The organism is Ruegeria sp. R13_0 (assembly GCF_017743995.1).
GTDB lineage: Bacteria > Pseudomonadota > Alphaproteobacteria > Rhodobacterales > Rhodobacteraceae > Ruegeria.
Window position 1 is genome coordinate 57672 of sequence record NZ_JAGHRB010000006.1, and the last position, 115343, is coordinate 173014.

Consider the following 115343-nt stretch of genomic DNA (forward strand, 5'->3'; position numbering starts at 1 on the left):
GTCGGGCAAATACAGGCTGGTTTGAAAAGAAAAAGCCGCTCGGACGAGCGGCTCATCTTTACGACGGATGATCTGAAACGGATCAGATGGTGATGATGTCTTTGCGGGTCAGACCGATATCTTCCAGCTGAGCGTCGCTCAGTTGCGACAACGCCTTGCGTGTCTTACGCGTTTCGTTCCATTCAACCGCTTTTTCGAAAGCCACAGTGAACGCGTCCACTACGTGCAGGATGGTAGCTGCTCCGAGCGGCGCAGTGTTTTGTGCAGTATTTGCCATGTGCGCAGTCCTTCAAACTGAAACAGCCGACCCAGTGTCGGTTGTAAGCCTCATGTAGTGCAGGGGTCTGAGTCTCACAATTGCCAGTCTGGTAGACCCGATCTGCGTTTCTTGCATATCTTTTGGGCAGTTTGTGAACAGTTGCGTTGGCGCTGGCTCCGGCCCATATAGGGTGCCAGTGATGAACGGAGGCCCTGATGGCAGACAGCGAATTTCCCGGTTGGCATGGCACAACGATCATTGGCGTCAAGAAAGACGGTCAAGTGGTGATTGCCGGCGACGGTCAGGTCAGCCTGGGTCAGACCGTGATCAAGGGCACCGCCCGCAAGGTCCGCCGCCTGTCACCCGGTGGATTCGAGGTTGTGGCAGGCTTTGCTGGATCGACGGCGGATGCGTTCACTCTGCTCGAGCGGCTGGAGGCCAAGCTTGAAGCCACCCCTGGCCAATTGGCGCGCGCCTCGGTCGAGCTGGCCAAGGATTGGCGCACCGACAAATACCTGCAAAAGCTTGAGGCGATGCTGATCGTCACCGATGGCAAGGACCTGCTGGTGATTACCGGGGCAGGGGACGTGCTTGAGCCGGAACACAACGTGGCCGCCATCGGATCGGGCGGAAACTTCGCCCTCGCCGCGGCACGCGCGATGATGGACAGCGACAAGCCCGCCGAAACGGTTGCGCGAGAGGCGATGGCGATTGCCGCCGATATCTGCGTCTATACCAACGGCAATCTGACGGTTGAGGAAATCTCAGGCCAATAGTGCCTTGATCTCTTTGCCTTTCCATCGGCGGTGCATTCCGATCAACCCAAAGATCGCGGCGATGATCACGATGTAGTAGGGCACGCGGATGTCGATGCTCATCAGCCCGCCGCCGATCAGGGACATGATCCCTCCGGCAAGGCAAAAGACTGCGGTGGTCACACCCATGACCCAACCCTGATCCGCCTCGCTGACGCTGGATGAAAACAGACCCAGAAGGGTCGGGTATGAAACGCCGAAAAAGAAGTAGAAGAAGAAGACCGGGATGTAGCTCAGCACGCCACTGGGGCTGAAGGCAAAGGCAAGCCCGCAGATCACCATCGTGATCAGTGAGACATAGATGATCTTGTGCTTGCTGAACCTCTCTTGCGCGGGTTTCACAAGGAAGGTGCTGGAAAAGGCCAGCGCAAAGCCGATGACGACCATGGCCATACTGCCTCCGATCACGCCATAGCCGAACCGGCTGGTCAGGAAATTGTCGACGAATACGTAGAAGGTGACGTTGGCGATCATGAAGAACGAGTAGACCGGCAGGATTTTCAGAACCATCGGGTGACCCCGCACCGCGATCAGGCTGTCGGTGATATCGCGCGGACGAAAGACAAAGGGCGCGCGTTCGCTGCGGGTGTCCTTGAAGAAGGCCACCACGAGGAAAATGGCAATCAGCACCAGAACGAAGGCACCATAAAAGGGCGTTCTGAGCGTGGCAAAACTGCCCAACAGGGCGGAATCCGACAGGACGGCCCCGATGATCGGCCCTCCGACAAGGCCAAAGCTGACGCCGGTCACGATATACCCCATATTGCGGTCACGGTCGGCAGCATCGGTGCTGCCATCAATCATCGCCGCTTGCGCGATAGGCTGGTTGCCAGCCGTAAAACCAGTGATCGACCGACCCAGGATCAGCAGCAACAGACTGTCGAGGTAGAGCGAGGCGATGGTAATGGCGTAGCCTGCCAACGCTCCGCCCAGACAGACCAGAAGCGCGTTCTTGCGCCCAATGGAATCCGAGACCTTCGAGACGTAAACGACCCCCAGAAACCACGACAGGAAGAAACACCCGATCACCAGCCCATAGTAGAAATGGCGACGGCCGTCTGGTGTGCCTTCGGGCAGGAACCCGGATTTCGTCTCCATGATCAGAGAGTTGATGATCGGAAAGACCAGCCCCTGTCCGATCAGGTCCACAAACACCACAAACAGCAGGGTGATCTTGGCAATTTTTGTCATGCGCGCGCTCCGGACCGTCAAGGCGTTGAAATCACTGTAACAGAGGGCGCGCGTTTCACCTATTGAAAGCATTTGCAAACCGGGTGGGGCGTTGCTAACCAACGCTGCCGCTGTTGTTTTCGCCCTTGCGGTGACTACCTAAGCCAAACCGCTGATCGAAAGGACCCAACCCGTGACCGACCTGACCCCGCGCGAGATTGTCTCGGAACTGGACCGTTTCATTATCGGTCAGAAGGATGCAAAACGCGCCGTGGCCGTGGCGCTGCGCAACCGCTGGCGGCGCAAACAGTTGGCGGATGATATCCGGGATGAGGTCTACCCCAAGAACATCCTGATGATCGGCCCCACCGGCGTCGGCAAGACCGAGATCAGCCGCCGTCTGGCCAAACTGGCCCGTGCGCCCTTCATCAAGGTCGAGGCCACCAAGTTCACCGAAGTCGGATATGTCGGCCGCGACGTGGAGCAGATCGTGCGCGATCTGGCCGATGCCGCGATCATCCAGACCCGCGAATACATGCGTGAGGATGTGAAAGCCCGCGCCCATCAGGCCGCCGAGGATCGCGTGATCGAAGCGATCGCTGGCACCGATGCCCGCGAGGCGACCCGTGAAATGTTCCGCAAGAAGCTGAAATCAGGTGAGCTGGACGACACAGAGATCGAACTTGAAGTCTCGGACACCTCGAACCCGATGCCGATGTTCGACGTACCCGGCCAGCCCGGCAGCCAGATGGGCATGATGAATCTGGGCGATATCTTCGGCAAAGCCTTCGGGGGCCGCACGGTGAAAAAGAAAGTGACCGTGGCCGAAAGCTATGACCTGCTGATCGGGGAAGAGGCCGACAAGCTGCTGGACGACGAAACCGTCAACCGCGTGGCACTGGAGTCGGTCGAACAGAACGGCATCGTGTTTCTGGACGAGATCGACAAGGTTTGCGCGCGCGCAGAAGCGCGCGGTGGCGATGTCAGCCGCGAAGGGGTCCAGCGCGATCTGCTGCCTCTAATCGAGGGTACGACCGTGTCCACCAAACATGGCCCTGTGAAAACCGACCACATCCTGTTCATCGCCTCGGGCGCGTTCCACATCGCGAAACCCTCGGACCTGCTGCCCGAACTCCAGGGCCGTCTGCCGATCCGGGTTGAGCTGCGCGCGCTGACAGAAGAAGATTTCGTGCGCATCCTGACCGAGACGGACAACGCGTTGACCCTCCAATACACCGCTCTTATGGGCACCGAAGAGGTTACCGTCAGCTTCACCGATGACGGCATCGCGGCGCTGGCCAAGATTGCAGCGGATGTGAACCAGAGCGTTGAAAACATCGGCGCCCGGCGGCTTTACACGGTGATGGAGCGTGTGTTCGAAGACCTCTCGTTCACCGCGCCCGATCAGGCCGGGACCGAGATCACGGTGAACGCGCAATTCGTGGATGACAATCTGGGCGAGTTGACGAAATCGACCGACCTCAGCCGTTACGTATTGTAACAAATCCAGCTGTATTTCGCCGCCGATTAGACGGCGAATTTCCGTTCCGGCTGGACCTTGCACCAGAAACTGGTAACCGTGACTCAAACTCTGTTTCTTTGAGGGTTGAGCCGTGTTGCGTTTGAGTATTGCCTTTCTTGCTGTTGCTACATTGGTCGCTTGCGTCGACAGAACCGCGCAAGTGACAGTGCCATCCGCGTTGAATGTGGGGTCCGCAGAAACCGTCTACGCGTCCACAACCCGGGGGCGGAACCCCGACGGGACGTTCAACGCAGACCGGGGCGAGCGGGTTCAGTATCATAAAATGACGGTCTCAATCCCGCCAAACCGCACGCCAGGCACGTTGGAGTTCTCTTACGCAAACCCCAATCCGGAAAAGCAGTTTGTTTTGGCCAACACAACAGATCTGTCCGGCCCGCGTGAGCTGGCAAACCAACTGCGTGGAGAGGATGATGTGTCGATCTTTGTGCACGGGTATAACTCGACCCATACCGAGACCGCGTTTCGCGCGGCGCAGTTGGCGCATGATCTGGATATTCCCGGATCGGTCCTGATTTATTCCTGGCCCAGTCAGGCCCGCGGGGCAGGGTATGCCTATGATCTGGACAGCATGCTGTTTGCCCGCGACGGGTTAGAGAAGACAATCCGCGACCTGAAATCCATCGGCGTGAAACGGGTTGTGCTGGTCGCCCACTCCATGGGCGGTGCCTTGTCGATGGAGATGATGCGTCAGGCCGAGCTACGCTCCCCCGGCTGGTCGCGGCGCAACCTTGATGGCGTATTCCTGATCTCACCCGATCTGGATCTTGACGTGTTTCGTTCGCAAATGGACAGCATAAAAACTCCGCCCGATCCCTTTGTCGTGATGGTTTCGCAAAAGGACAAAATCCTGAATATCTCGGCCCGAATTCGCGGCACACCGGGGACGGAACGGCTGGGCAATATCAGTACCATCGAGGCGCTGGCGGACTATCCAATCGAAGTGATCGACGCGACTGCATTCAACAGCGATGCCGAGTCCTCGCATTTCGTTGCCGCAACCTCACCCGCCTTGCTGTCGCTGCTCAGTTCGGCCCGGCGTGTTGGAAACACCCTTGGAAACCGACGCCGGGGGGTCGATTATTTAATCCCCGGCGGTCGACGCAACCCCTCGGGTGCGACGGGGGTTGTTCTGTCTGAGCCCGGACAGGCGCAGGTCACCAGTCAGTAGGGTTCTGGGATTTGCTTGAGAGTCTTCAACCTTCTCGGTCGGCGGGCCGAGCCTAGCGGACCCGTCTCAGATACACGTAGTAGGCACCATCCCCGCCATGGCTGATATGCGCAGGTGTCACCTGCATCACCGCCTGCGCCAGAGGCGGGATCGACAGCCAATGTGGTACCTGATTGCGCAATACACCGCGCGGGGTCGGGATCGGCCCTGGCTCATCGCGGTCTTTTCCCTTGCCCGTGATCACCAGAACCAGGCGTTTGCCCTGCGCTTGCGCTGTCAGCACAAAGCGTACGAGCGCCGGATGCGCCGTGTCTATGCGCATCCCATGCAGGTCCAGCTTGCCCTCGGGCTTGAGCTTGCCACGCTTCATACGGCCAAAGGCCTTGGTATCCATCTGAACAGGGGCGGCGCGCAGCGTCTCGGTGATCGACGGTTTCAAGCGATTTGTAGACGGCTTGGAAGGTTGGTTCTGCCCTACCTCAAACGTCTCGATCCGGGGTTTTGGCAGTTTCTTGGGCGTGGGTTTGGGCAGAGTTGTCGGATGCACGGTCTGAGGAATCTCAGGGTGTAGCCGCTCAGCCTGTTTAGCGACCTTGCGCCACAGCTCGATCTCGTCGCTGGTCAGTTTGCGCCGGGTCATCCGTCGTCATCCGTCGCCATCGCATAGGCGCGCTGGATCGGCAGTAGAACGACCATGCGACCGGGGTCTTTCAACCGGCCAGCAGCTTGCCCGGCCTCGTCACCCGTTCCAAAGAAAATATCGGCCCGTTGCGCGCCCTTGATCGCCGCGCCGGTATCCTGCGCGATCATCAGACGACGCAAGGGCTTCTTGCCGTCTTTCTCAACCCAGACCGGAGCACCGAGCGGCGTATAGGCCGGATCGGCCGCGATGCTGCGCATGGTCGTTATCGACCGGTTCATGGCACCCAAAGGCCCCAGTTCTGGCGCAACGCGGCTGACCTCGCGGAAGAACACATATGAGGGGTTGTGGAACAAAAGCTCAGCCCCAGCTTCGGGGTTCTTGCGGACCCAGGCTTGAATCATCTGCGCACTGACCGCGTGGGCACCCAAAGCGCCGCGCCGGACCAGCTCAACCCCGATGGAACGATAGGGCTGCCCGTTCGCGCCACCATATCCCACACGCAAGGCACCTCCATCGGGCAGGCGCACCCGGCCAGAGCCTTGAATTTGCAGGAAGAATAGCTCAACCGGGTCATCGACCCATGCGATCTCAAGCCCACGGCCCTGCATCACATCGCTGGTCAGGATCTCGCGCCGACTAAGCCACGGTCCGTCCCGCGCCTCAGGCGGCATCTTGTAGATCGGGTACTTGAAACGATCCGTCCGGGTTCTGGAGCCATCAAGCTCGGGCTCAAAATACCCGGTAAACAGACCATCCTTACCGTCCTCCACCAAAACGGGCCGGAAGAAGAGTTCAAAGAAGGACCGCGCAGCATCCCCCTCGTATGTCCGGGCGACACCACAAAGCGCACGCCAATCCGGGTCGTTCAGATCACCGCAAGTGTTCAAAAAAACGGAAAGGGCCGCGCCGTGGTCATCCTCGGCCCAGCCCTGCAGGTCGTCAAACGACAGAACAGATCGCGTCGCCTCGGCTCCGGCGGCGCTGGCAGTGGTCATCGCACCCACCAGAATAAGCGACCGGAGCGTGGCAATCATGCGTCCGTGGCAACAAGCAGCCAGTTCGGATCGTCCTTGCCCATCACGCGAGCAAAGGTCCAGCTGTCCTTTTGGCGTTTCACGGTGTTCGGGTTGCCTTCGATGATGTCACCACCACGATCCCGCACGACCGAGGTCAGCTCACCAATGAACTTCATGGTGATTTCGGCCTCATTCGTATCTTTGTCAAAGGACACATCGGTCAGGGTGGTTTCGCGCACGCCGATAAACTCGGCCTCGATTGTCAGGCCTTGATCTTCGCGCGCGGATACAACCGAGACGAAGGTTTCGAACACATCTTCGGCCAGGAAGGGCTGGATTTCGTCCAGGTTGCCCTTCTCAAAACCCATCACAATCATTTCATAGGCACCGCGGGCACCCTGAACAAATTCACTGACCGAGAAGCTGGGCTCGACCCGCTTCATCGCGGCCAGGGTCTGGGCTTGCTCGCTGTCTTCGGGGACGTGATCGGTGATGTCATGATCCGGACCACCTTCGATCACCTCGAAATCACGACGGGACGCGCCCGCATCGGGCTGATGCGGAACAGGGGGTTTTTCGAAACCTTCACGCGTTCCCAGCACGCTTTTCAAACGCAGGATCAGGAAAACGGCAATTCCGGCCAGTACCAGCAGCTGGATCATGGGTTCGTTCATTTCATCCTCTTTTCAGAACCGAGACTTTGTGTACGCGGCCTCCTGCCACTATGTAGGTGACAGTTGGTGGCAAGTCCACAGTTCGGCCATAGGTAAAGGATAACGCAAATGTACCTGTTCTTGGCATTTTTATTGGTTCCGATCCTCGAGATCGCCCTGTTCATTCAGGTTGGCGGTCTGATCGGTCTGTGGCCAACCCTTGCCATCGTGGTTCTGACAGCGGTTTTGGGCACCACATTGGTGCGGACACAAGGTCGCATGGCGTTGGGGCAATTGCAGCAATCCTTCGCCACTCTGGACGACCCGACCGAGCCCTTGGCCCATGGCGCAATGATCCTTTTGTCCGGCGCACTGTTGCTGACACCCGGATTTTTCACCGATGCCGTTGGGTTTGCGCTGTTAATCCCCGGCGTGCGGATCGCCGTTTTCCGCTATCTGAAGACCAAGGTGACCGTGACCCAGTTCCAGATGGGGCCGGGCGCGGGCTTCCAACAACCACGCGGTCCCCATGATCAGGGCGACGTGATTGACGGCGAGTTTACTGAGGTGCGCCCACGCAGGGACCCTTCGAAACCGTCAAAATGGGTGGAAGGCCCCCACCAGCATTGAGGTGCCGCGCGCAACTTGCTAAGCAGTGTCGAATTTCATTTTTGGAGTAGATCCATGGCCGAAGAAAACGCTGCAGAAAACACTGCGGCCCAAGCCGCCCCTCAGGTTCAGATGCGCGTTCTGGGACAGTTCATTCGTGATATGTCCTTTGAAAACGTCATGGCGCAAAAAGGCGTGTCCGGTGACGTACAGCCCGAGATTCAGGTTCAGGTGAACCTGGACGCGAAAAAGCGTCAGGTCGAGCATCAGTACGAAGTTTCGATCAAGCTGAAGCTGACCTCGAAAGCCAAAGGCATGGACGATGTCCTGTTCCTGTGCGAGCTGGACTATTGCGGGCTGTTCCACGTGGAAGGCGTGCCAGAAGATCAGCTGCACCCATTCCTGATGATCGAATGCCCGCGCATGCTGTTCCCGTTCCTGCGCCGTATCGTCAGCGACGTCACCCGCGATGGTGGCTATCCGCCGGTGAACCTGGACAACATTGATTTCGTTGCACTTTACCGCAACGAGCTGATGCGCCGTCAGGCCGCTCAGGCGGAACAGGCCGAGCAGACCGACGCCTAAATCCCTTGAGCCCCGTGCCTGACCGGATCAGGCACGGGTCCACAGGGCGCTTTCGCCCAGTTTCTCGACAAATGCCTCATGCGCTGCGCGCTCATCCTCGGTGATCCGGGACGGCAGAGGCGTTGCGCGCGGTGTCGGACGCCAGTCATCTGCACCCCCCGCGCCGGACGCGGCCGAGGTAGACAGGCCGAAATCCGGTTGGCGTCCGCCGATCAGCTCTAGATAAACCTCGGCCAGGATCTCCGAGTCCAAAAGCGCGCCGTGCAGCACTCGGTTCGAGTTGTCGATATTGAACCGCCGACACAGTGCATCCAACGAGGCCGGAGAGCCCGGAAACCGTTTGCGCGCAATGGCGAGCGTATCGAGCGCCTGATCCATCGGAATCGGCGGCAGGCCCATCCATTTCAGCTCGGCGTTCAGGAACTTCATGTCGAAAGACGCGTTGTGGATCACCAGTTTCGCGTCGCCAACAAAATCGCGAAACCCTTGACCCACTTTGGCAAAAACCGGTTTGTCTTTCAGCGTCACCTCACCCTTTTCGGGCGGGCGCGGGGTTTCCAGCAGGTCGGGACCGATGCCATGTACGCCAAACGCCTCTTCCGGCATGCCGCGTTCGGGGTTGATATAGACATGATAGGTCTCGCCCGTGGCCACGTGGTTCCACAGCTCGACCGCGCCGATCTCAACAATTCGGTCACCGCTTTCAGGATCAAAGCCCGTGGTTTCGGTATCGAGTACAATCTCACGCATCAGCCATCCCCGCCCTTATTTGCCTGACCACATCCTGCACCTGCGCGCGGGCATGGTCCAGTGTGTCGGTTTCAATCACATAGTCCGAGCGCGCGCATTTCTCGTCATTCGGCATTTGCTTGGCGCGGATCTGTTCGAACTGCGCCTCGGACATCGTGCCGCGTTCCATCACGCGGCGCTTTTGTTCGTCAGACGACGCCCGAACGCAGGCGACCGCATCCATCACGGCCTCACCGCCCGTTTCGAACAGAAGCGGGATGTCGAACACCAGAATATCGGCCGAGGCACTTTCGCGAAACGCTGCACGGTCCGCGGCAACCAGAGGGTGAACGATCCCTTCGATCCGTTTCAACGCAGACCTGTCTTCCGAGATAATCCGTTTCAAAGCCTCGCGGCTGACTGCGCCCTCTAAGATAGCCGAGGGAAAACCCTCAGCCATGGGTCCGACTGCCGCGCCACCCTTGGCATAGAGCCGATGCACCGCTGCATCCGCATCCCAAAGCGCGCAGCCTTCATCGACGAACATCTGCGCCGTGGTGCTTTTGCCCATCCCGATCGAGCCTGTCAGGCCAAGCGCAAACCTCATGCCAGCACGGCCGCGCGCAAATCGTCATTGACCTCCGGGCGTACGCCGAACCAACGTTCAAAGCCCGGAACCGCCTGATGCAGCAGCATGCCCAGACCATCGACCACGGTGCATCCGGCCTCTTCCGCCGTTTCCAACAGGTTGGTCTTGAGCGGCGCGTAGACCAGATCGGTCACCACGGCGCCCGGCTGCAAGCCATCCAATGGCACCCGCAGTTCGGGCTGGCCCTGCATGCCCAGAGAGGTCGTGTTGACCACAAGCTCGGCGTTTTCGATCACGTTGCCAGCCTGTACCCAATCCACAACGGTAATGCGCTGGCCGAATTCTTCTCTCAGATGATCGGCACGGGTGCGGGTGCGGTTGGTCAGCAGAATTTCGGGCACACCCGCATCCGCCAACGCCTGCAACACGGCGCGCGCCGCTCCGCCTGCGCCAAAGACCACGGCCGGGCCATCCTTGGCGTTCCAATCCGGTGCGCCAGCGCGCAGGTTCTCCATGAACCCATACCCATCGGTGTTATCGGCGTGGATCGAGCCATCCTCGCGGAAAACCAACGTGTTCGCGGCCCCGATCACGGTCGCCCGGTCCGAGACGTGGTCTGCAATGCGCAAGGCAGCCTCTTTATGCGGCACCGTCACGTTTGTTCCCACAAAACCGGCCTTGGGCAGGGTGCGCAGGACGGCCTCCAGATCAGCCGGGGCGACATCCATGGGAACGTAGTGCCCATCCAGCCCGTATGTCTTCAGCCAATGCCCATGCAATCTGGGTGAGCGGGAATGGCCCACCGGGTGCCCGATCACTCCGGCCAGAGGAATCTTGTGGTCCGTCATTGATCAATCACCCCTTTGACAGCCAGATAGTTGAGCAGCTCCAACAGTGGCATACCCAAAACGTTAAAGTAGTCACCGTCAATGGTGGCGAACAGGCGCACGCCTTCTTCCTCAAGCTTATATGCGCCCACCGCGTGGCGGATGCTGTCCCAGTTGCGGTCGACATAGTCGCGCAGATAAGCGTCCGAACTCATCCGCATCCGCAGGCGCACCTGACCGACATGGCGCCAGATCGGCTCTCCGTCCTGATAAATCACCGCTGCGGACAGCAACATGTGCCGCTTGCCCCGCATCATCTTCAACTGGGCAAAGGCATCCTCAGGGGTCTGAGGCTTCGACAATAGCTGTCCGTCGAAATCCAGAACCTGATCGCAGCCCAGCACCATCGCTCCGGGTGTCTTGTCACTCACCTTGCGCGCCTTCATTTCCGCCAGCGCATCGGCAATGTCACGCGGCGAGGCGCCCTCGGCCAACAAGGCGCGCTTTATGCTATCCTCGTCTACGCGCGCGATCTGAACAGAGAAAGGCACGCCTGCATTTTTCAGCAACTGCGCGCGAATGGAGGATCCTGAGGCCAGGACAATGGGGACAGACATGTGGACAACCCCGTGGGCAAATCGTTGAGCGGTCTTGGACGCTTTGTATGGTTTTCAGATTGACACGCAAGCCCGGGAATTTCGCGAAAAACTTCCCTGAGTCGCTCAAAAATCATCCAATCGGGGTAAGGATAACTTGGAAACGGCGGATAACCGGGAAATCTGGAATTGTTCAAGGTGTTATCCCCAGATGCATCCTCTGACGTCAGTTTTAACTATATGTTTTATATGATTTATTATTGAAATGCACAGAATCACTCAAATCTTGTCCAAAACTGTCCACTTGGGGAAAACCAATGGGTAAAAAAGTAATCCACGGATTTTACCCACCCTACAAAACCATCTTCCTTTCTTCTTTCTTATTTTTTTATTAGGGAGAGTTCCGAGCAACGCCCGGAGCCAAAATGACTGATCTTCTTTTCGCGATTTACCCGTGGGTGAAGTCCCTTCATATCATGGCGGTGATTTCGTGGATGGCAGGTCTGTTCTACTTACCTCGTCTGTTCGTCTATCACGTCGAAAAGGCGCAAGCGGTTAACGGGGCCGAGACCATCTTCTTTGAAATGGAAGAGAAGCTGCTGCGCGTGATCATGCGCCCTGCGATGATCGTGGCCTGGGTCTGTGGTCTGATCATGGTGTTCACGCCCGGTATCGTCGGTTGGGATTTTGCATGGCCTTGGGCCAAAGGCGCGGCCGTGATTGGCATGACCTGGTTTCATCATTGGCTGATGGCCCGCCGCAAGGATTTCGCTGAGGGGCGAAATAAGCTCACTGGGCGGCAGTATCGCATGATGAACGAGGTTCCGACCGTTCTGATGGTTGTCATCGTTCTGGCGGTCATTCTGAAGTTCTGAGGGCCATTCAAGCACGGGCCTGTTTGACTCCGCAGATCGACGCAACTATGTAGGGGACAACACGCCCGTCCGGGCGGCGTCTTTTCCGTACTAAAATTCCACTTCCAACCGCAGTCCGCGGTGAAGGTATGCATCATGTCCAATGAATCCCTGAATCTGGCCGACCTAAAAGCCAAAAGCCCCAAAGACCTTCTGGCAATGGCCGAAGAGCTGGAGATCGAAAACGCCTCGACCATGCGTAAAGGCGAGATGATGTTCCAGATCCTGCGCGAACGCGCGGATGAGGGCTGGACTGTTGGCGGTGACGGCGTTCTTGAGGTCCTGCAAGACGGCTTTGGCTTTTTGCGTTCACCCGAGGCGAACTATCTGCCGGGTCCCGATGACATCTATGTCTCGCCCGACATGATCCGCCTGCATTCGCTGCGCACCGGCGATACCGTTGAAGGTGAGATCAAAGCGCCAGACGATAACGAGCGTTACTTCGCGCTGACCAAGGTCACCAAGATCAACTTTGAAGATCCTGAGAAGGCCAAGCACAAGATCCTGTTTGACAACCTGACGCCGCTCTATCCGGATGAGCGTCTGAAGATGGAGATCGAAGATCCCACCATCAAAGACAAGTCGGCCCGTGTAATCGACCTGGTCTCGCCCATCGGTAAAGGCCAGCGGTCGCTGATCGTGGCCCCGCCGCGGACCGGTAAAACGGTGATCCTGCAGAACATCGCGCACTCGATCGAACAGAACCACCCGGAGTGTTATCTGATCGTCCTGCTGATCGACGAACGCCCCGAAGAGGTGACGGACATGCAGCGCTCGGTGAAGGGAGAGGTTGTGTCTTCGACCTTTGACGAACCGGCGACACGTCACGTCGCCGTGTCCGAGATGGTGATCGAAAAAGCCAAACGTTTGGTCGAGCATAAACGAGATGTTGTTATTTTGCTCGACTCGATCACAAGACTTGGTAGGGCGTTTAACACTGTTGTGCCTTCTTCGGGTAAAGTTCTGACCGGGGGTGTGGACGCGAACGCCTTGCAGCGGCCCAAGCGGTTCTTTGGTGCCGCGCGGAATATCGAGGAGGGTGGTTCGCTGACCATCATCGCCACCGCGCTGATCGATACCGGCAGCCGGATGGATGAGGTCATCTTTGAAGAATTCAAAGGCACGGGTAACTCGGAAATCGTTCTGGATCGGAAGATTGCAGACAAGCGCGTGTTCCCGGCCATCGACATCCTCAAATCCGGTACCCGGAAAGAGGACCTGCTGGTCGACAAGGGCGATCTGGCCAAGACTTTCGTTCTGCGCCGTATCCTCAACCCGATGGGCACCACCGACGCAATCGAGTTCCTGTTGTCCAAGCTGAAACAGACGAAGACAAACGGCGAGTTCTTCGATTCGATGAACACCTGACACAGGTCTTAACTGACGCGAGGCCTTCGAATGGACACGATATTCGCCTTGGCCAGCGCGCAAGGCAAAGCCGGGGTGGCGGTCATCCGCCTCTCTGGTCCTGACGCGCATCGTGCAGCGGCTGGGATGACCGGTGGCGCACTTCCGGCGCGTGGGATGTCTCTGCGGGTTTTGCGGGATGCTGACGGTACTCGTCTGGATGATGGGCTGGTGCTGACCTTTAAGGCTCCGGCCAGCTTCACCGGTGAAGATGTGGCAGAGCTGCAGATCCACGGAAGTACGGCCTCGGTCAATGCTGTCATGCGCTGCTTGTCGGACACGAACGGTCTGCGCCTTGCCGAACCCGGAGAGTTCACCCGCCGCGCGTTGGAAAACGGCAAGATGGATTTAGCCCAGGTCGAAGGCCTTGCCGATTTGATCGACGCCGAGACGGAAGCCCAACGCAAACAGGCGCAAACGATCCTCGCTGGTGAGTTGGGAAATCTGGCCGAGCGATGGAGGAGGGATCTGATCCGAGCGGCCTCTCTGTTAGAGGCCGTGATCGACTTTGCCGATGAAGAGGTTCCGACCGATGTCACCCCTGAGGTGCGCGATCTGATCTCGGGCGTCATGGCGGATTTGAGGCGCGAAGCAGATGGTGTTCAGATCGCGGAACGCATCAGAACCGGATTCGAAGTCGCAATCGTCGGCCTTCCCAACGCGGGCAAGTCTACCTTGCTGAATGCTTTGGCGGGGCGAGACGCTGCAATTACATCAGAATATGCGGGGACAACGCGGGACGTTATCGAAGTCCGAATGGATCTGGCAGGGCTTCCGGTGACTTTGCTGGACACTGCCGGGCTGCGCGATACGGACGACCACGTTGAAAGCCTTGGTATCGCATTGGCTAAGAAACGCGCTGAAACTGCTGATTTGCGTGTTTTTCTTTCTGACGACCCGTTGAGTCTTGGTGTTGATATTCAGCCGGATGATATTCAGGTGGCACCGAAAGCGGACCTTCGAAACCCAGAAGACGGTGGAGTTTCAGGTAAAACGGGTCAGGGGATTGATCAGCTGATATCCAATATATCGCGTGTACTGAGTGATCGCACCACTAGCCATGGTATTGCAACACGAGAACGCCATCGCATTGCTTTGACTAGAGCATTGGACGCTCTGACTGCGGCAATGTCGGTTCTGGAATCAGGTCCGGACCTGTATGATATCGCAGCAGAAGAGATGCGCACTGCGATCCGCGCACTTGAATATTTGGTGGGCAGAATAGGTGTCGAGGATCTGTTAGATGAAATATTCTCGAGCTTCTGCCTGGGAAAATAGGGAGTGTTTCACGTGAAACATTCAGACTTTGATGTAGTCGTCATTGGCGCAGGGCACGCGGGCACCGAGGCTGCGCATGCAGCAGCCCGAATGGGTGTTTCGACAGCATTGGTCACGCTATCCGCCGCAGATATCGGTGTGATGTCCTGCAATCCTGCAATCGGGGGATTGGGTAAAGGCCACTTGGTTCGTGAGATAGACGCTTTGGACGGCGTTATGGGGCGTGTTGCCGACCAAGCAGGGATCCAGTTCCGGCTGTTAAACCGTCGCAAGGGGCCAGCAGTGCAGGGGCCAAGAACACAAGCAGATAGGGCGCTTTACCGAGCTGCGATGCAAAGGGAAACGGATAGGCAAGAAAACCTGTCTGTTATTGTTGGCGAAGTCGTAGACTTTCTGATGAATCAGGATCGTGTCGCTGGTGTAAAATTGGGCGACGGGTCAGAAATCTCAGCAAAGTCAGTCATTCTTACATCGGGCACGTTCCTTCGCGGTGTGATCCATATCGGAGACGTCTCGCGACCCGGAGGTCGCATGGGAGATCGCCCTTCCGTCAGATTGGCGGAACGTTTGGATGCATATGACCTTCCAACGGGACGGTTGAAAACGGGAACCCCACCGAGGTTGGACGGGCGCACCATAGATTGGTTAGGTTTGGAGCGCCAGGACGGCGACGACGAGCCAACCTTGTTCTCGTTCCTGTCGACATCCGTTGTCGCGCCTCAGATTTCGTGTGGGATTACGCATACGAACGCTCAGACACATGAAATAATTGAAAAGAACCTAAGCAAGTCGGCGATGTATGGCGGCCATATCGATGGGGTGGGTCCAAGATACTGCCCGTCGATCGAAGACAAGATCGTTCGGTTTGCAGAGAAAGACTCGCATCAGATCTTCCTTGAGCCCGAAGGAGTGAACGACCATACAATATACCCCAACGGTATTTCGACGTCCTTGCCGCAGGATGTGCAGCTACAATATGTTCGTTCGATCAAAGGGCTAGAGAATGTTGACATCCTGCAGCCCGGCTATGCCATTGAGTACGACTATATAGACCCCCGTGTCTTATCAGCGACTTTGGCCTTGCCCGAGATTCCAGGCCTATATCTAGCTGGCCAGATCAACGGAACCACAGGATATGAGGAGGCTGCCGCTCAGGGTATGGTTGCTGGCCTCAATGCGGCTTTGGCTGTTCAGGATCGGGAACCGATCCATTTCACCCGTGCCGATAGCTACATCGGTGTCATGATAGATGACCTCACCACTCGAGGCGTTGCAGAGCCGTATCGGATGTTCACCTCGCGTGCAGAGTTTAGATTGTCTCTGCGTGCGGATAACGCCGATCAGCGTTTAACGCCGATTGGGCTACAGTTGGGTTGTGTTGGAAGCCGACGCCGAAAAGTCTTTACTGAAAAGATGGATCAATTAAGCGACGCGAAATCGCTTTTGAGTGATCGAACCTATACGCCGAAAGAGGTTTTGGCAGCTGGCATCAATGTCAATCAGGACGGGAATAGACGTGATGGAATGGCGATTCTGGCTTTTCCGGATGTGGCTTTTGAGGATCTGCTGCCCTTGATACCCGAACTGGACACGGTGATGCCAGAAATCCGGCTTCAGGTCGCTAGGGATGCGCTATACGCAAACTATATCGCACGGCAACAGCGGGATGTCGAAGCTATGAAGAGGGATGAATCCTATCAGATTCCCAGGGATTTCGACTATTTTGCTTTGGATGGGCTTTCATCTGAAATGAAGCACAAGCTGTCTCAGGCAAAACCCGGAAATATTGCTCAGGCCAGTAGGGTAGAAGGCGTTACACCCGCGGCATTGACTTTGGTTTTGGCAAAACTTCGGCGTGATCAAAAAGTTAAACAAGCATGAAGCCTGAATTTTCCAAGTTCGATGTTTCACGTGAAACATTCGACCGGCTGGATAGGTATGTGGAGCTGGTGAAACGCTGGAATCCCAAGATCAACCTGGTTTCCAGGAACAGTCTGGAGGACATCTGGGACCGACATATTTTGGATTCCGTCCAGGTATTCCGATGTGCAACGGTCGCGGATACCTGGGTGGATATCGGAACCGGAGGCGGATTTCCGGGGATGGTATGCGCGATTGTGGCATTGGACGAGGCGCCATACACCCGTTTCCAATTCGTTGAAAGTGATCAGAGAAAATCGGCTTTTCTAAGGAACGTTGCACGTGAATGTGGGGTGACGTGTCAGGTCATTTCAAAACGAATCGAATCCGTTGATCCACTTGAAGCTGACATCCTATCAGCCCGCGCTTTGGCAGATCTACGCACATTATTGTTCTTTTGTGACAGGCATTTAAGCGAGAATGGCACTGCTTTGTTGCCGAAAGGCGCGAACTGGAAAAAAGAACTGTCAGAGGCCCAGGAAGAATGGAAATTCGATGTTGAGCCGATTACAAGTTTAACAGAGCCCCAAGCCGTAATCCTTAAAATCAAAGGAGTATCTCGTGGTTGATCTTTCTCGTCCTTCAGGGCCCCGGATAATTGCGGTTGCCAATCAGAAGGGCGGAGTTGGGAAAACTACGACGGCGATAAATCTGGCTGCGGGTTTGGCCGAAGCTGGCTGCCGGGTTCTGGTTGTTGATCTCGATCCGCAGGGCAACGCGTCGACTGGATTGGGTGTCGAAGACCGAGATTGGACCACTTATGATCTTATTCTGGACGACGCACCGCTCGAGGCGGTCATACAAGAAACTGAGATAGGTGGTCTTTTCGTCATTCCGGCCACTGTCGATCTGAGCTCGGCGGATATCGAACTGATTTCAAACGAAAAACGCAGCTACTTGCTGCATGACGCGTTGCGACAAACCTCAATAGACGGATTCGAGCTGGATTTCGTCTTGATTGACTGCCCTCCGTCCTTGAATCTGCTGACGGTGAACGCAATGGTTGCGTCCCATTCGGTTCTTGTTCCATTGCAGAGTGAATTCTTTGCTCTGGAGGGTTTGTCTCAGTTGATGCTGACGATTCGAGAGGTTCGCCAAACTGCGAATCCGGATCTAAGAATCGAAGGTATTGTGTTGACCATGTATGACAACCGCAACAACTTGTCCCGTCAGGTCGAGAAAGACGCACGTGACAATTTGGGTGAGATGGTTTTTAAGACCAAGATACCCAGAAATGTGCGGGTCAGTGAGGCGCCGTCTTACGCGTTGCCAGTTTTGCAATATGACTCGGGCTCGCTTGGGGCGATGGCATATCGTCATTTGGCCCGCGAAGTCATGCACAAGAACAACAAAGTCGCTGCTTAAGCGACAATGAGGAGGGCGACATGAGCGCCAAAAAAGCGAAACCCAGGGGTCTTGGTCGTGGTCTTTCGGCCCTTATGGCGGATGTTACGCAGGAAACGGATGGACGCTCACCGGCCGAGCCGCGCCGGCCGGATATGACGGTTCCCATTGAAAAGCTGAAGGCGAACCCGAACCAGCCGCGCCGGACATTCCAGCCTGAGCAGTTGGACGAGTTGGCGTCCTCGGTCAAGGAAAAGGGAATCATCCAACCATTGATCGTGCGGTCGATCGGTGCCGGAGAGTATGAAATCGTTGCGGGGGAACGCCGTTGGCGCGCCGCGCAAATGGCGCAACTGCATGATATTCCAGTCATTGTTCGCGATTTTGATGATACCGAGGTTCTGGAAGTCGCGATTATTGAAAATATACAACGGGCGGATTTGAATTCCGTCGAAGAAGCGGCTGGTTACAAGCAGCTCATGGACCGTTTCGGCCACACGCAGGAGAAACTGGCTGAGGCTTTGGGTAAAAGTCGCAGTCATATAGCCAACCTTCTGCGCCTGTTGTCACTGCCGATAGATGTGCAAGCCCTTGTGATTGAAGGGAAATTATCCGCAGGGCATGCAAGGGCTTTGATCACGGCCGAGAATCCATCGGAACTGGCCAAACGGGTCGTGAAAGACGGGCTTTCGGTAAGGGCGACAGAAGCCCTAGTGAAAAAGCAACAGCAGGGCTCAGGAGATCGTCCCGCGCCGAGGTCTCGGGATCTGAACGCAGGTAAAGATGCAGATACCCGCGCGCTGGAGAAAGACCTCTCGGCCATCTTGGCTATGAAGGTTTCGATCAATCACAAGGCCGGGACAGAAACAGGTCAGGTTGTTTTGACCTATGAGAACCTGGATCAGTTGGACGATCTTTGCGCCAAACTCAGCCGTTAGGGCGTGTCCAGATAAAGATCATGACGCCGCTCAGAACCACGGCCTGAATGATCAGGACGTGGGACGGTAAAGACAATAGAACCGAGATGCCAAATACGGCGGCGACCGAAGCGGTGGCCGCCTTTTTTGCGCTCGGATGAATCGCGCCTGATCTCTGCCAATCGATAATCATTGGACCAAAGACCCGATGGGTCAAAAGCCAATTGTGCAGCCGGGACGATGAGCGGGCAAAGAAAAACGCGGCCAGCAGCAGAAAGGGAACGGTTGGGAGCAGGGGCAAAACCACTCCGACCATAGCGAGCGCGACGCAGAGCAAACCAAGACCGGCCCAAAGGTACTGCATCGGCTACTCCAATAACTCGCGGATAACCGCGTTCAGAACGGCACGCCCGTCTTTGGTGGCTTTCAGTCGCGAGTCTGACAGCTCAATCATGCCAAGGTCGGACAGAGAGTCGAGCTTGTCTTTGGGGAGAGGGTGTCCGGAGAGCGCGCTGTATCTCTCCATATCTAGGCCTTCTCTCAAACGAATACACATCATCAGGTATTCAGCGGCCTGTTCGATCAGAAGAACCTCGGTTCGATCACTTTCTCCGGATCCGTTGGAAACCGCATTCAGCCAAGTATTCGGGGACAAATGGGTTTCCGTCGCGAACTTCCGTCCGTTCAAAGTGACGCGACCATGCGCGCCGGGTCCGATACCAACATAGTCGCCGTAGCGCCAATAGATCTGGTTGTGCTGCGACTCGGCGCCGGGGCGGGCATGGTTGGAGACTTCATAGGCGGGCAGACCGTGTGCCTCGCAGATCTCTTGCGTCGCCAAATACATATCCGCGGCGTGGTCATCCTCGGGCAAACCGCGCAATTTACCGACCGCATAGCGATCCCCAAAGGCGGTGCCTTCTTCGATGGTCAGTTGATAGAGCGACAGGTGATCGACAGCCATCGACAGGGCCTCGGTCAACTCGGCCTGCCAAGATTCAAGGGTTTGATGTTGGCGCGCGTAGATCAAATCAAAGCTGACGCGGTCGAAACAGGCGCGGGCGATGTCGAAGGCGGCGCGTGCTTCGGCGACCGTATGGATGCGACCCAAGCGGCGGAGGTCTTCATCGTTCAGCGCCTGCACACCCATCGAAATCCGATTGACGCCGGCGTCACGATAGGCGGCAAAGCGCCCGGCCTCGACCGAACCGGGGTTGGCCTCGAGCGATATTTCCATGTCGTTGGCGGGCCGCCAGAGGCTGCGGGCTTCGTCAATGACGACTGAAACGGTGTCGGGGTTCATCAGTGACGGGGTGCCACCGCCAAAGAAGATCGTATTTAGAACCCTGTCGGGCGTTTCAATGGCTGATCGGCGCAGTTCGGCTAGATAGGCATCAAGCCATTGTTTTTGATCAATATTTTTAGAAACATGGCTGTTGAAATCGCAATAGGGGCACTTGGCCTCGCAAAAGGGCCAGTGCACATACAGGCCAAAGCCCCCGTTGCGCCAATCATCCGCCAAAGCAGCGCTTCACGAACATCTCCACCGCGTGGCCGCGATGGCTGATCTTGTTCTTTTCCCAACGATCCATCTCGGCAAAGGTAATGTCATGACCTTCGGGGACAAACATTGGGTCATACCCGAAGCCGTCTTTACCTCGGATTGGCCAGACGAGATGACCGGGCGCGATGCCCTCGAACACTTCGTCATGACCGTCGGGCCAGGCCAGAACCAACGTGCAACGAAATTGCGCGGTGCGCGGGTGAGGGGCGTTCTTAGCCTCCAATTCGTTGTTGGCACGGGTCATGGCCATCATGAAATCGCGGCCATTGTCTGTTTCGGCCCAGTCGGCCGTATAGACGCCCGGCGCGCCGTCCAGCGCGTCGATGGTGATTCCGGAATCGTCCGACAGGGCAGGCAGACCGGTGGCCTTGGCGGCAGCATGCGCCTTGATCCGGGCATTGCCGACAAAGGTGTCCTCGGTCTCTTCCGGTTCGGGCAGGTTCATCTCAGCCCCGCCAACCACCGTCACGCCAAAGGGGCTGAGGAGATGCGCCATCTCCTCAAGCTTGCCTTTGTTATGCGTGGCGACCAGCAGTCTGTCCCCGTCGAACTTGCGGGTCATGCGGTGGCTGCCTTTTGGGCGGCAGCCAGCTCACCCACGCCTTTTTCGGCCAGATCAATCAGTTGATCCATCTGCACGCGGCTGAAGACCGAGCCTTCGGCGCTCATCTGGACTTCGATCAGTTTGCCCGAGCCGGTCATGATGAAGTTGCCGTCCACGCCCGCCTCGCTGTCTTCGGGGTAGTCGAGGTCCAGAACCGGCTGACCCGCGTAGATGCCGCAAGAAACGGCTGCAACAGGGTCTACCAAGGGATCTGAGATCACGTCACCCGCTTTCATCAGCTTGTTCACGGCCAGACGCAGCGCCACCCAGCCACCGGTGATCGAGGCGCAGCGGGTACCGCCATCCGCCTGTATGACATCACAATCAACGGTGATCTGGCGCTCACCCAATGCAACCCGGTCGACGCCGGCCCGCAGGGCTCGGCCGATCAGGCGCTGGATTTCGACGGTACGACCGCCTTGTTTGCCCGAAGCCGCCTCACGCCGCATCCGCGTGTTGGTTGCGCGGGGCAGCATGCCGTATTCGGCAGTGACCCAGCCAAGGCCAGAACCCTTGATGAAGGGCGGCACACGATCCTCGATCGTGGCAGTACACAGCACATGGGTGTCGCCCATCTTGATCAGGCAAGATCCTTCGGCATGTTTGGTGAAGCCCGTCTCGATTGAAACGGCGCGCATTTCGTTTAGATCACGTCCTGAGGGTCGCATGGGAATTCCTTTGTTTGCTGGGTTGGGGATAACGTCCTGCGGCATTACGATGCAACCCCGATTGACCTTTCATTTACCTGCGATTTAATGGCAGTCCAGCAGGGGACCGAGAATGAGCGAAGCCAGCAGAATTCTGTCAGAGATGAACGACCGGTCGCGTGAGGTGTTTCGGCTGATCGTCGAAAGCTATCTGGAAAGCGGTGAGCCGGTGGGAAGCCGCACCCTGACACGAACCCTTTCCGAAAAAGTCAGTGCCGCAACCGTGCGCAATGTGATGCAGGATCTTGAGTTTCTGGGTCTGCTGGACAGCCCTCATGTGTCTGCAGGACGAATTCCGACGCAGCAGGGGCTGCGGATGTTCGTAGACGGATTGCTTGAGGTCGGCGATCTGGGCGCTGACGATCGGCAGAAGCTGGATGAGACTTTAGGCTCTAACGCAGGCGATGTTGGCGGAATGCTGGATCGCGTGGGCTCGGCCTTGTCACACGTGACACATGGCGCATCACTGGTTTTGACGCCAAAACACGAGGCCGAAATCAAACATATCGAGTTTGTCTCATTGGCGCATGATCGGGCGCTGGTGGTTCTAGTTTTCTCGGATGGGCATGTCGAAAATCGGCTGTTCACGCCGCCACCGGGTCAGACGCCCAGTTCGATGCGAGAGGCCGCGAATTTCCTGAATGCGCTGATCGAGGGGCGAACGCTCAGCGAAGTGCGCCGTCAAATGCTGTCGCAGATTGACGCACGTAAGCAAGAGATTGATATTCTAGCTCGCGAGATGGTAGAAAGCGGGATTGCGGCCTGGGACGGGGATGGAAGCGACTCGGCCCGTCTGATCGTGCGCGGTCGGGCGAATCTTCTGGCGGATTCGGGTGAGGCCGAGGAGTTGGACCGCATTCGCACCCTGTTCGATGATCTGGAACGCAAGCGCGACATAGCCGAATTCCTTGAATTGACCGAGGAAGGCGAGGGTGTGCGCATTTTTATTGGCTCTGAGAACAAACTTTTCTCACTTTCGGGTTCCTCTTTGGTGGTGTCTCCTTATATGAACGCTGATCGTAAGATAATTGGTGCGGTTGGGGTCATCGGGCCCACACGTTTGAATTATGGACGGATCGTACCGATCGTGGATTATACGGCGCAACTGGTCGGCAAGCTGATATCCGACCGGAGCTAGAGGGTAAGAGATGGCAGAGCCCAAGAACGAAGAATTTCTGGACGACATCATGGCGGCCGAAGCGGAAGAATTGGCCGAAGAGTTCGCTGAGATCAGCGACGAGGCGCTGGAACTGGATGAGTTGCGCGCCGAGCGGGATGACTACAAAGACAAGTTCATGCGCGCTTTGGCTGATGCGGAAAACGCACGCAAGCGTGGCGACAAGGCCCGCCGGGACGCGGAGCAATATGGTGGGTCGAAACTGGCCCGCGACATGCTGCCGGTCTATGACAACATGAAACGCGCGCTTGAGGCCGCGACTGATGAGCAAAAAGAAGTGGCTGCCGGTTTGCTGGAAGGTGTTGAGCTGACCATGCGGGCGCTGAAGGACGTGTTCCAGAAGCATGGGATCGAAGTGATCACGCCTGAGGTTGGGGATCGGTTTGACCCGAATGTGCATGAGGCGATGTTTGAAGCTCCGGTACCGGGAACCCGCGCGGGGGACATCATTCAGGTTTCGGCTGAAGGGTTTATGTTGCACGACCGTTTGCTGCGCCCGGCGCAGGTTGGCGTGTCGTCGACACCTGCGAGCTGATTGGCCTCTGCGAGGCCAAGCCTCCGGCGGAGGTATTTTTGAACAGAAGAAGGGGCGGTCAGGATTTGGCCGCCTCTTTCAGTTTGTAGATCAGGTCGAGTGCTTCGCGAGGGGTCAGCTCGTCTGGCAGGATGTCGTTCAGCATGTCCGCGACCGGTGAGGCTTTCGGTGCAGGCGGCGGTGGTGGCGCGGCTGAGAAAAGCGGAAGGTCGTCAATTAGGGTTTTTTGTTTACCGCCCTCACGCTCGGTTTTTTCCAGTTGATCCAATACGATGCGGGCACGTTCGACGACTGAGGCAGGCAACCCCGCCAGTTGGGCGACTTGCACGCCATAGGACCGGTCGGCGGCGCCCTTGTGAACTTCATGAAGAAAGATGACCTCACCTTCCCATTCCTTCACGGTCACGGTGGCGTTGTTGACGCCTTTGAGCTTTCCAGCAAGAGCGGTGAGTTCGTGGTAATGCGTGGCGAACAAGGCGCGGCATTGGTTGGCAGCGTGCAGGTGCTCCAGCGTGGCCCAGGCGATGGAGAGGCCGTCATAGGTGGCGGTACCGCGGCCGATTTCATCCAGAATGACCAGGGCGCGGTCATCGGCCTGATTCAGAATGGCGGCGGTTTCGACCATTTCGACCATGAAGGTCGAGCGACCTCGGGCCAGATCGTCAGAGGCTCCGACGCGGCTAAAAAGCTGGCTGACAAGGCCGATATGGGCCTGTTCCGCAGGGACGTAGCTGCCCATTTGGGCCAGTAGGGCGATCAGGGCGTTCTGGCGGAGGAAGGTTGATTTACCGGCCATGTTGGGACCGGTCAGCAGCCAAATCGCGGCCCCGTCTTCGGCACTTAGATCGCAATCATTTGCGACGAAGGCATCGCCGCTTTGCTGGCGCAGCGCGTGTTCGACCACCGGGTGGCGTCCGCCCTGAACCTCAAAGGCGCGCGAAGTATCTACCTGCGGGCGACACCAATTCTCACCGCGTGCGAGATCGGCCAGTGAGGTGGTCAGATCCAGCTCGGCCAGTCCTCGGGCGGCTTGGTTGAGACGGGCGGCGAGGGCTAAAATTTCGTCAGAAAGCCTTTTATAGAGACGCTTTTCGATCTCAAGCGCCAAGTTTCCAGCGTTCAAGATCCGGGTTTCGATTTCCGAGAGTTCGACTGTGGTAAACCGCACCTGATTGGCTGTGGTTTGGCGATGGATATAGGTCTCAGAGAACGGCGGGTTCAGCATCTTCTCGGCATGCGTAGCCGTGGTTTCGATGAAATAGCCCAGCACGTTATTGTGCTTGATCTTCAGCGAGGTGATCCCGGTGTGTTCCGCATATTTCTGCTGAAACCCGGCGATGACAGATCGGCCTTCGTCGCGCAGGGTGCGCGCTTCGTCCAGTTCGGGTTCAAAGCCGGGGGCGATGAAACCTCCGTCGCGGGCCAGCAGGGGCGGTTCGGCCACCAAAGCCTCATCCAGCAGGTTCAGGAGGTTGTCGAAGCCAACAAGGTTTTGCAAGGCGGTTGCCAGCAGGACCGGCAAATCTTGTCCCTCGCAGATGCCTGCAATTACGGCGGCTTGGGTCAGGCCGTTGCGGATGGCGGCCAGATCGCGGGGCCCGCCACGTTCAAGCGACAGGCGAGACAGGGCGCGGTCCAGATCGGGGGTTTTGCGCAGGGCCTCGCGCAGGTCTGATGCGATAAGGCTGTCCTCTGAGGCAAAGCTGACCGCGTCGAGACGGCCATGGATCACATCCAAATTGCGCGACGGGCTTGAGAGGCGTTGTTCCAGCAACCGCGCGCCGCCCGGCGTGACTGTGCGGTCAACCACCGACAACAACGATCCGGCGCGACCGCCCGACAGGGATCGGGTCAGTTCCAGATTGCGGCGCGTGGCTGCATCGATCTGCACCACGCGGTCTTCGGATTCCTTCAAGGGTGTTTGCAGCAGGGGCAGTTTTCCCTTCTGCGTGATCTCAAGATAGTCGATCAGGGCACCCATGGCCGAAATCTCGGCCCGGCCAAAGGACCCGAATGCCTCCAGCGCGCCCACGTGAAACAGTCCGCAGATGCGTTTTTCCGCTGCGGTACTGTCGAAGCTGGCCCGCCCGACGGGTGTCAGCGAAATTCCGAGGTCGCGGATGGTTTCGTTCAACGACTGCTCCATCCCGTCAGCAACGATCAGTTCGGAAGGGGCCAAACGTGCCAGCTCGGGGCTGAGGCGCACCGAGGTCAAAGGCATCACGTGAAACGCCCCGGTCGAGATGTCGGCCCAGGCGAGTGCGGACTCATCCCGGACCTCGGCATAGGTGGCCAGAAAGTTGTGGCGGCGGGCTTCAAGCAGGGCGTCTTCGGTCAGCGTGCCGGGCGTCACTAGACGCACGACATCGCGCTTTACCACCGATTTAGAGCCTCTTTTCTTCGCTTCCGCAGGGCTTTCCATCTGTTCGCAGACGGCCACGCGGAAGCCTTTGCGGATGAGGGTCAGCAAATAGCCCTCGGCTGCATGCACCGGGACACCGCACATCGGGATATCGTTACCATTGTGTTTGCCGCGCTTGGTCAGGGCGATGTCCAGCGCTTCGGCGGCGTTGACGGCGTCCTCGAAGAACATCTCGTAGAAATCGCCCATACGGTAGAACAGCAGGGCGTCGGCATGGGCCTCTTTGATCTCGAGATACTGCGCCATCATCGGCGTGACTGTGGACAAAAGCGGCCCCCTTCTGGCGTGTTCCGGACGTGACCTTACAAATCCCCCATCTTCTGTAAAAGCCGAAAACTCATTCTCGTTGAGGCCCGCGCGTGGCTGCGCTATGACGCATCAGCCCCGAAGTCATGGAAACGACATTTAAGATGCCCAAAGCGAAGATCACCAAAGAAGAGGCGCTGGCCTTTCACCTCGACCCGACCCCCGGCAAGTGGGAGGTGCAGGCCACCGTTCCCATGACCACGCAGCGCGATCTTTCGCTGGCCTATAGCCCCGGCGTCGCTGTTCCATGTGAAGCCATCGCCGAAGCGCCCGAGACGGCGTATGACTATACCAACAAGGGCAATCTGGTCGCTGTGATCTCGAACGGGACCGCCGTTCTGGGCCTTGGGAATCTTGGCGCGCTGGGCTCAAAACCGGTGATGGAGGGGAAATCCGTCCTGTTCAAACGGTTCGCCGACGTGAATTCGATCGATATCGAGTTGGACACCGAGGACCCGGATGAGTTCTGCCGCGCGGTGCGTCTGATGGGGCCGACCTTTGGCGGCATCAACCTCGAAGACATCAAAGCGCCGGAATGTTTCATCATCGAACAGCGCCTTAAGGAAGAAATGGACATCCCGGTTTTCCACGATGACCAGCACGGCACGGCGGTGATCTGCGCGGCGGGTCTGCTGAATGCGCTGCATATTTCGGGCAAGAAAATTGAAGATGTTAAGATCGTTCTAAACGGCGCGGGTGCTGCGGGGATTGCCTGTATCGAGCTGCTCAAGTCGATGGGCGCACGGCACGAGAACTGCATTGTCTGTGACACCAAAGGCGTGATCTATCAGGGCCGGACCGAGGGGATGAACCAGTGGAAATCGGCCCATGCGATCACCACGGATCTGCGCAGCCTGGAAGACGCCATGAAAGGTGCGGATGTATTCCTGGGCGTTTCGGTCAAGGGCGCCGTAACGCAGGATATGGTTGCAAGCATGGCCGACAATCCGGTGATTTTCGCGATGGCGAACCCGGATCCTGAGATCACGCCGGAAGAGGCGCATGAGGTCAGGGTGGATGCGATCGTTGCTACAGGCCGCAGCGACTATCCGAACCAGGTGAACAACGTTCTGGGCTTCCCCTACCTGTTCCGCGGTGCGCTGGATATCCATGCGCGCGCCATCAATGACGAGATGAAGATCGCTTGTGCCCATGCTCTGGCCCGTCTGGCGCGTGAGGATGTACCGGATGAGGTCGCCATGGCTTATGGCAAGTCGCTGACATTTGGCCGCGACTACATCATCCCGACGCCGTTTGACCCGCGCCTGATCCACCGCATCCCGCCGGCGGTCGCAAAGGCCGGGATGGATACCGGAGCGGCCCGCCGTCCGATCATCGACATGGAGGCTTATGAGCTGAGCCTCAAGTCCCGCATGGACCCGACCGCCAGCATCCTGCGCGGCCTGAACGCCCGTGCGCGTCAGGCGCAAAGCCGCATGATCTTTGCCGAGGGCGACGATCCGCGTGTGTTGCGCGCTGCGGTGACCTATCAGCGCTCGGGCTTTGGCAAGGCGCTGGTTGTGGGCCGTCCAGATGATGTGAAAACCAAGCTGGAAGAAGCCGGTCTGGGCGACGCGGTGCGTGAACTTGAGGTGGTGAACGCCGCCAACACCACCCATCTCGAGACCTATTCGAACTTCCTGTACAAGCGTTTGCAGCGCAAGGGTTTTGACCGCAAAGACATTCACCGTTTGGCGGCGCGGGACCGGCATGTGTTCTCGTCCCTGATGCTCGCGCATGGGCATGGCGACGGCCTGGTGACCGGGGCGACGCGCAAGTCGGCTCATGTGTTGGATCGGATCAACCATGTGTTCGACGCGGACGCGGCTCATGGCGCTGCTGGCGTGACGGCGCTGCTGCACAAGGGGCGCATTGTTCTGATCGGCGATACGCTCGTGCATGAATGGCCGGATGAAAACGACTTGGCCAATATCGCTGAACGCTCGGCCGCCGTGGCCCGCCATATGGGGCTTGAGCCGCGCGTGGCCTTTGTCAGCTTCTCGACCTTTGGCTATCCGGTCTCGGAACGGGCCGAAAAGATGCACCGTGCGCCTGCCGTTCTGGACCAGCGCGGCGTTGATTTCGAATACGAAGGCGAGATGACCGTCGATGTTGCCTTGAATGTGGATCAGCAGGCCGGATACCCGTTCCAGCGCCTGACCGGGCCGGCCAACATCCTGATCGTGCCCGCACGGCACTCGGCCTCGATCTCGACCAAACTGATGCAGGAAATGGGCGGAGCCACAGTGATCGGCCCGATCCTGTCTGGTGTCGACAAGCCGATTCAGATCTGTTCGACCGTGTCGACGGCCAATGATATCCTGAACATGGCCATTCTGGCCTCCTGCGATATTGGCAAGTCATGACGATCTGGAACCTGGGCTCGATCAATGCCGACATGGTTTACGGCCTGCCGCACCTGCCTGCGGCAGGTGAGACCTTGGCGGCAGACGGTCTTGAGCGTTTTCTGGGCGGCAAAGGGGCGAATATGTCCGTTGCCGGAGCGCGCGCGGGTTCTCGGGTCAACCATATCGGTGCCGTGGGTCCGGATGGGCGCTGGGCCAAGGATCGGCTGACGGAATATGGCGTCGACACGCGGTTCATCGCCGAAGTGGATGTGCCGACCGGTCACGCGATCATTGCCGTGGACGCGCAGGGCGAGAACCTGATCATCCTTTACCCCGGTGCCAACCACGCGCTGGACAAAGCGCAGATCGGGCAGGCGCTGGCCTCGGCCAATACCGGGGATATTCTGGTTTTGCAGAACGAAACCAATGCACAGGTCGAAGCGGCCCGTCTGGGGCATGAGCTTGGTCTGACCGTCTGCTACGCCGCCGCGCCGTTTCAGGCGCAATCGGTGCAAGAGGTTCTGCCATATCTGGATTTCCTGATCCTCAACGAAGTCGAGGCCGAGCAATTGCAGCAGGAAACCGGGCTGGATGCAGCGGAACTGCCGGTACGCCATGTGATCGTTACGCTTGGGTCGAAAGGCGCGCGGTATCTGCAGCAGGGTTGTGACCCCGTGGATTTCGCTGCGCATAAGGTGCAGGCGGTGGATACGACGGGCGCGGGGGACACGTTCACCGGCTATGTTCTGGCCGGGATGGACCGTGGCATGCCGATGGAGCAGGCCATTCTACAAGCAAATCGTGCCGCAGCCCTGATGGTCACGCGGCACGGTACTGCGGATGTCATTCCGGATCTGAGGGAAGTCCGGGACGCGCAGTTGGATTAAGATCCGGCAAAGGGCGCGTCGCTTCCCCAAAGCTGCTTCACCCGAGCATCCCGACCGCAGGCATTGCGGTAGGCTTTATAGGCGTTCTTCTGGCGTTTGGGGCCAAAGCGGGTGAAGACCAGCTTGTCACCTTTGTAGTAGTCCTGATGGTATTCCTCGGCCGGAAAAAACGCACCCTCCTGCAGGATCGGGGTGACAACCGTTTGGCCAAGGGCCCGTTGCGCGTTGGTCTTTGCCTGTTGCGCAAGCGCTTTTTCCCCTGCGTTAGAGACGAAAATGGCCGTGCGGTAGCTGTCACCGCGGTCGCAGAACTGACCGCCCGCATCTGTGGGATCGACCGAGCGGAAGAACAGGTTCAGCAGCGTTTCACGTGAGACGCGCGCGGGATCAAACGTGATCTGAACCGCCTCGTAATGGCCCGTACCGCCTTTGGTCACCTGATCATAAGTCGGGTTCGAGACCGAGCCGCCGGTGAACCCGGACACAGCACCGATGACGCCGGGTACGGATTCGAAATCGGATTCAACACACCAGAAACATCCACCGGCAACCGTCAGTGTCTCGGTCCCTGCAGCCGGGGCCGGAACGGCGCGCAAGGTTGCGGCCAGTGCAATCCAGGTGAACAACAGGGCGGGTTTTAGGTAGTCGAGATATGCAGTCCGGGTCATGGTATGTCTCCTTCCGAGACTCAAGGTGACCGGTGTTTAGACAAGTTGCAATTGCCTGACATGGAATGTCACGCGCTGGTGACCCGAGTTTATTGACCGATCTGTTTACCCACGCGACCGGCGAAAAAAAAACGCCCGGCTGCGTAGGCCGGGCGTTGGCAGGGTCACAGACCCCATTTGTTTTTGTTTTCCTCAAAGAAGCCTTGGGCCTTCTTCACCTCGATCCAGTTGTTCACATAGTTGATCCAGACCTGATCGTCCTGCGGCAGGATCATCGCAATCGGCGAGGGCGAGCGTGGACCGGCGTTCTTCACACGCTCGATCGGGAACTTCTCTTCCAGGGTCGAGCCTTCGATATTCGAGGTGATGAACACATCGGCCCGTCCAGCGATCACCTCTTGAAAACCACGCGCGGGGGCTTCGACTACTTTGATTTCTGCATTCGGGAACCACTCGCGGACGCGCTTCTCAAAGGTGGTGCCCAGCGTTGTCGCGACCGTCACACCCGGCTGGTTGATCGAATCGTACCCGTCGAATTTGTCGGCCTTGTCCTTGGTCGTGTAAGGGAACAGCTCAACCGAGATATAGCTGTCCGAGAATCCGGCAACCTTCATGCGCGGCGGCGAGATTGAGGCCGAGCCGGTCAGGTGGTATTTCTTTGCCACAACACCATTCACCAGTGTTTTCCAATCGGTCGGGACGTATTCGACCTCAACCCCCAGATCGGCGGCAAGCTCGTTCATGATGTCGATGTCATAGCCTTTGTAGCTGTTCGTAGCCGGATCCCGCAGGGACATCGGGTTCCAGTCGCCTGTCGTGCCGACCTTCAACACACCGGAATCCAGGATTTCGTTCAGCGCCGATTGCGCCTGGGCTGCGCCTGACAAGACCAGACCAAGCGCAGCGGCAGCGGCTGCTCTCCAGATTGTGTTCATTTAATTCTCCTGTTGGTGGCAGCTGGGACTTGCTGCCATATATAGTTCGTTGTTTTAAGCGGGATAGGGGGCGCAGGCCCAATAAATCAATCCACCCGCGCAAACTAGGGACAGATCGACCAATGCCAGACCCCGCCATCGAGCTTGTCGATGTGAACAAGTGGTTCGATACGTTCCATGTCCTCAAGAATATCAACCTTACGGTCAATAGTGGTGAAAAGGTTGTGATCTGTGGGCCGTCCGGCTCGGGCAAGTCCACAGTTGTGCGCTGTATCAACCAGTTGGAGAAACACCAGAAAGGCACCATCCGCATTGACGGGGTCGAGCTTAAGGATGACGCCAAATCTGCAGCCACCATCCGATCCGAGGTCGGCATGGTGTTTCAGCAGTTCAACCTGTTCCCGCATCTGAGCGTTCTGGACAACCTGACACTCGGTCCGATCAAAGCGCGGGGTCTGAGTCGCGCGAAGGCCGAAGAGCGCGCGCGCCATTATCTAGAGCGTGTTCACATCCCCGATCAGGCTGACAAGCGCCCGACCCAACTGTCCGGCGGCCAGCAACAGCGCGTCGCCATCGCCCGATCCCTGTGCATGGAGCCGAAAGTTCTGTTGTTTGATGAGCCGACCTCGGCCCTTGATCCGGAAATGATCGCCGAGGTGCTGGACGTGATGGTTGAGCTGGCGCATGAAGGCATGACCATGGTCGTTGTCACCCATGAGATGGGGTTTGCCCGCAAGGTCGCTGACAAGATGATCTTCATGGATGAGGGCGAGATCGTGGAGCAGGGCAAGCCCGAGCATTTCTTCACCAATCCGACTTCGGAGCGGTGCCGCAAGTTCCTCAGCCAGATTTTGCAGCACTGAGTGGGTATGATGAAAAAAGCACTTCTCCTCATACCGCTTCTGCTGCTGGCAGGCTGTTCCTCATCCCAGACATGGGGCTGGTATGTCATAGACCCGCGGACTGACTCCGGCTGGACCAATGTGAAATTCCTGATCTCGGGCATGGGTGCCACGATCCTGATCTCTCTGATCGCGGCGGCGCTGTCGATTGTGATCGGCTTGTTGGTTGCCTTGCCCGGACTGTCCGAGAAACGCGGTTGGCGGCTGCTAAACAGGGTCTATGTCGAGTTTATTCGTGCGATTCCGCTGCTGCCCATGCTGTTCTGGGTGTTCTACGGCCTGCCGATCGTGTTCCAGTCGATGGGCCTGAACATCCCGATTGACCCATTCTGGGGCGCGATCATCACCCTGGCAATTTCCGACAGCGCCTTTACGGCCGAGATTTACCGCGCCGGCATCCAATCCATCGCACGCGGTCAGCGCGAGGCGGCCCAGACCATCGGGCTGAACTACGTGCAAACCATGCGCTACGTGATCCTGCCGCAAGCGATCCGGCGTATCCTGCCGCCCTTGGCAAACCAGTTCATCTACATCGTCAAGATGAGCGCCTTTGCCAGTGTCATCGGCATGCAGGAATTGACCCGCCGTGCGAATGAGCTGGTGGTGACAGAATACCGCCCGCTGGAAATCTACACCTTGCTGATATTCGAATACCTGATCCTGGTTCTGATTATCAGCGCCGGGGTACGTTGGCTGGAACGCCGTATGGGCGCGGACGAGCGCGGATAAGGAGGCACAGTATGGACTGGAAAGACTTCATGGCCGAGACCGAGGCCAATATCGGCATCCTCTCGAAAGAGGTCCCCGAAACGGTGCGCGGCTTCGGGATGATGGGCAAGGCGGCCAAAACCGATGGCGCCCTGAGCGAGAAAACCAAAGAGTTCATCGCGCTGGGCATTGCCATCGCCACACGTTGCGACAGCTGCATCGGGTTTCACGTGAAATCACTGGTGCGTCTTGGTGCCACTCGCGAGGAGTTGTGCGAGGCGCTGTCGATGGCGACCTATATGGGCGGAGGCCCGTCGTTTGCCTACAGCGCAAAGGCGCTGAAGGCGTTTGATGTGTTCTCGGAAGGCGACTAACCCAGCAGCTGCCCCAGCTTCATCGCCACACCCATATTGCCCGAGATCTTGAGCTTGCCCATAGCAACGCCGGTCATCGGGTTCAGCTTGCCGGTCAGCAGCTTGGTCAGGTTGTCCTGTGAGATACGGATGGTGCAATCGGTATCCTGATCCTGCGTGGTGGCCTGATTGTCGGCCAGCACGATCACGCCCGCGTCGCCGCAATCGAACTTGAGCGAGCCGTCAAAGCTTTTGCCATTCAGTCCTTTTTGAATTACGTCGGCGATCTCTTGCAGCATGGTATATCCTTTCAAACTTGACGTATGCGTAAAGACATGGCCCCACATCCGGCAAGCATGACGCTGGGTCCGGTGGGCAAAAGAAAACCCCGGCAACTGTGTGATTGCCGGGGTTTTGAATTCCAAACTGTTGGCCAGGTTACTTGGACAGACGCTTGTCGCGCGCCGCCAGCAGTTTCAAACGCAGTGCGTTCAGCTGGATAAAGCCCGCCGCGTCGGTTTGATCATAGGCACCGGCGTCTTCCTCGAAGGTCACATGCGCCTCGGAATACAGCGAGTGATCGGACCAGCGACCCACAGTCGAGGCGAGACCTTTATACAGTTTCACCCGCACGGTGCCGGTCACGTGTTCCTGCGATTTGTCGATGGCGGCCTGCAGCATCTCGCGTTCGGGCGAGTACCAGAAACCGTTGTAAATCAGCTCGGCATATTGCGGCATCAGCTGGTCTTTCAGGTGCATCGCGCCACGGTCCATGGTGATGGACTCGATCCCCCGGTGTGCTTCCAGCAGGATGGTGCCGCCCGGAGTTTCATAGATGCCACGCGACTTCATGCCAACAAACCGGCCTTCGACCAGATCGAGGCGACCGATGCCGTGCTTGCCGCCATATTCGTTCAGCTTGGTCAGGATGGTGGCCGGGCTCATCGCCTCGCCATTGATGCTGACGGCGTCGCCTTTTTCGAAACCGATCTCGATGAATTCGGGCTGATCGGGCGCGTCCTCAGGGTGGACGGTGCGCTGGTAGACATAGTCGGGTGCCATATCGGCGGGGTCTTCCAGAACCTTGCCCTCGGAGGAGGTGTGCAGCAGGTTGGCATCGACCGAGAAGGGCGCCTCACCACGTTTATCCTTGGCTATCGGAATCTGATGCGCTTCGGCCCATTCGATCAGTCGAGTACGGCTGGTCAAATCCCATTCGCGCCACGGGGCGATGACCTTGATTTCGGGGTTCAGTGCGTAGGCGGCCAATTCAAAGCGAACCTGATCGTTGCCCTTGCCGGTCGCGCCATGTGCTACGGCATCAGCACCGGTTTCCTGCGCGATCTCAACCAGACGTTTCGAGATCAGGGGCCGCGCAATCGAAGTGCCCAGCAGGTACAGACCTTCATACTGCGCATTTGCACGGAACATCGGGAAAACGAAGTCGCGCACGAACTCTTCGCGGATGTCCTCGATATAGATGTTTTCGGGTTTAATCCCCAGCATCTCAGCCTTTTGGCGGGCGGGTTCCAATTCCTCACCCTGACCCAGATCGGCAGTGAAGGTGACGACCTCACAGCCATACTCGGTCTGCAACCATTTCAGAATGATCGAGGTATCAAGGCCACCGGAATAGGCCAGAACAACTTTCTTAGGCGCGGACATCTGACTTCCCCTTATTCGCAAGACGATTGGCCCCTAACGGGTTTTGTGGGCGGGGGCAAGCTGTGTGGATTGACGCAGGCCGGGAATTGGGGTGAAACGGCCTGACAAAGAACAAGAGATAGTTGAGCAGGGGCATTTACAGATGTTGGCGTTCGAGATTTTCATGCATTCGATCAAGATGGTTTTGCGGAACCTGAAACAGGCGATTCAGATCACTCTGATCCCCGCGCTGATCGGTTTTCTGGTCATAGTCGCATTCAGCCTTCTGTTTGGTATTTCGTTCGAAGATATCTCGACCGAACCAAACGGCCTGCCAGATGCCGCATCGCCAGGCGCGGTCACAGCTTTCCTGTTCTGCGTGCTGGCATCCCTATTTGCGATCATGGTTTGGATTATCGTGTCCTGGCATCGCTTTGTGCTGCTCGAAGAATATCCGGCCGGTTTTCTGCCCGCGTTCAGATCGGATCGAATGCTCGCTTACATTGGGCGGATGGTGATGCTGGCCTTGCTGGGCGTGGTCATTCTGATCCCGGCAATGCTTGTCATCGGATTTTTGACCCAAGCCTCGGCCGCGATAGGCATATTGGCGTGGCTTTTGGTTATTGTGGGCCTTTCCGTGGCCTTTTACCGGGTGTCTCCGATCATGCCCGCCGCAGCAATAGGCGAACCGTTGAAACTGTTGGACGCGTGGCGGGCAACTGACGGAGCGAACGGCACCATTATGGCGCTGGTTGTGTTGCTGGTGTTGTTCCAGATGGTGCTTCAGCTTCTGTTCGCAGCGCTTCTGATCATCCCGGTGATTGGCGCTTTGGTGGTGGTTTTCGCCAGCATGCTGATCGTGCCATTGATCAATGTCAGCATCCTGACAACGTTCTATGGCGTCTTCATCGAAAAACGCGCGCTATCGTAATTCGTACACACATGTATTCCTTGCCCTTTTGCTTAGGATAAGCCACTGAAACCGGCATGAGCGATTTCATGACCCGTGCCCGCGCTGCCGAACAGGCGATGCGCTCTGTGTTTCCAGCAACGCCTTTGCAGCGGAATGCCCATCTGTCTGACCGCTACGGTGCTGATATCTGGCTCAAGCGAGAGGACCTCAGCCCGGTGCGCTCCTACAAAATCCGGGGCGCGTTCAATGCCATGCGCAAGCAGCTGGGGCAGGATCTGTTCGTCTGTGCCAGCGCGGGAAACCACGCGCAGGGCGTGGCCTTCATGTGCAAGCATCTGGATGTGAAGGGGGTGATCTTCATGCCGGTCACCACGCCTCAGCAGAAGATCCAGAAGACCCGTATTTTCGGCGGCGACAATGTCGAGGTTCACCTCAGCGGTGACTACTTCGACGACACGCTTGCGGCGGCACAAGCTTGGTGCGCAAAGGAGGGCGGGCATTTCTTGTCGCCGTTCGATGATGAGGATGTGATCGAGGGGCAGGCCTCGCTAGCTGTCGAGATCGAGGAACAGCTGGGCCGTGTGCCTGATCATGTCATCTTGCCGGTCGGCGGGGGTGGCATGTCGTCCGGCGTAGCAACCTGGTTCGGGGATCGGACCCACTGTTTGTTTGTCGAACCCAAAGGTGGGGCCTGTCTGCACGCGGCAATGGCCGCGGGTCATCCGGTTGCCTTGGATCACGTAGATAATTTCGTCGATGGCGCGGCGGTCGGCAAGATCGGTTCCAAGCCCTTTGAGCTGTTAAAAGACCGTCACCTGTCGGATGTGCTGGCCCTGTCCGAGGATCGTATCTGTACCACGATGATCGAGATGTTGAATGTGGAAGGCATCGTGCTGGAACCCGCTGGCGCGTTGGCGATTGAGGCGGTTGCCGATGTGCAGAGCTTCATTCGCGGCAAAACGGTTGTCTGTGTCACCTCTGGCGGCAATTTCGACTTTGAGCGTCTACCCGAGGTCAAGGAGCGTGCGCAGCGCTATTCCGGGGTCAAGAAATATTTCATCCTGCGCCTGCCACAGCGTCCTGGCGCGTTGAAAGAGTTCCTGAACATCCTCGGCCCCGAAGACGATATCGCCCGGTTCGAATACATGAAGAAATCGGCGCGCAATTTCGGTTCGGTCCTGATCGGGATCGAGACCCGCAAGCCCGAGAACTTCGCTCGCCTCTTTGCGCATCTCGATGAGGCCGGCTTCACCTATACCGACATCACCGAGGATGAGACGCTGGCACAGTTTGTGATCTAGTGCAGATTGTCTTTAAGTTCGGCTTGAAACACCAATTTCGACGCATCAAACGCGGCGAGGATTTCCGGCAGATCGACTTTCGTCGCCTTGCCTGACACGGCCAGCCTTTCACCATCCTGACAGAGCTTCGAGAACACCTCGAACCCAAGGCTCAGGGCGCTGCCTTTCAGGAAATGCAGGTTTTGTTCCAGATCCTGCCGCGCGGTGTCTGCATGCAGACGGGCGATGACCTCTTGCACCTCGTCCAGAAAGATCTCGACAACCTCATCGAACTCATCAGCGCCAACCTCGTCACGGAGCTGTCGAACTCGGGGCCAGTGGATCATGGGTCGCGTCCTGCATCGGAATTGAATGGATCCTTGGTAGCGCGGCCTGAGTAAATACCGGGTTAAGCGTCGGCCTCTATTGGCCTTCACCCGATGTTAAGCCCCAGACGCGTAGGATCGCACCATCCCGATAAAAGGAAGCGTGTGGGGTTGCAGAGTGCCAGCGGCAAGTCTTGAGGAAACCAGATCCGATCTGGACTTCGGTGCAATCCGGAGGGTGCTGGTTGTGGATGACAGCCGCCTGCAACGGCGCATTCTGGTGGCCTCGCTCAAGAAATGGGGTTTTGAGGTACTTGAGGCCGACAATGGCGAGGCGGCGATAGATATCTGCGCCGAAGTCGCGCCAGACCTTGTGCTCAGCGATTGGGTCATGCCGGGGATGAGCGGGCTTGAGTTCTGCCGCGCCTTCCGCGCGCTTGAGGCGGAGCACTACAGCTATTTCATCCTGCTCACCTCAAAAAGCGAAAAACAGGAGGTGGCGCGGGGTCTGGATGCAGGCGCGGACGATTTCCTGATCAAACCGCTTGAGGCGGATGAGCTGCGCGCGCGTATCTCGGCCGGGGCGCGGATTCTGGATATGCAGCGTGAGTTGTCACAGAAGAACCGCCTGATCGAATCCGCCCTGCAAGAGCTGAAACTGGCGCATGAGGCCATCGACAAGGACCTGATCCAAGCCCGCAAGATACAGGAATCGCTGGTGCCCGACCTCACGCAAGAGTTTGGTAAATCGCGTGTCAGTCTGTTGTTGAAGCCTTGCGGGCATATCGGAGGCGATCTGGTAGGGATGTTCTCACCCGGTCCGAACCGCCTTGGGTTCTACAGTATTGATGTATCCGGGCACGGCATCACCTCGGCCATGATGACCGCGCGGTTGGGCGGCTATCTGTCCAGCAAGCATTTCGATCAGAACGTCGCCATGGAAAAGCGGTTTGATAAATTCTACGCCCTGCTTCCTCCGGACGAGGTCGCAGGGATGCTGAATTCCCGATTGCTGGCGGACGCGGGGATCGAAGAATACTTCACGATGGTTTATGCCATTGTCGATCTGCGCAACGGGCATATCAGGATGGTGCAGGCCGGACATCCACATCCTCTGATGCTAAGGCGCGATGGCACGACCGAGTTTCTGGGCGAAGGCGGGTTGCCCATCGGGTTGATCCCGGATGCGAAATTTCAGCAGATTGAGGCGAAGATGGAGCCGGGGGACCGGTTGTTACTGCATTCAGACGGGTTCACGGAATGCACCTTGGCCGAAGGTGGAATGCTGGATGAGGATGGCTTGCGGGACATGGCGCTCGACTGTGCAGCGGGTCGCGGTGGGCCTGAGTTTCTGGACGATCTGTTCTGGCGCCTGACACAGGTGATGTCACCTGACAGCGGTATGGGGGACGATGTCTCGGCCGTGTTCTTTGAATACAATGGCGCCTAAAGCGTTTCGGGTTTTACATGAATCATCTGACGCGAATGTCCCGAGACTGCTGAAAGCGCGGCAGGGTATTCGTGTCGCAGGTTAAACCCGAAACGATCTAAAGCCCGTGAAGATGCAGCATTGCGAAATGGCGATCGCCATCGTTGCCCAGTGTTTCAACTGCGTCGGCGGTATGCATCCAGAGCGCTTCGTGGAACGGCTCGCTCGGTGGCCCAATACGGCGCACGGGACGCGCTCGATAGATCAGGCAGACCTTCTCGGCCCAGAGGTCATATTCCGGCATATACGTGAACCGACGGAATGCGCCGACACGACGGGGTGTTGCGATCAGCCAGCCTGTTTCCTCGAACACTTCGCGGTGCAGGGCGGTTGTCGGCGATTCTCCCGGATCTATGCCGCCGCCGGGCAGTTGCAGATCCGGCCCCGGTTCGGTCTGGCAGGTCAAAAGAAGGTGCCCGGCGCGGGGCAGCAACGCGTAGACTCCGACCCGCCGAGTATACTTGCGCCCGGGTTCAGGGCTTTCGCCGAACCGTCTGATCATGTATGGCCCCTTACAACCCAATCTCTGCGACCTATATGGTGCCGGTATGCCAACCCTTGGCGTGTAAGGAAACCCCATGTCTCTTGGAACAAAAATCGCGTGGGACGATACCGTCCTGCCCTTTCAACTCGATGTATCGGACATGCGCGGGCGTGTGGCCCGTTTGGATGGCGTGCTGGACGGCATCCTGAAACAGCATGACTATCCTGAAAAGGTTGAGGCCCTCGTGGCCGAGATGGCCCTGCTGACCGCGTTGATCGGCCAGACTGTCTCGCTTCGCTGGAAGCTGTCGCTGCAGGTGCAGTCCAAGGGTCCGGTGCGCATGATTGCCACCGACTACTATGCGCCACAGAAAGAGGGTGAGCCGGCCCGCATCCGCGCTTACGCCAGTTTCGACCGCGATCGTCTGACCGATGGCGCGCCCTTCGATCAGGTGGGCGAGGGCTATTTCGCAATCATGATCGACCAGGGCGAAGGCACACAGCCTTATCAGGGCATCACTCCGCTGGCCGGAGGCTCGATCAGTGCCTGCGCCGAAGCCTATTTTGCGCAGTCCGAGCAGTTGCCGACCCGGTTCTCGCTGAGCTTCGGCAAATCGACCGAACCGGGTGTGGGTGAGCATTGGCGCGCAGGCGGCATCATGTTGCAGCATATGCCCAAAGCTTCGCCTTTTGCGGCGACCAGCGAAGGCACCGGAGAGATCCTGACCGCCACTGATCTTGTCGATGGCGAAGAGGGTGAGAACTGGGGCCGCGTCAACATCCTGTTGGACACGGTCGAGGATCTTGAGCTGATCGGCCCCTCGATCGCGCCAACCGATCTGCTGGTGCGTTTGTTCCACGAGGAAAACCCACGGGTCTATGACGCGCAGCAGGTACAGTTTGGCTGTACCTGTTCAGAAGAGCGTGTGCGCCAGAGCCTGTCGATCTATTCGGCCAAGGACATTGAAAAGATGACCACGTCTGAGGGTCAGGTTACGGCCGATTGTCAGTTCTGCGGTGCGCATTACGTGCTGGATCCTTCCACCGTGGGGTTTGACGCCGAAGACAGCAAAAGTGTCTGAGTTAGAGACACAACTCCGGACGGCCTTGGGGCGTCCGGGCCATGGGTCCAGTGATTTTGACCTGAACCCAGACACCGTGCTGCCGCCGGGGCGCAAACTGCGCCCGGCGGGGGTGCTGGTGCCGATCACCGTCGCGGACGGGATGCCACGGCTGATCCTGACCAAACGATCCTCGGCGTTGAAGCACCATCCCGGCCAGATCGCCTTTCCCGGCGGCAAGCAGGATGAAGGTGACGCGGATGTCACCGCCGCTGCCCTGCGCGAGGCGCGGGAAGAGGTCGGTCTGTCCATCAATCTTCCCGAGGTTCTGGGCTTTTTGCCCACGCATGAAACCGTCACGTCCTTCTCGGTCACTCCGGTGGTGGCAATCATCCGGCAGGGCTTCGACCCGGTGCCTGAACCCGGCGAAGTAGACGAAATTTTCTCGGTTCCTCTTGCACATGTGCTGGACCCTGCGAATTATGTGATCGAGTCGCGTCGTTGGCAGGGGACAAGACGGAAGTATTTCGCCGTGCCCTATGGCCCTTATTACATATGGGGCGCGACCGCCCGCATATTGCGCGGGCTTGCAGCACGGGTGAGTGAATGAAGCAAATCAGCGCGGCTTGGGTTTCGGACCCTGCGACACAAAAGGTATGCGCAGCCCTAAGGGATGGCGGTGCGCAAGCGCTGTTTGTGGGGGGATGTGTGCGCAACGCGCTTTTGGGCGCGCCGGTGTCGGACATTGATATCGCAACGGATGCGCATCCCAAAAGGGTGCTGGAGCTGGCGCAGAGCGCGGGGCTCAAGGCGATTCCCACGGGGATTGATCACGGCACGATCACTGTGGTCTGCAATCACATCCCGCATGAGATCACCACTTTTCGCCGCGACGTGGAAACCGATGGCCGTCGCGCGGTCGTGGCCTTCTCGGACAACGTTGAAGAGGACGCAGCCCGGCGCGATTTCACCATGAATGCCATCTACGCAAAGCCAAATGGCTTCGTGTTAGACCCGCTTTTGGGCCTGCCGGACCTTCAGGCGCGCCGTGTGCGGTTTATCGGGACCGCAGAAAACCGCATCCGCGAAGACTACCTGCGATCCCTGCGCTACTTCCGGTTTCATGCCTGGTACGGAGATGTCGAGGCCGGGTTCGACCCGGATGCTCTGGCCGCGATTGCAGCGAACCTGGACGGTTTGTCCACCTTGTCGCGGGAACGTGTCGGGGCGGAGCTGTTGAAACTTTTGGGCGCGCCCGACCCGGCCCCTTCCGTTGCCGCAATGCGCAGCACGGGGGTGCTGGCGCAACTTCTACCGGGCGCGGATGATCGCGCCTTGGCGCCTTTGGTCGCCATTGAGCAGGCCGCAGGAGCCGAACCGGACGCGGTGCGCAGACTGGCTGCCATCGCCGTGCCTGAGGACGCGGAGACGCTGCGCCTGAGCCGCAACCAGCTGCAACGATTGACCCGAATGCGGGAAGAGGCACAGGCCTCGACCAGTGTGGCCGAACTGGGCTACCGCTACGGCGACGAGGGCGGCTTGCACGAAACACTGCTGCGATGTGCGTTTCTGGAGCGGCCCTGGTCCGAGGATCTGCGCACGGCGCTGCATTCCGGGGCCGCGGCGCAGTTCCCGATCAAGGCAACCGACCTGATCCCCAATTTCTCTGGCCCTGCGCTGGGCAAGAAACTGGCCGATCTGGAAGCAAGCTGGATCGCGTCCGGCTTTACCCTGACGCGCGAGGATTTGCTGGCCGGGTAGCGCGAAGTCTCAAAAGGGGATGACAAATCAGAACGTTTGTGCTTACGTGCGGCTGTCACATGGATGGAGGACTGCGAATGTATTACGGGATCTGGTTCGGCTAAAGCCGGGACGCTTACCCCGTATAGGGTGGTGTTCAGGCGCCATTCTTCTTCGCACGTCTAATTTTCTGCTCAATCGGAGCACTCCTCTATGTTTCGCTATTTCGAAAACCTCGTTGACCCTTTTGGCCCCTACAAAGAAGCCGACGCGCCACCAACCAAGCTGTGGCCGTTCATGCTGGACTATTCGCGCCCGTTCTATCGGGTGTTTGCCTGGGCGGCGCTGATCTCGATCATCGTGGCCGGGGTCGAGATCGGGTTGATCGCCTATATGGGTCGCGTGGTTGACCTGCTGGGCGGCACTCCGGCCGAGGTCTGGCAAAACCACGGGACCGAGCTGTTGCTGATGGCTGCGTTTGTCCTGCTGCTGCGTCCGTTGCTGCATTTGATCGACGTACTGCTGCTCAACAACACGATCCTGCCGAACTTTGGCACGCTGATCCGCTGGCGGGCGCATAAACATGTTCTGCGTCAGTCGGTTGGCTGGTTCGAGAATGACTTTGCCGGGCGGATCGCGAACCGGATTATGCAGACCCCTCCGGCCGCGGGCGAGGTGGTGTTTCAGGTCTTTGACGCGATTTCGTTCTCGCTGGCATATCTGATCGGCGCTGCCATTTTGCTTTATGCTGCAGACCCACGATTGCTGATCCCGCTGCTGATCTGGTTCGCGTTATACGCGCTGTTGGTGCGCTGGACGATTGAGCGCGTTGGCCCGGCGTCCAAGGCGGCGTCCGATGCGCGCTCGACCGTGACGGGGCGCGTGGTGGACAGCTATACCAATATCCACTCGGTCAAGATGTTCGCCCATGGTCGGCAAGAGATGGACTATGCCCGCGAAGCCATCGAAGAGACGCGCCGCACCTTCCAGATTGAAATGCGGATCTTCACCATCATGGACGCGGTTCTGGTCACTCTGAACGGCTTGCTGATCGTGGGCGTCGTGGGCTGGGCGATTTCCCTGTGGATGCAGGGCACGGCCTCGGTTGGTGTTGTTGCCGCGGCGACTGCCTTGACCCTGCGCCTGAACGCGATGACCGGGTGGATCATGTGGGCGCTGACCAGCTTCTTCCGCCAGCTTGGGATCGTCGCTGAGGGGATGGAAACAATTGCCCAGCCCATCGACTTGCTAGATGCGCCTACAGCGAAGCCATTGCAACTGAGCGAGGGTAAAATCGAAATCAACGATCTGTCGCACCACTATGGCCGCGAGGCCGGAGGTTTGGACCACATCAACCTGACCATTCAACCGGGTGAGAAGATTGGCCTGATCGGGCGCTCCGGGGCCGGAAAATCGACCCTAGTAAAGCTTCTTTTGCGATTCTATGACGTTGAGCGAGGGGCAATTCTGATCGACGATCAGAACATTGCGCAGGTCACACAGGACAGTTTGCGCAGCCGTATCGGCATGGTCCAACAGGACAGCGCTTTGCTGCACCGGTCGGTGCGCGACAATATCCTCTATGGCCGTCCCGACGCGACCGAGGATCAGATGATCGCCGCCGCCAAACAGGCCGAGGCGCATGAGTTCATTCTCGACCTGCAGGACCCTCAGGGCAGAACCGGGTATGACGCGCATGTGGGTGAGCGTGGCGTGAAGCTATCAGGAGGTCAGCGGCAGCGGGTCACGCTGGCCCGGGTCATTCTGAAGGACGCTCCGATTTTGTTGTTGGATGAGGCGACATCCGCCCTAGATTCCGAGGTCGAAGCGTCCATTCAGGAAACCCTCTACGGTATGATGCAAGGAAAAACCGTGATCGCCATTGCCCACAGGCTCAGCACTATCGCGCAGATGGACCGTATTCTGGTGATGGATGCGGGCCGGATCGTGGAAGAGGGCGCGCATGCCGATCTTTTGGCGCAGGGTGGCCTTTACGCGCAGTTCTGGGCGCGGCAATCTGGCGGCTTCATGAATCCGGAGGCCGCTGAATGAGGGTTGCCGACCTCATCAACCCGTTCAAGAACATCGAGACGCCCCCACCACAAACGCTGGGGGCGTTCATTCGCTGGAGTCTGTCAGGCGCCTGGCCCATGCTATTTGTCGCGGCGGCTTTCTCGGCGATTGCAGGCGCGATGGAGGCCGCCACCGCCTGGATTCTGGGCCGGGTCATCGACGTCGCCACCTCGGGCGGGCCCGAGCATTTTCTGACCGCCGAGAATATCTGGATGATTGTCGGCGCGGCGGCCTTCTTTATGGTGATCCGCCCGATCCTGTTCGGCCTGTCCTCGGTGTCGAACAACTATATCGTCATGCCGAACATCCCGCCCTTGGTTCTAGCCAAGCTGAACCGTTGGACCTTGGGCCAGTCAGTCACGTATTTCGACGACGATTTTGCCGGTCGGATTGCCCAGAAGCAGATGCAAACCTCGAACGCGATGGCCTCGGTCGTGTCGGAAACGATCAGTGCGATTGTGTTTGCCCTAGCCTCCCTTGCGGGGTCTTTGCTTTTGTTAGGGTCTATTCATCCGTTGGTGATGCTGCCCTTTGCCGGTTGGCTGGTGGTCTATTTCATGTTGGTCCGCTGGTATCTGCCCCGCATTCGCAAACGCTCGGCCGCGCGGGCGGGCGCACGGGCGATGGTGTCGGGGCAGGTGGTGGATACGATCACCAATATCAAGACCGTCAAACTGTTCGCTCACTCTGCGTTCGAAGATCAGACAGCGCGAAACGCGATGGTCGACCTGCGCGAAAGATCTCTGGATTTCGGCAAACTTTCCGCCACGTTCCGGTTCATCCTCATGGTTCTGGCAGGTGTTCTGCCCGTGATGCTACTGGGTGCAACGCTTTGGCTGTGGCAACTGGGAATGGCTACGGCCGGAGACATCGTGGCCGCGGGTGCGGTTGCGATCCGCATTTCCCAGATGACGGGCTGGGTCAGCTTTACGCTGATGGGTCTCTACGCCAATGTTGGCGAGATCGAAAACGGCATGAAAACGCTGGCCAAGCGGGACCGGGTTGAGGATGCCGCAGCAGCCAAGGACCTTGCCGTGTCTCAGGGCAGCATCGCCTTTCAGGCGGTCAGCTTTGCCTATGGCCGGGATATTGGCGGCGTTTCTGATCTGAACCTAACGATCGCACCGGGCGAAAAGCTGGGCATCGTCGGGGCGTCAGGGGCGGGCAAATCAACCCTCGTTTCGCTGTTGTTGCGACTCTATGACGGGGAAAAAGGCGCGATTTTGATTGACGGGCAGGATGTGTCGCAAGTGACGCAAGACAGCCTGCGCCGTCAGATCGGGATGGTCACGCAGGAAACCGCCATGTTCAACCGTTCGGCGCGTGAGAACATTCTGTATGGCCGCCCCGATGCGTCCGAGGCCGAGATGATCGAGGCCGCCGAGAAGGCCGAAGCCCATGAGTTCATCCTGAGCCTTCAGGATGCGCAAGGCCGAAAAGGCTACGACGCGCATCTGGGTGAGCGGGGCGTGAAGCTCAGCGGTGGACAACGGCAGCGGATCGCCCTGGCCCGCGCCATTCTGAAAGATGCACCCATCCTCGTGCTAGACGAGGCAACCTCGGCGCTCGATTCCGAGGTCGAGGCTTCGATCCAGACTGCGCTGCATCGGGTGATGGAGGGCAAAACCGTGCTGGCCATCGCGCACCGCCTGTCGACCCTCAGCGAGATGGACCGGATCGTCGTGCTGGATCAGGGGCGGATTGTTGAGGCCGGAACGCATGAGGCGCTTTTGGATCAGGGCGGGCTGTATGCGCGGTTCTGGCATCGCCAGTCGGGCGGTTTCATTCAGGCCGAGGCCGCAGAATAAGGGTTTTGTTGCAGGCAAAGCCCGGCTATCAGGCCCCCATGACGCAGCAATTCACCATCAACCGCCTTGGTCATCAAGGCGACGGCATCGCAGACGGTCCCGTCTATGTTCCCCGGACTTTGCCGGGTGAAGTGGTCAGCGGAACATTGGTCGGCCAGCTACTGGAAGACATGCGGGTGGAAACCCCTTCGGATCAACGGGTTAAAGCCCCGTGCCGCCACTACAAAGCCTGCGGAGGCTGCCAGCTGCAGCACGCCTCGGACGCATTTGTGGCGGATTGGAAGGTGGAAATCGTGCGCGCAGCGCTGTCAGCACAGCGCCTCGAGGCCCCGATGCGACCGATCCACACTTCGCCCGAGCGGTCTCGACGGCGGGCAACGATTGCCGTGCGGCGGACAAAGAAAGGCACACTGGCTGGATTTCACGGTCGCGCCTCCGACACGATCACTGAAATCCCGGATTGCCATCTCCTGGACCCGGCCTTGATCGAAGCGATCCCGGTCGCCGAGGCGCTGGCGCTGCTGGGTGGCAGCCGCAAAGGTGTACTGGCAGTTACGCTGACCCTGTCCGAGGGTGGTCTGGATATCGCGGTGTCAGGGGGCAAACCCCTGGACGGCCCGCTGGAGTTGGCCTTGGCGCAAGCGACCGAGAAACACGGGCTGGCGCGCCTCAGCTGGGATGGTGAGGTGATCGCGGTGCGGCAACCGCCCGTTCAGCGTTTTGGGACCGCCGGGGTCATCCCACCTCCAGGGGCCTTTCTTCAGGCGACAAAGGACGGAGAACAGGCTCTAACACGGGCTGTATTGGAAGCCACGCAAGGTGCAAAGCGGGTTGTGGACTTGTTTGCCGGGGGTGGAACCTTCTCTCTCCCGCTCGCGCAGGAGGCCGAGGTTCACGCCGTGGAAGGTGAATCCGCGATGACGCAGGCGCTGGATCAGGGATGGCGCAAGGCAACGGGTCTGAAACGCGTCACCTGTGAGGCCCGCGATCTGTTCCGGCGCCCTCTGATGCCGGATGAGTTCAAGGGCTTTGATGCCGTGGTTCTTGATCCTCCGCGCGCAGGGGCCGAAGCGCAGGTGGCGGAACTGGTGCAGGCGCAGCCGCCGGTGATCGCCTATGTCTCGTGCAATCCCGTCACCTTTGCGCGGGATGCAAAAACGCTGGTTGATGCAGGCTACACCCTTGAATGGGTGCAGGTCGTTGACCAATTTCGGTGGTCGTCCCATACGGAACTGGCCGCGCGGTTTGTGCTGAACCCCGCACGTTAAGGAGACAGCAACCCATGGCGTTCAAACAGCGCTTGCAGAGCATCATCGAAGCCCCCCTTTTTGGGCAGTTCATCACGGCAGTGATCATCTTCAACGCGATCTTGCTGGGGATGGAGACCTCCCCCACGCTGATGGACGCGGCGGGGCCGCTGATCGTCATTCTCGATAAACTTTGCCTTGCGGTTTTCGTGGTCGAGATCGCGATGAAGCTGTTCGTCTCAGGCCGCAATTTCTTCAAGAACGGCTGGAATCTGTTCGATTTCACAATCGTCGGCATCGCTCTGGTCCCAAGTGCGGGCGGTCTCTCGGTACTGCGGGCCCTGCGAATCCTGCGGGTTTTGCGCGTGATCTCGGTCGCGCCGCGCCTGCGCCGCGTGGTCGAGGGCTTTATCTCGGCCCTTCCGGGCATGGCCAGTGTGTTCCTGCTGATGGCGATCCTGTTTTATATCGGCGCGGTGATCTCGACCAAGCTGTTCTCTTATTCCTTCCCGGCTTGGTTCGGGGATCTGGGCCTGTCAGCCTATACGCTGTTTCAGATCATGACGCTGGAAAGCTGGTCCATGGGCATCGTGCGCCCGGTGATGGAGGTTTACCCCTACGCCTGGCTGTTTTTTGTGCCCTTTATCATGGTCACGACCTTCGCGGTTGTGAACTTGCTGGTCGGTTTGATCGTGAATTCGATGCAGGATGCGCACCACGCCGAGGACGAAGTGAAGACCGATGCCTACCGAGATGAGGTGTTGGAGCGCCTTGAGGCCATAGAACGCCGCCTTATTGAGCAATCAAACATCAAAAAGTGATTTCAGTTTTTGCAGTTTTTGGCATAATACCAAAAAAAAGCAGCAGGCAGTGAATCATGGATCGTCGAGCATTTGGATTGGGTGCAATGGCAACGCTGAGCCTTTCGGCTTGTGCCTCAGCCAGCCCCAGATTTCTGACATATGATGGGCCCGAGGTGACCTCTCTGGTCGTCAACAAGGGTGCGCGCAAGATGTACCTTCTGCATCATGAGCAGATCTTGCGGGAATATGATGTCGATCTGGGCTTTGCGCCCAATGGCACCAAAACCAAGCGCGGCGATGGCCGGACGCCCGAAGGTAGCTATCTGATCGACCGGCGTAACCCGAACAGCCGCTATCATCTGTCCTTGGGTATTTCCTACCCCAACTCACAGGATGTCGCGCAGGCCAAGGCGGCGGGCGTTGATCCGGGTGGTGATATCTTTATCCACGGTCAGCCCAATCTGCGGTCCGAGCTGAAGCGCGCCAAGAAGACGCCGGATTGGACTGCCGGATGCATCGCGGTCAAGAATGACGAGATCGAAGAGATCTATGCGATGGTCAACCGCGGTACGCTGATCACCCTGCGGCCCTAAGGCGTTTTTGATTTAGTTTGAAGGTGTGATATCATCTAACGCGTTGAAATCTTTGATTTCAGGCAGTGTTGGATGAGTCCGGGCTATCAAAAACTGCCCTAGCGCCAGGGTCCAAACCCGAATTTTGCATAATCCCGCTGATAGGCTTTTGCTGCCAGCGCCTCAAGCTGTGCGTCGTATATCTCTGCCAATCTATAGGGCGTATCTGCGGTGCGTCCTTCCGGCGGAGGTGGGTTTGTGTGCCCCAGGCTTGTGGCGAGATCGGGCAGAGCGGTCCCTAGGTCATCCTCTCGCAGGATCAGATCGGGTAGGGCGATGGGCGCCATCGCCTCAATCACCTTTGACTGGCTGCACCACATCGCATCGACCCGGATTGGGGTCTGGCCGTTCAGGTTGTGATGCAGGAAGGTCAGGAAAGCCGCAAATGCCGAATGGTGCTGATCTTTCGAGTAGTTCTTTTCACGCAGCTGTCCGGGGATCGGCAGTTTGAACCGATTGCGCAGCATGTGGCGGATATCGGCATAGTCGTCATGGTTCTTGGCCAGAACATAGTTGCAAAACGCAGTATGTGCGCGGGCGATCGGATGTTGCAGAACGGTGAATTTGCGGTGCCCGGGATGGGTTTGCATCCAGCTTTCGACCGCGTCTTGGGTGTCGTGCAATGCGCCCTCGTCACACCCATCCATCCGCGCCAGCCACTGGGTAACAACAGGCTCTAACCCGCCGGGAATTGGCAGAAATAGCAGCGGTGTTGTCGGCGCCGCGATGAGCCTTTGCAGCTTTGGCGCGCGTCGAGGTTCCAGATCTGGCGTGCGGTGCAGGGCGAAACGGTCCATCCCTGACACGGCACGCGCCATCTCGTCCGGGTTGGTCACCTTGGTCACCGCGGCTGACGGGTTCTGCGGCTTGAGCGTATCATCCAGCGCATCCAACCGCCCATCGACTCCCAGCCACCTGGCGAGACCGTTCAAAACCTCAAGATCGCCGAGGTCATCATAATTGATGTAAAATGCGGTCTGCCCCGATCTTTGCAGGTGGCTCAGCAGCGACGTCTGATAAGAGGCGAGGGTGTCAACGTAGTCCGAGAACTCAGCCGCGTCGAATTCAACCGTTTCCTCCAACCGGCGCTTGATGTTCTTCAACTGCCATTGCTTGGTTTTCCGAACGATCTTCAGCGACAGATAGCTGTCCAGCGGATTGCGGCTGAGGATGATCTTGGCGCAGAGCGGGTCGTTCAGGACCTCAGGCAGGACGCGCGGGTCGTGGTCCTGAAAATACCGAAACCCGTGCAACCCGTCCGGGGCCGTGCGGATGGCTGCCAGAAGTTTGCTGGAATCTTCGTCCCTTTCGTCCAGTGTTAGACCCAGAATCTGGTCGGATTTCACCCGCCCGATGAAATGCGGGTTGAAGGCCTCGCCATGGCAGGTGAGGCCGTCGATCCGGTTCAGGTTGGCCTCAAGCAGGTTTGATCCGGTGCGCATCGCACCCAGGATCACGAAGGATTCAAAGGGATCGGCCATCGGGGATCACTGCACCAGATAAGGTTTGCGGAAAGGTTTGGTGCGGGTGCCAAACACATCATCAACGGGGAAGTCGCCCATCAGTTGCGGATGCATGCCCTGGTTCTTGAGGTTCTGGAGGAACTGCCCAAAACCGGCCAGATCGACCATCAGCGGGGCCTCGGTCAGGTGGCGGGCTGTCTGTGGCGCGATCTCGTCAAGTATGGTTTGCAGAGGCTCCATTGGGGCCTCAATGAACTCTGCCAGTGTCCAGCTCCGTACACGCGCCTTGGTCCAAACCGAGCTCAGCACCTCAAGCTGTTTGCTCTCGATCTGTTGCAAGCGGGCGGCTTCGCACCGGATATCGGCGAAGTTCATGTTTGACCGGAACAGCGGGATTGCCCATGCCCCGGTAATCACCGAGATCTGCGCGTTCTTGTCCCGCGCCAGAAACCAGTTGATGTCCTGCGTATCCTGAGGGCCGAACTGGAAACACTGGCGCTGCCCGCGTGTGTTCCAGATCAGGTTCGAAAGAAACGCTTTTGGGTTATAGTCGCGCAACGTGGCACTGTCGCTGAGCGCGCCATTGGTGATCGTCTCACCCTGTGCGAATTCGGCGCGGCTCGGGGCAAAAAGGCGCCCGTGAACCCGCGTGTTGGTCGCAGTTTCCAGCCAGGTTTCGAACTCTTCAAACAGGTCCGAGAAACCCTGAAACACCGAATAACCCGCCGCCGTCAGGCCGTTCTCGCTTCCGTGACGAGGAAAGCGGCTTTGCATGTAAAGACCATCCCGCCCATGCGTGCGCCGTTCGACCGCTTTTGAGAAAACACGGTCGATCTTGCCTGGGTTAGGTTCGGCCGGCCGCATCGCGCTCGTCTGGTTGGCCAGGAAAGACTGATACAGCTTCTCGGCCCGAGGCCAGATTTTACGGGCAACAAAGCAGTCCGACCGGCGCAGCAATTGCAGGTGATCATCGTAAAAGATGTGAGGCCGCCCCTGGTAGTCGAATTTCGAAAGGGTCAGGGACCGGCTTTCGATATGCGTGGAATAGAGCCGCGCAAGGGTCTGAAAATAGCTTTCATCCGGTATCCAGACATGGCGGAAATAGCGGTCATAGATCTTGCGCCTAGGGTCCTGCAAAATGGCCGAGAGGGTCTGCCGCGTCAGGCACCACCATTGGCTGCCCATATGCGGGGTCAAACCGTCGGGGATGCGGCGGCGCATGCCGGTCGCCCGTTGCAGTTTTACATAGGCGTCAAACAGTTTGCGCTGATTGCGCCATGAAAACGGGAACCGCAGGGTAAAGCGTTCATGGTCCAGCCCACCGATCGTCCAGCTGACATCAGCGGTTGTAGCGCTTTCGATGAAATCGACGCGGGGACGGTCGGACAGGTAGTCGATCAGCTCTTGCACAGGGCGCAGAGGCAGACACGCGCCGGACGACAGGAATACATGCCGCACGTCCGGGAAGTTCTCCAGCATTTGCTCGGATGCGGATTGTGAGGCGGCCACGATACCCCAACGGCCCCAATCGCACGTATGACGCTCCGAGAAACTGATCAGAGGGTTGTCCGCGCAGGACGCGACAAAGTTGGAATAGGTCTTTTCGGCGACCTTGCTGTCCACATGGATCACAACCGGGCAGCCCGCAGCGGTCCAGTGGCGGGCGACCTGCTCGGCCCGGTCCAGAGCCGTGTGAACCAGCATGACGATACCCAGCGAACTCATGCCCAATTGCCTTTCGACATGAGGCCCAGAATTTCCAACTGTCGCCAGTTGATGTATTGTTCGGACCAATCGCAGCGGAAAACGGGCTGCTCCTCTAGCTGTTTGGCGTAGGCCTTGTATTCACCGGACCCGCGATAGTGCTGATTGCGCTGCATCTCTTCGCGTGCCTTTTCGCCTAGGGTGTTGATCAGTTTGGCATGCAACAACGCGCCACTGGTCTTTTCCCCGCCCCATTCGTCATAAACTTGGTTCAAACCCCTCGGCAGCAGCGAATGGGTCGAGCTGATATAGACATAGCGCCGATCCCACTTCACCAAGGGGATCTTGTTCAGCGCCGGGGCCTTCGAGGGGTTGTCCTGAAAGAAAACACGGGCCCTTGGGCCGCCCTGAATCCACAGGTTCTTATATTCGGGGTTCTTGGAAATCATGTAATTCCCGGCATCAAACCAACGCGTGATTTCAAACGGGTCCTGACCTTCGTGATAGGGTTCGTCGTCTACGGGACCTTCGGGATACATGTCGATCAGCATGGTGCCGAAACTGCGCACCGCGCAGCTGTCCAGCCAATCGGTCAGCGCGCTGATCGGGCGGGTGTCGCAGAACGGATAGATAAAGAACTCATCCGGATCGACGGTCAGAACCCAATGCCCATGCGCATAATTGCGCAGTAGATAGTTGGACCAGTCCAACCCGAACCCCGCTTTTTTATAGCTGGTTTTCGTCTGCCAGACCGAGACATCGGGCTGCGTGCGCAGAAACTCGAGACTGCCGTCGCCGCTGTCGTTATCGACAAACAGAAAATGGTTCACGCCCAGCTTGCGGTAGTATTCCAGAAAGAAGGGCAGGCGGATCTTCTCGTTACGGACAACGCTCATCAGCAACACATCGTCCGGGCGGATGGCGGCGGTATTGGTGCTGACGGGCTTCAGCTCACGCCGTCTTTTGACGCAGCGCACAAGGCGGCGCTTGCGCCGCAACCTCATGCGATAAGATTCCAAAAGGCCCACGCGACTGCCCAACCCTTGTTATTGACGCGAGCTTCCCCGGATTGATTGCTGAGTGTCCAACACCCGGGTTCCGCTGACTATGCCATTTTTTCATCTTGAGGGGCAATGCATTTACAACAGGTTAGTGACCCTAGCTGTGTTGATCTGGCCAGCCCCCTGCATTCATCAGCCCCAACTGCTGTAGTTTTATCCAACCGGTGTAAGCCTCGGACCGCTCGGTCCACATATCCGGCTGCGCGATGATCCCATCATAGTATGTCTGGAATTGGTCGGGATCATGAAAATGCTGGCGGCGTTGTTTCTCGATTTGCGACCTCGCGGTGATCTCGGGCAGGAACTTCGTGTGCAAAAGCACGCCCGAAGGTGCTACTCCGTTCGGCCCATCATAAAGCGCATTCAGGCCACGTGGCAGCGCGGAATGGGTCGAATTTACATAGGTATAGCGCCGGGACCATTTGACCAGAGGGATCTTGTTCAAAGTCGGTGAACGCTGGCGTGTATTGGCGAAAAACACCCGTTCGCGCGCGCCGCCCTGGACCCATAGATTGCCCATCGGGGTTTGCCGCTGCCCGCGGTAGGGGCCAGCGTCGAACCAGTTCAGGGTCTCGGTCGGATCACATTCTGGGTCGTGGGTCTGCGACCCCAGCGGGCCTTTCGGGTAGAGATCCAGCATCAAAGCACCGAACCCGGCGCGGCCCTGCCGTTCCAGCCAACGGGTCAGGTCTTGCAAGGGTTGGGTGTCGTGATGCGCGTAGATCAGCAACTCATCCGCGTCGACTGTCAGGCACCAATGGCCGTGACCGTACCGGATTTGCAGCGAGGTCAGCCAATCCAGCCCAAAGCGCGCGGCGCGGTAGCTGGCCTGAGTGTGCCAGAGCGAAACGTCAGATTGCTGCGCGAGATACTCGGTCGATCCGTCGTCGCTGCCATTGTCCACGATCAGAAAATGGTCGACGCCCAAGGCGCGGTAGTGTCGGAAAAACCAAGGTAGACGGTCCAATTCGTTGCGCAGGGTGACGAAGGCCAGAATATCTCCGCGCTGGATATCCAAGGTTCTGTTCTGCAAACAGGTCAACTGGTGACGACTGCGCCAGGATTGCCACAGCAGCCTGCGCCGTTTCCAGCGCAGCCGGTATTTCTGGGCCGGGCCGATGCGGGGAAGCTGGGCGCTGACGGGGGTCAACGGCGGCTCATTTCTCGTAGGCGCCGGTTTGATGCCAGCGCCACGCGTCGGTGATCATCGTCTCTAACGTTGAGCGTTTTGGCCTCCAGCCCAGCTCACCCTCGGCGTGGAGTGAACCTGACACCAGCTTGGTACAATCGCCTGCGCGGCGCGGTCCGACGCTATAGGGAACGGCGCGGTTGGTGACGGTTTTTGACTGCTCGATAACTTCAAGAACCGAAAACCCCGAGCCGGTGCCCAGATTGAACACACGGCTGCCCTTGCCCTGTTGAAGCCAGTTCAGACCCAGAACATGCGCGTCGACTAGGTCGCAGACATGCACATAGTCACGGATGCAGGTGCCGTCTGGTGTGTCGTAGTCGGTGCCAAACACAGTCAGGCCATCCCGTTTGCCATCTATCGCATCCAGCATCAGTGGGATCAAATGGGTCTCAGGCCGGTGGAACTCTCCAACCTCGCCTTCGGGATCGGCACCAGCCACATTGAAATAGCGGAAGATCACATGGCGCAGGCCATGAGCGGCTTCAAAATCCCGCAGGATATCCTCGATCGCGCGTTTTGAGGCTCCATAAGCGTTGATCGGGTGCTGGGGCGTATTCTCATCCAGCACCACATTGTCCTGATCGCCATAGGTCGCGCAGGTCGATGAAAACACGAAATCCAGACAGCCTGCGGCCACGGCAGCCTCGATCAGGGTCAGCGAGCCAGTCACATTGTTCGACCAGTAGCGCGCGGGCTGTTTCATGGCCTCACCCACCTGGCTGAGCGCAGCGAAATGCATCACGGCCTGAGGCTGATATTTGGCAAAAACCTCATCCAGCCGCGCGCGGTCTAGCAGGTCGCCCTGTTCAAACGGGCCAAATTTGACCGCATCCTGCCAGCCGGTGACAAGGTTGTCGTAGGTCACCGGTACGAAGCCCGCCTGCGCCAGCGCCTTACACGCATGAGAGCCGATATAGCCTGCGCCACCCGTGACAAGGATCGTTTTCATATCAGGTCCATTGGTCATAGTTGGGCGCTTCTACGTCAGATTGGCAGGCTCGGTCAGGGGGAAAGGGGATCACTCCAGCCCCATATCTGCCATCATCGCTTCGATCTTGGGCACGTCCTGAGGGTTATTCAGCTCCCAGAACTGGCGGCCTTTGGCCTCGACCTCGACGCAGAGAACCTTGCGGCCGTTTTCCATGAAGCGCAGCTGTTCCAGACCTTCCAGCTTTTCCAACGGCCCGGTGGGCCAACTGGGATAGGCGGCCAGCGCATCCGGGCGGTAGGCGTAGACACCCACGTGGTGAAACACCGGCGTTGGATCTGTGCCCGTATAGCTGTCGGACGTGAAGGGCACCACCTCTTTCGAGAAATACATCGCGCTGTTATCGCTGGCAAAAACGGCAGTCGTTCCGCCAACGCGCCCGTGCTTGCGATCATTGAGCAGGCTGTTCAGCGCGTCTCCGTCGCAGCGTAGAACGGGTGTGGCGACACCGGCCTCTGGTGCCGCACGAAGGCCCGAGATCAGGTCCTCGACAAACCAATGCGGCGTCAGCGGCGCGTCGCCTTGCAGGTTCACGATGATCTCGTAGCCGACGCCCAAAACCTCATGTGCCTCGGCACAGCGTTCGGTGCCATTCTGGCAGGCTTCCGAGGTCATCACGACCTCGGCCCCGAACCCCTCGGCGGCGTCCCGGATGCGGTCGTCATCTGTAGCGACAACCACCTTGTCCACGCCTGACACAGACTTGGCCGCTCGCCACGAGCGTTCGATCAGTGTCATAGCTTTGCCCGTCGCGCCGGTCAGCGGCACCAAAGGCTTGCCCGGATAGCGGGATGAGGCATAGCGGGCGGGAATGGCGATCAGAACGGACATCAGGCTTCCTTCAACTCAACACCCGGAGCGTAGGCGATGAAGAACGGGTTTGCATAGCCGTCCTTGCCATAGGTCAGAGGTGTGTGGTCGTCGAACCTGACCACCTGACCACCGGCCCCTGCCAGTACAGCGTGCCCGGCGGCGGTGTCCCACTCCATCGTGCGCCCGACCCGCGGGTAGAGATCTGCCTCACCCGTTGCGACCAGACAGAACTTGAGGGACGAGCCCGCGCTCTTGCTGTCCTGGACCTTGTATTTGTTGATGTAATCCTCGGTTGCCTGATCCCGGTGCGACTTGGACGCGACGATCAAAAGAGCGGAATTGTCCGGGTTAGAGACTGAAATCGGCGTGATCTCACCGACGTGGACCTTGTCCAATGCGCCGGTTTCCTCGACCGATTGCCCATCGGCTTGGGTGTAGAACATGCGACCGCGCGCAGGGGCATAGACGACGCCGCGCGTGGGGGTGCCGTTTTCGACCAGTGCGATATTGACGGTAAAATCTCCGCGCCGATTGATGAACTCTTTGGTGCCATCCAGCGGATCAACGATCAGGAATGTCTCGCCCTTCTCGGAATGCGAGGCGGCCTGTTCCTCGGTCACCAGAAGGATGTCGGGGAAGGCCGCGCGCAGCCCCGCTGAAATCAACGCATCGGCGGCCTCATCCGCCTCGGTCACGGGGCTTTCGTCGGATTTGACCTTCACATCGAACGTATCCGAGTTGTAGATCTCCATGATCTTGTCACCGGCTTCCAGTGCCAGACGTCGGATGACGGGGATAAGGGCGTCGTAGGTCACAAAAAAGCTCCGATTTGGTAGTTTGTTGATCGAATGTGGTGCCGGACTTATGATGTGCTGGTTACCGAACGGCAAGGTATTCGTGAAAGACTGAGGTCAACAGAGCAGGAAAGACCCGACACGTGTTCTATTTCAGGAATAACAAGACCCTGCTGGGTGGTGCGTTTACTACCGCAGAACTGGTGTTTCATGCTGTGGTGCGCAATATACGGTCGCAACATTCGAATGCTGTTGTCGCTATCGTCCGCAGCATCGTACAAGTCCTTGCGCTGGTTGTGGTTTTCTATTTGATCATGTCCTTCATGGGTGCGCGGGTCGCCAAGGTTCGAGGCGACTTGGTTTTGTACCTGTTGTCCGGTGTCTTTTTGTTTCTAGTTCACATTAAATCGGTGAAGCAGGTGGCAGGAGTTAGCGCTGGAAACAACCCGATGATGCTGCATTCGCCAATGAACATGATGGTGATGATCATGGCCTCTGCGTTTGGCATACTTTACACCATGCTGGTGACACTGTTCATCATATTGTTCTTGTACCATGTCGCGATTACCCCGTTGGTTATAGAAGAACCGGGGGCAGCATTTGCAATGGTGCTGCTGTCTTGGTTCACTGGTTGCGCCGTTGGGTTGGTATTCATGGCGCTAACACCTTGGTTTCCAACGACAGCTGCTATTCTCACGACCGTATACCGGCGCCTCAACATGGTCTTTTCCGGCAAGATGTTTCTGGCAAATGCTCTGGGCGGATACACATTGATGCTCTTCGCCTGGAATCCCCTGTTTCATTTGATCGACCAGTGTCGCGGCTATGTGTTTCGAAATTATTACCCGCGCAACACAAGCTGGGAATATGCGGTCTGGGTTGGCGTCGCGCTGCTAATGATCGGCCTGCTGGGCGTTTTCTTCACCAAGAAACACGTCTCACAAAGCTGGAGCGCGCGCCGCTAACGCGCAACGCGCAGGGTTAGGTTGATCCGCCCGCCCTTGGGCAGCAGTTTGGATGACTTGAACCGGATGCGGTCTACGCCGTGATAGGTCAATCGCGCTGGGCCGCCCATGATCACCACATCGCCCGAGTTCAGCCAGAGGGATTCCGTCTTGCCTCCGCGTGTTGTGTTGCCGATGCGGAACAGCGCATCATCGCCGAGTGAGACCGACAGCACGGGCCAAGAAAAATCGGCCTCATCTTTGTCCTGATGCAGGCCCATCCTGGCGTCTTCGCCGTAGTAGTTGATCAGGCAGCAATCCGGTGCGCGATCACGCCCTACCAGATCCTGCCAGATCGCAAGGACAGGTTCGGGGATCTCGGGCCAGTCCATGCCTTTGGGATGCTGGTCCTGATAGCGGTAGCCCGCCTTGTCCGTCACCCAGCCCAAATCTCCGGCAGACGTCATGCGCACCGACATTTCTTTGCCCGATGGTGTCATGGGGCGGAACAGGGGTGCGGATTTCAGAATCGGGCGAAGCGCGTCTATCAGCCGGCGCTGGGCGGCATTGTCCAGATAGCCCTTCCTGATCTCAAATCCCCGTAAAAGCAGCCGAGCCATGCCGGATTCCCCATTCCTTACCAAATCCTTGCCAAAAAAGGCCGCAGATTCCCGAAAACCTGCGATTTACAGTGCTTGCAGGCCTCTGGTCCGGCCCTTATATACGCCGGGACGCGCGATGGTGTAGTGCTGTCGCGCACATCAGATCGGGGACAGGATGCCATAACGGGTCCGGCCCTCGGGACATCGCCTTGAAGAGAAAGGGATTGAAAATATGGGAAAAGTAATCGGGATTGACCTCGGAACCACCAACTCGTGTGTCGCGATCATGGATGGCTCGCAGCCGAAGGTCATCGAAAACGCCGAAGGGGCGCGGACCACGCCCTCGATCGTCGCCTTTACTGAAGATGAGCGACTGGTCGGTCAGCCTGCAAAACGTCAGGCGGTCACCAACCCCGACAACACGATCTTTGGCGTCAAGCGCCTGATCGGTCGTCGTGTGGATGATGCCGAAGTCGAAAAAGACAAGAAAATGGTGCCGTATGCCATCGTGAATGGCGGCAACGGCGACGCGTGGGTTGAAGCCCGCGGTGAAAAGTACTCCCCAAGCCAGATCTCGGCCTTCACTCTGGGCAAGATGAAGGAAACCGCCGAGAGCTATCTGGGTGAGGAAGTCACACAGGCGGTTATCACCGTGCCGGCATATTTTAACGATGCTCAGCGTCAGGCCACCAAAGATGCTGGTAAAATCGCCGGTCTGGAAGTGCTGCGGATCATCAACGAACCGACAGCGGCTGCTCTGGCCTATGGTCTGGACAAGGAAGAAACCCAAACCATCGCGGTTTATGACCTTGGTGGCGGTACCTTCGACGTGACCATTCTGGAAATCGACGACGGGTTGTTCGAAGTCAAATCGACCAACGGTGACACCTTCCTGGGTGGCGAAGACTTTGACATGCGCATCGTCAACTACCTGGCGGAAGAGTTCAAAAAAGAACACGGTGTCGATCTGTCCAGCGACAAGATGGCGCTGCAGCGTCTGAAAGAAGCTGCTGAAAAAGCCAAGATCGAGCTGTCTTCGACCTCGCAAACCGAAATCAACCAGCCGTTCATCTCGATGGGCTCGAACGGCCAGCCGCTGCACATGGTCATGAAACTGACCCGTGCCAAGCTGGAATCGCTGGTGGGCGACTTGATCAAGAAGTCGATGAAGCCTTGCCAGGCCGCCCTGAAAGACGCGGGCCTGTCGGCTGGCGATGTGGACGAAGTTGTTCTGGTCGGTGGCATGACCCGGATGCCGAAAGTGATCGAAGAGGTCACCAAGTTCTTCGGTAAAGAGCCCCACAAAGGCGTGAACCCGGACGAAGTGGTTGCCATGGGCGCGGCTATCCAAGCCGGTGTTCTGCAGGGCGACGTCAAAGACGTGGTTCTGCTGGACGTGACCCCACTGTCGCTGGGTATTGAGACGCTGGGTGGCGTGTTCACCCGCCTGATCGACCGTAACACCACGATCCCGACCAAGAAGTCTCAGGTCTTCTCGACCGCCGAGGACAACCAGAACGCCGTGACCATCCGCGTGTTCCAGGGTGAGCGTGAAATGGCTGCGGACAACAAGATCCTGGGTCAGTTCAACCTCGAAGATATCCCGCCGGCACCGCGCGGTATGCCTCAGATCGAGGTGACTTTTGACATCGACGCCAACGGCATTGTCTCGGTTTCGGCCAAGGACAAAGGCACCGGCAAAGAGCAGAAGATCACCATCCAGGCTTCGGGCGGTCTGTCCGATGAGGACATCGAAAAGATGGTCAAGGACGCCGAAGAGAACGCGGAAGCCGACAAGGAACGCCGCGAGCTGGTCGACGCCAAGAACCAGGCGGAAAGCCTCATCCATTCGACCGAGAAGTCGATGGAAGAGCACTCCGACAAGGTCGATCCGACCACGATCGAAGCGATCGAGCTGGCAATTGCCGCGCTGAAAGACGAGTTGGAAACCGAGAACGCCGACAAGATCAAGTCTGGCATCCAGAACGTCACCGAAGCTGCTATGAAGCTGGGCGAAGCCATCTACAAGGCGCAAGCCGAAGAGGGCGAGGAAGAGCCTGCAGCAGCAGACGCAGGTCCTGCGGATGATGACATTGTCGACGCCGAGTTCGAAGATCTGGACGACGACAAGCGTAAGTAACCGGTAACCGGGCCAATCTGGGCCGGTCCGCTTGCCGGGCCGGCCCGATTACGTTGAGGCAGAAGGGAAAACTGATGTCAAAACGCGACTACTATGATGTGCTTGGTGTCACCAAGGGCGCATCTGCGGATGAGATCAAGAAAGGTTTTCGCAAGAAAGCCAAAGAATTGCATCCCGACCGCAACAAAGACAACCCGGATGCCGAGGCGCAGTTCAAAGAAGCGAACGAAGCCTATGACGTGCTGCGCGATGCTGACAAAAAAGCCGCCTATGACCGCTTTGGTCACGCCGCCTTTGAAAACGGCATGGGCGGCGGTGGCCGTCCGGGCGGCGGCTTCGGTCAGGGTGACTTCTCCAGCGCGTTCTCGGATGTGTTCGACGATCTGTTCGGCGATTTCATGGGCGGCCAACGTGGTGGTGGTGGCGGACGTCGCGCAGCACGCGGGTCCGACCTGCGCTATAACCTGCGCGTCACGCTGGAAGAGGCGTTTTCGGGCCTACAGAAAACCATCAACGTTCCTGCCGCCGTTGCTTGTTCGGCCTGTGACGGCTCGGGCGCTGAGGGTGGTGTAGAACCTACGACATGTCCGACTTGCTCTGGCATGGGTAAAGTTCGGGCGCAGCAAGGGTTCTTTACCGTTGAGCGGACTTGTCCGACCTGTTCGGGCCTTGGGCAGATCATCAAAAACCCCTGTAAATCCTGCAATGGCGCGGGTCGTGTGGAAAAAGAACGCGCGCTGTCGGTCAATATCCCAGCTGGTGTTGAGACCGGTACACGCATCCGCCTGGCGGGAGAGGGTGAGGCCGGGATGCGCGGCGGCCCTCCGGGTGACCTCTATATCTTTGTTGAGGTCTCGGATCACAAACTGTTCGAACGCGACAGCGTGAACCTCTATTGCCGCGTGCCTGTCAGCATGGCCAAGGCCGCGCTGGGCGGGTCCATCGAGGTGCCGACCATTGATGGCGGGCGAGGACGGGTGCAGATCCCGGCGGGCAGCCAATCCGGTCGCCAAATGCGCCTACGCGGCAAAGGTATGCCCGCGTTGCGGGGTGGTGGCATCGGTGACATGTTCATCGAACTGGCTGTGGAAACACCGGTCAACCTCACCTCTCGCCAGAAAGAGCTCTTGCGGGAGTTTGATGATTTGGGTGAGGATAACCACCCAGAATCAAAAAGCTTTTTCTCATCCGTTAAGTCCTTCTGGGACGGGATGAAAAGCTAAATTCAGGCCGCTTTAATTGGGGCGGCCTGTTCGTTTTGGGGGCTCTTCCCCCGTCGCCCTACGGGCGCCTCCTCCGGGATATTTCTGGCCAGATGAATGGAGGATCCTTTCCTTCATCTGGCTAAAAATATCTCGGAGCGCGAGGCAGAGCCTCGCTGAGTCCTGAACGCGCCATTTTTTACCTCCGTTGGGGCTGCAAAACTCAACCGAATAAGACTTGATTTTTTCCAACTGCCCTGAGATTGTCCGCGCCAACCGTTGGGGTGCCCTTATCGAAGGGCTGAGAGGCGCCAAGCGCTAACCCATCGAACCTGATCCGGGCAATTCCGGCGTAGGGAACGGTCTAAAGCAAACAGACGTTTTCCATGCCCGGTTGCCCAAAATAGATGGAGCAACGACGTGGCACCTATTGCCTTGACCATAGCAGGATCCGACAGCGGCGGCGGCGCGGGCATTCAGGCCGATCTCAAGGCGATGTCGGCTTTGGGTGTTTTCGGGGCCAGCGTGATCACCGCTGTTACTGCTCAGAACACGCAGGCGGTTACTGCCGTGCATGGTATCCCGTCCGAGGTCATCTCGGCCCAGATCCAAGCGGTGCTCAGCGATCTGGATGTGCGCGCCATCAAGATCGGAATGCTGGCGACGCCGGAGATTATTGAGACTGTGGCGCAGGGGATTTCCCGCTTTCAAGGGCCTGTCGTTCTGGACCCCGTAATGATTGCGAAATCCGGTGATGCCCTGCTGGCCGATGAGGCGGTTCAGACCCTGCGCGATGTCTTGTTGCCTCGTGCGACGGTTCTGACGCCTAACCTGCCCGAGGCGGCATGTTTGCTGGATCAAGGTGATGCCGACACGCCTGAGGCGATGGTTGATCAGGGGAAAGCTCTGTGTGCGCTGGGGGCACAAGCAGTTTTGATGAAGGGCGGTCATGGCAAGGGGGATGTGTGCCATGATCTGCTGATCGACGAAACCGGGGTGATTGCCGAATTTCAGGCCCCAAGGAAGGCCACTCGAAACACCCATGGAACGGGTTGCACCCTGTCCTCATCCATCGCTGCCGGTTTGGCCAAGGACCTGACCCTTGTCGATGCTGTGGCGCAGGCGCATGAGTATCTGCAGGGCGCCATCATGCGAGCCGATGAGCTGAAGATCGGCGCGGGCCACGGACCTGTTCATCACTTCCACCGGGTTTGGCCTGCGTGACCCTCTGGTCCGTCATAGGGGCCGGTGTTGCCGGTTTGGCCGTCGCGTCCGAGCTGGTCTCGCGCGGGGCAAAGGTGCAGGTTTTTGATCCCGGCGGCCCTCCGGGTCCGCATGGATGTTCCTGGTGGGCGGGCGGTATGCTGGCCCCGTGGTGCGAGTATGAAAACGCCGAGGAACCTGTCCTCAGGCTCGGTCAATCCGCCATCGAGTGGTGGGCCTCCCGAACACATGTGCACCGATGCGGTACTCTGGTCGTGGCCAATGCGCGGGACCTTCCGGATTTACGCAGGTTTGCTCGTCGGACGAGTTCCTATTCCGAGGTAGATCGGGCGAAAATCTCCGAATTAGAGCCTGATTTGCATGGCTTCGGAAAGGGATTGTACTTCGATCAAGAAGCGCATCTTGACCCCCGTCAGTCGTTGCTGGACCTGCACCGAGGTCTCAAAGACAAGGGCGTAGAATTCCATCGCAAACTCGCACCTGCGCAGCTGGAAAACGCTATAGACTGCCGAGGGTTTCACGCGCGGGAATACCTGCATGATCTGCGTGGCGTAAAGGGCGAGATGCTGGTTGTGCGGTGCCCCGATGTGACGCTGAACCGTCCAGTGCGCCTGCTGCACCCGCGGATGCCACTCTACATCGTCCCGCGTGGTGAGGGCATTTACATGCTGGGCGCGACCATGATCGAAAGCGAAGATAGCAGCCGGATCACCGCGCGCTCAATGCTGGAACTGCTCAGCGCGGCATACGCTTTGAACCCGGCCTTTGGTGAGGCTGAGGTGCTGGAAATCGGCGTCGATCTGCGCCCTGCCTTTCCCGACAACCTGCCGCGTATCCGGCGCTTGGGCCGGACGATCTATGCCAATGGCCTTTACCGCCACGGCTACCTGTTGGCCCCTGCCTTGGCACAGGGCGTGGCCGATCTGGCGCTTGAGAACAAACATTCGGAGATGGTCGATGAAGATCGTGCTTAATGGCGACCCCAAGGAGGTAAAGGCCTCTACCTTGGCAAAGCTGCTAGAGGAATGCGGTTTCTCGGGCCGTGTCGCAACGGCGGTGAACGAGGAATTCGTGCCCTCCAGTCTACGCATTGCCCATGCCCTGTCTGAAGGTGACCGGGTCGAAATCCTGTCGCCGATGCAAGGAGGGTGAGGATGAAAAGCTTCTATGGCGTCGATCTGCCCAACCCGCTGATGCTGGGCACCGCGCAGTATCCCAGCCCTGCTGTCCTCGAACAGGCGTTCCGCGATAGCGGCGCGGGTGTGGCGACGGTCTCACTGCGGCGGGAATCGGGGGCCGGGCAGACTTTTTGGCAGATGATCCGTGATCTGGGCGTGCTGGTGCTGCCCAACACCGCCGGGTGTCATACGGTGAAAGAGGCGGTGACTACCGCACATATGGCGCGCGAAGTGTTTGAGACCAAGTGGATCAAACTGGAGCTGATCGGCCATACCGACAGTTTGCAGCCGGACGTCTTCCAGCTGGTCGAAGCCGCGCGCATCCTGACCGAGGACGGGTTCGAGGTCTTCCCTTACACCACCGACGACCTGATCGTGGGCGAGCGGTTGCTCGAGGCCGGGTGCGAGGTTCTGATGCCCTGGGGTGCGCCCATCGGCTCGGGCCGGGGGCTGAACAATGAATACGCCCTGCGCGCGATGCGGGCCGAGTTCCCGGATGTGTCGCTGGTGATTGATGCTGGGATCGGCCTGCCCAGCCATGCGGCCCGCGCGATGGAGCTGGGATATGACGCGGTATTGCTGAACACAGCCGTCGCTCGCGCTGGTGATCCGGCGTTGATGGCAAAGGCCATGATGCGTGCGGTTGAGGCCGGGCAGCTGGCCCATCAGGCCGACCCGATCGAGGCTCGGGACATGGCCGAACCCTCAACCCCCGTCGTTGGAAAGGCGTTCCTGTCATGAGCTTGGACCGTTTCTACCCGATCTTTGACCACTCGGACTGGCTGCGGCGGATGCTGCCCTTAGGTGTAAAGCTGGTACAGCTGCGCATGAAGGATCAGCCGGACGATGTTGTCCAAGCCGAGATCGCGACCTCTCGCGATTCGTGCAAGCAGCATGGCGCGGTTCTGGTGGTGAATGACTATTGGCAGGCCGCCATTGATGCGGGTTGCGACTGGATTCATCTAGGGCAGGAAGATCTGGACGATGCCGACCTCAAGGCGATCCGAAAAGCGGGTCTAAAGCTGGGCGTTTCTACCCATGACGATGATGAGCTAGAGCGCGTTCTGGCCATGGACCCCGACTATGTCGCGCTGGGTCCGGTCTATCCTACGATCCTGAAAAAGATGAAGTGGGAGCAGCAGGGCCTGCCGCGCGTCACCGAGTGGAAGGCCCGTGTGGGTGATATTCCTCTGGTCGGGATCGGCGGTATGAGCGTCGAACGCGCGCCCGGCGTGCTTGAGGCAGGGGCGGACATCGTTTCGGTCGTTACGGACATTACCCTGAACGCCGACCCCGAGGCGCGGGTACGTCAGTGGATCGAGGCCACTAGATGAGCCGCTACGCTCGCCAGATGATCCTGCCTGAGGTGGGGGCCGAAGGGCAAGCGCGCCTGTCCAAGGCGCGGGTTCTGGTTGTCGGGGCGGGCGGTTTGGCGGCCCCGGTCCTGCCTTTGCTGGCTGGGGCGGGTGTTGGCCATCTGACGATCCTCGATGCGGACGACGTGGCCCTGTCGAACCTGCATCGGCAGACGCTGTTTACCGAGGCCGATTGCGGACGCCCAAAGGCCGAAGTTGCAGCAGATCGCTGCCGTGCTTTGAATTCTGATATCAACGTCGTGGCGCTAAAACAGGCTCTAACAAGCGAAAATGCGGCCGGTTTTGTTTCGCAGGCCGATCTGATCCTAGACTGTGCGGACAGCTATGCCGCCAGCTACACCCTGTCGGATATCTGCCTGACCTTGGGCAAACCACTGGTCAGCGCCTCGGTGCTGGGCCTGTCTGGCTATGTCGGAGCGTTCTGCGGCGGTGCGCCGTCACTGCGGGCCGTGTTCCCCGAAGCCCCGACCAGCGGGGCGAGCTGTGCCACGGCAGGTGTGCTGGGGCCAGTCGTGGGCATGGTCGGTGCGATGCAGGCGCAGATGGCACTGGCTTTGATCCTGGGTCTCGACCCGTCGCCTCTTGGCCAGATGGTGCAGTTGGATGCCCAGACCTTCCGAAGCTCCAGCTTCCGCTTTGATGCAGCGCCCGAGCCTGAGCAGTCCTTCGCCTTCGTGGCCGCATCGCAGCTGTCCTCAGAGGATGTGATTGTTGAGCTTCGGAGTGAAGACGAAGCTCCTCAACCCATCCACCCCCTGGCACGACGCCTAAGCGTAGAACACCTGAGATCAGAGCCTAACAAAGCGAAAAGGCTGGCTTTGTGCTGTGCAACCGGCCTGCGCGCCTGGCGCGCTGCTGAACAGATTGAACCGGATTGGCCGGGCGAGATTGTCCTCGTCGCGGCCTCAACCTCGTGAGTGAAAAGGAAACGCGAGACATGAAAAAGCTGATGACAGCCATCGCCCTTCTGGCCGCTGCGCCGGCCTGGGCCGAAGACAAGATGACCGTTCTGCTGGATTGGTTCATCAACCCCGATCATGGGCCCATCATCGTGGCGCAGGAAAACGGCTATTTCGCCGAGCAGGGCCTCAAGGTTGAGATCGTTCCCCCCGCTGACCCGTCCGCTCCGCCGCGTCTGGTGGCTGCTGGTCAGGCCGAACTTGCCGTATCCTATCAGCCGCAACTGCACCTGCAGATCCACGAAGGCCTGCCGCTGAAACGCGTCGGCACGCTGGTCGCGACTCCTTTGAACTGCCTGTTGGTTCTGGAAGATGGCCCGATCAAGTCGCCTGCGGACCTGAAAGGCAAGAAAATCGGTTTCTCGGTCGCGGGCGTGGAAGAGGCTGTTCTGGGCACCGTTCTGGGCAAATACGATGTGACGCTGGACGATGTTGAACTGATCAACGTGAACTTCTCGCTCTCGCCGTCGCTGATGACCGGTCAGGTGGACGCGGTGATCGGTGCCTATCGGAACTTCGAGCTGAACCAGATGGATATCGAAAGCCGCCCCGGCACCTGCTTCTATATCGAGGAAGAGGGCGTGCCGTCCTATGACGAGCTGATCTACGTTGCTAACCCCGAGACGATGGACAAGGACAAGATCGCGCGTTTCCTGGCAGCAACCGAAAAAGCGACCCAGTACATCGTCAACAACCCGGAAAAAAGCTGGGAGATCTTCGCCGCGACGTCGCCCGAGTTGCAGGATGAGCTGAACGCCCGCGCCTGGGTCGACACTCTGCCGCGTTTCGCTCTGCGCCCGGCTGGTTTTGACGCAGGCCGCTACGCCCGTTTTGAAACCTTCCTGAACGAAAGCGGCATGATCGACAGCGTTCTGCCGGTCAGCGACATTACGATCGACGTGACCGCGCAATGAGCGACTATGGCAAAGCCTTTACGCTGATGCGTGATGCGGCGCAGGGGCCGTGGCGGGACTACACCCGCCACGGCTTTGTTGAAGGGATGAAGGACGGCTCTCTGCCCCGAGAGGCATTCCTGCATTACCTGCGTCAGGACTATGTGTTCCTGATCCACTTCAGCCGTGCCTGGGCGCTGGCAGTTGTTAAATCGGAGACGCATTCCGAAATGCTGACGGCTGTGGGCACCGTGAACGCATTGGTCGCCGAAGAGATGCAGTTGCATATCGGGATCTGTGAAGCGGCCGGGATCTCTCAGGAGGAGCTGTTTGCAACCCCGGAACGTGCAGAAAATCTGGCCTATACGCGCTTCGTGCTGGAGGTCGGGTATAGCGGCGATCTGCTGGACCTGTTGGCCGCACTTGCGCCCTGTGTGATGGGCTATGGTGAGATCGGCGCTCGGCTGGCCTCCGGGGCCACATCCGAGGCCTATCGCGACTGGATCAACACCTATGCCGGTGAGGACTACCAGGGTGCGTGCAAAGCGGTTGGCGAACTGCTGGATTCGGCTCTAACACGACGGATTGGGGCAGATTTCGAGGCCTCTCCGCGATGGGAGCGTTTGTGCCAGACCTTCCGAACCGCGACGGAGTTGGAGGTCAATTTCTGGCAAATGAGTCTGACCCCATGACCCGGGCGCCCGATCTCACCATCAGCGGACACGCGAGCATTGGCGATACGCCCTTATTCGCACCGCTGACCCTGACCCTTGGGGCGGGGCAGTGGACTTGTCTGTTGGGTGGATCGGGCGTTGGCAAAACCACCGTTCTGCGCCTGATCGCAGGGTTGGAGACAGGCGCGGATTTCACCGGCCAGATCTTGGCCAGCGATGGCCAAACAGTCCCGACTCGCGTGGCCTACATGGCGCAGGACGACTTGCTGCTGCCTTGGGCGACGGTGGCGCAAAACGTCTCGCTCGGCGCGCGGTTGCGGGGTGAGAAACCTGATCTGGATCGCCGGGACCGTCTGATCGAGCGGATGCGCCTGCAAGATCACATGGCCAAGAAACCGTCGGAACTGTCTGGCGGCCAGAGACAGCGCGTCGCCTTGGCGCGGACCCTGATGGAGGATCGCCCCATCGTGCTGCTGGATGAGCCATTCTCGGCCCTCGACGCGCGCACCCGCGCAGACATGCAGGACTTGGCCGCCGAGGCGCTGCAGGGCCGGACAGTCCTATTGGTCACCCACGACCCGGCCGAGGCCGCGCGTCTGGGCCAATCCATCGTCGTGATGACGCAGCAGGGGTTGACGCCCTGTGCTCCACCTGCCGCGCCCGCACCGCGCCATGTAGATGATCTGGAGACATTGGAAACCCAAGGTGCGCTGTTGAAACTATTAAGAGAGGCGGCATGAAACTCCTCTCTGCCCTCGCCGCAACCCTGTTCGCTCTGGCCGTCTGGCAGGCGATCGTCAGCCTGACCGGCCTGCCCAAGTTCATCCTGCCTGGCCCGGCGCTTGTGGCCGAGACCTGGTGGCAGAACCGTTGGGTGATTGCGGAACATACCTGGATTACCGCGGTTGAGGTCGTGATCGGCCTGGCGGTTGGTACCGTTCTCGGCGTTGTCACCGCGCTGCAACTGGCCAATTCGCGGGCCGCGCGGGTGCTGGTGCAGCCGATGTTGGTGTTCACCCAGGCTCTGCCGGTCTTTGCGCTGGCGCCGCTGCTGACCCTGTGGCTGGGCTACGGCCTTTGGTCCAAGGTCGCGATGGCGGTTCTGATCATCTACTTCCCGATCACCTCATCCTTCTTTGACGGTCTGATGAGGACGCCGCCCGGATATCTCGATCTGGCGCGTACGATGCAGGCAAGCCCGCGTTCGGTCCTGTGGCACATCCGTATCCCGGCGGCGCTGCCTTCGCTGGCCTCGGGGATGCGGTTGGCGGCGGTCTATGCGCCGATTGGCGCGGTGATCGGCGAATGGGTCGGGTCCTCGCAAGGGTTGGGCTACCTGATGCTACTGGCCAATGGCCGGGCCAAGACCGATCTGATGTTCGCGGCCATGCTGACTCTGGGCGTGTTCTCGATCCTGCTGCATATGCTGGTGCGTCGCGCCACTGCCCGCATGGCAGGTGAGGCGCGTTAACCTTTCAGAAACCTATTCTGCGCCAAGGTGAGGCCCATGACACAGGACGCCTTTGCCGAAGCCCCAATGCTTTTCGATACGGACGAAGCGTCAGCGCAGCCGCTGCCGACGGGTCGGTTACCCTCCTACATCAAAGACCATCGCAAGCGGCTGCGCGAACGGTTCATGTCTGGCGGCTCAGGCGCTATGCCGGACTATGAGTTGCTGGAGCTGGTGTTGTTTCGCTCCATTCCACGGCAGGACGTGAAACCTCTGGCCCGGCTGCTGATGGATACGTTCGGCGATTTCAACCGCGTATTGACCGCGCCAGAGGAGCGGTTGCGTCAAATCAAAGGCGTCGGGGAAACGGTCATCACCGATCTGAAAATCCTGGAAGCCTGCGCCCATCGCATGGCCCGTGCGCGGGTGATGCAGCGCCACGTGATCTCAGGCTGGGATGCTCTGCTGGACTATTGCCACACAACGATGGCGCATCGAGAGATCGAGCAGTTTCGCGTGTTCTACCTTGACCGCAAGAATGTGATGATCGCGGATGAAGAGCAGGCGAAGGGCACCGTCGATCATGTCCCGGTCTACCCGCGCGAGGTTGCGAAGCGGGCGCTGGAGCTGAATGCCTCGGCCCTGATTTTGGTGCATAACCATCCCTCCGGCGACCCCACGCCGTCGCAATCGGATATCGACATGACCAACCGCATTCAGGATGCCTGCACGGCCTTGGGGCTGACGCTGCACGATCATCTGATTATCGGAAAATCAACCGAGCTGAGCTTTCGATCCGAGGGGTATTTGTGACGGGAAGACCCTTGTTTTGGTATGTTGCCTAAGGGTCAGGATGAGGTGTAGCTCAAGAGAGCTCTGGTCGGCTAGCATCCCGGCTTTGAGCGGCCGCACGCGTGTTCCGATCTAGTTCGATTCTGGCAGAATGGGGCAGCGCAGGGCGGCTATCTTTCCTAGCAGATTTGTTTTTCTCAACGTTCGATACACGGCATCGCTTACAAAAATCGACTTTCCTAGACTGGGATCAATCCAGACGTCTACCTCACTAGCTGAAGCTAGAAGTCTAATTTCATCATCTTTTTGAGTGAGAGAAACCAGCCCGAGAAATGTCTGATGATCAAACTCACGAGGTATATAGTTTACCGAGTCTTTCGTTGAGAACGCCCGCTTGATCTCGCGAATTTGAAACAGATAAAAGGGTCCACCCTCAAATGGTGTTTCCCGATCATGTTTGAGAAACGACATTGGCCAAAAAACGCTCTTCCCAAGATCGAAGGGTTTCAACGCATCTACGAGTGATTGGGAACATGCGAGGACGCTCCCGGCGGAAAAGAGATGGGGTAGTTTTCTATTGCTATCCCTTTGAAACCCTTTGTCGATCCACATCCTTGGCGGTAGTTCATTGCATTCGACCAAGTCACCTCTATTAAGGCGTGCCGAGAGATCGATTCGTTCTTTTCTATTGCGCTCCCAAATCTCGTCGCGAAACCCAAAGCCAATGCTCATGTTGCGGCGCGCATCTAAATACCAGACATGGCTCGCACTTGGTTGCGCTGCACTCTCATTGATTGCAGAGGCTGTTTCGTCCGAGTTTCTGTCCGACATCGTCATTCTTTAATTTACCCAAACCTCAACCCGGCGGTTTGTTTTTCGGCCCCATTCCGTGTCATCGCAGGCCATCGGCATCGCTTCTCCGAATCCTTCGGTTGTGATCTCGATACTGTCGGGGATTTCGGTCTCAACAGCGGCCAGAACTGCATTACGCACCGTTTGTGCCCTGCGATGGGCGATCCGTGCATTGGCGCTGGCGCCTCCGTCCCCGTCGCTGAACCCGGCAAAGACAAGCTTGCGAGGGGTCAAACTGCCGGACTCAAGCGCCTGCGCCAATTGCAGAATATTAGACCGCGATTGTGCATCCGGGCGAGAGCTTCCTGGCTCGAACCGGAAGGAGATCGACAATCTAGACAATGGCCGCAGAGTTTCGACCATGTGTTGAAGCTCTTCTAGCCCAACTTCTGCTCCACCTGAAACGATGGCATTGGCGAGCCGATCCCCCTGCAGCCCCATGGGCAGATTCTCGGTCGCCTGATCGACAAACCCGGCCTGCCGTATCGCCATCTGCGCGTCGGCTGAGCGGGTATAGGCCAGAAACTGGCGCGCGAACCGTGGCAGGCGGCGTTGTGGCAGGTAGAGAAACATCGGAGAAGTCAGCGGGTAATCCTCGGTCTTGATCGACTGGCGGGTCGCCGCTAGCGCATGTCCGCAGCCTCCGGCCAAAGGCAGCGCGCGGGTCGGGCCCGAGGCCGCCTGCGTCGTGATGCCGATCGCGAACGGGTCGTTGGCCACTGCCTGGACAAGATCGCGATTGCGCTGGTGGCGGAGAACACCTTCGGACAGCTCAGCCTGAGCGGGGCGCAGCAGTTGATCCTCGACATCCTGGGACAAGCCTGACCCGGCGTCCGGCATGTGTAGGGCAAACGGAGCGTCCGGCCCTTCCAGATCTGTCCAGTTGGTGATCTCGCCGGACAGAACACGGACCAGATCTACGGGTGAAATCTGCTGAACGGTGTTCTCTGGCGCGACGACCGGGACGATCGCATCCAGCGCCACAATCCGCGCGTGGCGAGGGTGGGTCAGATCGCCCAGCCCTGCGGTCTCGGCCGCGTTGCGTTCCTCATCCCGGATTTCGCGTTGTGCCATCACGATATCGGCGTCGTTGTCCATGAGGTCGGCAAACCCCTGATCCGTCGTTCCAACGCGAAAGAACAGGCGGGCGAGAGGGGCCGTGCGTTCTGGGCGGCGCAGTTCGTAGGCAAAGCTGCGTTCGTCCACGCGCGAAGGGGTTGCTGTCAGACCTTCTTGCCGGGCGAAGCCGATGATCAGGGCAGGCAGGACCGTCTCGGCCATGACGGATGATCCCGAGAACCGGACCTCCGCCACGAAATCGGTCAGGTTGGGGCAGGCGGGGCCGTCGCATGTGACGCCGGAGCCATCGACTGTCAGCTCTCCGAACTGGGTGTCGACCCGGTAGAATTCGCCGTCAAAGCCCAGCAGGGTGCCGGAAACTTCGATCTTGCCATCATGCGATGTCAGAACAATATCCTGCGCGGTGGCTGAAACAGCCAGCAAAACAGAAAACAGTACGGCCAGCGCCGCACGAATACGTGTCATGAGAAGGTCGAGCCTGCCTGCGGTTTAATTTGCCGCGATTGTCAGGTCTTGGAACAGATTATTCAACACCAGAAACTCACCGACTTCGGTACACATCGGCATCGTCAGGATCAGATCGCGCGACCGCAGCCGACGATCGCTGCGTAGTTCCAAAGACTGGACGTTCAGATCGCGGCCACAATTGGCCTCAGTCACTTCGGTTTCAATCGTCAAAGCGACCGATCCGGTCTGTTCCGAACGCGCAGCAGGGAAGGAATAGATCTGGATATTCTGTCCATCATGGAAGCTCGCGTTGCCCAGATGGACCACGGAACCCGCGCCCTGCGATGCGCTATTGGCCGAGATATGCCCCGGTTCTCCATAGCTGGCACCGAACTCCAAGGCGTGGATTTGCAGATCGGTCTGACCCTGCCATTGCAATGCGACCCGGTCGAATTGGTCAATGTCCATGATGTGAGTGGTGGCGACTGTGCCGGTCTGATCCTCAAAAGAGATCAGGAAAATGGCGTATTCGGACAGGGCCGGAATGGTCAGATCCAAGGCACCGTTTTCGTCGGTTTGCTGTGTCAGCGTCAGACCGTTGTGGTGAATCTCAACACGTTCATTGCTGCGGCAGGGGGCCTTGATCCGCAGCCGTGCATTGGCACCCATTTGGGCGGTGGCACGCGCGCTGATACTGCAATTGGTATGCTTTTGTGCCGCCTTCGGCGCAGGGCGCTGGATCGGCTGAGAGGGGGTCTCGTCAGAGGAAGAGGTTTGCACGATACGCTCAAGCCCCGCAATGACCGAGGCCTGATCCGCGACAGAAGCCACGGCGACAGGTTCCTGCGCGCCATTCGGTTGCGCAGGCGCACCATATTGCATCAGGTAACCAATACCCAGGGCACAGGCGACCGTGCCGCACATGGTCACGTAATTTCTGACTACGAACAAAACACCCTCCCCAGTTGAAGGAGCGAGTCGCACCTTCGTTAACAATCGCGGCCAATTTGTGGCCGCGAAGCGGAGCGATTGTGACTGATATTTGTTGACGTTAGGTCAATCTGCCATGACAGTGTTTGAATTTCTTGCCCGAGCCACAGGGGCATTGATCGTTGCGCGAAGGATTGCCCCATGTCGAAGGGTCATTCTCGTCAAAGCCGGGCAGTGCATCGCCCGACGCGACGGCCTCGGCCTTGGCTTCGGCGGCGCCTGCGGCCTGATCAACCGCTTGCTGAGCCTGCGCTTGCTGAGCCGCCATCTGCGCCAGCATCTCGCGCTGTTCTTCTTCGGTCAGCGGGCGCACGCGCGACAATTGCTGAGTCACGGTTTCGCGCAAACTGTCCAGCATGCCTTCGAACAGCTGGAAGCTTTCGTTCTTGTACTCGTTCAGCGGATCGCGCTGGGCGTAGCCCCGGAATCCTACGACCGAGCGCAGATGTTCCAGTGTCAGCAAATGCTCGCGCCATTTGCCATCGATGGTCTGCAGAAGGACCTGCTTTTCGATGTTGCGCATGTTCTCGGGGCCGAATGCGACAGCCTTTTGCGCCATCATCTCATCGGCGGCCTTAACCAAACGCTCACGCACCTGTTCGTCATCCACGCCTTCCTCGGCGGCCCAGTCCTGAACCGGGGCATCGATGGTCAACTTTTCCTTGATCGCCTCGTGCAGCCCATCGGTATCCCACTGATCTGCATAAGATTTAGGTGGCATGTATTCGTCGATCAGATCGTCGATCACCTGCTCGCGCATATCCGACACGATCTCGGACAGATCGTCGGCTGACATGATCTCGCGCCGCTGGCTGAAGATCACCTTACGCTGATCGTTCATAACGTCGTCGAATTTCAGAACGTTCTTGCGCATGTCGAAGTTGCGGCCCTCGACCTTGGATTGCGCGCGTTCCAGCGATTTGTTGACCCAGGGGTGAACGATGGCTTCGCCCTCTTTCATGCCCAGTGTGGTCAGCACCTTGTCCAGACGTTCTGAACCGAAGATGCGCATCAGATCGTCTTCGAGGCTCAGGTAGAATACCGTGCGACCCGGATCGCCCTGACGGCCCGAGCGACCGCGCAGCTGGTTGTCGATGCGGCGGCTTTCATGGCGTTCCGAGGCCATCACATAAAGCCCGCCCGCATCCAGAACCTTTTGTTTTTCCTCGGCGTGCTTGGCCTCTTCCGCAGCGCGCAGCTCAGCCGGGTCGGCCTCGGGGCTTTCGGCCAGGGCCTGCAGAACCTTCATCTCGACGTTGCCGCCCAGCTGAATGTCGGTACCACGACCGGCCATGTTGGTGGCGATGGTAACCGCACCGTAGCGGCCCGCATCGGCCACGATCTGGGCCTCTTGTTCGTGCTGACGGGCGTTCAGAACGTTGTGTTCGATCTTTTCCTTGGTCAGCATCTGGCTTAGAACTTCGGATTTCTCGATCGAGGTGGTGCCGATCAGAACCGGTTGACCCTTTTCCTGGGCCTTCTTCGCCTCAGAGATAATCGCGCCGTATTTCTCCATTGCGGTACGATAGACCTGATCGTCTTCGTCCAGACGTGCAATCGGACGGTTGGTGGGGACTTCGACCACGCCCAGACCGTAGATTTCCTGGAATTCTTCGGCTTCGGTCAGCGCGGTCCCGGTCATGCCGCCCAGCTTGTCATAGAGGCGGAAATAGTTCTGGAAGGTCACGCTGGCCAGAGTCACGTTCTCGGGCTGAATCTGGACGTTCTCTTTCGCCTCGATCGCCTGGTGGAGACCTTCCGACAAGCGACGACCCGGCATCATGCGGCCAGTGAATTCGTCGATCAGAACCACATTGCCATCGCGTACGATGTAGTCCTTGTCGCGCTGGAACAGCTTGTGCGCACGCAGGCCCTGATTGACGTGATGCACCACGGTGGTGCTTTCGGGATCGTACAGAGAATGATCCTCGGGGATCAGGCCCGCGGCGATCAGTTGCTGTTCCAGAAACTCGTTGCCCTCATCGGTGAAGGTCACGTTGCGGGATTTTTCGTCCAGCGAATAGTGATCGTCACTCAGGCTTGGAATCAGCGCATCAATCGCGGTGTACAGGTCCGAACGGTCCTGCGCCGGCCCCGAGATGATCAGCGGCGTCCGCGCCTCATCAATCAGGATCGAGTCGACCTCATCCACAATCGCGAAATTGTGGTATTTCTGATAGATATCGGCCATATCGGCCTTCATGTTGTCGCGCAGATAGTCGAAGCCAAGCTCATTGTTGGTGGCATAGGTCACGTCACAGGCATAAGCGGCTTTCTTCTCGGCATCTTGCTGGCCCGACCAGATCACACCAGTGGTCATACCCAGCGCGGCAAAGACCTTGCCCATCCATTCCGCATCGCGTTTGGCCAGGTATTCGTTGACCGTGACAACATGCACGCCCTTGCCGGTCAGGGCGTTCAGGTAGGCGGGGAAAGTGGCAACCAGCGTCTTGCCCTCACCCGTCTTCATCTCGGAAATATTGCCCTGATGCAGGAAGGTGCCGCCCATCAGCTGCACATCAAAGGCACGGAGACCCAGTGCGCGTTTGGCACCTTCGCGCACGTTCGCAAAAGCTTCGGGCAGCAGGTCATCCAGGCTCTCGCCATCCAGCGCACGTTTGCGCAGTTCGGCGGTCTTTTCGATCAGACCCTCGTCAGAGAGATTTTCGAACTCGGGTTCCAGCGCGTTGATCTTTTCGATCAGGGGGCGGGTCGCCTTGATCTTGCGGTCGTTCGGTGTTCCGAACACCTTTTTGGCGAGCGTTCCGAGTCCCAGCATGTTCACTCCAGCGGATCTGTTCTTGTCTTGGTTGCGACAGGCTTGCCCACCTTGCGCGCAACCCATAGATACGGGGGGTGAAAGGCGGCCCTGTCCAAGGCTTCAAAGCGATGTAAGCGGCAGGTTCTGAAGTGTCAACGCTGCGCCCTGTCGCGGCAAAGAAATAGGATGATTCCATGCCCAAAGGCCTCACTTTTCTGCCATCGCTGGCTTTGACCGCCGTGATGGCGCTGCCGCTGGCCGCCGAAACCAAGCCAGATGCAGGCACCGTTCTGGCCACGGTCAACGGGGACGAGATCACACTGGGTCACGTTGTAGCCACCGTCGCGGCGTTGCCGCAGCAATATCAGCAGATCGAGGACGATGTGCTGTATGACTTCGTGCTTGAGCAACTGATCCAGCAGCAATTGCTGGGCCAACAGCAGGAAGAGCTGACCCAGCAAAACGCACTAACGCTGGACAATGAAACACGCTCTTTGCTGGCGGTGCAGACTGTGAACGCCCTGACCAACGATGTCGTGACGGATGAGGCGGTACAAGCGGCCTATGACGCGCAATTTGCCGAATTTGAAGGCGAGGACGAGTTCGATGCCAGCCATATTCTGGTTGAATCTGAGGATGAGGCCAAAGCGCTCAAGGCGCAACTGGATGACGGCGCGGATTTCGCCGAAATGGCGCGCGAGCATTCGACAGGACCGTCCGGCCCCAATGGCGGCGCGCTGGGTTGGTTCGGCAAGGGTCAGATGGTGCCCGAGTTTGAAAACGCCGTGCTGGGTCTTGAAAAGGGTCAGATTTCCGAGCCGGTGCAAACGCAGTTCGGCTGGCATCTGGTGATCCTGAACGACAAGCGCAAATCCGAAGCCCCCGCGCTTGAGGCCGTGCGCGATGAGCTGGCCCAGACCATTCAGCAAGAGGCTATTCAGGCCCAGATTGATGAGTTGACCCAACAGGCTCAGATCGAACGCACCGCCCTTGAAGGGGTGGGTCCTGAAGTCATTCGCCAGCTGGACCTGATTCAGGAGTAACTCCCGTGGCCACGATCACCAAAACTTCGCCACTGGCCCCTGCCGGTTTTCCTGACCTGCCCGCGATTGACGGAGTGCGTTTTGCAACCGTCGAAGCGGGTGTGCGCTACAAAGGTCGGACCGACGTCATGTTGGCGGTTCTCGATCCCGGCACGTCCGTGGCAGGGGTGTTTACCCGCTCGGCCACCCGCGCAGCCCCGGTGCTGGACTGTCAGGATAAGATCGGCGGCTCTAACGATGGACCAGCGGCGATTTTGGTGAACTCGGGCAATGCCAATGCTTTCACCGGTCACTACGGCCAAACCTCGGTCGCTGAGGTGACGCAAGCCGTAGCCAAGGCGACCGGTGTTGCGGTTGAGAGGGTCTTCACCTCATCCACCGGCGTGATCGGAGAGCCTCTGCCGCATGATCGCATTGTCTCGCAGCTTGAGGCGCTGAAATCCGGTCTCAGTCGTCACGCGATTGAGGACGCGGCGCGGGCGATCATGACCACTGATACCTTCCCGAAAGGGGCCTCGGCTCAGGTCGAGATCGATGGCAAAACAGTCTCTATTGCGGGGATTGCCAAGGGATCGGGCATGATCGCGCCGGATATGGCGACGATGCTGGTCTACATCTTCACCGACGCTTTGGTTGACCAATCGGCGCTGCAATCCATGCTGGGCGCGCAGACAGACCGGACTTTCAATTGCATCACCGTCGATAGCGATACCTCGACATCGGACAGCCTTTTGCTGTGCGCAACCGGAGCCTCAGGTGTTGATGCCAAGGGCAATGCGGCCTTCGCCGAAGCGCTGGAAACCGTGATGCTGGACCTCGCGCAGCTAGTTGTGCGCGATGGCGAAGGGGCGACGAAATTCGTAGAAATCCGCGTGACCGGGGCCGCCTCGGACGCAGATGCCAAGGTGCATGGGTTGGCGATTGCGAACTCCCCTCTGGTGAAAACCGCCATCGCGGGTGAGGACCCAAACTGGGGCCGTGTCGTCATGGCCATCGGCAAATCCGGTGCCGCCGCAGATCGTGACCTGCTGAGCATTTCCTTTGGCGATATTTTGGTCGCTGAAAAAGGCTGGGTCAGCCCCGACTATCGTGAAGAAGACGCGGCCGCCTACATGAAAGGCCAAGATCTTGTGATCGCAGTCGATCTTGGTCTCGGCGAGGGGCAATCCACCGTTTGGACCTGCGACCTGACCCACGGCTATATCGAGATCAACGCGGATTATCGCTCGTGAAAACTGTTCTGGTATCTGCCGTCGCCCTAATCGATATCGAGGGCCGCGTCCTGCTGGCCCAACGTCCCGAGGGCAAATCCATGGCTGGTCTGTGGGAATTCCCTGGCGGCAAGATCGAACCCGGCGAAACCCCCGAGGCCGCCCTGATCCGCGAATTGCACGAGGAACTTGGTATCGACACCTGGGCCTCCTGCCTCGCGCCGCTGACCTTCGCGAGCCACAGCTATGACGATTTCCACCTGCTCATGCCGCTGTTCGCCTGCCGCAAATGGGACGGCATCCCGCAGTCTAAGGAAGGTCAGGCGTTGAAATGGGTGCGGGCAATTGATCTGCGAAACTACCCAATGCCAGCTGCGGACGTGCCGTTGATTCCGATACTGCGGGATTGGTTGTAGTTTGAGGTAGTCGACGGCATGCCGAATAAGCTTTTAGGAATCCTTGTCTTAGCGACGTGCCTAGGAGCGTTGGCGGTAGGAATATTCAGTTTTTGGGGTGGAGAGCAGAAGATTCTCCTTCCCGAGAAAGCTGAGGCCGCGATTTCCTCGAAGACACCCATATCGGCATTGGAAATTCTACCAAACAATGCGCAATCCATTTGTGTTTTGGGTCCCTATCAGGATCCCAAGTTTCAAAGCGGTAGCAATAGGCCCGAATTGCTGATTCAAATTGACCAATCAAGTGTGCCCGAAGGCTCGGTTAGAGTGGCAATCTTTGATGACCAGTCGCAACTCCTGTCGGAGGATGATATCTCCAGATGGAGCGGGCAATTCCGCATAGTTGTTCCAAGCGCCGACCCCATTTTTTGCGAAGATGCCAATGCTGTCATGGTGATGGTTGATGAGCAGGCAGGCTTCAATACAATTCAGTTTCTAAGATGAAGGGACCTCAGCTCCTGATCGCAAAAGCAGTTGCTGCCGAGATCTGATCCTTGCCAATGGAGTTGAGGTACTGAATTATTCCACTCTCGCATGAGGAATGAGCTTTTAGATCTTGTACAACTCAAAAGATCTCCCTCCAACCTTGTTACAATTCGTAAGAATTGAGAAAACATCAGGCAAAACTTGACGCTGATCGTGACTGTGCTCCTAATCGGGGCATTGGCGTTCGGGCACCATCCCGGACCCGCCATTTCCGACCCGGGGAGGGGTCGGGTGGGGAGGAGAAAGAGATTGGCTCAGACGCAGTCGGGCGCTGAAGGGATGCAGTCCCTTCCGGCGCTGCTACATCGCAATGCGACAGAGTTCGGGGATGCCCCGGCTTATCGGGAAAAGGAATTCGGGATCTGGCAATGCTGGACCTGGGCGGAGGCCGCCAAGGAAATCCGTGCCATCGCGCTTGGATTCCTGGAGTTGGGCGTTGAGAAAGGCGACCACATCGCTGTCATCGGTCGCAACCGTCCGGCGCATTACTGGTCGATGGTGGCTGCTCAGATGGTGGGCGCGGTTCCGGTGCCTCTGTATCAGGACTCGGTCGCGGAAGAGATGGCCTATGTGCTGGAACATTGCGGCGCGAAATTTGTCGTCTGTGGTGATCAGGAACAGGTCGACAAGGTCATCGAGATTCAGGAAAACCTGCATCAGGTCAAACACATCCTCTATACCGACAAGCGCGGGATGCGGAAATATGACCACTCCCAGATGAACGCGCTTGAGGACATTATGGCCGAAGGCAGCGCTGGGCACGCGCGGTTCGATACCGAGCTGGACAAGCGTATCGCGGCGATCACCTATGACGATACCTGCGTGATGCTGTATACCTCGGGCACCACAGGCAAGCCTAAGGGCGTGGTGCTGTCGAACCGGAATGTCATTGAAAGCGCCAAGAACTCTGCCGAGTTCGATCATCTGACGCGGAACGAAGACATCCTCTCTTACCTGCCGATGGCCTGGGTGGGCGATTTCATTTTCTCGATCGGTCAGGCCTATTGGTGCGGCTTCTGCGTGAACTGCCCCGAGAGCGCCGACACAATGATGACCGACCTGCGTGAGATCGGACCGACCTATTTCTTTGCCCCGCCGCGCGTTTTTGAGACTCAGCTGACCAATGTGATGATCCGGATGGAGGATGCGGGCAAGCTGAAGCGCAATATGTTCCATCACTTCATGGCCCATGCCAAGAAGGTCGGTGGCCTGTTGCTGGACGGCAAGCCGGTGGGCTTTGGCGACAAGCTGAAATATGCGCTGGGCAATATGCTGGTTTACGGCCCGTTGAAGGATACGCTCGGCTATGGTCGGTTCCGCGTCGGCTATACGGCGGGTGAGGCCATCGGGCCGGAAATCTTTGATTTCTATCGCTCTTTGGGTATCAACCTCAAACAGCTCTATGGTCAGACCGAAGCAACCGTCTTTATCACGCAACAGCCGGATGGCGAGGTGCGCGCGGATACGGTCGGCGTTCCGGCCCCTGCGGTTGAGTTGAAAATCGACGAGAGTGGCGAGATCCACTACCGCTCACCCGGTGTGTTTGTTGAATATTACAACAACCCGGACTCGACGGCCTCGACCAAGGATGCCGAGGGTTGGGTTGCGACCGGGGATGCTGGGTTCATCGAGGAAAGCTCGGGCCATTTGCGGATCATCGACCGCGCCAAAGATGTGGGCAAAATGGCTGACGGGTCGATGTTCGCGCCGAAATATGTCGAGAACAAGCTGAAGTTCTATCCCGATATTCTTGAGGTCGTTCTGTTTGGCAACGGCAAGGATCGCTGCGTGGCCTTCATCAATATCGACCTGACGGCGGTTGGAAACTGGGCTGAGCGCAACAACGTGGCTTATGCGTCCTACCAGGAACTGGCGGGACATCCGCGTGTGTTAGAGACGATTAAGGCCCACGTGGAAGAGGTTAACAAATCGGTGGCGGCGGATGAGATGCTGTCGGGCTGTCAGGTGCATCGCTTTGTGGTTCTGCACAAGGAACTGGATGCCGATGATGGCGAGATGACCCGGACCCGCAAGGTGCGGCGTGGCTTTGTCGAGGACAAGTTCCACGACATTATCGCTGCGCTTTATGACGGATCTTCGAGCGTTTCGACGACAACCGAAGTGACCTATGAGGATGGGCGCAAGGGGTCGATTTCTGCGACGCTTGAGATCGTTGATGCGCCGGTTGTGTCGGTCGCGCAGCACAAGGTCGCGGCGGAATGATGGGCCGTTCGAGCGCCGCTCGACCTGCGGTCATCGCCCCGCCCGCCGTCCCGTTTTTGCGTAAGTCTGGGAGAGGCTGATGCTGGATAATTCCGAAGGATATGTCACCGAAGACGGCCGCAAGATCGGCGGCGTGGTGATGGAGATGAAGAACATCACCCTGCGATTTGGTGGCGTGGTGGCGATCAAGGATATCTCGTTTGATATTCGCGAGGGCGAGATCCGCGCCATTATCGGGCCGAACGGGGCGGGCAAGTCCTCGATGCTGAATGTGATCTCGGGGTTTTATGTCCCACAGGAGGGGGAGGTTTGGTTCCACGGCTCCAAGCGTCCTCCGATGCGGCCGTTTGAGGTGGCACAGCAGGGGATTGCGCGGACCTTCCAGAACATCGCGTTGTTTGAAGGCATGAGCGTTCTGGACAACGTCATGACCGGACGCCTGAGCTTTATGAAGACCAATATCCTTCAACAGGCTTGGTGGAAGGGGAAGGCCGAGGCGGAAGAGACCGAGAATCGTGAGGCGGTTGAGCGGATTATCGACTTCCTAGAGATCCAGCACATCCGCAAGACGCCTGTGTCACGCCTGCCTTACGGGTTGAAGAAGCGGGTGGAACTGGCGCGCGCTTTGGCGGCGGAGCCGAAGCTGCTGCTGCTGGATGAACCAATGGCGGGCATGAACGTCGAAGAGAAAGAGGACATGAGCCGCTTCATCCTCGATGTGAATGACGAATTTGGTACCACCATTGCTCTGATCGAGCACGACATGGGCGTGGTGATGGACCTGAGCGACCGGGTCGTCGTGATGGATTACGGCAAGAAAATTGGCGACGGCACGCCCGACGAGGTGCGCAACAACCAAGAGGTCATCGACGCCTACCTGGGGGTCAGCCATGATTAGGTATATGTTCTTGGCCCTTTCCGCACAATTAGCGTCAGCTGCTTTCGCAGATAGCGCTGCGCCCTTCGCAACTGCTCAGCTATTCGAAACTGACTGTATTGAAGCTCTTGCGTCGGATAGCCGTCCCGATGTTACCGGCTACCACGCGTGGTCAGATGACCAAGTGGCGCGGTTTGCCGAGGACCTTGGAGTGAAAACTGACGGCTTCAGCTTTTGGACCCCTGAAGGCTCGGAGGATGTTTTGATTTGGTCTGACACTGGCCCTCTTTGCCAAGTAGTGCACTTTGGCTACGATCAGAGTGTGATTAGATACATTTGGATGGATTTATCCGACGACAAGCGGATGAGGGCTCATCCGTTCCATTCCCCCAAGGCAAGCAGGTTGAACGCAAATAGAGTATCCGCTGGTGGGTGGGGCACAATCCATACAAGCGATGCGAAATTTGTACAGGTTTCGCTACATTACCACAATTTCATCGACCAAGAAGCGACCGTAACCATGATAACCGGTGTGCGCGTGGGCGAAACGCCGGCCTCGTGTGAACTGTTTCCCGAGGAGTGCAGCTAATGCCAGAACAACTCGTATTTGCGATGGAGGTCATCCTCAACGGCCTGATGGCCGGGGTGCTTTATGCGCTGGTCGCGCTGGGCTTTGTGCTGATCTACAAGGCCTCGGGGATTTTCAATTATGCCCAAGGGGTTATGGCCCTTTTTGCGGCGATGACACTGGTTGGGATCATGAAAGGACAGGTGCCTTTCGCGCATCTGATCAATGCGATTTTCGGGACGCATATCCACTACTTTGGCTGGAACGTCCCTGCGCTTTTGGCGATCCTTATGACCATGGCGGTGATGGTGTTGCTGGCCTGGGCGGTGCAGCGTTTCGTCATGCGCCATCTGGTCGGACAGGAGCCAATCATTCTGTTCATGGCCACCATTGGTCTGGCTTACTTCCTTGAAGGCGTGGCCGACCTGATGTGGGGGTCTGAGATCAAGACGCTTGACGTAGGTCTGCCGCAAGGCATCAACCTGTGGATTGATGAAACGACCTACAACATCTTCGACTACGGCTTCTTCATCGACAATCTGGACATCGTGGCGACGATCATTGCGGCGCTTCTGGTGGCAGCTCTGGTCGCCTTCAGCCAGTACACCAAACAGGGCCGGGCGATGCGCGCCGTGGCGGATGACCATCAGGCAGCGCTGTCGGTTGGCATCTCACTGAACTTCATTTGGGTCATGGTCTGGTCCGTCGCCGGGTTCGTCGCTCTGGTTGCGGGGATTATGTGGGGCACCAAATCGGGCGTGCAGTTCTCCCTGTCGCTGATCGCGCTCAAGGCGCTGCCGGTGCTGATGCTGGGTGGCTTCACCTCGATCCCCGGTGCCATTGTCGGCGGGCTGATCATCGGTGTAGGCGAGAAGCTGTTCGAATTCGCCTTAGGACCTGCGCTGGGCGGCGCGACTGAGAACTGGTTTGCCTACGTGCTGGCGCTGATCTTCCTCGTGTTCCGACCTCAGGGCCTGTTCGGCGAGAAGATCATCGAGAGGGTTTAGCGATGACCAAACTGATCGCCATCATCAACGTCATCGCATGGGCCGGGTTCTGGGCGTTTGGGTATATTGCCCTCACCTCCGACGATCTTTCCGAAGGCCAGCTGACCATCGCGGCAATCCTGGCTTTTGCGGGTCTGATCATGGGCGTTCTGGCCTATTTGAAACTGGTCCGCGCGTCTGAGGCGAGCGGATATGCCAAGGGCTCAAACCAATTGGACGCTGCGGCCCGGAACCGGGCGCAGGAAGAATGGGGAAAGTAAGACATGTTCTATCGTGAGGCCGGGGATTTCAAAACCTCGTACATTGCTGACAGCCAGACTTTCCCGATCAAGTTTGACCGGTATCGCTACTATGTCGTGCTGGCGGTGGCGTTCGGGATCATTCCCTTCATCATCAACGATTATTGGGCGAACGCGCTGCTGCTGCCCTTTCTGATCTATGCCATCGCGGCGATCGGGCTCAATATCCTTGTGGGCTATTGCGGGCAGGTCTCGCTGGGCACCGGTGGGTTCATGGCTGTGGGGGCTTATGCCTGCTACAAGCTGATGACCGCTTTCCCGGATGTCAGCATGTTCATCCACGTGATCCTAGCAGGTGGCATCACGGCCTTTGTGGGCGTGTTGTTCGGCCTGCCGAGCCTTCGGATCAAGGGGTTCTATCTGGCGGTGGCGACGCTGGCGGCGCAGTTCTTTCTGGTGTGGCTGTTCAACCGAGTGCCGTGGTTTTACAACTACTCGGCCTCCGGGCAGATCAACGCGCCGGAACGGGACGTGTTTGGTATCATCATCACCGGCCCAAATGCTCCGGCATGGGCGACATATCTGTTCTGCCTGATCTTTCTGACCGTCTGCGCCATCCTTGCACGCAACCTGACGCGGGGCACCACGGGCCGGACATGGATGGCGATCCGCGACATGGATATCGCGGCCGAGATCATCGGCGTGAACCCCCTCAAGGCCAAACTGACCGCCTTTGCCGTCAGCTCGTTCTTTGTGGGCATCGCGGGAGCGCTGTTCTTTGCGGTCTATCTGGGCGCGGTCGAAGTGGGTGAGGTCTTTGGCATCCAGAAATCATTCCTGGTGCTGTTCATGGTCATTATCGGCGGATTAGGGTCTATTTTCGGGTCCTTTGCCGGGGCGGCCTTCTTGGTGCTTCTGCCGGTGGTTCTGAAAGTGGTCGGTGTCGATGTTCTGGGCTGGCCCACGGATATCGTGGCGCACCTGAACCTCGTGATCGTAGGCGCGCTGATCATCATGTTCCTGATCCTTGAACCGCACGGGCTGGCGCAGCTGTGGCGCGTCGCCAAAGAGAAACTCAGACTCTGGCCATTCCCGCACTAGGGACCGGCCCAATCAAAAAAGACGGGTGCAAACGCCCGAAACCACCATCGGATCAATCAAGGGAGGAGACACCCGATGAACAAGACACTGGCAACCATGGCGCTGGGCGCCCTGATGGCCGCAGGGCCGGCGATGGCGGATCTGGTCATCCCAGACCTCAGCTATCGCACCGGGCCTTATGCCGCGGGCGGAATTCCGTTCTCGGACGGCTACAACGACTATTTCACCCTGCTAAACGAGCGCGATGGCGGCATCGGCGGCGTTCCGGTGCGCGTGGTCGAATGCGAGACGGGCTATAACACCGAAAAAGGTGTGGAATGCTATGAATCCACCAAAGGCGAAGGTGCGCTGGTCTATCAGCCGCTGTCCACCGGGATTACCTACCAGCTGATCCCTAAAGTGACCGCCGATGGCATCCCGCTGCACACGATGGGCTATGGCCGGACCTCGGCTGCGAATGGCAAGGTGTTCAGCAATGTGTTCAACTACCCGGCCAACTACTGGAACGGGGCCTCGGGCGCGATCAACTATCTGCTGAGCGAGAATGGCGGAGATCTGAGCGGCAAGAAAATCGCGCTGGTCTACCACAACTCGGCCTATGGCAAGGAACCGATCCGCACACTGGAAATGCTGGCTGAAAAGCACGGCTATGAGCTGTCTCTGCTGCCCGTCGACCACCCCGGTCAGGAGCAGAAATCGCAGTGGCTGCAGATCCGCCGTGAAAAACCGGACTACGTCGTCATGTGGGGCTGGGGCGTCATGAACCAGGTCGCCGTGCAAGAGGCCGCCAACATCCGCTTCCCGATGGAGAATTTCATCGGCGTCTGGTGGTCGGGCGCTGAGTTCGACGTCGAACCGGCAGGCGAAAAAGCCACTGGCTACAAGGCGTTGACCTTCACCGGTCTGGGCGATGATTACCCGGTCTATGATGAGCTGCGCAAATATGTCGTCGATGGCGGCAAAGCAGCCGGTGCGGGCGATCAGCTGGGTGCGGTGCAGTATAACCGTGGCCTCTACGCGGCGATGCTGGCGGCCGAGGCGATCAAGACCGCGCAGGAGATGCACGGAGTCGCCGAAATCACACCAGCGATGATGCGCGACGGTATGGAAGCGCTTGAGATCACCAATGCCAAGATGGAAGGTCTGGGTATGGCTGGTTTCGGGCCTGAATTCTCAGTCAGCTGTGAAAACCACGGCGGTCCCGGTCTGGTTGGTGTTGTTCAGTGGGACGCGTCGACCGGAACCTGGAACAGCATTCAGGATTTCATGCCGACCGATGCCGAAGTGATCGGTCAGCTGATCGCGGAAGACTCCGCCGCTTATGCAGCCGAAAACAACATCGAAGAACGCTGCAACTGATGAACCCTAGGGGCGGCGGGCAGCTGCCGCCCCGACCCAGACACAAGGCATGAGGACACGCGCTGATGCTGGATGCGGCCCAAACCACGGATGTGCAGGCGGAAACCCTGCTTGAGGTCAACAATATCGAGGTGATCTACAATCACGTGATCCTCGTGCTGAAGGGCGTCAGCCTGACGGTTCCCAAAGGCGGCATCACGGCGCTGCTTGGAGGGAATGGTGCTGGCAAGACCACGACGCTTAAGGCGGTGTCGAACCTGCTGCATTCCGAACGGGGCGAGGTTACCAAGGGCTCGATCAAATATCGCGGCCAAAGCGTGCATGAAAGCGACCCGGCGGATCTGGTGGAAAAAGGCGTCATTCAGGTCATGGAAGGCCGCCACTGTTTCGAACACCTCACGGTCGAGGAAAACCTGATGACCGGGGCCTATACACGCAAGGACGGCAATGCCGCGATCCAGAGCGATCTGGAGCTGGTTTACAATTACTTCCCGCGCCTGAAAGAGCGCCGCAAAAGTCAGGCGGGCTATACCTCAGGCGGGGAACAGCAGATGGTCGCGATGGGCCGCGCGTTGATGTCACGGCCCGAGACGATCCTACTGGACGAACCCTCGATGGGGCTTGCCCCGCAGCTGGTCGAAGAGATTTTCGGCATCGTAAGAGATCTGAACGAGAAAGAGGGCGTCTCGTTCCTATTGGCCGAGCAGAACACCAACGTGGCGCTGCGCTTTGCCCATTACGGCTATATTCTGGAATCCGGTCGCGTGGTGATGGACGGCCCTGCTGCCGAACTGCGCGAGAACCCGGATGTGAAGGAATTCTACCTCGGCATGTCGGATGAAGGCCGCAAAAGCTTTCGCGATGTGCGCTCGTACCGCCGCCGCAAGCGGTGGTTGTGATCTGATGGAGGATATGGCGATGACCTATTTCGACGCACTCGAAACGCGCTCGGCGGATCAGCGCGCCTCGGATCAGGCGATGGCGCTGCAGTCGCAACTGGAACGGGCGCGGTCTGCGCCTGGGTTCATGGCGCATTTCGCTGAAACAGACACTAATACGGTGAAAACGGCCGAAGACCTGCCCTTGCTACCGGTGCTGCGGAAATCCGATCTGACCCGCGCGCAGGCCAGCCGCCCGCCTTTTGGCGGCTTTACGGTCAAACCGGCGCGGCACTTTCAGCACGTGTTTCAATCCCCCGGCCCGATCTATGAGCCGGGCAGCACCGACCACGATTGGTGGCGCATGGGCCGGTTCCTGAACGCCGCCGGTGTGGGTGCGGGCGACATTGTTCAGAATTGCTTTGGCTATCATCTGACACCAGCGGGTATGATCTTTGAAAACGGCGCACGCGCAGTTGGCGCGGCTGTTCTACCAGCCGGAACCGGTCAGACCGAGCTGCAGGTGACTGCCGCTCGCGATGTAGGTTGCACGGCCTACGCGGGCACGCCGGACTATCTGAAAGTCATTCTGGACAAGGCCGATGCCATGGGCGTTGCGCTGAGTTTCTCAAAGGCCGCTGTTGGCGGGGGCGCTCTGTTCCCCTCGTTGCGGCAGGAATATGCGGATCGCGGCATTGCCTGTCTGCAATGCTATGCCACGGCCGATCTGGGCAATATCGCCTATGAAAGCGCCGCAATGGAGGGGATGATTCTGGACGAACACGTCATCGTCGAAATCGTCACCCCTGGCACCGGCACTCCGGTTGCGCCCGGTGAGGTTGGCGAGGTCGTGGTGACCTCTCTCAACCCAGATTACCCGCTGATCCGGTTTGCGACCGGCGATCTGTCGGCCATCATGCCGGGTCAGTCACCTTGCGGTCGCACGAACGCTCGGATCATGGGATGGATGGGGCGTGCCGATCAGACCACCAAGATCAAGGGCATGTTCGTCCGGCCCGAGCAGGTGGCCGCGTTGGTCGACAAACATGCCGAGATCGTCAAAGCCCGCGTGATCGCGGCCCGTCAGGGTGAGATGGACACAATGACCGTCCAGATCGAAAGCGCGGGTGGCGATGACATGGCCTATGCGAAATCCGTGGCCGAAGTACTCAAGCTGAAAGGCGCGATCGAGGTTGTGGCCCCCGGGTCCCTGCCCAAGGATGGTCTGGTGATAGAGGATCAACGCGTCTATGACTGATATCTGCGGCGTTTGATGCCGCAGATTTGTTGCAAGATTTGTTGTTCTGGGCACTGGCGTTTCCTAGCGTTTTAGTCGAGAAAGAGGACGCTCTCGCCACCTACAAGCCCGGACAATGGCCCAGATCGAATATTCTGAAAATGGATCACGAAACCGCGGTGTGCGTGGCACGCGGCTTTTGGCGGGTATTGCCTATGTCGTGGCGGCGGCTTGTCTGTTGCCAATGGTCGCGGTGGTTCTGGCGGCGCTGACCGGTGGCACGGAAACCATCTCGCACCTGGCTGAAACCGTGCTGCCCCGCTACACGATGACCACCGCCATATTGGTGGTTCTGGTGGCCGTGGGCACGTTCAGCATCGGGACCGGAGCCGCTTGGCTGGTGACGATGACGCGATTCCCCGGCGTGCGCTTGTTAGAAATCGCGCTGGTCCTGCCCTTGGCCTTCCCGGCCTACGTTCTGGCCTATGCCTACACGTTCATACTGGATCATCCCGGTATCGTGCAGGCCACGCTGCGCGATGTGACAGGTTGGGGGCCACGCGACTACTGGTTCCCCGAAATCCGCTCGACCGAGGGCGCGGCTGTGATGCTGACGCTGGTGCTATATCCCTATGTCTACCTGTTGGCGCGGGCGGCGTTCCTGCAGCAAAGCGCCACCGCGTTTCTGGCGGCGCGGGCGTTGGGAAACAGCCCTTGGCTGGCCTTTCGGCGGGTTTCGCTGCCCATGGCGCGCCCGGCCATTGCCGGAGGCGTTCTTTTGGCGATCATGGAGACCATCGCCGATTTCGGAACCGTCTCGTATTTCGGCGTCCAGACCTTCGCCACGGGCATCTATACCAGCTGGTTCTCACTAGGGGATCGCGCAGGCGCCGCACAGCTGGCCTTGTGTCTGCTGACCTTCGCGCTTGTATTGGCTGTGGCTGAACGCACGCGGCGGGGCAAGGCCAAGTATTATCAGGCGGGCAAGCAACATGCGGCTCTGCCCGCGGCGCAACTGACCGGATGGCGCGCGATCGGGGCCTTTGCCCTCTGCGTCATTCCCGTGTTTTTCGGGTTCCTGCTGCCGGTGGTTGTTCTGTTCGAGATGGGGTTGAAATCCGAACAGAACCTGCTGTCGCCGCGCTACCTCGGCTTCATTCAGAACTCTCTGATCCTCGCCGGGACGGCTGCTGTCATCACCGTTATTGCGGCCGTCAGTGTTGGGTTCTTTCAACGCCTGAGACCGGGGCGGCCTTCGACCATCGCGGGATATATCGCGCGGCTGGGCTATGCGGTGCCGGGTGGGGTGATCGCTGTTGGTCTGCTGGTGCCTTTTGCCAGCTTTGACAATGCGCTGGATGCGTGGATGCGCGCGACATTTGATGTCTCGACGGGCCTGCTGGTCACCGGGTCCATCTGGCTGCTGGTGGCAGCCTATATGGTGCGGTTCCTTGCGGCGGCCTTAAGTGCTTATGAAGGCGGGCAGAGTACGGTTCACGCCAATATGGACGCTGCGGCCCGGTCCTTGGGGCAGACGCCTCTGGGCACGCTCAGGCGGGTGCATCTGCCGATCCTGACGCCCTCATTGCTGACGGCCCTGTTAATCGTCTTTGTCGACGTGATGAAGGAACTGCCCGCAACCCTGATCATGCGTCCCTTCAATTTTGATACGCTGGCAGTGCAGGCCTACCGGCTGGCCTCGGACGAACGGCTCGAGGGGGCGGCGGTGCCATCCTTGGTCATTCTCGCCGTAGGGTTGCTGCCTGTGATCCTGATCTGCCGACAAGTCGGACGGCGGTAACACAGGTTGACGAATTGTGGCCCGCTTGCGCATCGGGCTTGATTCAGCGGCGATTTCCGGCAAGGCTTGGGGTATGAACATGCAGCCTCCCAGCCGGTTCCCTACAAACTCGGCCCAGATGCCCGTCGCGTTCGACCGGCGCGAGATGTCCCATATCCTGTCCGTCTACGGTAAGATGGTCGCCGCCGGAGAATGGCGCGACTACGGAATTTCCAACCTGCGCGACATGGCGATTTTTTCGATCTTCCGACGGACCGCCGAGCATCCCATTTATCGGATCGAGAAACACCCTCGTCTGCGCCACAAGCAAGGGATGTATTCCGTTGTGGGGATGGACGGACGGATCCTGAAACGCGGCCACGATCTGCGCACGGTTCTGAGGGTGCTCGAGCGCAAGCTGATCCGCTCAGTTTCTCCGGATTAGAGCCTTCTATGGGCCGTCACAGGCCCGTCGCCTTGCGTCTCTATGCGCGTTATGGCCTGATCCAAGGCCTCGTAAGCGACCGCCATGTGATGCGCATTGGCATGTAGCAGCATGTTCGGCCCTGAAACCCATGCGACATGCCCTTTCCAAAACAACAGATCGCCGCGTTTGGCTTCTGATCCTTCGGGCAGAGTGATACCAAGGGCCTTTTCCTGATCGCCGCTGTCGCCGGGACAGGCGATACCGCAAGCTAGCAACCCCGCCTGAACCAGCCCCGAACAGTCGATTCCGAACCGACTGTTGCCGCCCCACAGATAGGGAGTGCCCAGAAACAACTCGGCCACAGCGACAGGATCACGGTTCAATTCGGCAATCGGGGCCGTGTGGTTTTTTGGGATGAATCCCAGCTCAGTTTCAACAAATCCATCCGTTTCAGAGAGCGCGTGTACGGAACTGCCAAAACTCAGCGAGGCCAGATCGCGGGTTTTCATATCCGCTTGTTCATAGGCATGCGTCGCAGGCGCAATAATCCTGTGGGTCGCGGTCCGCTGAGGCCCCAATTGGGTCGAGCGAACCCATCCGACATAGCCATCCTTGTCAGCCTTGATATGGCTCCACCCGTTTTGCTGTTCTGAACGTTGTACCGTGTCTCCGAACAGCAACTGACGATCGCGCGGGCCATCGGGGCTGCGCAGCAGATCAGTAACAGGGTCCACGACGCTTAGGCGGGTCATAGGCCCAAGATCTCGGGCAGTGCGGTCAGTAGGGCGCGTGGGCCTTGCCCCAGCCCTCCCTTGCTGCGACCCGGTTGTTTGCTGGGCTGCCAGGAATAGATGTCGAAATGCATGTAATTGCTGTCTTCAACAAAGCGACGCAGGAACAGGGCTGCGGTGATGGAGCCTGCAAACCCGCCCGAAGGCGCGTTGTCCAGATCGGCGATTCCAGGTTCGATCATCGTCTCGTAGGGTTCGTGAAACGGCATACGCCAGACCGGATCGGCGGCTTGGGCGGCAGCCTTGCTCAGTACCCCGGCGGCGCGATCGTCATCTGTATAGAACGGGGCCAGATCGGGCCCCACGGCCACACGGGCCGCACCGGTCAGGGTCGCCATCGAGATCACGAGGTCCGGTTTCCCCTCATCCGCCAGCGCCAGCGCGTCGGCCAAAACCAGCCGCCCCTCGGCATCGGTGTTGTTGATTTCGACGGTCAGGCCCTTGCGAGAGGTCAGGATATCCCCTGGCCGGAAGGCGTTGCCTGCGACCGCATTCTCGACCGCCGGGATCAACACCCGCAGTTGCAACGGCAGGTTCAACGCCATGATCATCCGGGCAAGGCCAAGCACATTGGCGGCCCCGCCCATATCCTTTTTCATTAGACCCATCGACGCGCCCGGTTTCAGGTTCAGCCCGCCCGTGTCGAAACACACACCCTTGCCGACAAGGGTCAGCGTCGGTCCGGCCGCGCCCCAATTCATCTCGATCAGGCGCGGGGCCTGATCTGCGGCGCGCCCGACCGTGTGGATCGTCGGGAAGTTCTGCTCCAGCAACGCGTCGCCGGTGATCGTTTTGCAGGTGGCTCCGAATTCGTCCGCCAACGCCTCGGCTGCCGCTTGCAGTTGATCCGGCCCCATATCAGAGGCTGGCGTGTTGACCAGATCGCGGGTCAGCGCCTCGGCATTTGCCAGTACCTCCAACCGCGCGGCATCAACGCCTTGAGGCGCAACCAGACGCGCTTTGGCGGCGGATTGAGGGGCATAACGATCAAAGGCGTAACCGGTCAGCAACCAGCCCAGACACTCCATCTCCAGATGCTCCGCCGGGACGCCGGCCGCGATGTGGTAGCTGCCTTCGGGCAGCGCATCCGCCGCAGCAGCCAGAGGGAACCGCTTGCGGGCGCGCTTGCCCTCGGTCCCGTATCCGGTCAGCGCGAACCCCGCACCGCCGTCCGTACTTGGCACCGTCAGGACCTGACCCAGCGCGCCCTTGAACCCGTTCGCTGCAACCCAATTTCGGATGTGATCGGACTGACCGGCCAGCCATTCGTCCAGATCAGGTTGCGCCACCACATGCAGCGGCACAGAGGTGTCAGAGGGTCGGGCAAAGCTGAGGGTCATAGGCGTCTCGGGCTGAGTGAATTTGCGACCAGACTATCCGCCTGCGGCCTGCCCGCAACCCCCGTCACACCGAAAGGTCTTGCTGATCCCAGATCGCGGTCAGTGAGCGCTCTCCAACCCGGATCAACCGACCCAGCGTTGCACCTGCTGCAACCGCATCGCCCGCATCCACAGCACCGGTGACATCGCCCGCAACCCGCGCCAGCGCCGTCATTCCGATCTGATCGGCGATTGCCACCAGCGATTTGGAGCATTTGCGCAATGCCTCCCAATCGCGCTGCCGCCAGTGCCGTTCGCAATTCGACAGGCGCACAGCCAATTCCTCGACCGTGCGGCAAAGCACGTCCAGCGCGTTCTTGTCGCCCAATTGCCGGCACAGCCCGCTGAGGCGATCCGGATCCAGTCGCACGGTTTCTTTGTGTTCAAGCCTGAGTATGTTTTCCACCACATTCACCCTAGTTTCATCGCCCCCACGGCGTGGCATTGATCCTTGCTGTCAATTCCTTTGCAAAACCTTGCGATGAATTTGGATAATGGCTCGAATTTTTCTTGAATTCGGTTTACAGCAGCCTACGCAACGAAAGACGGGAATGCCGAAATGGATTTAGCCAAGCCTTTGCCAACCTATCTGGTGAAACGGTATCACGGCTGGAAAGCAACGACCTATTCCGAAAATCAGGTCTGGTATCGGCGTTTGGCCGACGAGGGGCAGCGCCCCCGTGCGATGGTCGTTTCCTGTTGCGACAGCCGGGTTCACGTGACCTCGATCTTCGGTGCCGATCAGGGTGAGTTCTTCATTCACCGCAACATCGCCAACCTCGTGCCGCCTTACGCTCCGGATGGCGATCACCACGGGACCAGTGCAGCCATCGAATACGCCGTGACCGCGTTGAAAGTGGCGCATCTGATCGTGCTAGGCCATTCGCAATGCGGTGGGGTGCAGGGCTGTATCGACATGTGCAAAGGGCAGGCCCCGCAGCTGGAAGCGAAAGAGAGCTTTGTTGGCCGTTGGATGGACATCCTCAAGCCCAAGTTTGAACAGGTTGCGGATATCGAAGATGGCGTCGAGCAGGCCCGCCAGTTTGAACGTCAGGCCGTTGTTGCGTCGCTGGAAAACCTGATGACCTTCCCGTTTGTCTCCGAGGCGGTCAAGAACGACACGCTCAGCCTGCACGGGCTTTGGACAGATATCGGCGCGGGCGGGTTGGAGTGTTTCGATCCCTACCAGAAAAAGTTCGTTCCGGTCTGACGCCCGAATGTCGCGGTAAGTGGCAGTATCGTCCAATTTTCTATGATATGCTCCGGACAAAGGAATTACCCTTTGGAGCATATTATGAAATTGATAAAACGCGTTTTTCTTGGCCTGATCCTTCTTGTGCTGGCGCTGGTCGGCATTGCGTACCTGCTGCCCTCAAAAGCTGATGTATCCCGCAGCATCACCATCAACGCGTCGCCTGAGGCGATCTTTCCCTATGTGAACTCGATGCAGCAGACCGAGCAATGGTCGCCCTGGCTGCACCGGGACCCCGAGACGAAGCTGACCTATTCCGGGCCAGAGTCGGGGGTGGGGAATATCTTGAACTGGAGCTCTGACGACCCTCAGGTCGGCACCGGATCGCAGGAGATCGTGGCGAGCGTCGAAAACCAAAGCGTCCAGACCGCGCTTGACTTCGGCCCGATGGGGACGGCCTCGGCCGTATTCCTGCTGCAGCCCGATGGAGATCAAACTCTGGTGACATGGGGCTTCGAGTCTGAATTGGGCATGAACCCGATGTCCCGTTGGATGGGGGTGATGATGGACCGTTGGCTTGGCCCGGACTATGAGCGTGGACTGATGAACCTCAAGGTTTTGGTGGAAGGGCAGGGGTGATTATCTAAGATCCATCCCCTCGGGCCAGTTCAACTCCAAATCCAGTGTGACTGTTTTGGTTTCTGCGGGTGCCAAATCCATTTGCCATTCCAGAATGCCACGCCTGTTGTCTTTGTTTTCTTCGTTGGGGCGGGGCTGGGTGCTCCAGGCGATCTCAAGATCGTCCTGTTCGGAATAGGGAACCCGATCCAGAAGACGCAAAGGCCAGCTTTGATCCGTCAGGTTTTCAACACGGATCTCGACCTTTTCAACATGCTGATTGGATCGCGTGATGATTCCGGCATCGCCGCTGCTACGGTTCAGGATCTTCCGGGACAGCGTCAGGCCATGGATCGGTCCAAAGCCCATTTCAACCTCTTGCCTTGGGCCGATTTCCATTGATTCCCCGGCCGAGACAAGAACGCCATCGACAAACCAACGCGCATAGACCGAGGTCGGAAGTTTCTGATCCATCGGGTTGGTGAAACGGGCCGTTCTATAGGCGGATGTATCGCGCGCAGGCACACCGAGGGCGAATATCTCAGCACTTTGGCTGGTCGAATCCAGCGCCACATTGGTCACTTCGTCACCGGTTGAGACCGAGATCGGCGCAGGCAGTGTATATGTCACACCTGTTCCCGCAACCGAGGATGTCTGCGGCAAGCCCGACACGCGTTCCTCAACGATAACAGGCGCTTCGACAACCGGTTCTGCAAGGCTTGCGAAGTTCTGCACGCTTTTCGGGGCGGGCGGTGTCTCTTGAATGCTGCGACGCCATGTCGGTAACCAGGATGCGGCGTTCTGGCCCGTGGGGGCAATGGTTGAAACATGCAGGGTCACGTCGCGCCAGTTTTCCCCGGTGTCCTGTGAGATCAGGATGTTACGGTCGATCCGAACGGTTGGTTCGTCTTCAGTTGTTAGGTGGAACTCGTACGCGGGTTGCCACTCCGCCGCGTAGGCGTCGATATAGGAAACGGTCACGTCGCCCTGCGTCGCTTGCGTGACCCCGACGTCTACGGCGACGTAGATATGGGCCGTGGCTTCCGGAATCAGCGCGGCCAGTTCGGCTTGCGCGACCTCAAGGTCTTCTTCCAATTGCTCAAGCCGGCGTTCGATGTCGCGGGCCTCGATCTCCGCCGTCTGGATCTGCTGTTCCGCCCCAAGGGATTCTTCGGCGATCATGCGTGCGATGTCGCGCAGGTTCTGGGGGTCGGCGGTCAAACCTTCATTCTGTCCAAGATGCCCCAGAAACACGAGCGATTGCTGCGCGGCCTCACCGCGCAAACGCGCTGCCGCGGCTTCGTCAAGGACAGCGGTGATCTGATCCTGTATGGCTTCGATCCGATCCTCGGCTTCGCGGATCTCATCGCTTTTGCGGTCCTGAATCGGCAGGCTGTCATAGCGCCAGATAGAGGCCGTCTGTTCCAGACCTTCTGTCAGAATCTGTATCGTTTCCAACGGGTTGCCGCCATCTGCGGGGATACCCTGAATGACAAGGCGATGGGTCCCGGCGGGAAGGTCGTAAGATCCTGTCCGAATGATCTCGGCGCCCGAGGGATAGACGGTGACTTCGCTGACCTGCGTGTCGATCAGGAATGTTTCGGCATGTAGCGCAGTTGGCGCGAGCGCCAGCAGGTAAATCAGAGGTTTCATAATCGCTCTCAGAAATCGGGTCCGTTTTTCCACGAAGGTTGCAGGCACGGGCCTTTTCCGCAAGCGCAAAGAAAAGGGCCGTTTCTAACGAAACGGCCCCTTGCGAAAACTATCAGGTCACGCGTCAGCCCTTCTTCAGAACCTCACGGCCCAGAAGCTCGGCAATCTGAACGGCGTTCAGGGCGGCACCCTTGCGCAGGTTGTCCGAGACGCACCACAGGTTGATGCCGTTTTCAACGGTCGAGTCCTGACGGATACGGCTGATGAAGGTTGCGAAGTCGCCAACGCATTCGGTGGGCGAGACGTAGCCGCCGGCCTCACGCTTGTCGATCACCATGATACCCGGTGCTTCGCGCAGGATATCGCGGGCTTCGTCTTCGTCGAGGAATTCTTCGAACTCGATGTTCACGGCCTCGGAGTGGCCAACAAACACGGGCACGCGGACGCAGGTGGCCGTGACCTTGATCGATGGATCGACGATCTTCTTGGTCTCGACAACCATCTTCCACTCTTCCTTGGTCGAGCCGTCTTCCATGAAGACGTCGATCTGAGGGATGACGTTGAATGCGATCTGCTTCTGGAACTTCTTCGGCTCAACCTCATTGATCGGGTTGTAGACGGCCTTGGTCTGTTCCCACAGCTCGTCCATGCCCTCTTTGCCTGCACCGGACACCGACTGATAGGTCGACACAACAACGCGTTTGATCTTGGCGCGGTCATGCAGTGGCTTCAGCGCGACGACCATCTGCGCGGTCGAGCAGTTGGGGTTGGCGATGATGTTCTTGTTTTTGTAGTCGTGGATCGCCTGCGGGTTGCACTCGGGCACGATCAGCGGGATCTCGGGGTCGTAGCGATAGAGCGACGAGTTGTCGATCACCACGCAGCCCGCCGCAGCGGCCTTGGGCGCATAATCCTTGGTCGCGGCAGAGCCTACGGCGAACAGGGCCATATCCCAGCCGGTGAAATCAAAGGTGTCCAGGTCTTTGGTCGTGAGTGTCTTGTCGCCAAATGTCACCTCAGTACCCAGCGAACGACGGCTCGCCAGCACGGCAATTTCGTCCACGGGGAACTGGCGTTCCGCCAGGATGTTCAGCATTTCGCGGCCCACATTACCTGTGGCGCCGACGACGACGACGCGATAGCCCATTTCATGTCTCCAAAGTTAAGGACGCGCGTTCATAGCCGCGTTGCCGTCGGGACAAAAGGGCTTTTGCGCCGTATTTCGACGAATGACGCCGATTTGAGGCGCTTCAAGCGCTCAGCAGGCGCATGTAGAGGGCCACGAGGGTCTGTGCTTCGCCTTGGATATCGAAATTCTGCTCAACATGGGCGCGGGCGGCCTGTCCGGCCTGAGACAGGGAATCACGGTTTTCCAACATTTCCGCGGCCGCATCGGCCAGTGCCAGGATGTCACCCGGGGTCACCACCCGGCCCAGAGACGGGTCGGTCACGATCTCGGAAAACGCGCCGACATCGGTTGCGACAACTGGCACGCCGCAGGCCATCGCCTCAAGCGGGGTGAGGCCGAAACCTTCCCACCGTTGGGGGGCAATGAACAGGTCCAGCACCTGATACCATTCTGCAATCTGATCGACCGTCACCTCGGGCATGAAGAGGATACGGTCCAACAGGCCCGCCTTGGCGACCTTGTCTTTCTGCTCGGCCAGAAAGCCCGTGTGTTTTTCCGTCGCGCGGCCCATGACGATGCCCGAGACGTCTTGGGACCGGGCACAAAGATCAATCATGGCGTCGACGAAAGCGTCCGTGCCTTTTTGATGGCGGATGCGGCCGTAGCAGCCCAGCAGCAGGCCATCTGGTAACCCTAGCTGTGCGCGAAGGGCGGCTTTGTTCTCAGTTGGGGTAAAGTCGTGCAAGTTGATGCCGTGCATGATCACTTGCGCGTCTCGTTCCAGATAGCCTGCGGTCTTGCGCGAGGTCGCGACAATCGCATCCATCTTGTCGATCAGCCATTTGGTATAACCCGTATGCGCCCGCTGCGAGGCGCTGGTGAACAGCAGTTTCAGCTTCAACCGGAAGATATTGCACAGGATCAGGCCCAGCAGCATCTCGGTATTGCGGCGCGCATGCCAGACCCGCAGCGTGCGACGGGACAGAAAGGGTAGGCGGCCCAGCGGGATATGCGGAATGTCAGCGGGTAGCCCCGGCCCGGTAGCGGCGATGTCGATCTGTTGCGCCTGCAAAGGGACCAGCCGCGCAATCGTTGCCGTCACGCCCGAAAGCCTGCGTTTGAGATTGGGGGCTATGACGACGGGGTCTTTCACCGGGCTCTCCTGATCGTTGCGTCAGTCGACGCTATCCCGGCTGAATAGATAGATCATGCATCCAATGGCAAGGGTCACGGCGAAAAAGCCGAATATCGCCGTATAGGGGGCCGTCGGGCTGACGTCGGTATAAGCGGCGTGAATCTGCCCGGTGGCAAATTGCGCAAGCCCTACGCCGCCGATGCCGAAAAGGTTCAGCAAGGTCACGCCACGCCCGGTCAGATGCGGCGGGATGAAGGCTCGACCATGCGCCATGATGACTGGAAAGCTCGCGCCCAGAAACCCGATCAGCGACAACATCACGACCGAGACCCAGACGGCGCTATCGACCCACAGGCACAAAAGCCCAAGCGCCACCGCACAGAGGACATTGCCGCCGACAATCACCCATTTGCGGGTGCCCAGAAGACGGTCCAACGGTCCGTAGACAAAAGTCCCCGCGATCATCGCAGTTCCCATCACCAACGTGGCCGTCCCGATCTGCGTGGTGGTCAGGCTGAACACGTCGTTCAGATAGGGCCCCGCCCAAAGTCCGCGCAGTGCAGCCGCCGGAGCGTAAGCGACCAGCATCAAGGGCAGAATGAGCCACAAGGCAGGCTCTTTCAGCAGATCCAGCAAAGATCCTTTGTGGTCGGTCTCGACCTTTTTCGGATCACGCACGCTGAACCAGATGCCCAAGGCGATTGCGGCGGACAGAACCGCCAACCCAACCATCGTGGCGCGCCAGCCCATCAGCTCGACAGCTAGCGCGGTTGGGTAGGACGCGACCAGATTACCAACCGACCCGACGCCCAGCATCAGCGCCGCAAGCGTGGCGAACCGAGCTGGGGGGAACTCGCGCGCAAAGATGAAGTACGAGGCCATCAGAACCGGGGAACAACCAACACCGATCAGGGCCATCGCGATGCTGACATGCAGCGGGCTGGTGGCGGCGGCAAAAACAAGCGCCCCTCCGGCCCCGCCGATCAGCAGCAGGACGGATGCGCTGAGCCGTGGTCCAATACGGTCCAGCGCCCAGCCCACCGGCAGCTGCATCGCGGCAAAGACCAGAAACCAAAGGCCCGAGGCGAAGGCCAGATCCTCGGGCGAGGCTCCGATATCACGCGCCAGATCAAGGCTGAGAACGGCAAGGAACGCGCGAAAAAACTGGCTCAGGACATAAGCCAGACATAGTACAACCAAACCTGCCTGCATGAACGGCCCCTTCCTGCGCATTTCCACCGCCCTGATTGGCACGCCGTGGCAAAACGCACAAGCACGTGTACTATGTTGCAAGGGGAGGACAGCGATCACATTCGGGCTAGCTTAACCTCCAATTGGAACAAAGGGGGGACGATGAAAGACCTCCATTCAGATTTTTACGAGACCCTGCCGCTTTGGCACGATTTTACCCTTCTGTCGGACCCGGCGCAGTTTGCCTCGGTTCCGGATGATTGGGTTGTGGGTGTTGCCGACATTGTGGATTCGACGACGCAGATTGCGCAGGGACGGTACAAAACCGTCAACATGGTCGGCGCTGCGGTGATCTCGACCATGATCAACGCTTTGGAGAACAAGCCTTTTCCTTATGTCTTTGGGGGCGACGGGGCTGGCTTTGCCGTGCCCCCCAGTGCGGTGGATATCGCGGCGGGGGCGTTGGCAACCCTGCGGCGCTGGGCCGAAGAGGAGTTTGAGATGCCGTTGCGCGCGGCCCTCGTTCCGGTGGCCGAGTTGCGCAAGGCTGGGAAAGACCTGAGGGTGGCGCGCTATGCCCCGTCTTCCGGGGTGGACTATGCCATGTTCTCGGGCGGAGGTCTGGCTTGGGCCGAGGCGCAGATGAAGTCCGGGCACTATTCGGTTGAGCCCGCCGCGCCCAACGCGCAACCAAACCTGACCGGCCTGTCCTGCCGCTGGTCCAACAGTCCTGCGCAGCATGGCCAGATCGTTTCGGTCGTGGTGCAGCCGACGGCCCAGGCGACCGAGCGGGATTTTGCGGATCTGGCGCAATCCGTTGTCACTATGGCAGCCGAGCTGGATCGTTCGGGGCATCCGGTTCCGGAAAACGGACCTCCGATGACATGGCCGCCGCCGGATGTTGGGCTGGATGCCCATGTCTCGCGCGCGGGGGGCAATCTGTTTGCGCAAAAGCTGAAACTGCTTGGGCAGAACCTGTTGATCGCCCTGTTATTTCTGACGGGCAAGCGGTTGGGGCAGTTCGAACCCGGTCACTATCGGCGGATGGTCAGCCAAAACGCAGACTACCGCAAATTCGACGATGGCCTGAAAATGACGCTGGACTGTGACCCTGCCACGTTGGATCGCCTCCAGCGTATGCTGGATGAAGCCCGCGGGCGCGGCAAAATCCGCTACGGCCTGCACGTACAGGATGAGGCGATGATGACCTGCTTCGTCCCCTCAGCCATGCGGGACGATCATGTTCATTTCGTGGATGGGGCTTCGGGTGGATATGCAAAAGCCGCCGAGGCGATGCGGCGATAGCTTACCGGATTTGGCTTTAAACTGTTACTTATCAGTATCTTACAAACCTTCCCTCTCGGGGCGACTTGAGACTTCCCGCTTTTTCGGCGATGATTCAGCATGTCCGATCAACTCCCCTTGGTATCGCGATCCCTGCCCATCGCTTTGTTGCGCGCCCGAGAAAGGGTGATGGGCCCTATTCGCAAATTACTGATTGATGCCGGGGTGACCGAGCAGCAATGGCGCGTGCTGCGCTTGCTGAAAGAAGAAGGTGCAAGTGAGCCGACGGATATCTCGGAACGGGCCTGCCTGTTGTTGCCAAGCCTGACGCGCATCCTGCAAAAACTGGAAGACAAGGGCCTGATCAAGCGTCGCTGTCACCCAAAGGATCGGCGTCGTCAGATCGTCGAGATCACCGCGAAGGGGGAACAGATCATTCAGGACAATCTGACGGGCATTGTTCAACAGGCCGATCGCATGCGCGCGCATCTTGGTCCCGAAAAGCACGAAACGCTTCTGGATATCCTCAACGAGCTGAAAAACTTCAAAGAGTAACCCCAGAGTTAAAACCCCGCCGGAGAAGGTAGGGGGAATTCTCCGGCGGGGTGGCCAGACCCGGGTTGGATTCTGTGCCTGGCCCAAGGCCGTTGCGTGTCGTCTTACCCGACGGCCCGGCCCACGTGTCGGAAGGCGCGTCAGTCCTGAAATAGGGTCTAACACGGGCGAAACTCCCAGGGGGATGGGCGTATTCGCCTGCCGTCTCCGATACGTTCGCGTCCCAATGCCGACATGTTGAGGCGTCCGCAAGAGGTATCTTCAGGTCACTTCAGTCGTATTGATCTTTCCGGCAGAACTTCTGTGCCGGGCAGGTGGTGGGGGTGCCATCAATTCTTTAATCTACTAGGCGAACTAGCGCGATTTTACCTGTTTCCAAGGGATTCATACGCCCAGATGCGCCGCCGCAGGAATTGGGCGGCTTTGCGCCTGATCTCGCCGCAAATGTCGGCGTGAACCGGCGCATCGCTACGTCTTGCCAGTTGCGTGCCAGACGATAAGCTGCGCGGCGCAACACTCAAGGGATCGCCATGCCGCATCTGTTTTCTCTACCTGAACCCATCTCGATCCCCGTGGTCGGCGAACAGGCGACCTATCCCATCGGTCGGATTTTCTGCGTTGGGCGCAACTATGCGGCGCATGCCGCCGAAATGGGCCATGAGGTAGACCGCGAGGCACCGTTCTATTTCACCAAGTCGCCCGCAAACGCCATTCTGACCGGAGCGAGCGTGCCGTACCCGCCGGGTACCGAGAATTACCACCACGAGATGGAGCTGGCCGTCGCCATCGGTCGCCCCGTGTTCCGCGCCACCCCTGCAGAGGCGTGGGAAGCGGTATATGGCTATGGATGCGCGCTGGATATGACCCGCCGCGATCTGCAGATCCGCGAACGCAACAAGCAGCGCCCTTGGGATCTGGGTAAGGATGTGGAGAACGGCGCTGTCTTTGCGCCTTTGACCCGAGCCGCCGAGTGGTCCCCAGAGGACAACAAGCGCATTCACCTGAACGTCAACGCCGAGGTTAGGCAGGACGCGACATTGCAGGAGTTGATCTGGAAAATTGATGAGATCATCTGCCACCTGTCCGGTTTCTATCACCTGCGCCCCAGCGACGTGATCCTGACCGGCACCCCCGCCGGGGTAGGGCCGGTTGCTGCAGGGGATGAGATTGAAGGTGGGATTGAAGGGCTGGAGCGTATTCATCTGACCCTGACGGATCCAGAATAGAGCCTATTTAGGCTCTTTCAGCCAGTCCTTGGCAAATTCGACCGTATCGAGACCGGCAAATCGGCGCACTCTGTCCAACTCGGAATCCAGTCGTCGCGTGCGCGCATCCGACCAGCGTATCGCGTGCTCCGGCCAGAGGGCTTTGACGCGCAGAATGCCTTCGTCGCGATGGGCTTTCATGTCGATCCGGCCAATCAGCTTGTCGCCTTCCAGCAGCGGAAAAACATAGTAGCCATAGGTCCGCTTGGGCTCGGGCACGAAGACCTCGATCCGGTAGTGAAAACCAAACAGCCGCTCGGCCCGGTTCCGGTCTCTCAGCATCGGATCGAACGGGCTGAGAACCCGGATGCGGCCTGTTGGTGCGGGCAGGTCGCTCAGACCATCGGTCAGATCGGGGCGGGCAAACAGTTTGCGCAGGCGCCCGTCGACGCAAGCGACCTCGACCTCCTCTAGTGCGCCTGATTGCAACCCTTGGGCGCACCAGGTCTTAGCCTCAGCCGCGCTAACGGTATCCCAAAACGCGGCCAGCTCACCCGAAGTGGCAAAGCCAAGCCGGTCCAGTGCCGCATTGCACAGCCAATCAACCGTTGCCTCGGCGTCACAGATTAGCTGACCGGGGCAGAGATGCGTTTCGATCACCCGTTCGGTCAGATCATAGCGTTTCTGAAACCCCTCACGCCCGACAACGGTCAGCGCGCCCGAGCGCCACAGATACTCAAGCGCGGTCTTGGACGGGTGCCAGTCCCACCACCCGCCCGAGCCCTTCTTTTCATCCTTCCCCACGTCGGACGAAGACACAGGTCCATGATCGCGGATGTGGTTCAGAACCGTTTCGAACTGCTGCTCAAACCCATCCCGACGCCAGTTCTTCCACTGCGACCTCAGCAGATCCGCATCGCGCCGAAACCGCAGATGCCAATGCGCGTAATACTCCATCGGAATGACGGCGGCATCGTGGGTCCAGTGTTCGAATAGCGCCCGGTCCCGCTCATACAAGCGCTTGAGGTTACCGCTGCGATAGCTGGGCCTGCGCGAGAACAGGATCATGTCATGCGCGCGTGCCACCGTATTGATGCTGTCGAGTTGAACGAAGCCCAGCCTTTGGATCAAATCCAGCAGATCGGTGCCCTTGGACCCTCCCGAAGGTGTCTCGGCCAGCGCATGGCGATCCATGAAGATCGCCCGCGCCGTGCGGTTGTCCAGCTGTTTCAGCGCCACGATATCAGCGCCGTTTCAGCGTATCCCCAAAGTTGACCTTGGGGGTCAGAGTCACGCGGGTCTCGATCTCGGCATTTGGATCGTCAAGCTGCGTGGCAATGATCTTGGCTGCTTGCTGTCCGATCTCGAGTCGGCAGGCATCCATCGTCGCCAGTTTGCGGGGCAGGCCCTGCAGCAGTTCAACATTGTTGAACCCCGCCAAGCCGATCTGACCGGGAATGTCGATGCCTTGCTCTAGCAGATACAACAGACCACCCGCGCCGATCATATCGTTGGAATAATACAGAAAATCCAGATCGGGCGAGCGTTCCAGCATGGCCTGCGTCATCTCGCGCCCTTTGGCCAGAGCGGAGCCGCCGGAATAGAACTCCCGATCCTCGATCTCGATTCCGTGCTTGCCCATAACCTCGGTGAAGCCTTCGAACCGTTTTCGCGCCCTGTGATCCAGAGGCATCTTGGTGCCCATGAAGCCGATATGCTCATAGCCTGCTTTGAGGATCGCCTGCGCCATTTCGCGCCCGGCGCGACGATGAGAGATCCCGACCATCGCATCAACCGGCTTGCCGTCGGTATCCATGATCTCAACCACAGGAATTCCGGCCGAATCCAGCATCGCCCGCGCCGCGTCGGTATGCTCCAGCCCGGCAATGATCACCCCTGAGGGCCGCCAGGAGAGCATTTCATACAGCACTCTTTCCTCTTTCTCAGGCAGGTAGTCGGTGACGCCGACCACAGGCTGCAGATCGGTGTCTTCCAGTACCTGATTGATGCCGGTCAGAACCTCGGGAAAGACCATATTGGACAGGGATGGAATGATCACCGCCACCAGGTTGACCCGGCTAGAGGCCAGCGCGCCCGCGATCTTGTTGGGCACGTAGCCCAGTTCCTTCGCAGCGGCCAAAACGCGGGTGCGCGTCGCATCCGACACATCGCCCCGATTGCGCAGGACCCGGCTGACCGTCATCTCGGATACCCCAGAGGCCTCAGAGACATCGCGAAGGGTAAGCGGGCGTTTTGTTTCTGTGTTCACTGAGGGCACCTGCGTTGTTGTTTTATCCGATGCTAGCGTAAACACCCTGCGGTTTACAACTGTTCAGCAATCCCAGAGCAAACCCCATGACAAGCCGAAAAAACGCAGGTAGAGAGGGCTTCGCACGGCCCCGTGGCTCAACTGGATAGAGCAGCCCCCTCCTAAGGGGCAGGTTGCAGGTTCGAATCCTGCCGGGGTCGCCACTGCAGATTCCGGAAATGCCTTCATTCAACGGTGAAAACCTGATCTTAAGGTCGGTGTTAGCGCGATGGCATTTTCCTCAAGCAAAGGTTTGAAATCTGGGTTAGAAATCAAACACGATGTCAATGACTGGCATTGCGCAATACACAGGTACCTTCTTGCCCAGCGGACTAGCCCCTGCCGAACTGATCGCAATCCTTGTCGCCGTGACCGACAACCAGCCGCGTGTTATGACCTTGCTGGGGGGTGAGGCGCTGCCATCGGGGCCGTTCGAATCCTCTCATCGCAGCCTGCAGAGCAGCCTGCGCGCTTGGATCGAGGCGCAGACCGGTCATCCTGTGGGGTATCTTGAGCAACTCTATACCTTTGCGGACAGGGATCGCGACCCTCGGTCCGGGGATGTAGAAACCTCGCAGCGGATCTCGATCAGCTATCTAGGGCTGGTGCGCGAACAGGATGCAGCCGGGGCAGGGCGCCCGTCTTGGCGCAGTTGGTACCGGTACTTCCCGTGGGAAGATCATCGCGACAGCATCCCCGAGGAAGTGCCGCGTATCGCCGATCGCCTGACGGCTTGGGCTGGGGCGGATCCGCTCAAGGCTCAGCGTGTCGACTATCTGTTCGGTCTGAATGGTAAGACGTGGAACGAGGAACTGGTTCTGCAGCGCTACGAGTTGATGTATGAGGCCGGTCTGGTCGATGTGCCCGAGTTCGGCCTGCCCATGGCGGGAGACAACCGCCGCATCCTTGCCACTGGCATTTCGCGGCTACGGGCCAAGATCAAATACTCTCCGGTCGTGTTCGAGCTAATGCCCGAAAGCTTTACCCTGCTTCAATTGCAGCGCACGGTCGAGGCGCTGTCGGGCCTGCACTTGCACAAACCCAATTTCCGCCGCCAGATCGACCAGCAGGAACTTGTTGAAGAAACAGGCGAAATCTCGAGCGGCACCGGCGGCCGCCCGGCGCGTCTGTTCCGATATCGGCCTGCTATTCTTGAGGCCCGCATGCTGTCGGGCGCAAGGCTGCCTCTGTCCAAGTCCTGAGTTGCGCTTGACATAATCTCGAATCGAGAATAATCACATCTCAAATGTACTCGAATCGAGTATAATTGGAGGAGCCAATGAAAGATTTCCGCCTGCCAGAGTTGTACGATCGGGTTAAGCAAGTCATTCCGCCAGCCGAATGGATGCAGTACGAAGAGGATCTGGAAGCCATCCTCGACCTGAAGCAGCAGAAGAATGCCGTCATCCTTGCGCACAATTACCAAACGCCCGAGATCTTTCACGGCGTGGCCGATATCGTAGGCGACAGCCTTGCCTTGGCGCGCGAAGCCGTTGAGGTCGACGCTGATGTCATCGTGCTGGCGGGCGTGCATTTCATGGCCGAAACTGCCAAGCTGCTGAACCCTGAAAAAACCGTGCTGATCCCGGATATGGGGGCGGGATGTTCGCTGGCAGATTCTATCACGCCCGAAGATATCGCGCTGTTGCGCGAAGCGCATCCGGGTGTGCCGGTGATCACCTATGTCAACACATCGGCCGCGGTGAAGGCCGCCTCAGATATCTGCTGCACCTCGGGTAACGCGGTGAAAGTGGTGGAATCCCTCGGGGTACCGCGCGTGTTGATGATACCGGATGAATACCTCGCCAAGAACGTCGCCAAAGAAACCGAAGTCGAACTGATCGCATGGCACGGGCATTGCGAGGTGCATGAGCTGTTCACCCCAGACGACATTCGGGCGATGCGCGAGGCATGGCCGGGTGTCACGGTGCTGGCCCACCCGGAATGTCCCCCCGAGGTCGTGGCCGAGGCGGATTTCTCAGGCTCTACCGCCGTGATGTCGGACTTCGTCGGCGACAAGAAACCGGCAAGGGTTTGCCTTCTGACCGAATGCTCCATGAGCGACAATGTGGCACTGAACCACCCGGATGTGGAATTCGTGCGCCCGTGCAACCTCTGCCCCCACATGAAGCGCATCAGTCTGCGCAAAATCCGCGAAGCGCTGGAATTGGGTCGCCACGAAGTTACCGTCGATCCGGCCATCGCTGACGATGCGCGCCGTTCGGTCGAGCGGATGCTGGCCGTGAAATGATCCGGCTTGAGGGGCTCCACGACCGGATCGCCATCATCGGTGGCGGTATCGCAGGGCTGGTGGCCGCACTGGAACTGGCGCCGCAGCCTGTGGTGCTGATCACTCGCGCCGGGCTGGGGCAGGAATGCTCAAGCGCTTGGGCGCAAGGGGGGATTGCAGCCGCGCTTGGCGCCGATGACGATCCTGCCCGGCATCTGGCCGATACGCTCCGGGCCGGAGATGGGCTGTGTGATGCAACTGTCGCCTCGGGCATCCTGTCGGAGGCCGCCGAGGCGATCGCTGTGCTTGAGCGATACGGCGTCCGCTTCGACAGGGCGCAGGACGGCACTTTTGCCTTGGCGCGCGAGGCCGCGCATTCCCGCCGCCGCATTCTGCATGTTGGCGGCGACCGGACCGGGGCCGAGATCATGTCTGCTCTGACCCGCGCGGTGCAGCATTGCCCGTCGATCACCTGCCTGACGGGGGTTGAGGCCCGACGGCTTGTGACCGCAGACGGGTGCGTTGCCGGTGTTCATCTGCAAGCGATGGGTCAAGCGGCGGTGTTGCGGACCGCTCAGGTCATCATGGCGACAGGTGGCTGCGGGGGGTTGTTCGACGCCAGCACCAACCCGTCCGGCAATTTCGGGCAGGGTTTGGCGATGGCCGTACGTGCAGGCGCAGCTTTGCGCGATATGGAATTCGTGCAATTTCACCCGACCGCGCTGGCTACTGACCAGGCACCTTTGGCCCTGATCAGCGAGGCGGTGCGGGGCGAGGGGGCAGCTCTGATCGACCAGAAAGGCAAGCGGTTCATGTTGCATATCGCGAATGCCGAACTGGCCCCGCGAGATGTGGTGGCCCGCGCGGTGCATCAGGTCATCGCAGGCGGAGGGCGCGTGTTTCTTGACGCCCGCGCTTCGCTAGGCGCGGGCTTTGCCAAACGTTTTCCTGGCATTCAGGCCCTATGCGCAGCGCATGGCATCGACCCCGCGCGTGACCCGATTCCAATACGTCCGGCTGCGCACTATCACATGGGTGGCATTGCCGTTAACCAGACCGGCCAGAGCACGCTACCCAGATTGTGGGCGATCGGTGAATGTGCGGCGACCGGTTTGCACGGGGCCAATCGCCTTGCCAGTAACTCTCTGCTTGAGGCTGTTGTGATGGCGCGCCGCGCCGCCAGCGATGTTGCCGCCAGCACGATGCGAGCCCGGGCCTTTGTCCCCAACCCCGCTGCACTGCCTGATCCTGATCTTGCGACTGTCCGACCGACAATGTCGCAGCATCTGGGTGTGATCCGACATGGCGCTGGGCTACGGAACGCGATCTCGAACCTGTTGCCGCTGGTTCAGTCATGCGGACCGGCATCAGACCCGGCCCTCGTGGCGCTTGCAATCGCGGTTTTTGCCGAACAGCGTCGGGGCTCCTGCGGCGGGCACTATCGTAGCGACTTCCCTGAACCAGAGATTAGTCCGCGTTCAAACCTGATGACCCTGACCGAAATCCTGTCGCATGCGCATTCGGTCAACCAAGAACCCCAGCTGAGGACAGCCTGACCCATGACCGCCATGCCCCTTACCCCGCTGCCGCGCACGATGCTCGAGCCGATGATCCGCCGCGCGCTGGATGAAGATCTTGGTCTGGCGGGCGATGTCACCTCTGCCGCCGTCATTCCGCCGGATCACCAATCCGAAGTCGTCGCGAGCGCCCGTCAACCCGGTTGCATCGCCGGTCTGGACTGTGCGGAACTGGCTTGCGCCTTGGTTGATCCGTCCATCACGGTGACTCGCCATGTGAACGACGGAGACTCGGTTTCGCGCGGCACTGAAATCGCAACACTTCAGGGGCCGTCCCGCAGCCTGTTGATCGCTGAACGAACCGCGCTCAATTTCATGGGCCACCTCTCGGGCATTGCCAGTGTGACCTCTGATCTGGTGCGCCGTGTCGAAGGCACGCATGCCTCGATCGCTTGTACCCGCAAAACAACCCCGGGTCTGCGCGCGCTGGAAAAATATGCCGTGCGCGCTGGCGGAGGCATGAATCACCGCTATTCCCTAAGCGACGCGGTGCTCATCAAGGACAACCACATCGCCATTGCTGGAGGCGTCGGTCCAGCCCTGACCAGTGCAAAACAAACGGTCGGCCATATGGTCAAGATCGAGATCGAGGTCGATACGCTCGCGCAGTTGGAGCAGGTTTTGGAAATTGGTGCAGATGCTGTGCTGCTCGACAATATGACCCCGGCCACCTTGCGCGAAGCAGTGGGTATGATTGATGGGAGAGCCATTGCCGAAGCCTCCGGCGGGATCACACCCGACACCGTGCGCGTCGTGGCTGAAACCGGGGTCGATCTGATTTCCATGGGCTGGATCACCCACAGTGCACCCTGCCTTGATATCGGCTTGGATTTCGTCGCCAGTTACCCCAAAAAACACTGGTCGTAAAAGACTGTACACTGCGGCCTTCGCCGACCTGGGAGGTAAGCATCCTTGATACCTGGAATACAAGTAATCACAGAGTCGAAGGTCTAGTAGAATTTAACGGGACCTAATCTCGCTCATTCAGAGAGGGAGGTCATCCTCACAAGATGCTTTCCAGGTAGGTCAACGGCTTGAATATGTGGGTGATACCAGTGTTCGTCCAGTTGCTTAGAAACTATTTGCTCTCCGGACTTTGCGACCGCTGCTGATCTTGTCCGTAGCTAGAACTATTTTTTCCGGTGGTATAGTTGTGATCGAGGTCTTTCGGGACCCATCGTGTGAAGTACAAGACCCCTGCTTTCTCAAATGAGAATGGGACGGTTTTGTTCTCCAGCATGTACTAAGCCTTTGGTCAGCTCCAGTTAAAGCCGAAGGGAAACAATATCTTACTTGCTGGAAGTGGTGCCCGGGGGCGGCATCACTCTCTTACATAAAATCAATAGCTTAACAAGAAGTGGGACACGAGAACTTCCCACATGATTCCACAAGAATTCGCAGAAAATGTCCCACTTATTTCGTGTTCAAGCCTGTCGTTTGGCACGACTTAAGGCTCGTGCAAGTACGGCTTCGTCTTGCAGGAGAGCGGTTTCTTCTGCCTCCAATCTTTCGAACAGCGGTAGGTACTGTGGGCCATCCCTTTCAATGATTGCGGCAAGGATGTCTAACGCATCTCGGATTTGCTCGAGCTTATTCAAGTGAGACCTCCACCTTTACTGTAAACCGGGACAGCTTGTCCCTTAATGTTGTGAGAGATACCCCCGCCATACGTCCCGTGTTCGAAAGAATGCTTGCAAAAGCCAAGCAAGACGCAACATCAGAGCGGCGCATCTGCATAACTTCTGCCAAAATGGATAGGGCATTTAGGGACCTTGCCGCAGCCGACGCTGCGATCTCCAACCCAACCAACCCGAATGTCATTTGGCTATTACCCGACTTATCAACGAACCCCCTAGATCCCAAAGATGCGATCGACAATTACCATACGTGAAGAACGCTAGACTGTATCAACATGCTGCCTACGGCAGCGCCGTAATCATGTGGGAAAGTCGTGAGATCTAACCAATTTCGGCTTGTGCAGGCATTCAAAACAACAACTTATCAGCTCACCATCCAATCGAATTGAACTCCTGAAGACAAGCATCGCCGTAGGGACGTTCGATTTGGCGAGCATGCATCACCAGGCCGAGCACATGATTACGGATACCGAACGGTGTAGCATTCCCATTGTGAAGACAATGGATAGCCGGTCCGTGCTTTCGAAGGTGATAAAGGTGCTGCCGAAGTCTCTGCTTGAATTCGCGGGTTAGTCTTGGTTCTTCACCATCAACTAGTAGCCCTAAAACAACCTTTCGCGCGCCCGGCGAGGAAACGGTAGTTTTTGCTACATTCGGGGAAAATCCATTCTCTGAAACTATTTTGCTTATTTCGCCCAATATCGGCCGCACATCCGCGCGATCAATTTTTTTGGAGGTCGAGAATGTTAGGTCATCTGCGTAGCGTGTGTAGGTAAATCTGCGCGCGTCTGCGAGATTTGAAAGTGCTTTGTCAAGATCCCGAGCAGCTAGATTGGCGACTCTGGGGCTAGTGGGCGCTCCTTGTGGAAGATGCCCCATAAAAGCGTTAGTGTATTCACTGATTTCTCGGGCCTGCCAAGGAGAGTGGTAGCGTTGATGGTATTTGCGGCTTGTGCGGTTTCCCACCCGCGTACAGAGCCGAGCCAACTCAAAAGCTACCAGTGGTTCGTAACCGATGTCGTCAAAAACTCGGTAAACCTGACGTTCAGTAATACTCTCAAAAAAATTCTTGATATCCATCTTAATCAGCCAGCGCGCTCCGCAGTGCGGTGCAGCGGCTTCAAGTACGGAGTTTCCGCGAGAAAACGCTACGCTAGCAGGGTGTGGTGGAACGTGTTCCAGCACGTTGACGTTCAACCAACGCTGCAAGTCCATTAGCCAAGGGGACGGTACAACGATAGTTCGAAACCGTAGCTTTTCGTTTGGTAATGGGCGTTTTCTAATACGAAAAACGCTGTATGGCTCGGGGTCTTCGCGCCGAACAAGGCGTCTCAGTCGATAATAAGGGGTATCGGTGAGGTGTCCAAGATGTCTGAGCGAGAGAATAGGCTCGACACCGGGAGACCGGATCAAAACGTGCGACGCAACTGTAACTGCATGTGAAACAACATTTTGTTCACAACCGGCTTTGCCTGCTGCCGCTTTAAATCGTTGAGGCCGCCAAGCAGTCATTTGCTTTGACTCCGCAAGGATGGGGAGGATAGCGCCGTGCAGAAAGGCCGCGCATCGTCGCACGGCGCTATCCACGTCAGCGCGGCAAGGAAGCTATTCCGCAGGCACGCAGATTCTGCTGCCCATAAAACCCGTTCTTTCGACCGGATTTCGGCGTCGGCTCTTGCAGCCGACATCATCCAAATTTCCTTCTTGGTGGCCTCAACGATTTTGGACAATAGAACTCAGCGTTGGTTTTGGGAAGAGGCCGGGATGGCTCTTTGTGTGAGCGCAGATACGTTAGAGCTTCATAGGCCTTCTTTGTCAGCCGCAGGTTTGCGTCAAGGTAACCGTCTCTCCTAGCTTCCACTACATTTTGCTCTACTTCCGAAAAAGTTAAGCCGGTTCGAGCTGACACGGCGAGAGTACTGCGAGTTGATCTCTTTAAAGCAGAGAGAACTAGCATTCTATTTTGTTCCTGCTCACATATGCCTGCAAATCGAGGCGCTGCAGCCAGACGTTTCTCCCTTAACCTATGCAGCGCTTGTTCGATTTCTTTCGATCGAGCAGCTTCTTTACGTGCAGCGCCCAACAAAGAAGAAGAGCGCCGGGGAAACAGAGGGGTCCAGCGTGTAGTTTTAGTGTGCAAGATCAATGGCGCGTTATTGGGAATTCCATGATCAAAGACGATTAAAGCGCCAGCATCTCCGTAGCCCAATGCGGTACGGTCATCGGAAAGCTTTCTTGGACCATAGCGATCGCATACTTCGGAGATGCTACGGCTGTCTTCTGTGGCAAGATTTGCGATGGTTGGACAGCCACGATGCAGATGAACTAAAGGTTTGGACCTGTGTTTTTTGACGTCCTCAACTCCCGACAGTGTTCCTGAGTATGCTGCAACCTCGAAACGAATGTGGTGAGAAGAATACCAGCTCTTGAAGGACCGAACCTTCCATGCAGCTTCGAGGTTGTCTGATGCACGCTTTCCGGAACCTATGAAATCGGTGACCACTACGAACGAACGCACTTTTCTCTTTCTGATCATGTCCGGTCCCGGGTGATCTAGGAACTTCGAAGGGGTTGCACGAACAAGACCAGTAATCAGCGTTGCAATAATTCCTTCGCTTCCCGTTTCACGCGCGTAAGCCCTGCCGGGCGGGACAGGAGCCGGGCCATGACCTTCGGCTCGCCTTGGACGACTTCGGCTCTCCTTGAACATCCGGTTGGGGCCGCTTTTGGGGTGCCTACGGATATGTCGTTCTGCATACAACGCTATTGGTCCGGAACTCTTTTTGGCAATCTCTGAAATAACTGCTCGCAGCCCGGAAGTGAGTTCGTCCGCGCTAACGGTCAAAAGTTCTGACAACAGCTTTGCGCAGGTAGGTTGATCTTCGAGGTCAAACTGGCCGAGCCATTCGACAACTCTTGGACTAGTGAGGTCAATTGGCATTGCAGAAGGGCTTTTTCAGATTTACATAGAACAACTTAGGCGCAAAGCGCAAAAATTTTATTTCTTAAGACTGAAGGAAAGCCAGCCAGAATGCAATTCAAACTGGCATTAGAATGACTCAAAAAACGCTGTAACGCGAGCACACCCGTCAAACACCCGAAGTGAACGTAAATTCGAACTCTATGCACGTGGCTCGCGGCGTGCTGTTTCTGGCGGAGGAACACGGTGTCTTTTGGTATCAATACGTCAAGATGGATCACGAAGCCATTAAAGCCCTCGGTGACGTAGGAGCAACCTATTCGACCGCTTAGGATTGCGCTTATTCTCCCGAAAACAAGGTTTCCAGTTCCACCATAGCATTTTGGATGGACTCTTCGGTCAGACACAGTTTCGCGATCTTCGGACGCCACTCATCGTTGTTTTCGATGTAGTCAAGGACGGCAGACGCTGTTGGTTGCACGCCTTCTTGCTGTAGCGCCAGCGCCGTGTAGTCGATAGTGGCGAGGGTTTCCCAGATGTCGTTGGCTTTGTACTTGAACCGGTCTCGGACCCATGCAGCAGCAGGCGCGAACCCGTATTTTTCGATCCACTCATCCATTTCGCCAGAGGCGCTGCCTATCGCATTCCCTTCGCCGTAATTTCCACGAGCACGTTTGATCCATTGTTTGTCGGTGGCGACCTTGATACCGCCGGAGTAGCGCATGGAAGGGTTGTACGGGCCAGCAGCCTTCCGCAGGTAGGTTTCATCCAAGGCGCTCTCCCCCAGATAGCGTCGGGCGAAATAGACCGCCTTCTGCAGCCGGAAGTTCCCCAAAGGCTGCCCGTTGTCCTCATGGAACGCCTGCACGATTGCTCCGACGAGCGTCGCTTCCTTGAAAGGGGTGTCGATTGATGTTGTCGGCGCGCTGGGCATGTTTACGACGGTCGTTTCCGTTGCGTTAGACAGCGGGTCCGGCTCGGCGGCAGATTTCTCGAATACCTGATGAAGCATCGCTGGGATTAGAGCTTCAACGTCATTTACGGTCGATATACGTACTTTTCGGAGACGTTCCACTTGATTGCACAGCTCAACAAAATGTTCTTGCACACCAATGTCAGGGATCGGGACTCGGATGTGTTCGGCCTTCTTAATTCCGAGAGTGCGGTTCCGCCCGGCACCACCCGGAGAAGCTTCGCCAACCTGCTGTAGCCCTTCCGCAGTCAGCAGATAGAACCGCAGAAATTCTGCATGTGCGAGTTTGGCCTTCGGTACGCATGTCAAAAAGCGGTGCGAACCAACGCGTCCATGGTCCGGGAAACCCGGAACTGCAATCGCGCCTTCCCACGCAAAAACGATGTTGAACAACAGGTCACCCTGATGAATTTCAAACAGTCGTTTGTTTCCTACGTCAGCTCCTGAAAGGGTTGGTTTGTGGAATGTCCCTTTTCCAAAGGACCGGACACCAAGCTCA

112 protein-coding genes, 1 tRNA gene and 1 riboswitch (2 of these 114 cut by a window edge) are annotated in these 115343 nt (G+C 58.4%); of the genes, 69 read left to right on the plus strand and 44 right to left on the minus strand.

Annotated elements, in window-relative coordinates; genetic code table 11:
- A protein-coding gene (locus J7394_RS09320; protein WP_170680598.1) for a Lin0512 family protein crosses the window boundary here: on the plus strand, positions 1-25 show its 3' end. It extends 338 nt beyond the left edge of the window; only the last 25 of its 363 coding nucleotides appear in the window; the start codon falls outside the window, past its left edge; it ends in the stop codon at positions 23-25.
- Positions 26-82: 57 nt separating this feature from the next.
- On the opposite strand, the gene J7394_RS09325 is transcribed toward J7394_RS09320, so the two are convergent.
- The gene (locus J7394_RS09325; protein WP_170380185.1) at positions 83-277 is read right to left on the minus strand and encodes a DUF1127 domain-containing protein; all 195 of its coding nucleotides are present in this window, start codon (positions 275-277) and stop codon (positions 83-85) included.
- Between the two features lie 197 nt (positions 278-474).
- On the opposite strand from J7394_RS09325, the gene hslV reads away from it, so the two are divergent.
- Positions 475-1035, plus strand: coding sequence for an ATP-dependent protease subunit HslV (gene hslV, locus J7394_RS09330; protein WP_209252544.1), 561 nt, complete (start codon positions 475-477; stop codon positions 1033-1035).
- Here hslV and J7394_RS09335 read toward each other — a convergent pair.
- Positions 1024-2265 carry an MFS transporter gene (locus tag J7394_RS09335; RefSeq protein WP_209252546.1) on the minus strand — a complete coding sequence of 414 codons (1242 nt, stop codon included), beginning with the start codon at positions 2263-2265 and terminating at the stop codon, positions 1024-1026. The genes hslV and J7394_RS09335 overlap by 12 nt on opposite strands.
- 172 nt (positions 2266-2437) lie before the next feature.
- On the opposite strand from J7394_RS09335, the gene hslU reads away from it, so the two are divergent.
- Both hslU and J7394_RS09345 read left to right on the plus strand, forming a co-directional pair.
- Entirely contained in the window at positions 2438-3745 is a 1308-nt protein-coding gene (gene hslU / locus J7394_RS09340; RefSeq protein WP_209252548.1) for an ATP-dependent protease ATPase subunit HslU, read from the plus strand.
- A 181-nt stretch (positions 3746-3926) separates the two neighbouring features.
- Positions 3927-4955, plus strand: coding sequence for an alpha/beta hydrolase (locus J7394_RS09345; RefSeq protein ID WP_371811992.1), 1029 nt, complete (start codon positions 3927-3929; stop codon positions 4953-4955).
- A gap of 52 nt (positions 4956-5007) precedes the next feature.
- On the opposite strand, the gene J7394_RS09350 is transcribed toward J7394_RS09345, so the two are convergent.
- From J7394_RS09350 to J7394_RS09360, 3 genes are read right to left on the minus strand one after another with little or no spacing between them, the layout of a single operon-like run.
- Positions 5008-5595, minus strand: a complete 588-nt coding sequence (locus J7394_RS09350; protein WP_209252553.1) for a Smr/MutS family protein — start codon at positions 5593-5595, stop codon at positions 5008-5010.
- Complete coding sequence (locus J7394_RS09355; RefSeq protein ID WP_209252555.1) at positions 5592-6632, minus strand: murein transglycosylase A; 1041 nt, start codon at positions 6630-6632, stop codon at positions 5592-5594. Before J7394_RS09355 ends, J7394_RS09350 begins: the two co-directional genes overlap by 4 nt.
- On the minus strand, positions 6629-7288 hold the full coding sequence (locus J7394_RS09360; RefSeq protein ID WP_170380193.1) for a Tim44/TimA family putative adaptor protein: 660 nt from the start codon (positions 7286-7288) through the stop codon (positions 6629-6631). The genes J7394_RS09355 and J7394_RS09360 overlap by 4 nt, the downstream gene beginning before the upstream one ends.
- Positions 7289-7396: 108 nt before the next feature.
- On the opposite strand from J7394_RS09360, the gene J7394_RS09365 reads away from it, so the two are divergent.
- Entirely contained in the window at positions 7397-7897 is a 501-nt protein-coding gene (locus tag J7394_RS09365) for an FxsA family protein (RefSeq protein ID WP_209252557.1), read from the plus strand.
- A gap of 54 nt (positions 7898-7951) precedes the next feature.
- On the plus strand, positions 7952-8461 hold the full coding sequence (gene secB / locus J7394_RS09370; protein ID WP_170380195.1) for a protein-export chaperone SecB: 510 nt from the start codon (positions 7952-7954) through the stop codon (positions 8459-8461).
- A 27-nt stretch (positions 8462-8488) separates the two neighbouring features.
- Here secB and dnaQ read toward each other — a convergent pair whose 3' ends face one another.
- The 4 genes from dnaQ to J7394_RS09390 are packed head-to-tail and all read right to left on the minus strand — an operon-like array spanning position 8489 to position 11223.
- Positions 8489-9211, minus strand: coding sequence for a DNA polymerase III subunit epsilon (gene dnaQ, locus J7394_RS09375; protein WP_209252559.1), 723 nt, complete (start codon positions 9209-9211; stop codon positions 8489-8491).
- A complete protein-coding gene (gene coaE / locus J7394_RS09380; RefSeq protein ID WP_209252561.1) occupies positions 9204-9797 on the minus strand; it encodes a dephospho-CoA kinase in 594 nt (197 codons plus the stop codon). Before coaE ends, dnaQ begins: the two co-directional genes overlap by 8 nt.
- Positions 9794-10627 carry a shikimate dehydrogenase gene (locus J7394_RS09385; RefSeq protein WP_209252563.1) on the minus strand — a complete coding sequence of 278 codons (834 nt, stop codon included), beginning with the start codon at positions 10625-10627 and terminating at the stop codon, positions 9794-9796. Before J7394_RS09385 ends, coaE begins: the two co-directional genes overlap by 4 nt.
- On the minus strand, positions 10624-11223 hold the full coding sequence (locus J7394_RS09390) for a nucleoside triphosphate pyrophosphatase (RefSeq protein ID WP_209252565.1): 600 nt from the start codon (positions 11221-11223) through the stop codon (positions 10624-10626). Before J7394_RS09390 ends, J7394_RS09385 begins: the two co-directional genes overlap by 4 nt.
- A 404-nt stretch (positions 11224-11627) precedes the next feature.
- Here J7394_RS09390 and J7394_RS09395 point away from each other — a divergent pair, with 404 nt between their 5' ends.
- The 7 genes from J7394_RS09395 to J7394_RS09425 all read left to right on the plus strand — a co-directional run bounded on the left by J7394_RS09395 (position 11628) and on the right by J7394_RS09425 (position 19003).
- Entirely contained in the window at positions 11628-12077 is a 450-nt protein-coding gene (locus J7394_RS09395) for a CopD family protein (protein ID WP_209252567.1), read from the plus strand.
- 135 nt (positions 12078-12212) lie between these two features.
- Positions 12213-13484 (plus strand): transcription termination factor Rho, encoded by a 1272-nt coding sequence (gene rho / locus J7394_RS09400; RefSeq protein WP_209252568.1) that lies wholly within the window; start codon positions 12213-12215, stop codon positions 13482-13484.
- A 30-nt stretch (positions 13485-13514) separates the two neighbouring features.
- Complete coding sequence (gene mnmE, locus J7394_RS09405; RefSeq protein ID WP_209252570.1) at positions 13515-14801, plus strand: tRNA uridine-5-carboxymethylaminomethyl(34) synthesis GTPase MnmE; 1287 nt, start codon at positions 13515-13517, stop codon at positions 14799-14801.
- 12 nt (positions 14802-14813) lie between these two features.
- On the plus strand, positions 14814-16682 hold the full coding sequence (gene mnmG / locus J7394_RS09410) for a tRNA uridine-5-carboxymethylaminomethyl(34) synthesis enzyme MnmG (protein ID WP_209252572.1): 1869 nt from the start codon (positions 14814-14816) through the stop codon (positions 16680-16682).
- Entirely contained in the window at positions 16679-17290 is a 612-nt protein-coding gene (gene rsmG, locus J7394_RS09415) for a 16S rRNA (guanine(527)-N(7))-methyltransferase RsmG (RefSeq protein ID WP_209252574.1), read from the plus strand. Before mnmG ends, rsmG begins: the two co-directional genes overlap by 4 nt.
- The gene (locus J7394_RS09420) at positions 17283-18086 is read left to right on the plus strand and encodes an AAA family ATPase (RefSeq protein ID WP_170380205.1); all 804 of its coding nucleotides are present in this window, start codon (positions 17283-17285) and stop codon (positions 18084-18086) included. Before rsmG ends, J7394_RS09420 begins: the two co-directional genes overlap by 8 nt.
- A gap of 20 nt (positions 18087-18106) precedes the next feature.
- The gene (locus tag J7394_RS09425) at positions 18107-19003 is read left to right on the plus strand and encodes a ParB/RepB/Spo0J family partition protein (protein WP_209252576.1); all 897 of its coding nucleotides are present in this window, start codon (positions 18107-18109) and stop codon (positions 19001-19003) included.
- On the opposite strand, the gene J7394_RS09430 is transcribed toward J7394_RS09425, so the two are convergent.
- From J7394_RS09430 to rph, 4 genes are read right to left on the minus strand one after another with little or no spacing between them, the layout of a single operon-like run.
- Positions 18993-19346, minus strand: a complete 354-nt coding sequence (locus tag J7394_RS09430) for a YbaN family protein (protein WP_209252578.1) — start codon at positions 19344-19346, stop codon at positions 18993-18995. The genes J7394_RS09425 and J7394_RS09430 overlap by 11 nt on opposite strands.
- A gap of 3 nt (positions 19347-19349) precedes the next feature.
- Complete coding sequence (gene hemW, locus J7394_RS09435) at positions 19350-20504, minus strand: radical SAM family heme chaperone HemW (RefSeq protein WP_209252580.1); 1155 nt, start codon at positions 20502-20504, stop codon at positions 19350-19352.
- Positions 20494-21108: an RdgB/HAM1 family non-canonical purine NTP pyrophosphatase gene (gene rdgB / locus J7394_RS09440; RefSeq protein WP_209252581.1), complete on the minus strand. Its 615-nt coding sequence runs from the start codon at positions 21106-21108 to the stop codon at positions 20494-20496. Before rdgB ends, hemW begins: the two co-directional genes overlap by 11 nt.
- Complete coding sequence (rph, locus tag J7394_RS09445) at positions 21105-21818, minus strand: ribonuclease PH (protein WP_209252582.1); 714 nt, start codon at positions 21816-21818, stop codon at positions 21105-21107. The genes rdgB and rph overlap by 4 nt, the downstream gene beginning before the upstream one ends.
- Before the next feature lie 112 nt (positions 21819-21930).
- Here rph and hrcA point away from each other — a divergent pair, with 112 nt between their 5' ends.
- Complete coding sequence (gene hrcA, locus J7394_RS09450; RefSeq protein ID WP_170380211.1) at positions 21931-22995, plus strand: heat-inducible transcriptional repressor HrcA; 1065 nt, start codon at positions 21931-21933, stop codon at positions 22993-22995.
- 10 nt (positions 22996-23005) lie between these two features.
- Positions 23006-23569: a nucleotide exchange factor GrpE gene (locus tag J7394_RS09455; RefSeq protein ID WP_170470713.1), complete on the plus strand. Its 564-nt coding sequence runs from the start codon at positions 23006-23008 to the stop codon at positions 23567-23569.
- A 58-nt stretch (positions 23570-23627) separates the two neighbouring features.
- Here the strand turns inward: J7394_RS09455 and mutS are convergent, their stop codons facing one another.
- Positions 23628-26240, minus strand: a complete 2613-nt coding sequence (gene mutS / locus J7394_RS09460; RefSeq protein ID WP_209252850.1) for a DNA mismatch repair protein MutS — start codon at positions 26238-26240, stop codon at positions 23628-23630.
- Positions 26241-26401: 161 nt separating this feature from the next.
- Here mutS and J7394_RS09465 point away from each other — a divergent pair, with 161 nt between their 5' ends.
- Together J7394_RS09465 and J7394_RS09470 are read left to right on the plus strand one after the other, a co-directional pair.
- On the plus strand, positions 26402-28663 hold the full coding sequence (locus J7394_RS09465; RefSeq protein WP_209252583.1) for an NADP-dependent malic enzyme: 2262 nt from the start codon (positions 26402-26404) through the stop codon (positions 28661-28663).
- Positions 28660-29532 carry a ribokinase gene (locus tag J7394_RS09470; RefSeq protein WP_209252584.1) on the plus strand — a complete coding sequence of 291 codons (873 nt, stop codon included), beginning with the start codon at positions 28660-28662 and terminating at the stop codon, positions 29530-29532. Before J7394_RS09465 ends, J7394_RS09470 begins: the two co-directional genes overlap by 4 nt.
- Here the strand turns inward: J7394_RS09470 and msrA are convergent.
- Entirely contained in the window at positions 29529-30200 is a 672-nt protein-coding gene (msrA, locus tag J7394_RS09475) for a peptide-methionine (S)-S-oxide reductase MsrA (RefSeq protein WP_209252585.1), read from the minus strand. The two genes, J7394_RS09470 and msrA, sit on opposite strands and share 4 nt — an antisense overlap.
- A gap of 164 nt (positions 30201-30364) precedes the next feature.
- Positions 30365-31135, minus strand: a complete 771-nt coding sequence (locus J7394_RS09480) for a transporter substrate-binding domain-containing protein (RefSeq protein WP_170550801.1) — start codon at positions 31133-31135, stop codon at positions 30365-30367.
- Positions 31136-31257: 122 nt separating this feature from the next.
- Between J7394_RS09480 and J7394_RS09485 the strand changes: the two genes are divergently transcribed.
- Genes J7394_RS09485 through J7394_RS09495 form a run of 3 tightly spaced genes read left to right on the plus strand, consistent with a single transcriptional unit; the run spans position 31258 to position 33119 of the window.
- Entirely contained in the window at positions 31258-31998 is a 741-nt protein-coding gene (locus J7394_RS09485) for an amino acid ABC transporter ATP-binding protein (protein ID WP_209252586.1), read from the plus strand.
- Between the two features lie 9 nt (positions 31999-32007).
- Positions 32008-32766, plus strand: a complete 759-nt coding sequence (locus J7394_RS09490; protein WP_170380218.1) for an amino acid ABC transporter permease — start codon at positions 32008-32010, stop codon at positions 32764-32766.
- 11 nt (positions 32767-32777) lie between these two features.
- Positions 32778-33119 carry a carboxymuconolactone decarboxylase family protein gene (locus J7394_RS09495; protein ID WP_209252587.1) on the plus strand — a complete coding sequence of 114 codons (342 nt, stop codon included), beginning with the start codon at positions 32778-32780 and terminating at the stop codon, positions 33117-33119.
- Here J7394_RS09495 and J7394_RS09500 read toward each other — a convergent pair.
- Both J7394_RS09500 and J7394_RS09505 read right to left on the minus strand, forming a co-directional pair.
- Positions 33116-33397, minus strand: a complete 282-nt coding sequence (locus J7394_RS09500; RefSeq protein WP_209252589.1) for an SCP2 sterol-binding domain-containing protein — start codon at positions 33395-33397, stop codon at positions 33116-33118. The genes J7394_RS09495 and J7394_RS09500 overlap by 4 nt on opposite strands.
- 139 nt (positions 33398-33536) lie before the next feature.
- Complete coding sequence (locus J7394_RS09505) at positions 33537-34763, minus strand: argininosuccinate synthase (RefSeq protein WP_170380221.1); 1227 nt, start codon at positions 34761-34763, stop codon at positions 33537-33539.
- 142 nt (positions 34764-34905) lie between these two features.
- On the opposite strand from J7394_RS09505, the gene J7394_RS09510 reads away from it, so the two are divergent.
- Together J7394_RS09510 and ilvA are read left to right on the plus strand one after the other, a co-directional pair.
- Positions 34906-35673, plus strand: a complete 768-nt coding sequence (locus J7394_RS09510; protein ID WP_209252591.1) for a hypothetical protein — start codon at positions 34906-34908, stop codon at positions 35671-35673.
- Positions 35674-35729: 56 nt separating this feature from the next.
- Complete coding sequence (gene ilvA, locus J7394_RS09515; RefSeq protein ID WP_209252594.1) at positions 35730-36956, plus strand: threonine ammonia-lyase IlvA; 1227 nt, start codon at positions 35730-35732, stop codon at positions 36954-36956.
- Here the strand turns inward: ilvA and J7394_RS09520 are convergent.
- The gene (locus J7394_RS09520; protein WP_209252596.1) at positions 36953-37282 is read right to left on the minus strand and encodes an Hpt domain-containing protein; all 330 of its coding nucleotides are present in this window, start codon (positions 37280-37282) and stop codon (positions 36953-36955) included. The two genes, ilvA and J7394_RS09520, sit on opposite strands and share 4 nt — an antisense overlap.
- Before the next feature lie 157 nt (positions 37283-37439).
- On the opposite strand from J7394_RS09520, the gene J7394_RS09525 reads away from it, so the two are divergent.
- Positions 37440-38711: a SpoIIE family protein phosphatase gene (locus J7394_RS09525; RefSeq protein ID WP_209252598.1), complete on the plus strand. Its 1272-nt coding sequence runs from the start codon at positions 37440-37442 to the stop codon at positions 38709-38711.
- Positions 38712-38808: 97 nt separating this feature from the next.
- Here J7394_RS09525 and J7394_RS09530 read toward each other — a convergent pair whose 3' ends face one another.
- A complete protein-coding gene (locus J7394_RS09530) occupies positions 38809-39252 on the minus strand; it encodes an NUDIX hydrolase (protein ID WP_209252600.1) in 444 nt (147 codons plus the stop codon).
- Positions 39253-39328: 76 nt separating this feature from the next.
- On the opposite strand from J7394_RS09530, the gene J7394_RS09535 reads away from it, so the two are divergent.
- The 8 genes from J7394_RS09535 to J7394_RS09570 all read left to right on the plus strand — a co-directional run bounded on the left by J7394_RS09535 (position 39329) and on the right by J7394_RS09570 (position 48558).
- On the plus strand, positions 39329-40315 hold the full coding sequence (locus J7394_RS09535) for an Hsp33 family molecular chaperone HslO (RefSeq protein WP_209252602.1): 987 nt from the start codon (positions 39329-39331) through the stop codon (positions 40313-40315).
- Positions 40308-40904, plus strand: coding sequence for a CoA pyrophosphatase (locus tag J7394_RS09540; protein ID WP_170380227.1), 597 nt, complete (start codon positions 40308-40310; stop codon positions 40902-40904). Before J7394_RS09535 ends, J7394_RS09540 begins: the two co-directional genes overlap by 8 nt.
- On the plus strand, positions 40901-42055 hold the full coding sequence (locus J7394_RS09545) for a CCA tRNA nucleotidyltransferase (RefSeq protein WP_209252604.1): 1155 nt from the start codon (positions 40901-40903) through the stop codon (positions 42053-42055). The genes J7394_RS09540 and J7394_RS09545 overlap by 4 nt, the downstream gene beginning before the upstream one ends.
- A 192-nt stretch (positions 42056-42247) precedes the next feature.
- Positions 42248-44086 (plus strand): ABC transporter ATP-binding protein, encoded by a 1839-nt coding sequence (locus J7394_RS09550; RefSeq protein ID WP_209252606.1) that lies wholly within the window; start codon positions 42248-42250, stop codon positions 44084-44086.
- Positions 44083-45915, plus strand: coding sequence for an ABC transporter ATP-binding protein (locus J7394_RS09555; RefSeq protein WP_209252608.1), 1833 nt, complete (start codon positions 44083-44085; stop codon positions 45913-45915). Before J7394_RS09550 ends, J7394_RS09555 begins: the two co-directional genes overlap by 4 nt.
- Positions 45916-45953: 38 nt before the next feature.
- The gene (locus J7394_RS09560) at positions 45954-47183 is read left to right on the plus strand and encodes a class I SAM-dependent RNA methyltransferase (protein ID WP_209252609.1); all 1230 of its coding nucleotides are present in this window, start codon (positions 45954-45956) and stop codon (positions 47181-47183) included.
- 14 nt (positions 47184-47197) lie between these two features.
- Positions 47198-47983: an ion transporter gene (locus tag J7394_RS09565; protein WP_209252611.1), complete on the plus strand. Its 786-nt coding sequence runs from the start codon at positions 47198-47200 to the stop codon at positions 47981-47983.
- Between the two features lie 56 nt (positions 47984-48039).
- Positions 48040-48558 carry a murein L,D-transpeptidase family protein gene (locus tag J7394_RS09570; RefSeq protein WP_209252612.1) on the plus strand — a complete coding sequence of 173 codons (519 nt, stop codon included), beginning with the start codon at positions 48040-48042 and terminating at the stop codon, positions 48556-48558.
- A 98-nt stretch (positions 48559-48656) separates the two neighbouring features.
- Here the strand turns inward: J7394_RS09570 and J7394_RS09575 are convergent, their stop codons facing one another.
- The 7 genes from J7394_RS09575 to cysQ all read right to left on the minus strand — a co-directional run bounded on the left by J7394_RS09575 (position 48657) and on the right by cysQ (position 56633).
- A complete protein-coding gene (locus tag J7394_RS09575) occupies positions 48657-50078 on the minus strand; it encodes a nodulation protein NodH (protein WP_209252613.1) in 1422 nt (473 codons plus the stop codon).
- Between the two features lie 6 nt (positions 50079-50084).
- Positions 50085-51785, minus strand: coding sequence for a beta-1,6-N-acetylglucosaminyltransferase (locus tag J7394_RS09580; protein ID WP_209252614.1), 1701 nt, complete (start codon positions 51783-51785; stop codon positions 50085-50087).
- Positions 51782-52768: a glycosyltransferase family 2 protein gene (locus J7394_RS09585; RefSeq protein WP_209252615.1), complete on the minus strand. Its 987-nt coding sequence runs from the start codon at positions 52766-52768 to the stop codon at positions 51782-51784. The genes J7394_RS09580 and J7394_RS09585 overlap by 4 nt, the downstream gene beginning before the upstream one ends.
- A gap of 154 nt (positions 52769-52922) precedes the next feature.
- Positions 52923-53975 carry a glycosyltransferase family 2 protein gene (locus J7394_RS09590; RefSeq protein WP_209252616.1) on the minus strand — a complete coding sequence of 351 codons (1053 nt, stop codon included), beginning with the start codon at positions 53973-53975 and terminating at the stop codon, positions 52923-52925.
- Between the two features lie 7 nt (positions 53976-53982).
- A complete protein-coding gene (gene galE / locus J7394_RS09595) occupies positions 53983-54966 on the minus strand; it encodes a UDP-glucose 4-epimerase GalE (protein ID WP_209252852.1) in 984 nt (327 codons plus the stop codon).
- A gap of 69 nt (positions 54967-55035) precedes the next feature.
- On the minus strand, positions 55036-55836 hold the full coding sequence (locus tag J7394_RS09600) for a manno-octulosonate cytidylyltransferase (protein ID WP_209252617.1): 801 nt from the start codon (positions 55834-55836) through the stop codon (positions 55036-55038).
- Entirely contained in the window at positions 55836-56633 is a 798-nt protein-coding gene (cysQ, locus tag J7394_RS09605; protein ID WP_209252619.1) for a 3'(2'),5'-bisphosphate nucleotidase CysQ, read from the minus strand. The genes J7394_RS09600 and cysQ overlap by 1 nt, the downstream gene beginning before the upstream one ends.
- A gap of 122 nt (positions 56634-56755) precedes the next feature.
- Between cysQ and J7394_RS09610 the strand changes: the two genes are divergently transcribed.
- Positions 56756-57577, plus strand: coding sequence for an ABC transporter permease (locus tag J7394_RS09610; RefSeq protein ID WP_209252621.1), 822 nt, complete (start codon positions 56756-56758; stop codon positions 57575-57577).
- Here J7394_RS09610 and J7394_RS09615 read toward each other — a convergent pair.
- Positions 57574-58176 (minus strand): alpha-ketoglutarate-dependent dioxygenase AlkB, encoded by a 603-nt coding sequence (locus tag J7394_RS09615; RefSeq protein ID WP_209252622.1) that lies wholly within the window; start codon positions 58174-58176, stop codon positions 57574-57576. The two genes, J7394_RS09610 and J7394_RS09615, sit on opposite strands and share 4 nt — an antisense overlap.
- A 214-nt stretch (positions 58177-58390) precedes the next feature.
- Here J7394_RS09615 and dnaK point away from each other — a divergent pair, with 214 nt between their 5' ends.
- The 13 genes from dnaK to radC all read left to right on the plus strand — a co-directional run bounded on the left by dnaK (position 58391) and on the right by radC (position 70067).
- Positions 58391-60298 (plus strand): molecular chaperone DnaK, encoded by a 1908-nt coding sequence (gene dnaK / locus J7394_RS09620; RefSeq protein WP_209252623.1) that lies wholly within the window; start codon positions 58391-58393, stop codon positions 60296-60298.
- A 74-nt stretch (positions 60299-60372) separates the two neighbouring features.
- Positions 60373-61521, plus strand: coding sequence for a molecular chaperone DnaJ (gene dnaJ, locus J7394_RS09625; protein WP_170380244.1), 1149 nt, complete (start codon positions 60373-60375; stop codon positions 61519-61521).
- Positions 61522-61770: 249 nt separating this feature from the next.
- A riboswitch (TPP riboswitch) is annotated at positions 61771-61876 on the plus strand.
- Between the two features lie 44 nt (positions 61877-61920).
- The gene (thiD, locus tag J7394_RS09630; RefSeq protein WP_209252624.1) at positions 61921-62724 is read left to right on the plus strand and encodes a bifunctional hydroxymethylpyrimidine kinase/phosphomethylpyrimidine kinase; all 804 of its coding nucleotides are present in this window, start codon (positions 61921-61923) and stop codon (positions 62722-62724) included.
- The gene (gene thiO / locus J7394_RS09635; RefSeq protein ID WP_209252625.1) at positions 62721-63698 is read left to right on the plus strand and encodes a glycine oxidase ThiO; all 978 of its coding nucleotides are present in this window, start codon (positions 62721-62723) and stop codon (positions 63696-63698) included. The genes thiD and thiO overlap by 4 nt, the downstream gene beginning before the upstream one ends.
- Positions 63682-63876 carry a sulfur carrier protein ThiS gene (gene thiS / locus J7394_RS09640; protein ID WP_209252626.1) on the plus strand — a complete coding sequence of 65 codons (195 nt, stop codon included), beginning with the start codon at positions 63682-63684 and terminating at the stop codon, positions 63874-63876. Before thiO ends, thiS begins: the two co-directional genes overlap by 17 nt.
- A 2-nt stretch (positions 63877-63878) precedes the next feature.
- Positions 63879-64643 carry a thiazole synthase gene (locus J7394_RS09645; protein WP_209252628.1) on the plus strand — a complete coding sequence of 255 codons (765 nt, stop codon included), beginning with the start codon at positions 63879-63881 and terminating at the stop codon, positions 64641-64643.
- A complete protein-coding gene (locus J7394_RS09650; RefSeq protein ID WP_209252630.1) occupies positions 64640-65236 on the plus strand; it encodes a thiamine phosphate synthase in 597 nt (198 codons plus the stop codon). Before J7394_RS09645 ends, J7394_RS09650 begins: the two co-directional genes overlap by 4 nt.
- Positions 65233-66195 carry a HesA/MoeB/ThiF family protein gene (locus tag J7394_RS09655; RefSeq protein ID WP_209252632.1) on the plus strand — a complete coding sequence of 321 codons (963 nt, stop codon included), beginning with the start codon at positions 65233-65235 and terminating at the stop codon, positions 66193-66195. Before J7394_RS09650 ends, J7394_RS09655 begins: the two co-directional genes overlap by 4 nt.
- A gap of 20 nt (positions 66196-66215) precedes the next feature.
- Entirely contained in the window at positions 66216-67151 is a 936-nt protein-coding gene (locus J7394_RS09660; protein ID WP_209252634.1) for an ABC transporter substrate-binding protein, read from the plus strand.
- Positions 67148-67822, plus strand: a complete 675-nt coding sequence (tenA, locus tag J7394_RS09665) for a thiaminase II (protein WP_209252636.1) — start codon at positions 67148-67150, stop codon at positions 67820-67822. The genes J7394_RS09660 and tenA overlap by 4 nt, the downstream gene beginning before the upstream one ends.
- Positions 67819-68544: an ABC transporter ATP-binding protein gene (locus J7394_RS09670; RefSeq protein ID WP_209252638.1), complete on the plus strand. Its 726-nt coding sequence runs from the start codon at positions 67819-67821 to the stop codon at positions 68542-68544. The genes tenA and J7394_RS09670 overlap by 4 nt, the downstream gene beginning before the upstream one ends.
- The gene (locus tag J7394_RS09675; protein ID WP_170643454.1) at positions 68541-69275 is read left to right on the plus strand and encodes an ABC transporter permease; all 735 of its coding nucleotides are present in this window, start codon (positions 68541-68543) and stop codon (positions 69273-69275) included. The genes J7394_RS09670 and J7394_RS09675 overlap by 4 nt, the downstream gene beginning before the upstream one ends.
- 36 nt (positions 69276-69311) lie before the next feature.
- Positions 69312-70067, plus strand: coding sequence for a DNA repair protein RadC (radC, locus tag J7394_RS09680; protein ID WP_209252640.1), 756 nt, complete (start codon positions 69312-69314; stop codon positions 70065-70067).
- A 111-nt stretch (positions 70068-70178) separates the two neighbouring features.
- Here the strand turns inward: radC and J7394_RS09685 are convergent, their stop codons facing one another.
- The 4 genes from J7394_RS09685 to secA all read right to left on the minus strand — a co-directional run bounded on the left by J7394_RS09685 (position 70179) and on the right by secA (position 76194).
- Positions 70179-70883: an imm11 family protein gene (locus J7394_RS09685; RefSeq protein WP_209252642.1), complete on the minus strand. Its 705-nt coding sequence runs from the start codon at positions 70881-70883 to the stop codon at positions 70179-70181.
- 3 nt (positions 70884-70886) lie between these two features.
- Entirely contained in the window at positions 70887-72443 is a 1557-nt protein-coding gene (locus tag J7394_RS09690) for a phosphate ABC transporter substrate-binding/OmpA family protein (protein WP_209252644.1), read from the minus strand.
- Between the two features lie 24 nt (positions 72444-72467).
- Positions 72468-73376 carry a hypothetical protein gene (locus J7394_RS09695; protein WP_209252647.1) on the minus strand — a complete coding sequence of 303 codons (909 nt, stop codon included), beginning with the start codon at positions 73374-73376 and terminating at the stop codon, positions 72468-72470.
- Positions 73377-73476: 100 nt separating this feature from the next.
- On the minus strand, positions 73477-76194 hold the full coding sequence (secA, locus tag J7394_RS09700) for a preprotein translocase subunit SecA (protein ID WP_209252649.1): 2718 nt from the start codon (positions 76192-76194) through the stop codon (positions 73477-73479).
- A gap of 176 nt (positions 76195-76370) precedes the next feature.
- Between secA and J7394_RS09705 the strand changes: the two genes are divergently transcribed.
- From J7394_RS09705 to J7394_RS09770, 14 genes are all read left to right on the plus strand, one after another.
- Entirely contained in the window at positions 76371-77219 is an 849-nt protein-coding gene (locus J7394_RS09705) for a peptidylprolyl isomerase (RefSeq protein ID WP_209252651.1), read from the plus strand.
- 5 nt (positions 77220-77224) lie between these two features.
- Entirely contained in the window at positions 77225-78451 is a 1227-nt protein-coding gene (gene argJ, locus J7394_RS09710; RefSeq protein WP_209252653.1) for a bifunctional glutamate N-acetyltransferase/amino-acid acetyltransferase ArgJ, read from the plus strand.
- Positions 78448-78846, plus strand: a complete 399-nt coding sequence (mutT, locus tag J7394_RS09715; protein WP_209252655.1) for an 8-oxo-dGTP diphosphatase MutT — start codon at positions 78448-78450, stop codon at positions 78844-78846. Before argJ ends, mutT begins: the two co-directional genes overlap by 4 nt.
- An 18-nt stretch (positions 78847-78864) precedes the next feature.
- Positions 78865-79329, plus strand: coding sequence for a hypothetical protein (locus tag J7394_RS09720; RefSeq protein WP_209252657.1), 465 nt, complete (start codon positions 78865-78867; stop codon positions 79327-79329).
- A gap of 321 nt (positions 79330-79650) precedes the next feature.
- On the plus strand, positions 79651-81594 hold the full coding sequence (locus tag J7394_RS09725) for an AMP-binding protein (protein ID WP_209252853.1): 1944 nt from the start codon (positions 79651-79653) through the stop codon (positions 81592-81594).
- A gap of 79 nt (positions 81595-81673) precedes the next feature.
- Positions 81674-82492, plus strand: a complete 819-nt coding sequence (locus tag J7394_RS09730) for an ABC transporter ATP-binding protein (RefSeq protein ID WP_170380262.1) — start codon at positions 81674-81676, stop codon at positions 82490-82492.
- Between the two features lie 567 nt (positions 82493-83059).
- Complete coding sequence (locus tag J7394_RS09735) at positions 83060-84046, plus strand: branched-chain amino acid ABC transporter permease (protein WP_209252659.1); 987 nt, start codon at positions 83060-83062, stop codon at positions 84044-84046.
- Positions 84047-84048: 2 nt separating this feature from the next.
- Positions 84049-84306, plus strand: a complete 258-nt coding sequence (locus J7394_RS09740) for a hypothetical protein (protein WP_170380264.1) — start codon at positions 84049-84051, stop codon at positions 84304-84306.
- A gap of 3 nt (positions 84307-84309) precedes the next feature.
- Complete coding sequence (locus tag J7394_RS09745) at positions 84310-85386, plus strand: branched-chain amino acid ABC transporter permease (protein WP_170765089.1); 1077 nt, start codon at positions 84310-84312, stop codon at positions 85384-85386.
- Between the two features lie 75 nt (positions 85387-85461).
- Positions 85462-86745, plus strand: coding sequence for an ABC transporter substrate-binding protein (locus tag J7394_RS09750; RefSeq protein WP_209252661.1), 1284 nt, complete (start codon positions 85462-85464; stop codon positions 86743-86745).
- A gap of 65 nt (positions 86746-86810) precedes the next feature.
- Positions 86811-87644: an ABC transporter ATP-binding protein gene (locus J7394_RS09755; protein WP_209252663.1), complete on the plus strand. Its 834-nt coding sequence runs from the start codon at positions 86811-86813 to the stop codon at positions 87642-87644.
- Between the two features lie 19 nt (positions 87645-87663).
- On the plus strand, positions 87664-88881 hold the full coding sequence (locus tag J7394_RS09760; protein ID WP_209252854.1) for a phenylacetate--CoA ligase family protein: 1218 nt from the start codon (positions 87664-87666) through the stop codon (positions 88879-88881).
- 115 nt (positions 88882-88996) lie between these two features.
- On the plus strand, positions 88997-90661 hold the full coding sequence (locus J7394_RS09765; RefSeq protein ID WP_209252665.1) for an iron ABC transporter permease: 1665 nt from the start codon (positions 88997-88999) through the stop codon (positions 90659-90661).
- A gap of 73 nt (positions 90662-90734) precedes the next feature.
- Positions 90735-91085 (plus strand): DUF2794 domain-containing protein, encoded by a 351-nt coding sequence (locus J7394_RS09770; RefSeq protein ID WP_209252855.1) that lies wholly within the window; start codon positions 90735-90737, stop codon positions 91083-91085.
- Here J7394_RS09770 and J7394_RS09775 read toward each other — a convergent pair.
- The 3 genes from J7394_RS09775 to J7394_RS09785 all read right to left on the minus strand — a co-directional run bounded on the left by J7394_RS09775 (position 91082) and on the right by J7394_RS09785 (position 93652).
- Positions 91082-91819 (minus strand): C40 family peptidase, encoded by a 738-nt coding sequence (locus J7394_RS09775; protein WP_209252667.1) that lies wholly within the window; start codon positions 91817-91819, stop codon positions 91082-91084. The two genes, J7394_RS09770 and J7394_RS09775, sit on opposite strands and share 4 nt — an antisense overlap.
- Positions 91816-93198, minus strand: a complete 1383-nt coding sequence (locus J7394_RS09780; protein WP_209252669.1) for a M17 family metallopeptidase — start codon at positions 93196-93198, stop codon at positions 91816-91818. The genes J7394_RS09775 and J7394_RS09780 overlap by 4 nt, the downstream gene beginning before the upstream one ends.
- 64 nt (positions 93199-93262) lie before the next feature.
- Complete coding sequence (locus J7394_RS09785; RefSeq protein WP_209252856.1) at positions 93263-93652, minus strand: hypothetical protein; 390 nt, start codon at positions 93650-93652, stop codon at positions 93263-93265.
- A 144-nt stretch (positions 93653-93796) separates the two neighbouring features.
- On the opposite strand from J7394_RS09785, the gene J7394_RS09790 reads away from it, so the two are divergent.
- Entirely contained in the window at positions 93797-94447 is a 651-nt protein-coding gene (locus J7394_RS09790) for a carbonic anhydrase (protein WP_209252671.1), read from the plus strand.
- An 84-nt stretch (positions 94448-94531) separates the two neighbouring features.
- Complete coding sequence (locus J7394_RS09795; RefSeq protein WP_209252673.1) at positions 94532-95068, plus strand: SRPBCC family protein; 537 nt, start codon at positions 94532-94534, stop codon at positions 95066-95068.
- Here the strand turns inward: J7394_RS09795 and J7394_RS09800 are convergent, their stop codons facing one another.
- The 4 genes from J7394_RS09800 to J7394_RS09815 form a co-directional block, all read right to left on the minus strand.
- Positions 95069-96700 carry a DUF4139 domain-containing protein gene (locus J7394_RS09800; RefSeq protein ID WP_209252675.1) on the minus strand — a complete coding sequence of 544 codons (1632 nt, stop codon included), beginning with the start codon at positions 96698-96700 and terminating at the stop codon, positions 95069-95071.
- 124 nt (positions 96701-96824) lie between these two features.
- Positions 96825-97847 (minus strand): aspartate-semialdehyde dehydrogenase, encoded by a 1023-nt coding sequence (locus tag J7394_RS09805; protein ID WP_170380274.1) that lies wholly within the window; start codon positions 97845-97847, stop codon positions 96825-96827.
- Positions 97848-97950: 103 nt separating this feature from the next.
- Positions 97951-98982: a glycosyltransferase gene (locus J7394_RS09810; protein WP_209252677.1), complete on the minus strand. Its 1032-nt coding sequence runs from the start codon at positions 98980-98982 to the stop codon at positions 97951-97953.
- Between the two features lie 21 nt (positions 98983-99003).
- A complete protein-coding gene (locus tag J7394_RS09815; protein ID WP_209252679.1) occupies positions 99004-100176 on the minus strand; it encodes an MFS transporter in 1173 nt (390 codons plus the stop codon).
- A gap of 141 nt (positions 100177-100317) precedes the next feature.
- Here J7394_RS09815 and J7394_RS09820 point away from each other — a divergent pair, with 141 nt between their 5' ends.
- The 3 genes from J7394_RS09820 (at position 100318) to J7394_RS09830 (ending at position 103220) form a co-directional block, all read left to right on the plus strand.
- On the plus strand, positions 100318-101460 hold the full coding sequence (locus J7394_RS09820) for a DUF3095 domain-containing protein (RefSeq protein WP_209252681.1): 1143 nt from the start codon (positions 100318-100320) through the stop codon (positions 101458-101460).
- Between the two features lie 99 nt (positions 101461-101559).
- Positions 101560-101994 carry a homoprotocatechuate degradation operon regulator HpaR gene (gene hpaR, locus J7394_RS09825; RefSeq protein WP_170380277.1) on the plus strand — a complete coding sequence of 145 codons (435 nt, stop codon included), beginning with the start codon at positions 101560-101562 and terminating at the stop codon, positions 101992-101994.
- A gap of 530 nt (positions 101995-102524) precedes the next feature.
- Positions 102525-103220 carry a fumarylacetoacetate hydrolase family protein gene (locus J7394_RS09830; RefSeq protein WP_209252683.1) on the plus strand — a complete coding sequence of 232 codons (696 nt, stop codon included), beginning with the start codon at positions 102525-102527 and terminating at the stop codon, positions 103218-103220.
- Between the two features lie 3 nt (positions 103221-103223).
- Here J7394_RS09830 and J7394_RS09835 read toward each other — a convergent pair whose 3' ends face one another.
- Both J7394_RS09835 and J7394_RS09840 read right to left on the minus strand, forming a co-directional pair.
- Entirely contained in the window at positions 103224-104438 is a 1215-nt protein-coding gene (locus J7394_RS09835; RefSeq protein WP_209252685.1) for a DNA glycosylase AlkZ-like family protein, read from the minus strand.
- 4 nt (positions 104439-104442) lie between these two features.
- Positions 104443-105468: a LacI family DNA-binding transcriptional regulator gene (locus J7394_RS09840; protein ID WP_209252687.1), complete on the minus strand. Its 1026-nt coding sequence runs from the start codon at positions 105466-105468 to the stop codon at positions 104443-104445.
- A 126-nt stretch (positions 105469-105594) separates the two neighbouring features.
- On the opposite strand from J7394_RS09840, the gene J7394_RS09845 reads away from it, so the two are divergent.
- The 5 genes from J7394_RS09845 to nadC all read left to right on the plus strand — a co-directional run bounded on the left by J7394_RS09845 (position 105595) and on the right by nadC (position 110181).
- Positions 105595-105671 (plus strand) — tRNA-Arg (locus J7394_RS09845).
- Between the two features lie 123 nt (positions 105672-105794).
- Positions 105795-106709 (plus strand): hypothetical protein, encoded by a 915-nt coding sequence (locus J7394_RS09850; RefSeq protein WP_209252689.1) that lies wholly within the window; start codon positions 105795-105797, stop codon positions 106707-106709.
- Between the two features lie 77 nt (positions 106710-106786).
- Positions 106787-107758: a quinolinate synthase NadA gene (gene nadA, locus J7394_RS09855; protein WP_209252691.1), complete on the plus strand. Its 972-nt coding sequence runs from the start codon at positions 106787-106789 to the stop codon at positions 107756-107758.
- A complete protein-coding gene (locus J7394_RS09860) occupies positions 107755-109293 on the plus strand; it encodes an L-aspartate oxidase (RefSeq protein ID WP_209252693.1) in 1539 nt (512 codons plus the stop codon). Before nadA ends, J7394_RS09860 begins: the two co-directional genes overlap by 4 nt.
- 3 nt (positions 109294-109296) lie before the next feature.
- Positions 109297-110181, plus strand: coding sequence for a carboxylating nicotinate-nucleotide diphosphorylase (gene nadC / locus J7394_RS09865; RefSeq protein WP_209252695.1), 885 nt, complete (start codon positions 109297-109299; stop codon positions 110179-110181).
- A 1139-nt stretch (positions 110182-111320) separates the two neighbouring features.
- On the opposite strand, the gene J7394_RS09870 is transcribed toward nadC, so the two are convergent.
- The 3 genes from J7394_RS09870 to J7394_RS09880 all read right to left on the minus strand — a co-directional run.
- A complete protein-coding gene (locus J7394_RS09870; protein WP_209252697.1) occupies positions 111321-112463 on the minus strand; it encodes a reverse transcriptase family protein in 1143 nt (380 codons plus the stop codon).
- A gap of 175 nt (positions 112464-112638) precedes the next feature.
- A complete protein-coding gene (locus J7394_RS09875) occupies positions 112639-113892 on the minus strand; it encodes a hypothetical protein (RefSeq protein WP_209252699.1) in 1254 nt (417 codons plus the stop codon).
- Positions 113893-114211: 319 nt separating this feature from the next.
- On the minus strand, positions 114212-115343 hold the 3' portion of the coding sequence (locus J7394_RS09880) for a restriction endonuclease subunit S (protein ID WP_209252701.1). The gene runs 653 nt beyond the window's last position; the window shows 1132 of its 1785 coding nt (coding positions 654-1785); the start codon falls outside the window, past its right edge; its stop codon occupies positions 114212-114214.

Coding starts and splice junctions, on each gene's coding strand:
- J7394_RS09465 (WP_209252583.1), top strand. CDS start 26,402: ATGCCCAAAGCGAAGATCACCAAAGAAGAGGCGCTGGCCTTTCACCTC.
- J7394_RS09730 (WP_170380262.1), top strand. CDS start 81,674: ATGCTGGATAATTCCGAAGGATATGTCACCGAAGACGGCCGCAAGATC.
- mutS (WP_209252850.1), bottom strand. CDS start 26,240: ATGATGGCGCAGTATCTCGAGATCAAAGAGGCCCATGCCGACGCCCTG.
- J7394_RS09335 (WP_209252546.1), bottom strand. CDS start 2,265: ATGACAAAAATTGCCAAGATCACCCTGCTGTTTGTGGTGTTTGTGGAC.
- J7394_RS09770 (WP_209252855.1), top strand. CDS start 90,735: ATGAACATGCAGCCTCCCAGCCGGTTCCCTACAAACTCGGCCCAGATG.
- J7394_RS09860 (WP_209252693.1), top strand. CDS start 107,755: ATGATCCGGCTTGAGGGGCTCCACGACCGGATCGCCATCATCGGTGGC.
- J7394_RS09780 (WP_209252669.1), bottom strand. CDS start 93,198: ATGACCCTCAGCTTTGCCCGACCCTCTGACACCTCTGTGCCGCTGCAT.
- tenA (WP_209252636.1), top strand. CDS start 67,148: ATGAGCGACTATGGCAAAGCCTTTACGCTGATGCGTGATGCGGCGCAG.
- mnmE (WP_209252570.1), top strand. CDS start 13,515: ATGGACACGATATTCGCCTTGGCCAGCGCGCAAGGCAAAGCCGGGGTG.
- J7394_RS09875 (WP_209252699.1), bottom strand. CDS start 113,892: ATGCCAATTGACCTCACTAGTCCAAGAGTTGTCGAATGGCTCGGCCAG.
- J7394_RS09650 (WP_209252630.1), top strand. CDS start 64,640: ATGAGCTTGGACCGTTTCTACCCGATCTTTGACCACTCGGACTGGCTG.
- J7394_RS09690 (WP_209252644.1), bottom strand. CDS start 72,443: ATGACACGTATTCGTGCGGCGCTGGCCGTACTGTTTTCTGTTTTGCTG.
- J7394_RS09645 (WP_209252628.1), top strand. CDS start 63,879: ATGAAAAGCTTCTATGGCGTCGATCTGCCCAACCCGCTGATGCTGGGC.
- J7394_RS09470 (WP_209252584.1), top strand. CDS start 28,660: ATGACGATCTGGAACCTGGGCTCGATCAATGCCGACATGGTTTACGGC.
- J7394_RS09805 (WP_170380274.1), bottom strand. CDS start 97,847: ATGGGCTATCGCGTCGTCGTCGTCGGCGCCACAGGTAATGTGGGCCGC.
- J7394_RS09580 (WP_209252614.1), bottom strand. CDS start 51,785: ATGAGTTCGCTGGGTATCGTCATGCTGGTTCACACGGCTCTGGACCGG.
- J7394_RS09775 (WP_209252667.1), bottom strand. CDS start 91,819: ATGACCCGCCTAAGCGTCGTGGACCCTGTTACTGATCTGCTGCGCAGC.
- J7394_RS09385 (WP_209252563.1), bottom strand. CDS start 10,627: ATGACGGACCACAAGATTCCTCTGGCCGGAGTGATCGGGCACCCGGTG.
- J7394_RS09725 (WP_209252853.1), top strand. CDS start 79,651: ATGCAGTCCCTTCCGGCGCTGCTACATCGCAATGCGACAGAGTTCGGG.
- J7394_RS09565 (WP_209252611.1), top strand. CDS start 47,198: ATGGCGTTCAAACAGCGCTTGCAGAGCATCATCGAAGCCCCCCTTTTT.
- hrcA (WP_170380211.1), top strand. CDS start 21,931: ATGAGCGAAGCCAGCAGAATTCTGTCAGAGATGAACGACCGGTCGCGT.
- J7394_RS09535 (WP_209252602.1), top strand. CDS start 39,329: ATGTCTCTTGGAACAAAAATCGCGTGGGACGATACCGTCCTGCCCTTT.
- J7394_RS09655 (WP_209252632.1), top strand. CDS start 65,233: ATGAGCCGCTACGCTCGCCAGATGATCCTGCCTGAGGTGGGGGCCGAA.
- J7394_RS09820 (WP_209252681.1), top strand. CDS start 100,318: ATGAAAGACCTCCATTCAGATTTTTACGAGACCCTGCCGCTTTGGCAC.
- J7394_RS09735 (WP_209252659.1), top strand. CDS start 83,060: ATGCCAGAACAACTCGTATTTGCGATGGAGGTCATCCTCAACGGCCTG.
- J7394_RS09745 (WP_170765089.1), top strand. CDS start 84,310: ATGTTCTATCGTGAGGCCGGGGATTTCAAAACCTCGTACATTGCTGAC.
- J7394_RS09430 (WP_209252578.1), bottom strand. CDS start 19,346: ATGCAGTACCTTTGGGCCGGTCTTGGTTTGCTCTGCGTCGCGCTCGCT.
- J7394_RS09790 (WP_209252671.1), top strand. CDS start 93,797: ATGGATTTAGCCAAGCCTTTGCCAACCTATCTGGTGAAACGGTATCAC.
- radC (WP_209252640.1), top strand. CDS start 69,312: ATGACACAGGACGCCTTTGCCGAAGCCCCAATGCTTTTCGATACGGAC.
- rsmG (WP_209252574.1), top strand. CDS start 16,679: ATGAAGCCTGAATTTTCCAAGTTCGATGTTTCACGTGAAACATTCGAC.
- J7394_RS09520 (WP_209252596.1), bottom strand. CDS start 37,282: ATGATCCACTGGCCCCGAGTTCGACAGCTCCGTGACGAGGTTGGCGCT.
- dnaK (WP_209252623.1), top strand. CDS start 58,391: ATGGGAAAAGTAATCGGGATTGACCTCGGAACCACCAACTCGTGTGTC.
- J7394_RS09705 (WP_209252651.1), top strand. CDS start 76,371: ATGCCCAAAGGCCTCACTTTTCTGCCATCGCTGGCTTTGACCGCCGTG.
- J7394_RS09720 (WP_209252657.1), top strand. CDS start 78,865: ATGCCGAATAAGCTTTTAGGAATCCTTGTCTTAGCGACGTGCCTAGGA.
- J7394_RS09550 (WP_209252606.1), top strand. CDS start 42,248: ATGTTTCGCTATTTCGAAAACCTCGTTGACCCTTTTGGCCCCTACAAA.
- J7394_RS09795 (WP_209252673.1), top strand. CDS start 94,532: ATGAAATTGATAAAACGCGTTTTTCTTGGCCTGATCCTTCTTGTGCTG.
- J7394_RS09660 (WP_209252634.1), top strand. CDS start 66,216: ATGAAAAAGCTGATGACAGCCATCGCCCTTCTGGCCGCTGCGCCGGCC.
- J7394_RS09675 (WP_170643454.1), top strand. CDS start 68,541: ATGAAACTCCTCTCTGCCCTCGCCGCAACCCTGTTCGCTCTGGCCGTC.
- coaE (WP_209252561.1), bottom strand. CDS start 9,797: ATGAGGTTTGCGCTTGGCCTGACAGGCTCGATCGGGATGGGCAAAAGC.
- J7394_RS09455 (WP_170470713.1), top strand. CDS start 23,006: ATGGCAGAGCCCAAGAACGAAGAATTTCTGGACGACATCATGGCGGCC.
- J7394_RS09505 (WP_170380221.1), bottom strand. CDS start 34,763: ATGTCCGCGCCTAAGAAAGTTGTTCTGGCCTATTCCGGTGGCCTTGAT.
- rdgB (WP_209252581.1), bottom strand. CDS start 21,108: ATGACCCGCAAGTTCGACGGGGACAGACTGCTGGTCGCCACGCATAAC.
- J7394_RS09615 (WP_209252622.1), bottom strand. CDS start 58,176: ATGGCTCGGCTGCTTTTACGGGGATTTGAGATCAGGAAGGGCTATCTG.
- dnaQ (WP_209252559.1), bottom strand. CDS start 9,211: ATGCGTGAGATTGTACTCGATACCGAAACCACGGGCTTTGATCCTGAA.
- J7394_RS09360 (WP_170380193.1), bottom strand. CDS start 7,288: ATGAACGAACCCATGATCCAGCTGCTGGTACTGGCCGGAATTGCCGTT.
- msrA (WP_209252585.1), bottom strand. CDS start 30,200: ATGACCCGGACTGCATATCTCGACTACCTAAAACCCGCCCTGTTGTTC.
- J7394_RS09830 (WP_209252683.1), top strand. CDS start 102,525: ATGCCGCATCTGTTTTCTCTACCTGAACCCATCTCGATCCCCGTGGTC.
- J7394_RS09510 (WP_209252591.1), top strand. CDS start 34,906: ATGTTGGCGTTCGAGATTTTCATGCATTCGATCAAGATGGTTTTGCGG.
- J7394_RS09600 (WP_209252617.1), bottom strand. CDS start 55,836: ATGTCCGTTCTGATCGCCATTCCCGCCCGCTATGCCTCATCCCGCTAT.
- secA (WP_209252649.1), bottom strand. CDS start 76,194: ATGCTGGGACTCGGAACGCTCGCCAAAAAGGTGTTCGGAACACCGAAC.
- J7394_RS09500 (WP_209252589.1), bottom strand. CDS start 33,397: ATGCTGCAAGAGATCGCCGACGTAATTCAAAAAGGACTGAATGGCAAA.
- J7394_RS09870 (WP_209252697.1), bottom strand. CDS start 112,463: ATGACTGCTTGGCGGCCTCAACGATTTAAAGCGGCAGCAGGCAAAGCC.
- J7394_RS09350 (WP_209252553.1), bottom strand. CDS start 5,595: ATGACCCGGCGCAAACTGACCAGCGACGAGATCGAGCTGTGGCGCAAG.
- J7394_RS09425 (WP_209252576.1), top strand. CDS start 18,107: ATGAGCGCCAAAAAAGCGAAACCCAGGGGTCTTGGTCGTGGTCTTTCG.
- ilvA (WP_209252594.1), top strand. CDS start 35,730: ATGAGCGATTTCATGACCCGTGCCCGCGCTGCCGAACAGGCGATGCGC.
- J7394_RS09755 (WP_209252663.1), top strand. CDS start 86,811: ATGCTGGATGCGGCCCAAACCACGGATGTGCAGGCGGAAACCCTGCTT.
- J7394_RS09585 (WP_209252615.1), bottom strand. CDS start 52,768: ATGAGGTTGCGGCGCAAGCGCCGCCTTGTGCGCTGCGTCAAAAGACGG.
- hslV (WP_209252544.1), top strand. CDS start 475: ATGGCAGACAGCGAATTTCCCGGTTGGCATGGCACAACGATCATTGGC.
- J7394_RS09685 (WP_209252642.1), bottom strand. CDS start 70,883: ATGACGATGTCGGACAGAAACTCGGACGAAACAGCCTCTGCAATCAAT.
- nadA (WP_209252691.1), top strand. CDS start 106,787: ATGAAAGATTTCCGCCTGCCAGAGTTGTACGATCGGGTTAAGCAAGTC.
- J7394_RS09850 (WP_209252689.1), top strand. CDS start 105,795: ATGACTGGCATTGCGCAATACACAGGTACCTTCTTGCCCAGCGGACTA.
- J7394_RS09495 (WP_209252587.1), top strand. CDS start 32,778: ATGGACTGGAAAGACTTCATGGCCGAGACCGAGGCCAATATCGGCATC.
- rph (WP_209252582.1), bottom strand. CDS start 21,818: ATGCGACCCTCAGGACGTGATCTAAACGAAATGCGCGCCGTTTCAATC.
- J7394_RS09760 (WP_209252854.1), top strand. CDS start 87,664: ATGACCTATTTCGACGCACTCGAAACGCGCTCGGCGGATCAGCGCGCC.
- J7394_RS09570 (WP_209252612.1), top strand. CDS start 48,040: ATGGATCGTCGAGCATTTGGATTGGGTGCAATGGCAACGCTGAGCCTT.
- nadC (WP_209252695.1), top strand. CDS start 109,297: ATGACCGCCATGCCCCTTACCCCGCTGCCGCGCACGATGCTCGAGCCG.
- J7394_RS09395 (WP_209252567.1), top strand. CDS start 11,628: ATGACTGATCTTCTTTTCGCGATTTACCCGTGGGTGAAGTCCCTTCAT.
- J7394_RS09325 (WP_170380185.1), bottom strand. CDS start 277: ATGGCAAATACTGCACAAAACACTGCGCCGCTCGGAGCAGCTACCATC.
- J7394_RS09740 (WP_170380264.1), top strand. CDS start 84,049: ATGACCAAACTGATCGCCATCATCAACGTCATCGCATGGGCCGGGTTC.
- secB (WP_170380195.1), top strand. CDS start 7,952: ATGGCCGAAGAAAACGCTGCAGAAAACACTGCGGCCCAAGCCGCCCCT.
- J7394_RS09555 (WP_209252608.1), top strand. CDS start 44,083: ATGAGGGTTGCCGACCTCATCAACCCGTTCAAGAACATCGAGACGCCC.
- J7394_RS09575 (WP_209252613.1), bottom strand. CDS start 50,078: ATGGCCGATCCCTTTGAATCCTTCGTGATCCTGGGTGCGATGCGCACC.
- hpaR (WP_170380277.1), top strand. CDS start 101,560: ATGTCCGATCAACTCCCCTTGGTATCGCGATCCCTGCCCATCGCTTTG.
- J7394_RS09545 (WP_209252604.1), top strand. CDS start 40,901: ATGAAGCAAATCAGCGCGGCTTGGGTTTCGGACCCTGCGACACAAAAG.
- J7394_RS09530 (WP_209252600.1), bottom strand. CDS start 39,252: ATGATCAGACGGTTCGGCGAAAGCCCTGAACCCGGGCGCAAGTATACT.
- J7394_RS09670 (WP_209252638.1), top strand. CDS start 67,819: ATGACCCGGGCGCCCGATCTCACCATCAGCGGACACGCGAGCATTGGC.
- galE (WP_209252852.1), bottom strand. CDS start 54,966: ATGAAAACGATCCTTGTCACGGGTGGCGCAGGCTATATCGGCTCTCAT.
- J7394_RS09490 (WP_170380218.1), top strand. CDS start 32,008: ATGAAAAAAGCACTTCTCCTCATACCGCTTCTGCTGCTGGCAGGCTGT.
- J7394_RS09480 (WP_170550801.1), bottom strand. CDS start 31,135: ATGAACACAATCTGGAGAGCAGCCGCTGCCGCTGCGCTTGGTCTGGTC.
- J7394_RS09365 (WP_209252557.1), top strand. CDS start 7,397: ATGTACCTGTTCTTGGCATTTTTATTGGTTCCGATCCTCGAGATCGCC.
- J7394_RS09815 (WP_209252679.1), bottom strand. CDS start 100,176: ATGCAGGCAGGTTTGGTTGTACTATGTCTGGCTTATGTCCTGAGCCAG.
- rho (WP_209252568.1), top strand. CDS start 12,213: ATGTCCAATGAATCCCTGAATCTGGCCGACCTAAAAGCCAAAAGCCCC.
- dnaJ (WP_170380244.1), top strand. CDS start 60,373: ATGTCAAAACGCGACTACTATGATGTGCTTGGTGTCACCAAGGGCGCA.
- J7394_RS09560 (WP_209252609.1), top strand. CDS start 45,954: ATGACGCAGCAATTCACCATCAACCGCCTTGGTCATCAAGGCGACGGC.
- thiS (WP_209252626.1), top strand. CDS start 63,682: ATGAAGATCGTGCTTAATGGCGACCCCAAGGAGGTAAAGGCCTCTACC.
- J7394_RS09765 (WP_209252665.1), top strand. CDS start 88,997: ATGGCCCAGATCGAATATTCTGAAAATGGATCACGAAACCGCGGTGTG.
- J7394_RS09800 (WP_209252675.1), bottom strand. CDS start 96,700: ATGAAACCTCTGATTTACCTGCTGGCGCTCGCGCCAACTGCGCTACAT.
- J7394_RS09485 (WP_209252586.1), top strand. CDS start 31,258: ATGCCAGACCCCGCCATCGAGCTTGTCGATGTGAACAAGTGGTTCGAT.
- J7394_RS09390 (WP_209252565.1), bottom strand. CDS start 11,223: ATGTCTGTCCCCATTGTCCTGGCCTCAGGATCCTCCATTCGCGCGCAG.
- J7394_RS09355 (WP_209252555.1), bottom strand. CDS start 6,632: ATGATTGCCACGCTCCGGTCGCTTATTCTGGTGGGTGCGATGACCACT.
- J7394_RS09750 (WP_209252661.1), top strand. CDS start 85,462: ATGAACAAGACACTGGCAACCATGGCGCTGGGCGCCCTGATGGCCGCA.